Origin of the sequence: Nocardia nova NBRC 15556, assembly GCF_001613005.1 — a bacterium.
In the GTDB taxonomy this organism is placed as follows: domain Bacteria; phylum Actinomycetota; class Actinomycetes; order Mycobacteriales; family Mycobacteriaceae; genus Nocardia; species Nocardia nova.
In genome coordinates, this window is the sequence record NZ_BDBN01000024.1 from 1 (window position 1) to 114534 (window position 114534).

Consider the following 114534-nt stretch of genomic DNA (forward strand, 5'->3'; position numbering starts at 1 on the left):
CTGCGCGGCGGGCAACACCGCCGCCGCGGCCGCGGCCACGCCGAGAGTACCGGCGACGGCCGTACCCAGTGCGCGACGACGGCTCATCGCGGAGATGAGGCGAGCGGCGTTCATGGATTCTCACTTTCCGAATCGGCTCTGATCGGTCGCGGGTCGAGCGCGGGCGACTTCGCGCTCGACGGTTGCGAAAGATCCTGTCCGAGAAGCGTTCCGCGGTGTCCTTCCGAGAAAGGCCGTCAACGCCACCGGCAGGTATTGATCAAATCATCAGATACGATCGGCCGCGCTGTCAAGAGTAAATGATGAGATCATCAGAAATTGCCCACCGACCATGGACGACCCGATGGGCATGAGAATCCGGGCTCGACACTGGGGACGACGGCGCGGGTCCCGCCTCATCCGGCCTTGCGCACGGAGGTCGATTCCGCGTCCACCCGCCCGCTCGTCGTCGGCATCCTCGGCGCACGCATCGTCGCGGGCCTGCCGGCCACCGTCTGGGGCCGGCGCAGCGTGTACGCCGTGACGGCAGTCCTCCTCGTCGCGTCGGCGGGCCTGGTCCTGATGCTTCTGCCGGCCGAGGCCCGCGCGGGCCGCCCCGGCTATCGGCAGGTGCTGCGCGGCTCGCGGTCCCTGTTCGGTGACCGGCTTCTGCTCTCGCGCGGACTGAACGCGTTCTTCCTGTTCGCCTCCTTCGGCACGCTGTGGAGCGGCCTGGCGTTGCCTCTCGCGGCCTCCGTCGGTTCGGCGTTCGGCGCGGCCGCCACGACCGCCGCGTATTCGGCCGCCGGCTGGACCGGGTCCAGCATTGCCGGCGCCGCCTTCGCGGTCGGCGGCTTCGCGGTATGGGCGATCGCGGACGGCCGCCGGCGACCGGCCGACCGGCGTCCGAGGCGCTCGATCACGCCCGCCACGGAGCCGGGACACGATGTGGTGCAGACGCTCCCAGAGTGATCAGGAATCGAGAAGCGCCGGTCGTGCGATCGCCGATAACGTCTTCGACATGAACATCACCACTGCTCAGAGCACCATCGCATCGGTCATCCTGGAGACCCCGGACCCGGCTGCCGCCGCGGCCTTCTACGAGGCCGCGTTCGGACTCGGCGACCGGCTGCGGGTCCGCAAGTCGGACGCGGAGACCACCGGCTTCCGCGGATACATCCTCTCCCTCGTGGTGTCCCAGCCGAGCACCGTCGACAGCCTCATCGGCTCCGCGGTCGCGGCGGGCGCCACGACGGTCAAGCCGGCCAAGAAGAGTTTCTGGGGGTACGGCGGCGTCGTGCAGGCCCCCGACGGCGCGGTCTGGAAGATCGCCACCTCGGCGAAGAAGGACACCGGCCCGGCCACCCGCGAGATCGACGATTTCGTTCTGCTGCTCGGGGTCGAGAGTGTGAAGGCGACCAAACAGTTCTACGTCGAGCGCGGCTTGACCGTGGCCAAGAGCTTCGGCGGTAAGTACGCGGAGTTCGAGTCGCCGGCCGGGTCGGTCAAGCTCGCGCTCTACGGCCGCAAGGCCGCCGCCAAGGACGCGGGTGTCCCGGCGGAGGGCTCCGGGTCGCATCGGATCGCCGTCACCGGCCCCCTCGGTTCCTTCACCGATCCCGACGGATTCGTGTGGGAGGTCGAGGCCTGAGCCGGGTGGCCCGGCCGGAATCAGGCCGCCCGCAACGGAACTCGCAACGATTTGCGCAGCGACGACGGGCCGACCAGGGGAAGCAGCACGGCGAGGAGCTTCCCCTTGAACGCCCGTGGCGTCCGGGTCAGTTCGACGTCGACACGGCTGCCCTCCGGGGCAGGTGTGGCACGGAAGACCCACCCACCACCGGCGCCGAAGAGTTTGGAATCCCGGGTGGTCACGGTCACCGTGTCGCCCGCCGGGTCCCACTCGTAGCGGGCGCGCTCCCAGGCCGCCTCCGTCCCCTCGGTGACCTCGGCCCACCCCTCGCCCTGCTCGTGCACGACGAAGTGCTCGGCATCGATCGTCGGCCACACCTGCGGCCGGGACGGGCCGAAGTCGGTGAGCACACCCACGACCTCGACGGGGCTCAGCGTGGAGATGAGATGAAAACGGACCGTGGTCATGGAAACTCCTCGAAACCGGTAGGGCCGCCGGCCGCGGGTTCGCGGTGCCGGACACTCATCGAGCATCGCCGCTACCGGTGCCGCTACGAATCCGTCGGATGACGCTGCGGTGACGTAATCTCCATGACCTCCATCAGCTGGTTCGCGAACTCTTCGGCCTCGGTGCGCACTCCGTTGTGTGCCCCGGGGAACTCGACCACCTCGAGTCCGAGCCGGGCCGCGATCTCGACCGCGGGCCGATAGGGCAGGCACCCGCGCGTTTCGCGGCCGACCGCGAGCACCAGACGGTCCGACACCGCGGCCAGCGCACTGTAATCCGGTGTGTACGAGGTGAATTCACGCAACTCGTGTTCGATCATGAGCGGGCCGTTGGCGGCGAGGCGGGCCCACATCTGCGCGGCACGCTCCGACAACTGCGCAACCTGCGGCGCCGGTTTCATCGCGGGACCGATGCCCGCGAGGAATCTCGCGCCGGCCGCGGCGACGCCCTCGGTGTGGAGCAGGGCATAGACCTCCTCGACCATCGCGAGGTGCCGGTCGGCGTCCGGCAGGACGGCGAAGCAGGGTGGTTCGTGCGCGACCAGTCGGCGCACCCGGTCGGGATGTCTCGCCAGCACGTCGAGTCCGACGATCGCGCCGTTGCTGGTTCCGCAGACGAACGCCGGCTCATCGGACAGATGTGCGAGCAGCCGGGCCACGTCGTCCGCCTGCACCGCCACCTGCTGATCCTCGGGCCCGTGGGCGAGCACGCTGCGCGAACAGCCGCGTGGATCCAGCGCCACGACGGTGAAACGGCGCCCGAGCACCTCGGCCATCTCGTCGAAGACGCCCGCGTCGCCGCCGCCACCGGGGATCAGCAACAGCAGCGGCCCGTCGCCGCGCAGTTCGTAGTACAGCGTGGCGCCGGGGACGGTCAGTGTGTCGGATCTCATTGCGCTACTTCCTCTTCGGTGCCGGACGGCCACTGCGACAGGGCGCGATGCAGGGCCTCGAGAATGCGGTGCCAGCTGGCGTCGATCGCCCGGGAGTGCGCGAATCCGCCGGCCGCCTCCAGGGTGGCGAAACCGTGAAATGTGCTGCGCAGCAAGCGTCCCGCGTCGGTCGCCCCGGGTTCGCTCAATCCGTATCCGCGCAACAGCGCCGCGGTGAGCTCGATACCGCGCAGCAGGGCCGGCTCTCCGGCGACCTCCTCGGGATCCATACGGATCTGCGTTGCCGCGTACCGGCCCGGATGGTCGAGGGCGTAGGAGCGGTACGCGTCGGCGAACGCGAACAACGCCTCGCGCCCGGAGCGCCCCGCCACCGCCGCGCCGATCCGCTCGTTCATCTCCGCCCCGGCCAGCAATCCCACCTGCACCTGCAGATCCCGCAGGTTCCGGACGTGGGTGTACAGGCTCGGATCCTTCACCCCGAACCTGCGGGCCACCGCGGACAGGGTGACGTGGGCGAATCCGACTTCGTCGGCGAGCTCCGCTGCGGCGCGGGCGATTCGCTGCCTGGACAATCCCGCACGGGGGGACATGTACCACTCCTAACCTAGTCTACTTAGGATGTAACCTAAGCATATTAGGATCGGCGCGGCCACATAATTTTCGCCCCGATGTCGAGGGCGATGGATGTCTAATCAGGAGTCGTCCGCGACGGACGCGGCCGCACCGGCAGGCTGCGTGACCACACCCCGGTTGCTGCCGGTCGTGGGCGCCGAAGCGGCCCACGACCTCGCGGCGATGTTCAAGGCACTCGCCGACTCCGTCCGTTTGCGGGTGTTGTCGGCCATCGCGGCGCGCGCCGGCGGGGAAGCATGTGTCTGCGACGTCTCCGACGGCCTCGACGTCACCCAGCCCACCGTCTCCCATCACCTGAAGGTGCTGCGCGAGGCCGGTCTGGTCACCAGTGAGCGCCGCGCCTCCTGGGCGTACTACCGGGTGATTCCCGAAGCGCTGCAGCGCCTTTCGGATCTGCTCGCCGATCAGGCCGGGCTGGGAGTGCACACGTGACCACGACCGAAGAGACCGCGGTCGTCGCCAAGCTGTCGATTCTCGACCGCTTCCTGCCGGTCTGGATCGGCGTGGCGATGGCCGCGGGGCTGCTGCTCGGGCGCCTCGTTCCCGGACTGGGTGACACCCTGTCGGCGGTGCAGGTCGACGGAATCTCGCTGCCCATCGCGATCGGCCTGCTGATCATGATGTATCCGGTGCTGGCGAAGGGCCGCTACGACCGGCTCGGCACCGTCACCGGCGACCGGCGCATGCTGCTCGCCTCGCTGCTGCTGAACTGGGTGGCCGGGCCCGCGCTGATGTTCACCCTCGCGTGGCTGCTGCTGCCGGATTTGCCCGAGTACCGGACCGGGCTCATCATCGTCGGCCTCGCCCGATGTATCGCGATGGTGATCATCTGGAACGATCTGGCCTGTGGCGACCGCGAAGCGGCCGCCGTGCTGGTGGCGTTGAATTCGATCTTCCAGGTCGTCATGTTCGCCGCCCTCGGCTGGTTCTATCTCTCGATCCTGCCCGGATGGCTGGGGCTCGAGCGAACCACGATCGACACCTCGCCGTGGCAGATCGCGAAATCGGTGCTGATCTTCCTCGGCATCCCGCTCATCGCCGGCTATCTCACGCGGCAGCTGGGCGAGCGGGCGCGCGGCCGGCAGTGGTACGAGGGGCGGCTGCTGCCGCGGATCGGCCCGTGGGCGCTGTACGGATTGCTGTTCACGATCGTGATCCTGTTCGCCCTGCAAGGCAACCACATCACCGCCCGGCCCTGGGACGTCGCGCGGATCGCGGTACCGCTGCTGGCGTACTTCGCGATCATGTGGGGTGGCGGCTACCTCTTCGGGTGGGTGGCCGGCCTCGGTTACGCACGCACCACCATCCTCGCCTTCACCGCGGCGGGCAACAACTTCGAACTCGCCATCGCGGTCGCGATCGCCACCTACGGCGCCGCCTCCGGCCAGGCTCTCGCCGGCGTCGTCGGCCCGCTGATCGAAGTCCCGGTTCTCGTCGGCCTCGTCTATGTCTCCCTCGCCCTGCGTCACCGGTTCCCGGCCTCCTCCGACGCTCCCACACCCGCGAAAGGCCCTGCGCGACAATGAAACCAAGCGTTCTGTTCGTGTGCGTGCACAACGCCGGACGATCCCAGATGGCCCAGGGCTTTCTCACCCACCTCGCCGGTGACCGCATCGACGTCCGCTCCGCCGGCACCGAACCCGCCGACCGCATCAACCCGGTGGCGGCGCAGGCCATGCGCGAAGTCGGCATCGATATCACCGCCGGCACCCCGGCCGTCCTGACGCCCGGCACCGTCCGCCTCAGCGACATCGTCATCACCATGGGCTGCGGCGACACCTGCCCGTACTTCCCCGGTGTCGACTACCGCGACTGGCAACTGGACGACCCGGCCGGGCGAGACATCGCGGCCGTGCGGCGCATACGCGACGAAATCCGTTCTCGCGTGGAACAACTGATCGCCGAACTCGTGCCGACATCGTGAGGCCGCGCGCCCGCGACCGGGGTGCTCACGGTGCCAGCGATTGCGTGCCCAGCACGATCGCCAGGTCGAGACGGGCGGCGTCCTCGGTACCGGGCTCGGCGGTGTAGACGGAAATGCGCAGATCGTCGAGAGTCACGAGCAGGGTGTCGCAGTCGAGGGTGATCAGGCCGACCGCCGGGTGGTCGATCGTCTTCCGCCTCGACGGGTCCGGCGCAGGCGGTGGCGTCTCGGAGTTCCAGAGGTCGGTGAACGTCGAACCCGCCGCGCCGAGGTCGGTGATGAGGCGCCGCAGGGTGCGGTCGGCGGGATAGCGGGAGGCGGTCAGGCGCAGGTCGGCCACGAGCCGGGCTTCGTGCTCCGCCTGCTCCCGCTCGGAGTGCACGACCCGGGTCGGCATGCGAGTGATGTTGCGCCACACCGCATTGCGCTCCACGCCGCGCCACGCGGTGGTGTCGCCCATCAGCGCGTTGTACGGCGCGTTGGCCATCACCAGCGTCCAGCTCGCGTCGTAGACGACGACCGGCGTGTGCGACAACCGGTCGAGCAGTCGTTGCACGCTCGCGGTGATCCGCGAGGGCACGACGTCCGGGCCCGGTGCGGCATGCCCGGCCAACCGGTAGAGCAGGTCACGTTCGGCATCCGTCAGGCGCAGCGCCCGGGCCAGTGCCTCCACCACCTGCGCCGACGGCGCGGTCGCGCGCCCCTGTTCCAGGCGGGTGAGGTAGTCGGCGGAGATGCCGGCGAGCGCGGCCAGTTCCTCCCGGCGCAATCCGGCGGCCCGGCGCCGGGACCCCACCGGCACGCCGACGGCCTCGGGCGCCACCCGGTCGCGCCAGCGGCGCACCGTCCGGCCGAATTCCCACGCTTCCACGTACTCCAGTCTGCGCGAGCGCGCGCCGGCTTGTCCTGGCCCTGGCAGTCCTACGACAACCGGACGACTGCCTACGGCCCGGCCCGGTCGGCACGCTGGGGACATGACCGAAACCGGAACTGTTCTCATCACCGGCCCGACCCGCAACCTGGGCCGCGCCACCACGCTGGCGATGGCCGGCCGCCCGGTCGGACAGCGTCCCGACCTCCTTCTGGTCGGCCGCGCCGGGCCGGATCTGACCGCGATCGCCGACGAGGCCCGTGCGCGCGGCGCCCGGGTCCGCGAAATCGGTTGCGACCTGGCCGATCTCACCGATGTCCGCGCCGCTGCGACGACCGTGCGCGAACTTCTCTCCTCCGGTGCCGTGCGACCACTGCGCGCACTGATCGCCAATGCCGGCATCATGTCCGCCGACACCCGGCAAGCCACGCCCGACGGTTACGAGACGACCTTCGCCGTCAACTACCTCGCCCACGCCCAGCTCATCGGCGATCTGCTCGACGTGTTCACCGTCCCGGCGCGGATCGTTCTGCTCGGTTCGAACACCTATCACGCCAACTTCTGGCGCAGGCTGCTCCATGTCGCCGAGGCCGAATGGGCCGATCCGCTCGATCTCGCTCGCCCGGCCACCGGCGAGCGGGCGCCGGGCATGACCGCATCGGGGGTCGCGTACTCCAACGCCAAGCTGGCGATTCTGTACTACGCCCACGAACTGCAGCGCCACGCCGGCCCCGGGATCAACGTCTCGGTCTTCGAACCGGGCTGGATGCCGGGTACCGCGCTCGGCCGCGGCGCTCCCGCGCCGGTGCAAGCGATCGGCCGCGCTATCGGCCGGCTCCCCGGCGTCTCGACCCCGCAACGCTCGGGACCGCTCCTGGCCTCGATGGCCCTCGACGAGAAGTGGGCACACCTGCGCGACGGCGCCTTCGTGGTGAAGACCGCGCTCACCGAGGTGCAGCCGGTCGCCCACGACCGTGACCGCGAGCGCCGCCTGTGGGAGGCGACCACCGAGCTGCTCGAGCGCGTGCGGGCATAGGCGGCAATCCCCGCTCGATGGCGGGAAACACGTGGTGGCAGGGGTTTCATGGCGGATTCACACGGGCGCGGCGCGGGTACCTGCCGGGCCGCACCCCGGTCGGTAGGTTGGCCGTCATGCGTACCGACGAGGATTCCTGGGATATCAACACCGGTGTCGGATCCACGGCATTGTTCGTCGCGGCCGCTCGCGCCCTGGGCGGCCGCGCGGACGACGCTCCGGCTCGGGACCCGCTCGCCGAGCTGTTCGTCTCGGCCGCGGGCGGCGAGTGGGCGGATCTGATGGCGGGACGACTGCCTGAACATCCCTTGCTGACAACCGATTTCGGCATCCCGTTCCAGCAGCATCAGCTCTTCCGCACCCGCTATTTCGACGACTACCTGGAGGCCGCGGTGTCGTCGGGAATCCGGCAGGTGGCGGTGCTCGCGGCGGGCCTGGACGCACGCGCCTATCGACTGCCGTGGCTGGCGGGCTGCACAGTCTACGAACTGGATCGGCCGCGGGTACTCGAGTACAAGCGCGCGACCCTCGCGCAGGCCGGGCGCGAACCGATCGCGGATCGCCGGGAGGTGGCGGTCGATCTGCGCGGCGATTGGCCGAAAGCCCTGCGCGACAGCGGCTTCGACTCCGACCGGCCGACCGCGTGGTTGATCGAGGGGCTGCTGATCTACCTCACACCCGCCGCCCAGGACCGGCTGTTCGATACGGTTCACTCGCTCAGCGCACCCGGCAGCCGGGCCGCCGTCGAACAGATGGATCCCCTGCCCGCCGAGGCCGCCGAAGCCCTGGCAGCAGACGGAGAATCCGGCTCGGAATGGGTGAAGTTGATCTACAACGAGCCGCGCAGCGAGGCCACCACCTGGTTCACCGACCGCGGATGGAGCGGTGAGCGCGTCTACCTTCCCGACTACATTCGCAGCCTCGGCCACACCCCGGCGGGCCCCGACGGCCGCCAGCAGTCACTGATCAATCTGGCGACCGTCACCCGGCCGTGAGCCGTGTGCGGCAATCGGATTCGCCCACCGAGCCGCTGTCGCACTCCTACCCCCGGTATCCGCTCAGGTTGTACACCGTGACGTTGCCGAGGTGCTGAGCCGGGAAGGTGGCGGTGACCCAGGCGGTGATGTCGGCATGCTGATTGCGGCCGAAACCGCCCGGGCCGCCGCTGTTCTCGGTGGCGTCCGGCTGCGGCTGCCCCGGCGTGCTTCCCGGTGCCGTCTGCTCCCGGCCCCGGCTCGTGGTCGCACCCTCGGCGCGCCCGGTCGTGCCCGGATTCCGGTCGCCGGGCGCGGCCTGCTCCCGCACATCCGCCGGACCTTGGTTGCGACCGTCGGCCTGAACGACGTAGTAGGCGATCTTCCCGTCCTTCACGTCGGCCTGGAACTGCGCCGACGTCGGCACCGGGTCACTGCCGGAGAACCCGCCGATCGCCATCACAGGCCTGCCGCTTTCCAGTTCGAGCGCGGCGGCCGCGGACGAACCGTTGGTCGCCGCCGCCCAGGTCGCGGTCGTCGCCTTCAGCATCGCCGAGAGCTGCGGATCCGGACGCGTCCGACCGAAGTCGCCACGCCCGCCGGCCTGCGCCGGGCCGACGGTCGGTCCGCCGCCGGAGTGCGCGGTGGCGACGGTCGCGAACGAGTAGGCCGCACCGCCCGCCAGAGCACCGATCAGCCCGATCGTCAGGACGACGGCGGCGAGTCGGCGAGACACGTCGTAGGTCCGGGGCAACACCAGTACGACCGCTGCGGCGATCGTCACCACCGCGATCGTCCAGCGCAGCTCCGGATACCAGCCGCTGTTGCGGTGCAGCAGAACGACACTCCACACGCCCGTCACCACCAGCAGTGCGGCCGTGCCGAATCGGCCGAAAGCCGTGTGCCGCCGGTTCCACAGTTCGGCGACGCCGACCGCGAACATTCCGGCGACCGCCGGGGCGATCGAGAGGCAGTAGTACGGATGCACCATGCCGTTCATGTAGCTGAGCACACCGCCGTCGATGACGATCCAGCCGCCGAACACGATGGCCGCCGCACGGATCCGATCGGTGCGCGGTGCGCGGCCGCGCGAGATGAGCACCAGCACCATCGCCAGTAACGCGGCCGGCAGTAACCAGCCGATCTCGAAGCCGAACTCCCCGGTGAACAACCGCTGCACACCGTGCACCTGCCCGCCGAAGCCACCGAATCCGTTGTGCGCGTCCGCGGGCGGGGCCGCGTGGGCGGACGCGGCCGCCTGGGCCGCGGGCGCCGGCGCCGCCCCACCACCGTGATTGCGGCCGAGCACCCGGGCGAAACCGTTGTACCCGAGCACCAGGTTCATGAAGTTGTCGTCGGTCGAGCCGGCCAGGTACGGGCGGCTCGATGCGGGCCACCAGAGCGTGAGCAGCACATACCAGCCGCTGGACACCAGCAGCGCGGCGAGTCCGCCGAGCAGTTGCAGCAGGCGGGTGCGCAGCGACGTCGGAGCGGCCACGAGGTAGGCCACGCCCAGCGCGGGCAGCACCATCAGCCCCTCGAGCATCTTCGCCAGGAACGCGAAGCCCAACGCCGCACCGGCCAGCAGCAGCCACGTCGTGGAGGCGCGGTCGAGTGCCCGCACCGTGGCATAGGCGGCGGCCGTCATGAGCAGCACCATGACCGCGTCCGGATTGTCGAATCGGAACATCAACGCCGCCACCGGTGTCAGCGCCAGCGCCGCGCCCGCGAGCACCGCCGTCCAGTGGTTGTTCGTGATCCGCCGGACCGCGCCGTAGAGCAGGGCGACCGCGGCCACCGCCATCAACGCCTGCGGAACGAGCATGCTCGCGCTGGAGAAGCCGAAGATGCGACCGGACAACCCCATCACCCACTGCGAGACGGGTGGCTTGTCGACGGTGATGAAATTCGCCGGATCCAGGGAGCCGAACAGCATCGCCTCCCAGTTCTTCGATCCGGCCCAGGCGGCGCCGGCGTAGAACTGGTTGCCCATCCCGTTGACGGTGATGTTCCACAGGTACATCACCGCCGTCGCGATCAGGAGCACCGCCAGACCGGCCCGCTCGACGGCTCTGCCGCCGAATCCGGGAGCGGCGCCGGGTTTCGCGGGCTCGGGCGGTACCACCGGCGAATTCTCGAGGAGTGATGTAGTCACGGTGCCTATTCAGCCCGCGCAGCTCCACAGCTACCTGTGAGCGAGCAGTGAGGTTGCGATGAACGCCTAGCGGGCCGGCTTCTGCCCCGCGGCCGCGACCGCCCGGCGCCGGGGACGCTCACCGGGCACGAGCAGCGCGAGGACGGCGACCACCACCGCACCGCCGAACAGGTACAACCCCCACGTGCCGGTGAGCAGATGCTGGTAGTCGTCGCGCAGCTGTCTGTCGAACCGCTGATCCAATCGCCAAGCCGGTACCGCGATCGCCGCGATTCCGGCCAGCACCGCCAGCCATCCCAGGACGCGCGAGCCGAACAGCCCCGCCAACAGCATCACCAGAGCGACGAGCAGCAACACCACCGTGTAGGACGCGCGCAGCTGCGTCGCCTGGGCCTGCACCCCGTCCAGCGGGATTCCGGTCGCGAAGCCGTCGCGGATATCGACGAGCCGGATGTGGCGGGCCTGCACAACTCCGACGAACGGCCCGAACGCTCCGACCGCCATCACGACCCCACAGGCGAACAGCACCAGATGGACGACAGCGCGCATACGTCCACGGTATTCCGGCCGGCCTCGCAATGCACCGACCCCGGCGCGATCGTCGTCGTGTCGCGACCGGACACGCCGACAATTCAGACGCCGGTGGTCGATCCCGGGCGTACGACCATCAGCACCGCGACGATCGCCCACAGCAGGTTGAAGATTCCGTCCGACATGGCCAGGCGCGCGGCCGTCGCATCGACGCGGCCGGCTGCCACGGTCGTGAGCGCGGCGCGTTGGTCGGGCAGGATCATCGTGCCCAGGATCGCGGCGGCGGCAGCGGTGAGGGCGATCGACGTGATCAGCCATCCCGTGCCGAGTACACCCAGGGCGGCGCCGGTGGCCAGCCCGAAGATCGGAACCGCGAGCCCGACGGCCGCGTATACCCGGCAAATGCGGTGCAGCATTCGAAGATTCGCGTTCATGTCGGCCGATCCGGCGGCCCGGCGCAGGGCCGGGGGAAACATACTGGCGGCGACCGCAACCGGGCCGATCGCGATCACCGCGGCCAGAACATGCAGCGACAGCAGCACTTTCGTCACCGGATGTGCTCCACTCCACCGCGGCGCACGCCGGTGACCTTCGACGCGGGCAGGCGTCCCGCCTTGGCGGTGCCGGTGAGCGCGTCGCCCTCGACGGTCACCGCGAAGGCGAGATTCAGACGCATCGGTTTCCTGACGGCCTGATTCCAGGTGAGCCGATCACCGTCGAGCACGATGTCGTGCAGCGAAACCCGTTCGCCCGCACCGCTTGCCGTGCCGGCGAGGGTGCCGTTCTCGCGATGGATATCGAGTTCGACGGCAATCCTGCCGATCGGGGTGGAGATGGACAGATCCCAAATGCCTTCGGCGGACATGACGCAGTTGTTCCTCGGATGTGTCGTGGGTGAGCAGGTCGGATCAGACGGTGACGGGAACGGGGCCCCGGCGACGCCAGACGATGCCGCGGCGTTCGTGCGCGAACAGCCGCTCGACCGCGTGCGCGATGCGCGGCCCGACCTCGCGTTCGAGCAGATGAAGACCGAGGTCGAGCCCGGAGGTGACGCCGGCGCCGGTGACGAGATCGCCGTCGTCGACCACTCGCGCGTCCACGGCCTGCACGCCCGTGGCCTCGAGCAGATCCAGTCCCAGATGATGGGTGGTCGCCGGACGCCCCTCCACCAGCCCGGCCATGGCGAGAATCAACGACCCGCCGCAGACGGCGGCAACTGTGATCCGCGGATTCGCCATCGCCGCGCGGAGCAGCTCGGGCAGTCCGGTGGTCAGCGTGCGGCCGAGCAGAACCGGGATCGATTCGTCGCGACACCACTCGCCGGCGGCCCCGGCATCCTGATCCGGCATCTCCCCCGGCTCGCCGATGCGGCCCGAGGCGCCGGGGACCAGCACCACACCGGGCCGCGCCGGATCGAGCGCCGCGGTAGCGCGCAAGGTCAGGCCGCCGGTGCCGCTCACCACCTCCCGCGGCCCTTCCGCCGAGACCAGTTCGACGCTCACGGCACCGCCGGATGCGGTCCCGCCGGCATAGAGCACCTCGTAGGGGGCGATGACGTCCAGCGGATCGAACCCGTCGAACAGGACGATCTGAGCATGCATGGGAATCCCTTCGAATCCGCCCGGCCGCCCGGGCACGGCCTGACGGTATTCGGGCGGGTACGCGGTTCCCAGTGGCGTTTTCGACAGGTTTCGACGGGAAAACGACATACCTCGAAAAAGTCGCTATCACCTGGGAGACGAGGGCGATGTCCGGAGCATCATGGCGAACATCACAGGTGGCGACGAGGTATGTTCCGGCCATGCACACCGTCGCCGTCCTCGCCCTGGAAGGGGTCGTCTCGTTCGACCTCGCCGCCCCGATCGAGGCCTTCACCCGGACCCGGCTGCCCGACGGCCGCCCCGGCTATCAGGTCCGGGTCTGCGCGGAACAACCCGAGGTCGACGCCGGTGCCTTCAGCTTGCGTGCTCCCTGGGGGCTGGCCGGACTCGAGGACGCCGACACCATCATGGTGCCCGGCACCGCGAACCCGGCCGCACCGATTTCGCCCGCCGTCCGGGACGCGCTGCGTAGCGCGGCCGCGCACGGCACGCGCATCGCCTCGATCTGCTCGGGCACCTTCCCGCTCGCCGCCACCGGACTGCTCGACGGGCTGCGCGCCACCACGCACTGGATCGCCGCCGCCGAGCTGGCGGCCGCGTATCCGGCGATCGAGGTGGACCCGGATGTGCTCTACGTCGACAACGGCCAGATCCTCACCTCGGCCGGCGCCGCCGCGGCCCTGGACCTGTGCCTGCACATGATCCGCCGCGACTACGGTTCGGCGGTGGCCGCGGACACCGCCCGGCTCTCGGTGATGCCGTTGGAACGCGAAGGCGGACAAGCCCAATTCATCGTCCACGGCTTCGCGCCCACGCCGCGCGGCTCCGATCTCGAGCCGCTGCTGAACTGGCTCGAGACCAACCTCGCGGCCGACGTGACCCTCGACGAGATCGCCGCGCGCGCCGGAGTCAGCACCCGCACCCTCCTTCGCCGCTTCCGCGAGCACACCGGCACCACGCCCCTGCAGTGGCTGCATCGCGCCCGCATCCGCCGCGCCCAGCATCTGCTGGAATCCACCACCCATTCGGTCGAACGCATCGGCGCCCAGGTCGGATTCGGTTCGCCCACCGCCTTCCGCGAGCGGTTCAAACGCACCACCGGAGTCAGTCCGCACAGCTATCGCCGCAGCTTCAGCTGATCTTCAGCTCACGGTCGCCGCCCCGGCAACTCATTGCTCACGCACAGCTCACACCCAGCCTCGGTCCGCATGCTGGCCTTTCAGAGAGGGCCGACGCGCGTCGGCACAGCACCGAACGAGCAGGTGACCGATATGGGAACGTCACATCCGAACCGCCGCGTGGGCCGGACAGCGGCCGGGGTACTCCTGGCCGTCGGCGCCGTCGGCACCACGACGGCGGCGGTCGTCGCATACGCCGACAACCAGTCCGCCGCGACCACCAACACCAGCATCACCGACAACACCGGCAGCGCGAGCACCGGCAGCGCGAGCACCGGCAGCGCGAGCACCGATCAGCCCTCCGGCACCGAGGGCACCGTGCCCCAGCTGAGCCCCGGCCAGGGCACCGCGCACGCGCGTTCGAGCGGCTCATGACCTCGACACACGCGGCGGAGACCGCCGCAGCCGAATGGGAGCTGTGGAGCACCACCGCTCGCCTCGTCGTCACCGACCCGGCCGCCCTGGCCGGGGCGCGCCGCCTCGTCGACGCTCACCTGGATCGAGTCGACAACGCCTGCAACCGTTTTCGCGCCGATTCCGAAATCGGCATGCTGACGCCCGGCCGCCCGGTCACCGTCAGCGCGTTGTTCGACGAATATCTCGACGCGGCACTGACCGTCGCTCGCGACACCGACGGCGACGTCGATCCGACGGTCGGCGCCGACCTCGACAACCTCGGCTACGACCGCGATTTCACGCAGATCACCGCCGGGCCGGCGGTCGTCCCGCTGAGCGTCACCCGGCGACCCGACTGGTCGCAGGTGATCCGGTCGCCGCGGTCGGTGACGCTGCCCGCCGGCGTGCGGCTCGACTTCGGCGCGACGGCGAAGGCACTGGCCGCCGACCGGTGTGCGCGCACGGTCGCCGAGGAACTCGACTGCGGCGTACTGGTGAGCCTGGGCGGCGACATCGCCACCGCCGGGCCCGCTCCCGACGGGCACTGGCAGGTGCTCGTCCAGGACGATGCGACCCAGCCCGCCGCCCTCGTCCGACTGCCCGCGGGTGCGGCGATCGCCACCTCGAGTACGGTGCGACGGCGCTGGATTCGCGGGGGACGGCCGCTGCACCACATCCTCGATCCCCGCACCGGGTGTGCCGCGGAGCCGGTCTGGCGCACGGTGTCGGTGGCCGCCGACTCCTGCCTCGCGGCCAATGCGGCCGCCACCGCCGCGGTCGTGCGCGGGCGTGCGGCACTGCCGTGGCTGCGTTCCGCCGGGCTGCCGGCCCGGCTGGTGGACCGGCACGGGCGAGTCCTCACCCTCGGCGGCTGGCCCGACGAGCCGGACGGAATTCGATGAATACCTCTGCGTTCGACCAGGCATTGTGGGCGTTCGGCCGGGCCGGCGGGATCACGGCACTGATTCTGCTGACCGTCGCGGCCGTCGCCGGGATCGCCGCGCGCTCCGGGCGGGCCGTCCTGCTTCCCCGCGCCGGCCTCGCCGAATTCCACCGCGGCGCGGCACTGTCGGCGACGGCATTCGTCGCGCTGCACGTGCTGGCGATGCTCCTCGATCCGTACGCCCAGTTGCGGCTGCTGACCGTGGTGTTGCCGTTCACCGGCGGCTATCGGCCGCTGTGGGTGGGTTTCGGCACCCTGGCCGTCGACCTGCTGGCCGTCGTCGTGATCACCGCGCTGCTGCGACATCGGCTGGGCCCCACCGTCTTCCGCCTGGTGCACTGGTCGGTGTACGCACTGTGGCCGGTGGCCCTGATCCACACGCTCGGATCGGGAAGTGACGTCGACCGGATCTGGATGCTCGCCCTCGTCGGCGCGTGCGTTCTCGCCGTCGCCACCGCCGGCGTCTGGCGGTTCAGCCGCGGTTTCACCGAATTCACCACAGTCCCCGAAAGGAGCCGGCAATGACGGCGACACTGACCGGAAATCCCGCGACTCCACCCGCCCCGGCCGGCACCGACCGATTGCTGGCGGCCGGCGATTCCAGCCTTTCCGCGCATGCGGCCTCCTACGGCCCCGCCCGCGCGGTCGGCAGCGAGTTCATCGACGTGGTGGCTGCTGCCGGTCTCACCGGTCGCGGGGGCGCGGGCTTCCCGGTGGCGCGCAAACTCGCGGCGGTGGCCGACGGCCGGGGCGCCGTCGTGGTCGCCAACGGCGCCGAGGGCGAGCCGGCCAGCGACAAGGACGCGGTATTGCTTTGGCGCGCACCGCATCTGGTGCTCGACGGACTGTCCGTGGCGGCCGCCGCCGTGGGGGCGCGGCGATGCCACCTGTACGCACCGGAGCGGCTGCTCGACCCGATTCGGCACGCCCTCACCGAGCGGCAGTCCACCGGCTACGACACGCGGCGCGTGGATCTCACCCCGGCCGCCGACGGCTTCCTGGCCGGGGAGAAGAGCGCGGTTCTGGAGCGGCTGGCCGGTCGCGCACCGATACCGCGGGACAAGCCGGTCAGCACCTCTCGATCCGGGCTGAACGGCCGCCCGACGCTGGTGCAGAACGTGGAGACGCTCGCGCATCTGGCACTGCTGGCCCGATTCGGCCCGGCCTGGTTCCGTGCTGCCGGAACCCCCGACGAACCCGGCACCATGCTGGTCACCCTGTCCGGCACCACCGCATCCGGCGTCGTGGAGATCCCGATCGGCACCGGCCTGATCGAATTGATCCAGCGGTTCGGGCGCACCGATCCGGCCCAGGTCCAGGCGGTGCTGATCGGCGGATACCACGGCACCTGGCTGCCGGGCAGCGCACTGGCCGGCGCGGCGATGTCCCGAAACGCCCTGCGACACCGGCACGCATCGCCCGGCGCCGGGGTTGTACGCGTACTCCGCCACGACGAATGCGGGCTGCGGGTCACCGCGGACATCATCGCGTACCTCGCCGCCCAGAGCGCCGGACAGTGCGGGCCGTGCCGGAACGGATTACCGCAGCTGGCCCGCACCGTCGGCGATCTGGCGGCCCGCGGCCGCACCCGGCCCCAAGACGTCGCCCGCATCGCCGATCTGGTCGACGGTCGCGGCGCCTGCCACCACCCCGACGGGACCGCACGCCTGGCACGTTCGGCCCTGGCCGTCTTCGCCGAGGAAATCGCCCGCCACCGGCACGGTTCCTGCCGTGCCCGTTCCCGGGGAGCCGCGCTGTGACCGCACCCGATCGCCCCACCTGGCGCCTGCACATCGATTGGACTCGCTGCGACGGCCGCGGCCTGTGCAGCGAACTGCTGCCCCATGCCATCGCCCGCGACGACTGGGGCTTTCCGCTCACCCGCGACCACCGCGATCCGGTCCTCGACAGCGGTGCGGCCGCCGCGGCCCGCGACGCGGTGAGCCTGTGCCCGCGCCTGGCCCTGTCGCTGCGGCGGATCGGGTGAGCTGCGGCGGATCCGATGACCCGGGTTGAAGACGACCATCCCGGGTAAGGGCTCGGTATGGAATTACTGGTGATCGCCGGTTTGGTAGTCCTGGTCGCGGCGGTGGTGCTGTACCGCACGATCCACAATCACCGGTCGGGTCCGACGGAGCCGCCGGACAAAGAGGGCAACCTGCGGTGACGAGGCGCGCGGAACGACAGGAGGCTGGTTCGGTGACATCTCTGTGGCTCGATCGAACGCCCGTCTCGGTCCCGGTGACTCCGGATCCCGGCGGGGAGTACGACGTTGTGGTCGTCGGCGCCGGGCTCACCGGTCTGGTGACCGCGTTGCTCTTCGCGCGCGCCGGGAGCACGGTCGCGGTCCTCGAGGGCCGCACGATCGGCGCGGCCGCGACCGGCAACACCACCGGCAAGCTCAGCTTGCTGCAGGGCACCCACCTCTCGGCGATCACCGCGAAGCATTCGACGGCCACGGTGCGCAAATACGTCGACGCGAATCTGGAGGGCCAGCAATGGCTGCTGCGGTTCTGCGCCGAGAACGACATCGCCACCCAGCGCGCCGACGCGATCACCTACGCCGGTACCGAAGCCGGAACCGACTCGGTGCGCAAGGAATTTCGCGCCTGTGAGCGAGCCGGTCTCGACGTCGCGTGGTCCGACGACACCGCCCTGCCGTTCCCCACCTACGGCGCCGTGCGACTGGCGGACCAGGCGCAGTTCGATCCGATGGACGTCCTCGAGGGACTGACCCTGCAGGCCTGCCGGCACGGTGCGACGATCTTCGAACACACCCGCGTGCACGCCGTCCACGGCGATACGGTGTCGACCGACCGCGGCGATATCCGCGCCGGAACCGTCGTGCTGGCCACGGGCACACCGATTCTCGACCGCGGCGGGTACTTCGCGCGACTGGAGCCGCACCGCTCCTACGCGGCCGCGTTCCGGGTGCCCGGCGTATTCCCGCACGACATGTACCTGTCCGCCGACCAGCCCACGCGGTCGCTGCGGTACGCCCCGCACGACGGGGAGGATCTGCTGCTCGTCGGCGGCAGCGGGCACGTCGTCGGCCGCACCCGCTCGGAGAAGGCGCACGTCGCCGACATGTACACCTGGACGCGCACCCACTTCCCCGACGCCGAGCTGACCCACCGCTGGTCGGCCCAGGACTATTCGGCCATCGACGAACTGCCCTACGCCGGACCGCTGCTGCCGGGCAGCGATCACATCCTCGTCGCCAGCGGCTACGCGAAATGGGGAATGACCAATGCGGTGGCGGCGGGCCTCGCGCTGGCCGGCACCGTGCTCGGCGGCCATCAGCCGTGGGCGCAGGCGTATCGCACCTGGCGCGGCAGCGAAGTGACCGGGCTGGTGAAGGCCGCGTCGATGAATCTCCAAGTCGCACGGCATCTGACGACCGGCTGGCTGAGCGCGGCCTTCGGCGGTGGCGGCACCCCCGCCGAGGGCGAGGGCAGAGTGGAGCGCCGCGGAATCCGGCCCGCCGGAGTCTGCACCGTCGACGGCACCACTTCGGCCGTCTCACCGATCTGCCCACATCTGCACGGCATCCTCAACTGGAACGACGCCGAGCGTTCGTGGGATTGCCCGCTGCACGGCTCGCGATTCACCCACGACGGAAAACTGCTGGAGGGACCGGCAACTCGCGATCTCGATCAGCTGTGACGGTCCGGCTACGCCGGACCCAACGCCGGCCTAGGGCGTCACGATGGCGAAGTCCGGGTCGGGCGCGTCGAGATATCCGACCAGTTCGATCAGCTTCGACACGTCGCCCTCGACGGTGACCGCGCCGTCGGCGATCAGCTGCCGCATATCCTTCGCACCGAGCAGGGCCGCGTGCAGATCGGCGTCGGACAGGGTGAATGTGGCGTCCGGGGTGGGCATATCCGTGCTCGCGTCGAAGTGGACGAGGACGCCGTTGCGCAGCTGGGTGCGGTGCAGGAGATTCCGGTCGGAGACGTTCCAGTCGATGGTGATGGCGGCCGACCAGGCCTTGGGACCGTCGATCCGCAGCGCGATGGCGTCGAAAAGCTGTTTCACCGTGAGCGCGGCCGCGATGTCGGGTGCGTCCGAGGCGGTCGGTGTACCGACCGATCCGTGGCGCAATTCGTAGGCGCCCATCAGGAAGAAGTTGCGCCAGGTACCGTTCTCCGCGCCGTAGCCGAGTTGTTCGAACGTGTCGGCCTGCAGCTCCCGCGCCTCGCGGTTGTCCGGTTCGGCGAAGATCACGTAGTTCAGAACCTGTGCGACCCAACGGAAATCGCCGGCGGCGAACGAGTCGCGCGCCTTGTTCAGCACCTGCTCGGCACCGCCCATGTAGTCGACGTGCCGCTTCGCCGATTCGGTCGGCGGATGCTCCCACAGGGTGGCCGGATTACCTTCGAACCATCCCATGTAGCGCTGGTATATCGCCTTCACGTTGTGGCTGACCGAACCGTAGTATCCGCGCGCATGCCAGGCCGCGGCGACGGCCGGGGGCAATTCGATGGTTTCGGCGATTTCGATACCGACGGCGCCCTTGTTCAATGCGCGCAATGTCTGGTCGTGCAGATATCCGTACAGATCACGTTGCAGCGCAAGGAATTCCGTGAGGTTCTCGGTGCCCCACGTCGGCCAGTGGTGCGAAGCGAACAGCACATCCGCCCGCGCAGCATAGCGATTGATCGACTCCGTCAGATATTTCGACCACACATGCGGATCGCGCACCAGGGCTCCGCGCAACGTCAGCAGATTGTGCAAGGTGTGCGTCGCGTTCTCCGCCATACACAATGCACGCCGGTCGGGAAAATAGAAATTCATCTCCGACGGCGCCTCGGTGCCCGGAGTCATCTGGAATTCGATGCGCACACCGTCGACGACCTCGGTCTGCCCGGTGTGGGTGATGTCGATCGTGGGTGGGATCAGGGTCGGGGTTCCGGTCGAGGTCGTCGGCCCCAAACCGGCGCCGACCGCGCCCTTCGGGCCGCGCGCCAGGGCCGCGCCGTACATATAGGCGGCGCGCCGGCCCATGGCGGTGCCGGCGTAGACGTTCTCCTCGACCGCATGTTCCACGAATCCCGCCGGCGCCAGAATCGGGCAGCGGCCCGCCGCGACATCCTCCGCCGTGGTCACGCCTTTGACGCCGCCGAAGTGATCGATATGCGAATGCGAATAGATCACCCCCGTCACCGGCCGGTCACCGCGATGAGTGCGATAGAGCGCGAGTCCCGCGGCGGCGGTTTCCAGCGAGATCAGCGGATCGATCACGATGACACCGGTATCGCCCTCGACCACGGTCATATTCGACAGATCGAGCCCGCGAATCTGATAGATCCCCTCGGTCACCTCGAACAAACCCTGAATGGCACACAATTTCGACTGCCGCCACAGGCTGGGATGCACGGTGGGCGGGCATTCCGCGTCGAGAAAGGAGTATCCGTCGCTGTCCCACACCACATCGCCCGCCGCATTCTCGACCACTCCGGGTTCCAGCGCCGCGATGAACCCGCGCCGCGCGTCCGTGAAATCCTGCTCGTCCCCGAAGGGCAGCGCCCGGGTCGCCTCCTCGTTCTGTGTCCGCACACTGCCGGAAACGTCGCCCTGGCCGCTCATGGCACGCACCCCAATCCGCACGAAGGCTGTAGTTGTGTCGACTCGCCTGCGACCCTCCCAGCGGGGTCGAGAAATCACCTCACCCGAGACGGGTGAGCATGACCGCCGCGGCCGCATCGCCCGATGCACGCACCGGTCCGAGCGGAGATCACCTCCTACGGGTGAAGCCCGCACGCCTCGCACCCGAGATCATCGGCTCGACGGCATGCGGCGCTGCCGCCTCGGCAATCGTGTCACCGACGAGTACCAGGAGGACGCTATGGATCGGGCCGCGAAACCTTCCCTGCTGTCACGCATTTCGGCGCGGCAGTGGGTGGCGATCGTGCTGGCGGTGCTGACCGTCATCTTCGTCGCGCAGAACCATCATCGCGTCGACATCAACATCCTCACCGTCACCATCCGGTCGCCGATGTGGCTGGTGCTGCTGATCATGTTCCTCGTCGGCTGGGTCGCGGGCCTGCTCACCCGGCGCAGCCGGCGCTGACCGGTCAGAGTCCGCCGATTCCCTTTCCCAGGACGACGGCACCCATCACCAGCAGCACGATCGCCATCACGACGTGGTTGTCGGCCTGCAACCATCGCCGGGCGCTGTCGAGCGGTTCCCGCAGCCGATCGGCGGCCACCAGATATCCGATCACCACCGCCAGCACACTGGCCGCCGCGATCACCGTGAACACCACCACCGCGATCACCTGCCGGCCACCGCCGATCCCACTCGTGCCGATGGCCACCCCGGCCGAGATGCACAACAGCAGGTTCTTCGGATTCACCGCCGAGAGCATCGCGCCCAGACCGACCGCGCCCATCGCGCTCAACGTGTCGATCGCACGCATCCACCCGGGAACCTCGGTTTCCGAGCGAGACCGCCACTGCCTCGCGGCCAGACCCAGCAGCACGATGCCCAGCACGATCTTTATCCACGCGGTCACCGTCGACGGATGCTCGTTTTCCGAATCCGACATCGTTCCCGACAACAACACGAAGATCGTGGTGACGACGACGATCCCGAGGAGCCAGCCGACCGCGAAGCCGGTCCCGGCCCGCGCGGCATTCGCCGAGAGAATGATCAGGATGGCGGCCACGATCGGGATCGGCGAGATCGCGACACCGACCGCCAGGGGCAGCAGATCGCCGATGACAGCGCCCATCTGCGCATCACATCTGCGGACGCCAGGTGGCGACGGCCCAGATGACGACGATGTCGAGGGCGATCACGGTCAGCGACCACCACGGATACCAGGGCAACCACAGGAAATTCGCGATGATCGACAGGGCCGCGATGCCGATCGCCGCACCGCGGCCCCACGCGGTTCCGGTCATCAGGCCCAGCGCACACACCACGAGCACGATCCCGAGTCCGATGTGGACCCAGCCCCACGTGGTGAGGTCGACCTTGTAGACGTAATCGGGCCCGGCCACGAACAGGGTGTCGTCGGCCACGGCCGAAATCCCTTGCAGGATCGACAGAATGCCGACCGTGACGAGCAGGATCGCGGCGCCGATCGAGGTACCGGCGGCGAAGCCCTGCCGCACGGGGTGGCTGTGGGCCGGCGCCCGGTGCTGCGACGAGGTTGTCATCTCCGACTCCTTCCGAGCAGGGTTGCCGATGACTGTCGCGCAGGTGAACCCGGCTCACCTCACCCGAATCGGATGAAGTGCGAGCTACTTCCCGGTGGCGACCGCGCCGCCGTCGTTCTTGTGCCGACCGGCGAGATGGTCGATACCGAGTTTCTCGGCGAACAGATGGCGCTGCACGATCCAGCCCGCCGCCGAGAGCGCGATCCAGGCCAGCGCCGAGAAGATCTGTTCCCAGGTGGAATCCGGCGCCCGCAGGAACGACAGATGATCGTTCGTGCGACCGATCCCGCTCAGCACCATGCTCGCGCCGCCGATCGAGGTCAGCCACAGCAGTGCCCGGGCCCGGAATCGGTCGGCGAGGAAACCGCCGGCCACGCCGACCGCCAGGATCACGATCATGCTCAGCGCCCAGTTCTTGTCTCCCGGTTGCAGCACCGACGCCAGTTTGGCGCCGACCATCGCGCCGGTCAGCCCGCCGATGACATACGACGCGAAACGGAAGACCAGCGAGGTCACCACCCACGAGGAGAGCGCGCCGATCGCTCCGAACAGCAGCAACCACAGGAACGACGGATTGAACAGATCCGCGACCAGCCACCCGATGCCGAATCCGATCGCCAGGATCCCCAGATGCACCGATCTGATGCCGTAGAAGCAGAGCAGAGCCCCGACGAGCGCAACCACGATGCCGTTCATCACGACCCCTTTCGACCGTGAACCGCGTGCGCGACGATGCCGCAGCTTCACAGTAACCGTCCAGTTACCGGCGAGCACGGGGAACGTGCGAGGGAATTCCGGCACCCGCGGGCCCGCTGCCGGGCCTCGTGCCGCTACAGCATGCGCTCCCGGCCGTAGGTCGCGAATTCGGCCTCCCACGCCTGCTTGTCCGCCGGCGTCATGCGGTCGTACGCGGGTTCGCCGCGGCCGATCCAGCGATAGACGGCATCGTCGGTGCGCCACGCCTGCTCCTGCAGTCGGCGCTTGAGAACCTTGTTGGACCCGGTGACCGGCAAATTCGCCGACACCCGAAGCAGTCGCGGGGTACCCTTCGTGCCGAGATCCCTTTGCGCGGTGAGGAATTCGGCGAATTCGCGCATATCGAACGAATCCGGGTCGGCGACCTCCACGGCGGCCATGACCTGGTCACCGGATCGCGGGTCGGGGACGCCGAACACGGCGGCGGCGACGATCGCGGGATGGCGGCGCAGGACCTGTTCGATCATCAGGGCGGAGGTATTTTCACCGTCGACGCGAATCCAATCGCCCTTGCGGCCCGCAAAATACAGGAATCCCTCGGTATCGATGTAGCCGAGATCTCCGGTCCAGTACCAGCCGTTGCGAATGCGTTCGGCATCGGCGGCGTCGTTCTTGTAATAGCCCTCGAAGGCCAATGCGCCGGCTTTGTCGATCATCTCGCCGATCGCCTCGTCGGGATTGCGGACCCGGCCGTATTCGTCGAGTTCCGCACGCACACATTCGCGCAGCGTATCCGGATTCACCACCGCGACACCGGCATGCGCGGGACGGCCGAGGGCGGCGGGCGGGGCATTCGGATCCAGCGCCGCCAACGTCGCGCCCTCACTGGAACCGTAGCCCTCGAACAATTCGGCGCCGAACCGGCGCCGGAATTCGGCCTGATCGGCCACCGACGCCTCGGTACCGAAACCGCGCACCAGACTGTTGTCGCCGTCCTGCGGTGATTCGGGGGTGACGAGCAGATATCCGAGCGCCTTGCCGACGTAGGTGAAGAAGGTCGCGCCGAAATATCGAACATCGGGAAGGAATTGGGAGGCAGAGAATTTCGGTGTGAGACATACCGTCGCGCCGACCGTCAGCGCGGGCGCCCACAACGCCATGATGGCATTGCCGTGGAACAGCGGCATACAGCAGTAGTCGACGTCGTCGCGCACGTGACCGAATTTGTCCCGCGCCGCGTACGCGATCATGGCCAGGCGGCGCTGACTGCATTTCACCGCTTTCGAGGTTCCGGTGGTGCCGGAGGTGAACAGCAACAGCATCAGCGCGTCCGGGCCGCCCGCGGCCACCGGTTCGCCGCGATGGGCGCCGACGAGCGCGGCATAACCGGGGTCGTCGACCTGCAGATACCGGTCGCCGGGAAGGTCGAGATCCAGTTCGCGCAGTCGCGCCATCCCGGCCGCGTCGGTGACGATCAACTGGCAATCGACGTATCGGATATCCGAGGCCAGCTGAGCGTCTCCGCGGGTGGGATTCAGGCCGGCGACCGTGGCGCCCGCCAAGGCCGCCGCACCCAGCCAGAACACGAAGTCGGGAACATTGTCCAGCAGCACCCCGATATGGAAGGGCCCGTCGTGGCGCAGGGAGCGCGCCAGCTCCGCACGGGCGGCCGATTCCCGGACCACCGCGTCCCAGGTCCAATCCCGATCGCGGGTGCGCAGTCCGAGCCGCTCGTCTCCGAGCCGATCGAGCAGCATGGTCGCGATATCCGTCCGGCGCACGTCCGCGGTCGCATGGGAGAGTTCAGTCATTTCCGTATCGCCTTCCATCAGCCGAGTCTGGCTGTTTCACGCCTTCGAGTGCACGAGTTCGATGTATTCGCCCGGCAATTCGTCGAAACTCAGTTTGCGGATCTCGACCGGACCCGAGTGATACGAGTCCTCACCGACCATCCGTCCTTCCGCGTCGACGGGCCACAGCAGTAGCTGCCGGAAGACGACCAGATAGTCGGCCGCGGTGTCGTCGACGGGGATGCCGATCTGCGCGGCGTACGCGCCCGGTGACTGCCATGTCGAAACTCCTTCTGTCGCTGCCGATCATGGCCGAACCGAGTGATCCGGATCACCCGCCGCCCGTCGCCGGATGGGCCGCATTCATCCGACACGCGTCGGATCGGCACGCCCGGCCGCTTCCGGATCCGCGGCGAGTTCGGCCGAGGACAAGGCGATGCGTCGCACCATCAGCGCCAGCGTGGCCATGAAGCGGTCGAGCGCCTCGTCGACATCCCAGCCCATCACCGCCTCGACCTGCGCGATGCGCGCGGCCACGGTGCTGTGATGCAGATGCAGTTCCGCGGCGGTGCGGCGCAGCGATCCGAAGACACAGAACGCCTCGAGCGTGTCGACGGCGAGCGCACCGGCCTCGGTGGCGGCGAACTCGTTGACCCGCAACACATCCGAGATGCCCAGCAGTCGCTGTACCGGAAGCTCACCGAGCAGGACCAGCGACCCGAGCCGTTCGTACGCGACAACTCGGCGCCCGTGCCAGGTCGAGGAGGCGAAACGCAACACCCGCCGCGCCTGCTCCCACGACGTGGCGGCCGCGTAGGCCGGCAACCGCTCCCCCATCCCCACCCACGGCCCACACGCGCCCCGGCGCGACGCCGGAAATTTGTGCACCACAGCCGAATTCAACACATCCGACAGCTCCCGGCAGCCTTCCCGGTCCTGGATCAGCACCGCGGTGGTCGCGCCGATCGGCGCCGAACGCACCAGCCGCACCCGGGCGCCGATGATCCGGACCGCTTCCACCGCACCGGGTCCCGATACCGCGAGCACCCGCATCGGCTGCGCCGGGTCGATGCCGAGCAGGCGCATGGCCCGCACGCGATCCTCGCGCCGCTGCTTCTCCGACAACACCACCTCCAGCAGCGCGGGATCGTCCAGACCCGTCGGCCCCGCCACCGAACCGCGCACCGCCACCACCCGCAGACAGTGCCGCAGCCGATCCACCAGGACCGCGTCGAGGGCGTGCGCGGCGCCGGCCCGCTCCAGCCACACCGCCGGCTCGCCGATCACCTCCGGCGGCGGCATCACCGCCGGCAGCGCACGCCCCGCCGCGTCGTAGCGAATCGTGGTGCCGGACGGCCACCTCGCCCCCGCCGGACATTCGGCCAGTAGCGCCGCGGCGCGGACCACCGCATCCGCGTTGGCGTCGGATTCGTCGAAACCGTCGAAGTATCGGATCAGCCGCAGCACGGCGTCCGGGTCCGCACCGAGTTCGAGCAGTCTCGGCGCCTCGGCACCCGGCTCGTCCATTCGCCCACCTCCACTCCGGCGAGTCCTCCGCTCAGAATGGCAAGAGTGTGGCGGCACGCCGGGTCCTTCCGGCGAATCCTCCCGCTGGGTGGGCCTCAGGCGATGGCGCCGTTGGCGAAGAGGACCTGGCCGTTGATCCAGCGGCCGGGGCCCGCGAGGAAGGCGACCGCTTCGGCGATGTCCTCGGGCGTGCCGAGTCGTTCCAGCGGAGACTGCGCGGCGAGGCGGTCGACGGCCTCCTGATCCTTTCCGTCGAGGAACAGGGGCGTGGCGGTCGGGCCCGGGGCGACCGCGTTCACGGTGATGTCGCGGCCTCGCAGTTCGCGGGCCAGGATCAGGGTCATCGCCTCGACCGCCCCCTTGCTCGCGGCGTAGGCGGCGTACCCGGGAGGTGCCAGGCGGGTCACCGAGGTGGAGAAGGTGATGACGGCGCCACCCGCGCGCACGCGCCGCGCGGCCTGCTGGGCGACCACGAAGGTGCCGCGAATGTTGATGCGGTGCATGCGATCCAGGGCGTCGAGATCGAAGTCTGCGACCGGCCCCAGCGTCATGATCCCGGCCGTGTCGACGACCACATCGATCCCGCCGAAGGCGGCCTCGACGGCGTCGAACGCGGCGGCCATCGCGTGTTCGTCGGCCACGTCGCCGCCCACCGCGAGGGCTCGGCCGCCGCGCCCTTCGAGTTCGGTCACGAGTTCGTCGGCCGCGGCCTTGTTGCCGGCGTAGTGCACGCCGACGGCCATCCCGTCGGCGGCGAGGCGCCGGGCGACGGCGCGACCGATGCCGCCCGAGGCTCCCGTCACCAGTGCGACGCGCGTGTGTTCGGCCATGATGCCTCCTCGAAACTTATGAACTCCGCGTCCATATAAACAGATTGTGGACGCTGCGTCCATATGTCACGCTGAGAACGTTCGGAAAAGGAGGGTGCGGATGCCGGAACAAGACGACGTGGCACGCCCGCGACGAGGCCGTGGCCGCCGTCCGGCCGCCGAAGTGCGCGCCGAGGCGCTCGACGCCGCCGGCGCGCTGCTGCTCGAGTCGGGGATGGGCGCGTTCACCATCGAGGCGGTCGCGGAGAAGGCCGGCGTCAGCAAGACGACGCTGTACAAGTGGTGGCCGTCGAAGGGCGCGCTCGCACTCGACGGATACTTCCACGCCGTCGAATCCGCCCTGACCTTTCCCGACACCGGCGATATCGAGGCCGATCTGACCGCGCAGCTCCGCTCGTTCGTCCACGTCCTCACGCGCACCCGCGCCGGGCGGGTGATCGCCGAACTCATCGGCCAGGCCCAAACCGATCCGGACCTGTCCGCCGCCCTGCTGGAACGCTATTCCGGACCGCGCCGCCGGCTGGCCGTGGAGGCCATGCGCCGCGCACAGGAGCGCGGGCAACTGCGTGCCGATGTCGACCCGGAGATCCTCGTGGACCAGCTGTGGGGCGCCTGCTACCACCGCCTGCTGCTGCCGAACCTGCCTCTCGGCGAGCACTTCGCCACCACCCTGGTCGCCAACGTCCTGCACGGCACGGCTACGTCGGCCGACGACCGAAAACCCGTCCGCGAGGCATGAATACACTCACCACGTCCGCGAGCCGATCGATCGATGGGAGTGCCGTGCCGTTCCCCCCGCCCGAGCCGTACGCGCACGGGACGCCCACAGTCGGCGACGAGCACGACGATCTTCCGCGGACGACGGCCGAACGGCCTTACCCCTCCGCGTTCCGCCTGCGGCATGCGCCGACGACGATCGAGGCCGCGCGGCGGGCGATCGCCGGATCCGGGGTGCGGAGGTCGGGCGCGTGAGGGCGGCGTGGGGGCGGATCGCGCTCGAATCGCTTGCCGCGGTCGCGACCGTGGTGGGCGCCGCCGGTGTGGCTCTGCATTTCAATCGAACCGAGTCCCGGTGGCTGGTTCTGGCGGCGTCGGGCGCGCCGTATCTGATGTGTGCCGCACTGGCCGGAGTGGCGCTGTTCGCTGCCGCGAAGCGGTGGGCCGGGGTCGCGGTCGCCATTGCCGTTGCGGGCGTGGCGATCTGGACGCAAGCTCCGCTGTATGTCGGCCACTCTCCCGGCGATCACGGCACGCCGGTGACGGTGATGCAGGCCAATCTGCTGTTCGACGGCGCCGATCCGCAGGCGCTGATCGAGCAGGTGCGCGAACGCAAGGTCGACATCCTCACCGTCGAGGAACTGACTCCGGCCGCGGTGCGCGCACTCGAGGGTGTGGGCCTGGACCGGTTGCTGCCGCATCGGTATCTGTCACCCGGGCGGACCGCCACCGGTACCGGGATCTGGAGCGCCCATCCCCTCTCGGACACGGTGGAATACGACGGATTCGTCCTGAACCAGCTCTCCGCGACCGCGACCGTCCCGGGAGCCGGACCGGTCACCGTCTATGCCTTCCATCCGGTGCCCCCGATCTCCGGAACACACCTGTGGGCCGACGAATTGTCCCGGCTGCGAACCATTCTCGACCGCTCGCCCGCGGATCGGCCGGTGATCGTCGGCGGCGATTTCAACGCCACCTTCGACCATGCCCAATTCCGCGCGATGCTCTCGGGCCGGTTCCACGACGCGGCCGAACAGGAGGGCGCCGGCCACCTCGTCACGTATCCCACCGACAAGCGCTGGCCACCACTGGTCGGCATCGACCACATCCTGGTCGCCGACGGCCGCGCGGACACCGTCGACGCGTTCCGCCTGCCCGGCGCCGATCACAAGGCGCTCATCGCACAACTGCTCCTCCGCCCGCACTAGCCCCGATCGACTCCGGCCGGTTGTCGGTACCCGCCGCTATCGTCCGCATATGCACCCGGCCACCGCAGTCGTCGCGGACATCGTCGCGGCGATCACGCCGCTGGACCCCGTGGAGCAGGAGCACATCGACCAGACGCTGTCCTGGCTGGACGACACCGACGACATCTTCCGGCGGGAACCTCCCGCCACACCGCCGCAGCACCTCGTTTCGTATGTGGTGGTCGTCGATCCGGATGCCCGCGCGGTACTGCTCGGCGCGCATCGCAAGTCCGGACTGCACCTGCCGATGGGCGGTCACGTGGACCCCGCCGAAAACCCCTTGCACACAGCGCGACGCGAGGCCGCCGAGGAACTCGGAACGCAGGCCGAGTTCACCGTTGTCGGCGAACGCCCCCTGTTTCTGACCATCACCCGGACCGTCGGAGCGCATCCACACCGCGACGTCTCGCTGTGGTACGTCATGCGCGGCGACCGCGAACGCCCCTTCGCACCCGACCCACGAGAATTCGCCGGCGGGCGATGGTGGGACATCGATGACGACGCCATCCCCGAATCCGACCCCCACCTGAGCCGGTTCCTCACCAAACTGCGCACCGCGCTGTCGGCGCGGTAGCAGCCCGGCCGCCCTCGACTACGCACCCGAGTCCGCCGACCGGGAACGTTCAGGGCTTGTGTTCTTCGAGGTGCGTCCAGTAGCCGGGGGCGAAATACGTGTACTTCGCCGCCGTGTAGACCGCCAGCACTCCCCCCTCGAGGAACTTGAAATTGTCCTCCGGGTCGGGGAAAGACTGTTCTCGGTCCGGCCCACTCGCTGTCGTGTATACGCGGAAAGGCATGACAACCACGGTATCCCTCTCGCGGGGACGGCGGACCGACCTGACCGTCTTCTACACCAACGATTTTCCGAGCGCCTGCCGCCGCCGCATATCCTCGAGGTACCCGTCGAACGGGTAGCTGCGCCAGTGTTCGGGCAGGCGCTTCAGCACCGTTCCGATGGTTCGCATCACGATCTCGAAGGCGCGCTGCCGCCGCGGACCCCATCCGAGCCCCAGCGCGTCGCGGAACCGCTGAGGAAGGAAGCCGGTGGTGAAGAAGCGATTGACCCGCGCGAAGGCGATTCGCTCGACACGGCTGTACGGCCCCAGGCCGATGACCTGATCCAGCAGATAGCGGCGAACCTCGTCGTCGAACGAGATCTCGCCCAGCTTGGCGTTCCAGTACTCCTCGAAGGCCGCCCGGTCCGGCGGCCACAGCCGTTCCGGCATCTGCAAGGTGGTGCCGAAGCGTGCGGACTCACGATAGAACTCCTCCGCCAAGTTATCGTCGATTCTTCCGTAGAAGAACCGGGTCGAATCGTCGACGCCACGATAGATGCAGGCGGCCACCCAGAGCTGGAGTTGCGGGTCGAAGGCGTTGTAGCGGACCGGGCTGCCGGGACGCGAACGCACCTGCCGATGCGAGGTGTCCACGGCGGCACGGTAGGCGGCACGGTCGTCTTCGGTCCCGAGCATGGCCACCGCCAGATAGGTCAGCGTGGTGCGCCCGCGTTTGCGCGGATGCCGCGCGTATTGGCCGCTCTCCACGGTACTTTCGACGACTCCGCGGCCGACCGGCGGCAAACCGAGTTGCATCACGACATTCGCCGGGCCGCCCAGCAATGCCGCGGGACCGGCCATGTACTGCCGCCGGCGGGCGAGTCCGGCATCCGGCGTCGGGGCCGCGGCGGCGGTTCGGGCGGCTCGATTCATACGTATCACTCCGAGGATCACTGAGACATCAGACGTCTCATCTTCTCACCATCCGAAGGTCGACGGCAATGCCCCCGAAACCGGGGCAACCCGCAATATGTGAATGTATATTCTTAGTCTATTCGGCGACACGATACAGAAGGGTTCGCCGGCCGAGCTGGGATCGAGGTCTGTGTGGTGCTGTCGAGTTCTGCGAGCGAGCTGGTCCGGTCCGTCGGTGACGCGTTCGCCGCCGCGTCGGTGTTGCGGCGGCGCGGCATGTTCGACCCGTGGCATCCGCTCGATATCGTGCGCACCGCGCGCGACGCCGGAACCTACGGCCCCTTCGTCACCGTGCTCGCCCACGCCGCGCGCCGCGATCCGACGGCGCCGGCATTGGTCGACGAACGGGGCACCCTCACCTTCGACGACCTCGACCGAGAATCCAACGCACTCACCCGCGGGCTCGCCGCGCGCGGTTTCGGGCCGGGATCCGTGCTCGCCGTGCTGTGCCGCGATCACCGCGGCATGGTTCTGAGCCTGCTGGCCGCGGGCAAGCTGGGCGCCCGGGTGGTGCTGCTGAACACCGGGTCCGCGGGCCCGCAACTCGCCGAGGTCGTCGCCCGCGAGAAGATCGAGGCTCTGCTCCTGGACAGCGAATTCGTCGAGCGCGCCCGCGCCGTTCCGGCCGGCATCCCCCGGCTGCTCACCTGGGACGACGACGAGACCTCCGCCCTCACCACCATCTATGCGCAGGCCGGGCCGCATTCCACCGACCCCGTACCGGCGCCACCGCGCCCCGGTGGACTCGTGATTCTCACCAGCGGGACCACCGGAACACCGAAAGGCGCTCCGCGAGACAAGGTTTCCCCGCTGCAGTCGGCCCAATTCCTCGACCGGATACCGCTGCCGCGCGATGCCACGATGGTGATGGCCGCGCCGATCTTTCACGGGACCGGGCTGTCCCAGTGCACACTGGGCTGGGCGCTGGGTAATCGAATCGTCTTCCGACAGCGCAAGTTCGATCCGGTTCGCACGCTCGCCGCGGTGGCCGAATACGGCGCCGCGACCCTCGTGCTGGTGCCGACGATGTTGCAGCGCATCGTCGATCTCGACGAGTCGGTGTTGCGGCAGTACGACACGTCGTCGCTCGAGGTGATCTTCGCCGCCGGTTCGTCCATCTCACCGGATCTGAGCCGCCGCACCGCGGACGTCTTCGGCGACGTGCTCTACAACCTGTACGCCTCCACCGAGGTCGCGGTGGCGGCGGTGGCGACACCGCGGGATATGCGCGAGGCCCCGGGAACGGTCGGCCGGCCCCCGGTCGGATGCCGGGTCGCGATCTACGACTCCGACCGCAATCCGGTGACCACGCCCGGTGTGGTGGGCACGATTTTCGTCTCCAGCGGCCTCAGCTTCTCCGGATATACCGACGGGCAGCACAAGGAGATCGTCGACGGGTTGTTGTGCAGCGGCGACGTCGGGCATTTCGACGCCGACGGCCGGCTGTTCGTCGACGGCCGCGACGACGACATGATCGTCTCCGGTGGTGAGAACGTCTACCCTCTCGAGGTCGAGAACCTGCTGGTGAGCCGGGCCGACGTCGCGGAGGCCGCGGTGGTCGGTGTGGACGACCACGACTTCGGAAAGCGGCTGCGCGCCTTCGTCGTTCGCGCCGGCGGAGCCGACGTGGACGCCGAGCAGATCCGCGACTACGTCAAGGCGAATCTGGCCCGCCACAAGGTTCCGCGCGATGTCGTCTTCGTCGACGAACTGCCGCGCAACGCGACCGGGAAATTATTGCGGCGGCAGCTGGAATCCGAACGCGTCGCACCCGCCGACTAGTTCGCCGCGAAGAACCGATCCGCCATCGGATACCAGCCGGGGACCGCCGACGCGAGTTCCCCGGCGACACCGAGCAATTGCGCGGCCAGCAACTCGAGCCCGGTATCGCGTCGGGCCAGGGTCGTGGCGAGTCCGACCGGTACGGTTGCGCTCAATTCACGCAGCCGGGCGAATCCGCCGGGATCCGGGTTCGCCGCGCAATACAGCAGGGCGCTGCCCCACCGCTGGCAGAATTCGGCACTGTCCCACAGGTTTTCGGCAGAGCCGACGTCGATGACCACCGTGGGCGGCCCGTCGATCACCCAGCCTCTGCGAGTGACCCGGCCGACCACCGCCACCGACTGCTGCCCACAGACGCGATCGATCACACTTCCCAGCGGCCCGTCCGCACCGACGATCGCCACCGCACCACGATCGGCCGTTTCCCGCATACCCACCTCACCTGCCTATCAGATCCACCAGTTGCCGGCGCAGCCAGGACAGCGCAGTCTCACCGTCGGGCCCGACGACGTAGAACGGATAGCTCTGGTGGACACCGGAATTCACGAACTCCGCGATCTGGGCCTTGCGCTCGTCCACGGCGTTCGCGTCGAGCTGGCCGGCCAGCAAGCCGAGACCTCCCGCGGCCAGCGCCGAATCGAGAAGATCCCCCGCATCCCGGGAGTACCGGTCGAACATCGCGGGATCGGGATTCGAGATCTCCACGAAGAATCCGGCGATACGGCCGGCGAAATCGCCGTCGGGCATCGCACAGTACAGATCCCCGGACGCACAGAACGTGTAGGTCCGCGGACCGAGCAGACCGAATCCGCCAGGGCGCGGGCCGCCCGCGCCGGCCCCGACGACTGGCGGACCGATCAGGGTGTCGGTGGGTGCGCGGCGAGGATCGGAGATCAAGCCCACCAATGCGATTCGGTCGGGCGCCACCACACCGTGGCCGGTGCCGATCTCGGTCGCGAGATCACCCGCGGCGTCGGCGCCTTGGCTGTAGCCGACGATCGCGATGCGGGTCGCGGTGCACGACCCTGCCACCGCGGCGACGGCGGCACGGGCTTTGTCGACGGCTTCACGCTTGGAGCGGCCGTAGACCTCACCCTCCCAGGGAAAGGCGGTCGCGGTGTATGCGATATAGCCGACCCCGACGTCGCCCGGCAGCGCATCCACACTCGCCGCGAGCATCCCTTTGCGCGGATCGGCGTCGGAGGTTTCCCACGTGCCGGGCACGGCCAGCACATACAGGCCGGGACAACTCGGCGACGCGTGCGCGGGGGCGCCACCGCCGAAGTGCGCCAGGCCACACGTCGCCGCCACCAGCCCGGCGGCCGCGAGGGACTTCCAGCGCGCAAACGGAGACAAGGTGACACCTCCGAATCACTCGGCAGCTTTGCCGCGACCTCCGCACCCGGGGGCGCGGTGTCGTTATTGAGAGAATGATAGATAACTTATCACTCCCACCGGCCGAGTGTCGCCGGATTCGCGCGAATTCGCCCACGTCGAGATCCGGCGTCCGAAAGTTCAGAAGAGTTCCACGACAGTGACATTGACTGTCGGCCGACGAGTGCGCCACATCGACATCTCACCTTCCGTCATGCACGACGAGAAGGCAATCTCGCGCCCGCGAGCAGCTCCGGTAAGAACGAGTAATAACTTCTGGCCCGTACCTTGCTCGCGGGCGGTTCCGTCTTGTTCCGTCGAGCCCAGTCCGGGGCGTCGGCGCGGGCTCGCGATTCGACAGCCGCCGAACGGGTACGCGCACGGCATGAGTCACCCCGAGAACACCGACGCAGGCGCCGACGCCGAGCAGGACGATCAGGAAACCCAGGGCAAGCGCACAGTCGATACGCCGCCGGAGCACTCCGGCAAACTGGCCGGGCCCGGACCCGCCCGCGACCAGAACGAAGATCCCGACACCTGATTCGGCTCGAGCCCGCGTTCCCGGTCGGATATCACCGAGAACGCGGGCCAACGCCGCTAGTTGTACTCGTAGAACCCGCGACCGGTCTTGCGGCCCAGGCGGCCGGCGTCGACCATGCGGCGCAGCAGCGCCGGCGGTGCGTAGTGCGGCTCGGCGAATTCGCCGTACAGCGATTCGGCGGCCGCGAGCGCGATGTCGAGGCCGACGGTGTCGAGGAGGGTGAGCGGACCCATCGGGTAGCCGCAGCCGCCCTTCATCGCGGCGTCGATGTCCTCGGCGCTGGCGTAGCCCGACTCCAGCATCCGCACCGCCTGGCACAGGTACGGGATCAGCAGCGCGTTGACGATGAATCCGGAGCGGTCACCGGCCTGCACGGTGGTCTTGTGCAGGGTGTTCTTCGCGTAGTCGGTGACAGCGGCGGCCGTCTCCGGCGAGGTGACCAGCGTCGAGATCACCTCCACCAGCGGCATCACCGGCACCGGGTTGAAGAAGTGCAGGCCGACGACCTGCTCGGGACGCTGCGTGGCTCCGGCCACCTTGATCACCGGGATCGAGGAGGTGTTGGTGGCGAGGATGCCGGCGGGCTTCACGATCTTGTCCAGCTTGCCGAAGATCTCGTACTTCAGCGACTCGATCTCCGGAGCGGCCTCGATGACCAGGTCGCGATCGGCGAACTCCTCGATGTCGAGGGTCACCCGCACCCGGGCGAGCACGGCGTCGGCCTCGTCCTGGGTGATCTTGCCCTTCGTCACTCCCCGCGAGATCGACGATTCGATACGCTTGTGCGCCGCCTCGGCGAAGTCCGGAGTCGTCTCCAGGACGAGAACCTCGCTCCCGGCCTTCGCGCATACCTCGGCGATTCCCGCACCCATGGTTCCGCCACCGATCACACCGATCAGCTTCACAGTCGTCTCTCCCACCATCTCGGTTTCGAACACTTTCGCGCTCATTATCGCTGTTCGGGTAGTTGGAACAGGTTGTGGGCAAATTCGGGACCCGGCAACCGCTCCGTCACCCGCCACGCCGCGACGGGCAGCGATGGGCGATATCGCTGCTCGATCGGCTCGCCTCGCGCCGATTCCGTTCCGGCAGGACGACACCCAGCGCGGCAGCGGTGAAGGCGGCACCGCACCACAACGCGGTGGCCGGGCGACCGGTGTGATCGACGGTCGAACCGGCGGCGACCGGCCCGAGGGTGCCCAGATAGGTGAATGCGGCGAAGGTCGCGGCGTTGACCAGGGCTCCGGCGATGACGGCGAGCACAACTGGGCGCTGCGTCAGCACGGACCATTCGCGCCGCATCGGAGGGACGGTCCCGCTCGGCGCACCACCCTCGGCCTGTGTTCGCCGGCCGAGCATCGTCCACACCGGCATGAGCACCGCCGCGCTGAGCACCGCGACGGCCCAGAACGCCGAACGCCAGCTCCAGACCTCACCCAGCATCGTGCCTGCGGGCACACCGGCGATACAGGCCACGGTCACGCCGGAGACCACCACGGAGGCCGGGCGCGCCCGACCATGGCAGGACCGGCCAACCGCGGCAGTGCGGCCGGCACGACCGCGAGGAATCCGGCCTCGGCGACCGCCGCGACACCCCGTGTGACCACCAGCGCCGCGAAACCCGTTGTGGTAGCGCCGATCACGTGAGCGGCGCAGAAGACCCCGAGAAACGCCGTGACCGAATATCGAACCGGCAACCGGCCCGCGGTCATCGCCATCACCGGCGCTCCCATCACCATTCCGGCGGCGAACAGCGAGGTCAGCAAACCGGCGGCGCCGAGCGAGACGCCGACATCGTCGGCGATCCGCCGCAGCAGTCCCGACACCATGAACTCCGATGTGCCCTGCGCGAACACCGCGACAGCCAGCACGAAAACCACAGGGGGCATGAGGAAGTACTCCAGGAGACTGGGCGCACACGTATGCGGGCGCCCGGCGAAAGAATCCGGCATCATCCGGCCCACAGGCCGAGCGGCAACCGTTCGGATGCCTCCGGAGAACTCACCTCGCCACCTTGACAACGCGTATCGACGCGGTGGCGACGCCGCCGGAAATCGAAGGCGCCCGGCGACACTCGACCTAATTCAGGCGGGCGGCACGGTCGCGCAACAACGCCTGTTCGGCGGCGTTGGCGGTGAGTGCGGCGGCGCGCAAATAGGCGGCGCGGGCATCGGCCGGGCGGTCCAGCTGCGAGAGGAAGTGGGCGCGCACGGCGTGAAGCAGATGGTAGGAGTCGAGTGTGCCGGTCGCGGCCACCGCGTCGACGAGGTCGAGACCCGCGGCGGGACCGTGCACCATGGCCACCGCGACGGCGCGGTTCACCTCGACGACAGGCGACGGAAAGCGTTCGGCGAGAACGGCGTACAGGCCGGCGATGCGCCGCCAGTCGGTGTCCTCGGAGGTGGCGGCCATGGCGTGCGCGGCGGCGATGGCGCCCTGCAGGGCGTAGCGGCCGGGCGGAACACCACGACGCACGGCCAGGTTGTGGGCCCGGCCGAGGGCGGCGAAACCGCGGCGGATGGAGAGCTGATCCCAGCGGCTGCGGTCCTGATCGGGCAGCAGCACAAGCTGTTTCGTCGCGTCGCTGCGCGCGCCGGTCCGGGAGGCCTGCAATTCCACGAGTGCGGCGAGGCCGAATGCTTCCGGCTCCCGGGGCATCAGCCCGGTGAGGATGCGCGCCAATCGCAATGCGTCGTCGCACAGTTCGGCGCGCACCCAGTTGTCGCCGGAGGTGGCGGCGTACCCCTCGTTGAAGATCAGATAGATGACCTCGAGCACGGATTCCAGCCGGTCGGCCAGCTGCGGACCCGCCGGAACCTCGTAGGGCAGCTTCTTCTCGGCGATGGTGCGTTTGGCTCGTACGATCCGTTGTGCCACCGTCGTTTCCGGCACGAGATACGCGCGGGCGATCTCCTCGGTGGTCAGGCCGCCGACCATGCGCAGCGTCAATGCCACCCGAGCCGGCTGCGACAACGCGGGATGACATGCGGTGAACACCATGCGCAGCAGGTCGTCATCGATGTCGTTCGGTTGCTCGCCGGTCTGTTCGGTGAGCAGGTCGTGTCCGAGCATCGGCAGTTTGCGGGCGAAGGTGGCGTCACGCCGGATCCGGTCGATGGCGCGGTGTTTCGCGGTGAGCATCAGCCAGCCGCCCGGGTTCGGCGGAACCCCCTCGCGCGGCCACTGTTCCAGGGCCGCCAGATGTGCGTCCTGGGCGAATTCCTCGGCGGTGGCGATATCACCGACCAGCCGGGTGAGTCCGGCCACGAGTTTCGGCCATTCGATGCGCCACGCCGCCTCGACGGCCCGAGCCGCCGGTGAGCGGCCGTCGGCACCATCGTGCGGGCGGCCACTCACCTCGGGTAAGGACATAACGTCAAGCCTGGTCGTCGAGCTGACGGATCTCCAGTTCGATATCCCATTCCGGCCCGTGCAACCGCAGGAAGCGCGAACCCCACTCCACGGCTTCGTCCTGCGAGCGGGTCTGCACGAGGCAGTATCCGCCGATGACCTCCTTGGACTCGCTGAACGGGCCGTCGAGCACGCTCTGCTTGCCACCGGTCTGGCGAACCCGCACGCCCTCCTCGACCGGTCGCAGTCCCGCCGTGTCGAGCAGGACGCCGGCCTTGGTCATCTCCTCGAGCAGTTTGCCCATATTCTCGGCCATCGCGGGATCCGGCCCCTGCGTCGGCGCGGCCGTGGGATCGAGACGGATCAGCATCAGATAGCGCATGTCCGCATCCTTCCTCATCGCACCTGGTAGCGCAGATACACCGCGCCCGAACCGAAAGCCTTCGACTCCAGCAGGTCGAGATCCAGTTTCGCCTTGTCGTGAAACACCGGCGTGCCGGAACCGAGCGTGACCGGATGGACGACGATGCGGAACTCGTCGACCAGACCCATATCGATGAACGAATGCACCAGCTTGGGACTGGCGTAGATCGCGATCACGCCGCCGTCCTCACGCTTCAGCGCCTCGATCTGCGCGGCGAGGTCGCTGCTGATCAGCCGGGTGTTGTTCCATTCGGCCGACTCCAGCGTGGTGGAGCAGACGATCTTGTCCACGGCGTTGACCCATTCGGCGTGCCTGCGTTCGGCCGGCGAACTCTCGGCATTCGGATGCTGCGACCAGTATCCGAACATCCCCAGATAGGTCTCCCGGCCGTAGACCGCGGTGTCGAAGTCGGCCTGAATGTGTTCGGCATACGCCTGCAATTCGTCGTCGTAGGCGCGGAAGGTGAACTCGAATCCCAGGTTCTCGCCGGAGGAGGCGTAACCGTCCAGCGTCATGTGCTCGAAAGCCACCACTGTGCGCATGCTTGTGTCCTTCCAGGGGTGGGCTGCCTCTCAGCCCCTCACCTACCCCTCGAACGGGACACCCCTGGAATCGACATCATCGGAAAAAATCTTTACCGCTTGCGGCCGACCGCGGCATATCCGGCGGCCGGAGGCGCGGTCGCACCGGTGTCGAGCGTGCTCACATCGTCGGGCAGTGCGGGAGCCACCCCGCCGGCGTGCCAGTCGTCGATCGCCACGATGCCGGGCTCGATCACATCCATGTCGCGAAAGAAGCGCGCGACCCCGTCGTAGGACCGAGCTTCCATCTCGATCCCGCTCTGCCGATAGGCCGCGACCGTCCCCTCGACCATGTCCGGGGCGAAATCGGGGCTCAGGTGTGTCATCACCAGAAACGATCCAGGGGCCAGCGGTGCCAGCAGGGTGTCGATGATGTCGTACACCTCGTCTCCCGGCACGAAGTGACACAGCGCTATCAGACTCAGCGCCACCGGCCTCGAAAAGTCGAGTGTCGCTTCCACTTCGGGTGCGGACAGAATCCTTCCCGGATCGTGCACATCCGCCTCGACGTATCGGGTGACCCCCTCCGGAGTCCCGGTCAGCAGTGCCCGCGCGTGGGCCAGCACGATCGGGTCGTTGTCGACGTACACCACGCGCGCATCGGGTGCGGCCTCCTGGGCGACCTGGTGCAGGTTCGGCTCGGTCGGGATTCCGGTGCCGATGTCGAGAAACTGGCGAACGCCGAGGTCGGCACTCAGGTGCCGGACCGCGCGCGCCATGAACGCCCTGTTACCCCGCGCGACCGCCCGCACCGACGGGATGGCCTGCTCGATCGCTGCCGCCGCTACCCGGTCGGCTTCGTAGTTGTCACGTCCGCCGAGGTAGTAGTCGTATATGCGGGCACTGTGCGCCCGATCCTGTCCGAGATCCACCACACCGCCGTCGTCGGCCACGGCCCGCTCCTCTCCACTTGTGTTGTCGCAGAGGAGTTAACCACTGCGGGCCACCGTCACACCACGGCATCGATGACATCAGTGGAGCGGCCCGGATGACTTCCGGAATGGCTACGGCCCCGCGACCGGGCTGAGGCAGCTGGCCGGGGGGTCGACGAAGATGCAGAGGGCCGGGGCTCGGGTGGGGCGGTAGTCGGCGGGGACGCCGCCCGCGGCGACGATCTGCGCGTAGGTGCCGACGGCGTCGGTCGGACGGCGAGTGAGCGACGGATCGGTGCGGACGTCGACGGTGTAGAGGCCGAAACGGGGTGTGTAGCTGCCCCATTCGTAGTTGTCGGTGAGGCTCCAGTAGTTGTAGCCCATCACGTTCATACCGTCGGCCTTGGCGCGCTGCAGCCAGTAGACGGTGTCGCGGAGGTGGTCGCTGCGGGTGTAGCCGTCGCCGCGGGGCACGCCGTTCTCGGTGGGCATGCCGTTCTCGACGATATACAGCGGCTTGCCCGGGAAACGTCGCGAATAGTGTTGCAGCGCATAGTAGATACCCTCGGTGCGCAGCGGCATCTGCCAGATGCGCGGGCCGGGCAGGGGCGGCATCGCGGAACCGGTGGCCCGTCCGATCGCGCTGTACAGCGACTGCGCCGGGTCGAATCCGAAGTAGTAGTCGACGCCCACGTAGTCGAGCCGGGCGCCGATCCGGTCGACCAACTCGCCGTTGACCTGATCCTCCGCACCCGCGACATATCCGACGTTGGCGGTGACCTGAGCTCCGGGCTGCTTCTGATGGATGTAGTCGTAGCTGGCGTTGTGCACGTCGACGACCCCGGTCAGCATCGTGTTGGCATCGGCGCCGCCCTCGCGCACCTCGTTCTGAATGTAGGCGACCGGTTCGTTCACGGTGACCCACAACGGGTTCCGCGAGGAGTAGCGATCGACGACGGCGCGCATGTTGGCCAGCCAGTCCCCCACCATGCCCGGATTGCGCCAGCCGCCCCGGTCCGCCTCCCAGCCCGGATACACCCAGTGGTCGAGGGTGATCATCGGCCGCATCCCGGCGCGCACGATGCTGTCGACGACCGAATCGTAGAAGCGAAACGCGTTGTCGTCCCACTTCCCGGGCGTGGGCTGCAACCGCGCCCATTCGATCCCGACCCGGAACACGCGCATGCCCATATCGGCGGCCAGGCGGATGTCGGAGTCGTAGCGATCGACGAAGTCGACCGAATCCTGCAGTGGTTCGTAGCCGGGATTGCGAGCGATATAGCGAGTCCAGTTGCTGTCCGGCGCATGTCCTTCGGACTGGAAACCGGAACTCGACACGCCCCACAGGAAACCGGGGTCGAGCGACGACAGCGCCGCCGCCCGCATCGGTGGGCCGGCGAGGGCCGGAGTGCCGCTCAGCAACACCGCCGCAACAGCGACGAACACGGCCGAGACATTGCGCAGAAACCGGGATCGCATCAAGCCAGGGTAACGAATACAGTCCGTCCGCGCTGGTGATCGGTCACCACTACGTCACCGTCACAATGGGTTCCGCCGGCGCACCAGCGACCCGCGAGCATCGCGACGGCTCGCGGCCGCACCGCATCGGAGGACGGTCAGCCGCCCAGCTCCGGCCTGGTCAGATCGTTTTCTCCCGCAGTCGGTCCGCGACCCACGTGTCGATCTCCCGGAGCGCGGCGGCGGCCATGCCGGTGGAGCGAGCCCGCGACCACCGTGTCCGGGTGCCGCACCCGTTCCGGCAGACTGGGCGGATGGCACATTCCGCCGCGTACCGCCCCACGCCGGCGGACCTCGCCGCCGCGAAGGACCGGACCATTCCCGATCTGGTGGCACCCGGCCTGCGGGTGCTGTTCTGCGGTATCAATCCGGGACTGTGGTCGGGCGCGACCGGCCACCATTTCGCTCGCCCCGGAAACCGCTTCTGGCCCGCGCTGTTCCGCTCCGGCTTCACACCACGCCTGTTCCGCCCCGACGAGCAGGAAGAACTGCTCGCACTGGGGCTGGGCATCACCAATGTCGCCGCACGAACGACGGCGAAGGCCGACGAACTCACAGCGGAGGAGCTGCGCGAGGGCGGTCGCGCGCTTGCCGAGCGAGTCCGGCACTACCGCCCACGCGTCCTGGCCGTCCTCGGCCTGGGCGCCTACCGCACCGCATTCGGCCGGCCGCGAACCACCGTCGGACGCCAACCCGAAACCCTCGGCACCACCGCGATCTGGGTGCTACCCAACCCGAGCGGCCTCAACGCCCACTACACCCTCGACGCCCTGGCAGCCGAATTCCGCACACTGCGGGAGGCGATGGAAACCGGCTGACGTCGGTATGTCGCTGCCACCGCGGTTGACCACGGCGACACCGGCCGATGCCGCTGTCACCCGATTCGAACGACCCGTGCCCAGTCGGGCGGCCGCGCCGGAACGTAATCCGGATCGGCCTCGTTCCACGACCGCTGTCGTCCCAGCAAGCCCACGACCGTCCGGCACGCGGGCCGGGCCGCGGGCCACGGTGTGTGACCGTCGGTCAGGACAACGATCACGTCCGGACGGACCTGCGCGCGTAGCGCTTCGGCGAAACCCGCGCGCAGATCCGTGCCGCCGCCACCGACCAGCTCGATGCCGTCCGCTCGGCACAGGGGTTGCGCGATCCGAGCCGCGGCGTCGCAGGACAGGACCCGGACGAGATCGCGGCGACCGCCCACGGCACGGAAGATCGCCAGCGTTTCCACCAGGGCGCTACCCAGTTCCGCGTCGCTCACCGACCCCGAGGTGTCGATCACCACGCTGACCCGCGGCGGGGTGTGCCGCAGGCTCGGTAGCACCACGCCGGGCACTGCGGTTGATCGCCGAGCCGGCCGGCCATAGGTGTAGTCGTCGCCGGCACCGGACGCGGAGACCGCGGAGCGGATGGCGCCGCGCAGCAGGTCCCGCCACGGCTGCGGTGGATGCAACGCCTCCTCCGCCCAGCGCCGCCACCCCCGGGGCGCGTTACCCGGATGACCGTCGATGCCCTGGGCCACGCGGAACCGGACCGCCTCGCGTTCCTGATCGCTGAGGCCGTTCGCACCGTCCGGCCCGTACTCCCATGCGCGGTCCAGTCCGTCGGCACCGCTGCCGCAATCCAGCCACGCCATGTCCTGGGTGTGTGGTCCCAAGCGGAATTGACGCAGATAGTCCTCCATGAGTTCACCGCTGCGCAGTCCCAGACTTGCCGGTACGACAGCGCCTTCCGGCTCGATCAACCCGTCACCGAAGGCATCGTCGTTGATCTCGGCGTCCGCTGCGATATTCATTCGCAGCCGTTCCGCCGGACCGGTCAGATTGTGCTCACGAGCGAATCGGTCACTGCGCCCGTGATGGTCGCGCAGCAGATGCGAAACCTCGTGTACCAGAATCGAAGCCAGCTCCTCCACGGCCGTGCGGCCGACGAACACCGGCGATACGTAGCACCGCCAGTACCGGTCCACACCCATCGTCGGCACCGCGGGCGACTCGACGATGTGCAACGCGTACAGGGCGGTGGCCAGATAGGGGCGAGCCCGCGCGGCCAGCAGGCGGGCGGCGCCGAGCTTCTCGAAATCCACCGTCGTGGCCCCCGCGGTCATCGTCTCGCCTGCGCGGCAACGCGTTCCGCGGCGCGGTCCGCCTGTCGGGACACCGACACCGTTCCGGCGAGGTGCTCGATCGATGCCGGGACCTCCCACTGCTCGCGGCGCAGTGTGGCAAGGGTGGTTGCGGGAACGACCACCAGATCCGGCGCTCCGGTCTCGACGGCCTTCGCCAACAGCGCCCAGGCCGCGTCCCAGCGCGACTTCTCCGGCTGCCGGCGGACCGCCGCCACCACGGCGTCGAGCACGGCTTGGCGCAGATCACCGCGTTCCGGCAGGTCAGCGGTGTCCGGACAGGCGAGTAACTGCTCCGGGTCGGGAAGTTCCATCCGGTCGATGCTGGTCAGTAGTTCGAATCCGGGGCCGTCACCGACGGTGCCCCGGACCAGCATGGACACCACATCCCGGCCGACGCCGGCCGCGGTCGCGAAGGCGATCAGTCGCAGGGTCATATCCCAGCTGCGCGGCGACGGCCAGGCGCCGCCCCGTCGTGCTTCACCGCTGGGCATGCGATGCACCAACGCGGGCCGGGCAGCGAGCAGCCCGCACACCGCGCGTCGAGCGAAGGCCACTGCCTCCGGGAACTTTTCGGGGTCCAGCGTGGGCAGATCCGCGCGGGGCCAGACTCCGCCCAAGCCGCGCACCACGACATCGGGGTCGTGAGTCCAGGTGAGGTGGACGAATCGGTTGGCCAGCGGCGGGCTCAATTCCCAGCCGTCCGCGGCCGACGAGCGCGGGTTGGCGGCAGCGACGACGCGGACACCGGCCGGCAGCCGCAACGCACCGATCCGGCGTTCCAGGACGAGCCGCAACAGCGCCGCCTGCACCGCGGGCGGTGCGGTCGACAGTTCGTCCAGGAACAGCAAACCCCGACCGGCGCGCACGAGCCGTACCGCCCAATCCGGCGGAGCCAGCGGCACACCGTGTGCCGCGGGATCCTCTCCGACGACGGGCAGGCCCGAAAAATCGGACGGTTCGTGCACACTCGCGATCACGGTGGTCAGCGGAAGGTCCAAGGTTTCGGAGAGTTGGGTCAGGGCCGCGGTCTTCCCGATTCCGGGTTCGCCCCACAGGAGCACCGGAAGGTCGGCGGCCACGGCCACGGTCAGGGCCTCCAGTTGGATATCGGAGCGCGGCTCGGTGGTCGCCTCGTTGAGCAGAGTCAGCAGTTCTCCGGCGGCGTCGAGCCGGGCGGCGGCGGCTCGTGCCGTGGTCGGAACAGGTGTGGTCATCGTGAATCACCCTCGGTTTCAGAAGAATCGGGCACATGCGCGGTGCGCGGTCAGCGCGACGTCGCATGGCGGGGATGTGTGCGGTGGGAGGGCGTGCGTCGTTTCGCCGGCGGGAAGGCCTCAGAGGAATCGGACAGCCCGGTGCGGAATTGCCGGTACGTGCTTTCCCGCTGTGCGGCCGCCTCCAGTTCGTCTCGCAACGCTCCCGGACGCAACAGCGCCGCGGTTCCGAGCAGGTTTTCGACGACGGCCAACGCTCCGGCGATATCTCCGTGACGCAACCGATCCCGGACACCGGCAAGGCAATCCGGCCGGCGGTGCGCCAGATCGATCGCTTGCAGGCAGGGCAGCGGTGTCCCGGACAGTGCGACGAGCAGTTCTTCGCGGCGGATCTCGGCGGGGCTGTGATCGAGCGCGGTCAGCTCGCCGTCCACCAGTGCGATGCGGTGCTGCTCTCCCCGGCACTGCACCAGATGCGGATGATCGTGCCGTTCTGCCTCGAACGGCGTTGCGGCCGAGCAGAACTCAGGCACGATCGCCGAAGCGACCAGCGGATGCAGGCGATCGGCCGTGATCGCACCGGCGCGCAGCAATGCCAGATCGGGAAGCACCCAGGTCGCCGCGTACGGCAGGATCGGAAGCGTGGGTACCGCGCCCTGCGCGTATCCCGGCGCGACCCGCAGCGCGGGAGGATCCCCTTCGTACTCGAGGATCACCCGATGTCGTGCGCCGAATCGCACCAGCACCGGTCCGCGCCGATATCCGTCGGCGCACAGCAGTAACTCCGCCTCGGCCGCCCACAGGTCGACAGCACTCCCGGGCGGGGCGTGCTTCGCGACCGCACTCTCCGTGCGGCTTACTTCGGCTGTTTCCCCTGCGCCGCACCGTGTTCCGAGTTCGTCGGTGCGGCGCGCGTCCCAGAGGTGACGGTGCAGGTCGAATCGGAAACAGCGGTTGGGTCGGGGATGCGGATGCGAGCCGATCCCGCGGTCCGGACAGGATTCGTCCCACAGCGCCAGGCTCATACGTTGTCCGGAGTCCGCCCAGGCCGGCGGCGTGCGGACGACGAGATGCACGAAACTGGCTCTACGACATCGCTTTCTGCGCTCTCCGGTGTCGTATCGAGCCAGAGTCGTCGTGAGGCCCGGCCGTAACACGCCGTCGGAAGCGACCCTCGGCATATGCCAGCGCAGTAGATCCGGCGCCAGATGCCGCAGATCGCCCAGTACTCGGGCGGCAAGTTCGCTGCCGTGGGTATGTGCCAGTGCGCGCGGATCGACATCGACATCGACCCCCGCCGCGGCACACGCTCCGGCCCAGTCCCCGGCACGGCGCCGGGTGGTCGCGGTCTCGATCATGGAGGGCGGCACGGCGAACTCGCGTATCCGCAGCCACAGGGGAATTCGGGAATCGTTCCCGTTCACGGTCACAGGGTGCATCAGCACTCACCTGGCGCGAACGAGACCCCCAATCCTGTTTCGAAATGAGTCATCATCACGGCCGATGATACCGCCTTTCAGAACACGAAGCCACGCAGTGCCAGGAACCGCATACCGCCGACCGCACCGGTGACGGCGAGGACGGCGCTCGCCTGGGCGAGGTCGGCGAGGCCGGGGGCCCAGAACCGGAGGCCGGCGAGCGCTGCGGTGCTGATAATCACGCCGACGAGCGCGAGGCCGCCGCCTTCCCACTGCGCGGTGAACCAGCCGACGCGTCCGGTCGCCCGGAAGGTGAGCCGGCGGTGCATTTCGTTCGCGATCGCCGTACTGACCAGCGAGCCCGCGATATTCGCGACCAGCGGGCCGACCCCGCTCATGAGCAGGAACAGCACGGCGTAGGCGATATTGGCGGCGCCACCGACCAGGGCGAAGCGGATCAACTGGGCGACGGCGTGATCACCTCGCAGATATCGCCGGCCGCGATCGAGCCACTGCGGAAGTCGGCCACCGAGGGGCCCATCGAAACGCCCGGCGAGGGTCGTGTCCCACACGGCATTCCGCGCTCCGCAGGTGGCAACTGCTCCGCTGTTCATGAGAAGACTGTCTTCCACGCCGCTGTCACCGGACTGACGCCGCGCTGACACGATGCTTACACCGGATTCCACTCGGGTAGCCCGGCGCGGGCTGATTCGCCTGTACCACCGCAAAGCTCTGCGCGAGAACCTATTAGAGTCTCTCCATGGGGCGGCACGCGCGAGTTGCGCGACTCGGCCAGGTAGCCGAACTGGCGGGGCCCGTCGTGCTGACTTCCGCGACGACGCTGGTGCTGGGCGTGACCGATACCGCGCTCCTGGGCCACCATTCGATCGAAGCGCTCGGCGTCGCCACATCGGTGCTGCCGATATGGATCTTCTGCACCGCGGTGGTGGTGCCGTGGGGATCGGCGACGCAGATACTCGTCGCCCGCCGGCACGGCGCCGGTGACTCCGATGCGATCCGGAACGTGACGTCGACCGGCTTGTCCGGCGCAGCCGCGGTCGGCGTGGCGGTCGCGATGGTCGCGGCGGCGTCCGCGCCGGTGATCGTGGCGGTGACCGCGCCGGCGGGCCTGGATCGCCGCGAAGCAACGGTCATGTTGTGGATTCTGTTGTGCGGGTTGCCGTTCACGGCCGTCACCGCACATGTGCGCGGTGTGCTCGCCGGAATCGGTGATACGAGAAGCGGCGCCCAGGTGGCGGTGGCGGTGGCCGTGCTGAATGTGATGGTGTCGGCGATCCTGATCTTCGCCGCGGGGTGGGGACCGACGGGTTCCGCGATCGGTTCCACTCTCGCCGTCGCGGCCGGCACAGTCGCTCTGCTCCCGCGCGTTCGCCGGGCCACCGGGCTCGCGGTCGTCTGGGCCAGGGCAGATCGCACGGTATGGCACGCGGTGACCGCGCTCGCCGTGCCGGATGTCGTACTCGGAGTAGTCGGCTACGGGAGCGATGCAGTCATCGCGGCGGTGGTGGCCGAAGCGGGGACGGTGAGCCTGGCCGCGCACCGGGTGATGAGCCTGGCGATCTCGACGGTGTGGATGCTCGTGTTCGGAATCGGCGTCGCGACAGCGGTTTTGGCGGGACAGTGCCTCGGCGCCGGTGACGATCGGGAGCGCCACGCCGTCGTGCGAGCCGGCGCGGCGCTGATGGTCGGCGCCTCGAGTGCGGTCGCGCTGCTGGTCACCGCGCTGTCGCCCGTGTTGTTCCGGCTCGTCTCAGGCGACGCCGCGGTCAGTGCGACCGCTCGCGGGGTGGTGTGGTCGTTGCCGGTACTGGCGCCGATCATGTCGATCGGCATGGTCTACGCCGCTCAGCTACGCGCGGCCGGGAACACGAAAGCGGTGATGTCCGCGTCCGTGTTCTCGGTCGTCTGCGTCACCCTGCCCGCCGTGTGGATATCGGCCGCCGTGCTGCACTGGGGGCTCACCGGTGTCTACCTCGGGATCGTGGCCGGCTGGATCGCTCGGGGCGCGGCCACACACCGGCGCCGGCGCGCAGGAGCGGGCCCTACCCCAGCTTGAAGACATTCGCCTTTCCGGAGACCACGGTGTCCTGCGGATCCACCAACGCCACCCGGACCTGCACCGTCTGGCCCTGCTGCAATTGCGCGGGCGACCCGTCGGGCCCGGTCAGCACGACGACGGTGCTCTGCGCTTGCCCGTCGCACGTGACCTGCGGTTGCGTACCCATCGCGGACGGTGCGTCGGCGTTGGGATCACCCACCATGACCTTGACGGCGGATGCGCCGGAGTTGGCATCACAGGTGTAGTCGACCCCCACGTTCGCAGGTCCCACACCTTTGATGTCGATCGTATTGGCGGCGAGCGCCGGAGCGGCCGTCGAGACAGCGGCCCACCCCATCGCTGCCAGAGCGCTGACGAAAAGAGCTGAGCTTCGGTAGTTCCGGCCGGTCATCATCGATCTCGTCCTCCTGGCTTGTCGTACGAACGGTGATACCGAATCGTTGGAACGCCGGTTTCGGACCTCTCGCGGGCCGGCGGACGCGATGACAGGCCCGCACGTACCCGCCGACACCAGTATCGAGCCGTGGTGTGGATACCCGGAAGCACAGCTTCAAACTCGCTCCACAGAGTCGTGTCCACCGACGCTCGAGGCGTGGGACCACCTGCGGATGCGAGTCCGCGGTCACGAACGAAGGTGTGCCAGCAGTTCGTCCGCGGCCGGGTACGGGTCCTCATGGGGCAGTAGTCGGGCAGCAGAGTCGAGGTCGCCATCTCTGACCAGCTCGTGAATCTCGTGGGCCAGTGGAGTCATGTCGCTGATGGCGACTGTCCACTCGTCCGCGTAGCGCCGTACGGCTTCACCGCAGAGCCCGAGTTGCAGCGAGCGGTACGGAAGGGGTCGCAGATGCAGATCCCGCTCGGGATCCCACTGGACGCGGGCGGGCGCGCGCTTGAGCCGGCGTTGCCAGGTGCTGCGGTCGGAATGCAGCCCGGGCTTGTAGCTCGACAGGCACGCATGGCGCAGTGCCCATTCGAAACCGCTGCGTGAGATCTCCACGGCAAGGATGGTCTCTTGATCCGGCTTCGTGCCCCATCCGCAGCGGTACATCATCCACAGGAACGACGGCTTGATCCACGTCATCCGGTCCCGGTTCCATGCCGCGGGGAAGGCGCCGTCGCGGATGGCGGGCCTGCCGATGTCCGGGGAGTATGCCTGGTAGACCGTGACGGTGGATGCCGTATGGAGCGCGCGGATCCCGTGTTGTGGTTCTTCCATGTTGTAGAGCGTGACGCCGAACGACTCGGTCGGCGAGCGAATTTCCGACCCCGTCGAATCATTCAGCTAGGCGAACGCGGGTTTCCATCCCAGCTGCGGAGCGATCAACTCCACCGTGTCGTGCAGGATCTGCTCGTAGTCCGCGCGATGGAACTCGTAGGGCAGCTCGAGGCGTAGTTCGCTGGTTTGCGCGAGAACCGGATCGGCATGCAGCTGTTCGAGGATCTGCTCGGCGGTGCCGACGACATCCGGGGCGAACAACACCCGCCGCTCGCCCTGCGGGCCGAGCGTGCGCTGGTGCCGGCTCGCGGCGTAGGCGCGGTACCGCTCCCGGGTCGCGCGGTCGGCGCTGTCGAACGGGACGATCACCCGGCCGATCGCGACGCGCGCAGGTCGCGCCGGATCGATCCGCTCGCGATAATCGCTGATCAGTCCCAGCTGCGCGGTCGTGAAATCGTCACTGCGATCACCGAATACGATATTTCCGCTCAGCAGATTCAGTCCGCTCTCCGCCGCCCAGCGCACCGACCGGGTGCTGCCGCCGCCATACCAGACTCGGTCGGCCAGGCCGGGGCTGTGCGGCTGCAGCCGAGGGCGCTGGGTGTTACCCGGCGAGTGGATGACGGTGTCGGCATCACCGAGATAATGGCCGCGCAGATTCTCGATGAGCCGGGCCACCCGGCCGTAGGACAGGTCGAAGCCGCGCCAGTCACCATCGAAGACCAGATCGCCGATCAGCTCGGCGTGCGGCGGCGTCCCCGCGCTGAACCCCGGCTGCAAGCGGCCCTGGGACAACACATCGGCCAGCGACAGGTCCTCGGCCAGCCGGAACGGGCTCTCGTAACCGATCGGAATCACCGCCGCGCCCAACTCGACCCGATTCGTGCGCTGGGCGGCCGCGGCCAGGAAGACCGCCGCCGAACCGACACCGTGCTCGAGATGCCGCTGCCGGACCCACGCGCCGTCGAACCCGAGCCGCTCGCCGTATTCGAACAGCTGCAGCGTGTCCTCGAGGCCGGTGTACGGATCGTCGTCGAGGTAGTTGCCCGGGGTCAGAAACGCCAGCGAACCGATCCGCGGAGAACTCATCCCTGACGCTCGTAGGGGATCTTCTCCCCCGCCTCGATCGCGATCGGCAGCCGGTTCTCCGCCGGCGGCAGCGGGCAGGTCGCCAGATCGGTGTACGCGCACGGCAGATTCACCGCGCGGTTGAAGTCGAGCACCACCGTTGCGTCGGCATCGGGCGCCGGCACCTGTACCACCCGATTCACCGCGTAGGTGGTCACTCCGGAGGTCGCGTCGGTGAACAGCACCGACAGGTCGCCGGGGTTCTTGCCGGGAAAAGCGGTCAGGCGCAACGGCTTACCGTCGATCTCGAATTCGATCCGTCCCGGCGCGTCGTAGACGTGCTCGAGTCCTTCCACGGCGGCACCGACCGTCGTCGGACGCGGCTCCTGGAAGGCCACATAGCGTCCGCGCACCACCCATTTCGGCTCCGGCGCGAAGGCGGGGGTGCCGCGAAAAGCGGTGCGCAGCGGGTTGTTCGGATGCCGCGGCCGCACGATATCGTGGCCGCCACGTTTGGCGACCTCGATCACCGCGTCACCCCACACCGCGTTCACGCCACCGCGCTCGGGAACGATGCCGAACCCGTAGCGGCCACGCACCGGCGCGTCGTCGACGACCAGCTCTTCCCCCTCGTCGAGCACGACCACCACGCCGTCGGCCCCGGTCGACCAGGCGCCGGGCGCATCGTCGAAGCGCTGCGGCGTCTCGGTGAGCCAGTGCAGGCTCGTGATGGCGAGGAACCCGTGCCGATCGGACAGGTGCGCCTCCTGCCGCCGATGCCATTCCTGCCACTCGGTGGTGAAAGTGTCCGCATCGGCGGGCGAGGGTGCCTGAGTTGCCATGTCTCGATGTAAGCGGATGCCGCAGCCCGGGCACAGACTTACGCTCAGCCCGAACGCAATTCGCGTCTCGGCCGATGGCGAGCAGGGGGATGAAGCACGGCCGGTCACCTAGGCAACCGGCACGACCCTGCCCTCGCGGCGGGCCTCCAGCTGGGCCGGCCGGTGCTTGCCGTCGGAGAACCAGTGATGCGAGCCGGGTTTGCGCGCCTCGGTCGCCAGGTGCTTGATTCCTGCCTCACACGCGAATTCCTTGAGTTTCTTGCCGGCGAATCCGCCGAAGTACAGCCGCATGGCGGTCTCGTTCTTGTGACCGAGCTGGTAGATCCCGGCGTCCCGGCCGAAGCTGAGGCACATCGCGGGGAAGGCGAGGTCGACGGGTGCGGGCTGTTCACCCGCCATGCGGTGCAGCACCGTATCGGCGGCGTGTGCTCCCAGGCAGTACGCCGTGTAGGCGCTCATGCGGAACGGCAGATCCGAGGGTGCCGACGAATCACCCGCCGCGACGATGCGTTCATCGTCGACGCTGGTCAGTGTCTCGTCGGTGAGCAGCCGTCCGGCGGCATCGACGCTCAATCCGCTGCGAGCGGCCAGATCCGGTACGCCGAAGCCGGCAGCCCAGATGGTCACGGCACTGACCAGGGACCGGCCGTCGCCGAGTTTCACCACGTCCCGCCGGATCGCGGTGACGGTCGCATCGGGACCTTCGACGACCTTCACTCCGAGCTTCGCGAGGTACTTGTGGGCGGTGCGCCGCGCCTTCGGGTGCAGATACGGTCCGAGAACGCTGCCGCAGACCAAGGTGACCGTGCGGCCCTGCTCGGCCAGCTCGGCGGCGGTCTCGATCCCGGTCGGCCCGCCCCCGATCACCGTCACCGGGGCCGATGAGGGCGTATCGAACAGCACCGATCGCAGCCGTTGCGCCGCCTCCAGAGTCGCTACGGGATAGGCGAATTCGGCCGCGCCCGGCACCTGCGGCGCGGGGGTTCCACTCCCCACGGCGTAGATCAGATAGTCGTACCGGATGCTGCCGCCCTCGACCGAGTGCACGGTGCGCTCGGTTGGGTCGATCCGCGTCACGCTGTCGACGACCAGCCGCACCTTCTCGGCGAGGACGTCCTGGTAATCGACGACCGCCTCGTGAGTCGCGCCCACCAACTGGTGCAACCGCAGCCTCGGGACGAACACTCGGCGGGGGTTGATCACGGTCACCCGCACGTCGTCTCGCTGCGTCAGACGGTTGGCTGCCATCACGCCGGCGTATCCGCCGCCGATCACCACGACTTCGTTGTTGTTCATCGTCTTTCCTCCGTGTGCTGAGGGGTTCGGGCATAAGACGCCGCATCCCTCACGGCTGTGACAACGAGTGACGTGGATCACAAGCTACGGCCGGATGTCAGCGGTGCCGACGTGGATCGGCTCCACTCGGCTTTCGCCGTACGGGCGCTGCGGAGGGTTTCTCGGCCCGGGGGACGTCGCTGGGCGCACTGTTCGAGGCGCCCTGCGGTGCTGCGCCATCCGCGCGCGGCGCCACTTCGCAGGCGTTCGGCGCCGGGACACCCGACAACCGCTCACCCAGCCACTGCGTCGATCCGAGAAAGCCGTCGAAGTAGCCGAGGATGTGTTCCCCGCCCACGATGCTCTTCGTGGCCGGGACTCCCAGAGCACACTGTTCGGCATAGAACGCCTCGGCCTTCGCGACCGGCATCCAGGGATCGTGCACGCCGTTGTAGACATAGATCGGCATGCCGGCCTTCTTGCCTTTCAGACTCAACCGCCGGAACATCATGTCGGCGAATTCGGTGTGGAGCGGGTCGGCCATATTCGCCACGGCCGCAAAGGGTACGAAGACGCCGATGTCGGCCATGGTCGAACTGCACACGTCCTTGAGCGGGGAAATGGCCGCCCACTGCGCGAGATGATTCATGCGGCTGAGGATTTCGGGATGCTCTCGGGCCAGCGCGAGTGTCACGGTCATCATCAGTCCCGAGGCGTAGGTGCCGTCGAAGGTCTTCGCGAAGGATTCGTAATCGACGGGCAGACCGCCCATCGCGGCACCGGCCAGGTTGGGGGCCAGTTCCGGGGCGTATTCGCGCGAAAGCATCGCGGCGGCGTAGCTGGCGATGGCACCGCCGGAATAGCCGGTCATCGCGAACCGGCTCTCGCCGAACTCGTCCGGCATCAGACGCCGTACCGCACGCACGGTGTCGAGCATGATGTGGCCGGCCACGGTCGGCTCGGCATACGCCATCAACGGTCCCTCGTGATCCGGGATCACCACCGCGTAGTTCCGGCTCGCGGCCCACATCGTCGGTGAGGGGACGAAATCGTTGCCGGTGCCGCCGGTCGTGATGTCGAATCCGTGGGAGAACACGTAGCCGGGAGTGCAGCGCCGGTTGAGCGCGTTGATCGGCGGGGCGTTCAGCAGCACCGGCCGGCTTCCCGGCCCGGTCCACCGGCCGAACGGCAACAGCAGCGTCGCGGTCCCGAAGGACGGCGCGCCCGAGGAGTTCGTGGTCCGGAATTTCAGCTGTATCGCCCGCTGAACCGGCGTGAGCACCGTCAGGAAGACCATCGGCACCCCCGGCCAGCTGACGTCCCGCGATTCGATGACGTCACCCGGTGCGTACTGGGCGAGATTCGCCGGGGCCTGGTCGAAGAACGGATCCCCGGTCGGACTGGATTGAATCGCATTCCACAGCGCCTGCGGGTCCGACGCCCCGCCGGAATCTGAAGCAGCGGACCCGATCCCGGGCAGCACCGACGACGGCGCGGGAATGGTGTCGTCGAGCCATTTCTGGAACGCCGACGGCCCCGGATCCTTATGTGTGACTGCGGGATTCGGCTCCGAGGACGCAGCGTCCGGCTCACCGGCCGCCGGCGCTGGAGAAGTGGAGGCCGGCGGTGCAGCCGGACCCGAGGCTGGCGGCGCAGGCTGGTCGGTGGTCGACGGCGCCGCGGGACCGGACTCCGACGGCGCGACACGATCCGCGGTCGACTCGCCCGGACCGGACGCAGACGGCTCGGCACCGTCGGGCGCCGACGACGCGCCCGGACCGGACTCCGACGGCGCGACACCGTCGGAAGCCGACGGCACATCCGGACCGGACGCCGGAGGAACAGCCTGCTCGGGGTCGGACGACTCTCCGTGGTCGGATGCCGGCGGAGTTGTCGGGACGGCAGTGGTCGGGGCGGGGGTCGGCGACGACGGGTCGGCGGCCGCGGCAGCTTGCCCCAACGTCAGTGCACAACCCATCGCCAGCGTGACCGCAATGCCCCGTAGACATTTCACGACAACACACCCGTCCTGTCGGAGTGGTACTCGAACCGAAGGTCGTGCAGAAGTGGAGCAGTCCCGGCTATCCGGTATGCAAGGGCGCGCGTCGGCGGCGGCCGAGGCCGCACCGACCTTCGAAAGATAACCCCGGACCAGCGAGAATCGGTGGATCTGACGCGAAAATGCCCGGCACGTGTCCCTTCGAGCGCCATTGCACGCAACAACCGGTCGCTCTGCATTGAGGTCGAACGGATCGTGCAAACCTCGACGAAATTGCACGATTTCCGCATAACGCGACGCACTGTGCACGATTTGTTCGCGCTCCCATGACCGGCGAGCGCCGTCGCGGTACTGGCGTCACCCGGACAACGAATGTTCTCTCGGGCGGCGGCGCTCTGTCGCCCATGCGGGCAGTGCCTCGCGCGCCGACAGCCACTGCTCGGGTATCCCGCGTATCGAACCTCGGCAGCCGACTCCCGTGTACGCGGCCACGATCCCGCCGACGATCGCGGCCGTGGTGTCCACGTCCCCACCCGCTTCGACGCAGGCGGTGACCGCAGCCGGGTAGTCGCCGAGGAAGCTTGCGGCCACCCACAGGGTGAACGGGACCGTATCGTGCGCGCTGACCCGGGCGCCGTTGCCGAGTTCGTAGGCCGCTTCGGCCACGGATCTGCCGATCAATGTCCGCGCGCGACGGACACCGGCCGCGGTGCGCCCGTCGACCAGGTACGGCTCCACCGCATCCAGCAATTCGCCGGGCGCACAGTCCTTTCCACGAACCGCTGCGGCGTGGCCGGCCGCGACGGCGACCGCCATCGCGCCGACGATCGCTTCCGGATGACGGTGGGTGATCTCGGCGGAAAACGCTGCCTGCGCCGCCGCCCGCTCCGGATCCCCGGCGAAATAGGCCCCGAGCGGGGCGACCCGCATCGCCGCACCGTTGCCCCACGACCCGTTCCCGCCGAAAACCGCACCTGCCGCGTCGGCCCACGGCATGCCGTCGCGAATCTCGTGCAGCACAACGACTGTGCCCGGCCCGTAACCACGGTAGGGCTCACATCGTTCGGCGAACACGGCCGCGAGCGCGTCGCGGTCGATACGGCCGCGGTCGAGGACCTCCGTGTACACCGAACAGGCCATCTCGGTGTCGTCGGTCCACTGCCACGGAGGCGCCGGCGGTCGCCCGGCGTGAAGATCGGACACGGAGCGCCCGGGAACGAAGAACTGCGCACCCAGCGCATCACCAACGGATAAGCCCACAAGGCTGTCATATGCGGTATCGGAGTTCGGCATGCGCGAACAAGCGTGCCAACAAAAGACAGCTGCCGCAAGACTCGGGAGAGCCCACGTCCGGTGTGCCGCCGGATACCGAATGACAACCTGCACGCACGCCGGGAACCTCAGTTCAGGTGCTGTGCTCGCGGCAGAGCCAACGTCAGCGCTCCCAAACCGAACGACACCACGGCCAAGGCCAGCATCATGGTGATCGCGCCGTCGAGGGTGTGGGAGCGGAAGAACAGGGTGGTCAGCACTGCCAAACCCAGTGCGTTGCCGATCTGTTCGATGGTCGGGACGACTCCCGATGTCTCGGACATGTGGTCGGCGTTGAGGCCGGACAGCATGATCGGCTGGATTTGGACCGCGAAGATCCCTACTCCGAAACCGGCTGCGCACACGGCGGGGGTGGCGATGAGAGGGTTGGCGACGCCACTGGTCAGGTGGAGGTAGATCGCGCCGCCGGCCATGCAGCCTCCGTAGAGGGTGACGCCGCCGGCCAGGATCAGGATTCCCCACTGCCGGACCAGGAACAGAGACGCGATCGCTCCCGCGCCCGCTCCCAGAGCGAACAGCGTCATGACGATCGCCGTGTGCCACGGCGTGTAGCCGAGGACGTCCTGCATGGTGATGGAGGCGGCGAAGACGAAGGCGGTGAACAGGCCGAAGAAGACGCAGATCAGGATCGAGCCGATGCCAAAGCCTCTGTCGGAGAAGAGTTCCAGCCGCATCAACGGGTCGGCTCCACGGGACGAACGCCTGATCTGGTGGGCCACGAACAGGGCGCACACCACGACTCCGGCCAGGGCGAGGGCGATCGGCCGGGATTGCCAGCCGTGCTGTTGGACCAGGGCGAGGGCATAGACGAGCAGCAGAAGTCCGGCGCCCGACAATGCCGCGCCGCCGAGGTCGAGGCGCTCGGGTGACGCCGGCCGGCCGATCCGCAGATAGCGCCAGGCCAGGCCGAACGCGACCATGCCGATGGGAAGGTTGATCAGGAAGACCGTGCGCCAGCCCCAGCCGCCGATGTCGACGGTGAGTAGCGCGCCGCCGAGGATGGGGCCGAGCATGCCGGCGAAACCGGCCACCCCGCCGTACATGGCGAAGACCAGGGAGTGGCGTTCGCGCGGGAAACTGGCGATGAGGATGGCGATGGTCTGCGCCGCCATGCCCGCGCCCGCGGCGCCTTGCACTACGCGGGCTACGACCAATTCGGTGGCGCCGGTGGACAATCCGCACCACACCGAGGCAGCGGTGAAGGCCACCACCGAGGTGAGGAACATCGCGCGGCGGCCGACGACGGCCCCGAGTCGGGCGGCACTGAGCAACGTACAGGCGAAGGCCAGCGAATAGCCCGAGATGACCAGCAATTCCGCCGAGCGGGAAGCCCCCAGATCGGACGTCAACCGAGGCAGGGCGGTGTTCACGATCGTCACGTCGATCATTTGCATGAACACTGCGATCAGACAGCCGGCGAAGGCCAGCCACGCCGCCGATTCGGACGGTGACGAGCCGGGAAGCAGGACAACGCTTTCCGGTTCACCGACGGTGTTGCCCCTCATCCGGCCAGCTCGATCACGCTGCGCGGGGCGGACAACGCCAGTTCGGTCGGAAAACTCAAGCGCACCACACGATGTGGTGGCGCTATCTCGATCTGTGCGACGAACGGTGGCAGGAGCCCGCCGATCATCTTGTCCAGCAACATGTTCACCTGCCCGAAGCTGGGCCGCAGGCGCACCTGGCGGCATTCGATCTCGCCCGTGCCGACCACCGAGTCCGTGCGCTTGTCCACGCGCGCGACCAAAGGCCAGTGCACCGAGAAGGCCAGCCACGTATCGATCGACTGCACCGAGCCCTCGGTGAGGTCGAGCCCGCGCAACAGGGTCAGGCCGCCGACGATCGGCATGATGTCGGCGGGAAACGGCGTGGGTGCGCCGCCTATCGGGAGGTGGACGGTGTCGACGAAATGCGCCTCCTCGCGAGAGACGACCGCGCCACGAGAGCGGGTTTCGGCGCGGTAGTCCTCGGCGCGCAGAAATCCGTCGAGCCGGCCGAAGCGCTGGTCGACGGTCAGTTCCAGCTCGCCGTCGCCGCTCGATGCCTCGAGCAGCGTCCGGTAACCGCCGTTCTCGTGGGTGACGACGCTGGTCAGCTCGAAACCCGCACTGCGCCCGCCGGTTTCGACGGTGTACCGGCATTTCTCGCCGTCGGGTATGCCGGGGTCGCGAAAGAGGGTGGGCACCGTACCTCCTGAAACCACGAAACCTCCTGTAGTTCAGTTCGTTTCCGCGTCGCGGTCGATGATCGACGCGAAAACCGAGCGCATCGCCGCGATATAGCGCTCCACCGAGTCGTGGGCGACCGCGGTGTCGGGATAGATGACGCTCAGCGTGGTCCCGGACGGCAGCCGATTGACCCAGATCAGCGCCTCTTCCGACGCGGCACGGTTGGCGTAGACGCCGGCGGTGACCTCGTCGAAGAATTCGTGGCCCAGGAAGTCGCGGGCGTCGATGAACGAGATCATCGGTGTGACCCAGCCGGGTTCGGCCTTGATCTCCGAGTCGGCGGGCAGCAGTTCGAGCACCCGGTGGAACGAGGTGGGCGCCAGTCGCAGCCCGTTCTCGTAGGCGCGCTGGGCCAATTTCAGCGTGCGGGTGACGCGGGTGCCGGGGCCGACCGAAAAGGCCACCGGCACCAGCGTCACATACCAGCCGACCGAATTGCCCTCCGCCGCCGAGGTTCTCGTGCTCACCGGAGTCATCCCGAAGTAGTAGTCGGAATCGGTAAGATCGCGTTCGGCCAGGGCCGCCGCCGCGAAGACCCCGCCCACGAATTCCGCGTCATTGGCCCGGCAGACCTCCTCGAAGGCCAGCGCCTGCTGTTCGTCCAGCAGGGGCACCGTGCGATGCGCGCTGCGGTTGTAGCCGTCGGAGCGCTTGCCGAGGTCCAGCGGAAAGGACGGTAGCCGATTATCGTTGCCGTGCAACAACTGTAACCACTTCCGCACACCGGGTGAGGACAGCGTCAGGGTCTCGCTGTAGGCCCGCTCGGTGACGCAGTAGTTCAGATAACTCGCCGCCGGGGGCAGCGGCTCCGCCTCGCCGCCGAGTTCGGCCAGATACAGCTGCGCGAAATCGGAGGCGGACAGATACTGGCCGAGACCGTCGGTGTGCAGGTGGTCGACGGCGAGGTAGACCGTGGTCGCGTCGCCGTGTTCGATGGCTCCGAAGGTGAAGCAATCCCATTGGAACGGATCGGGAGTCGTCTTCTCGACGTGCTGACGGATCGCGGCCGGATCGTCGATCCACCCGTAGTCGATCGGAATGAAGTCGACCACGTCCTCGGGCACCAGATGCCGCCGCACGGTGCCGTCGGCGTCGATGTCGAACCAGGTCCGGAAGGTGTCGTGCCGCAACAGGAAGGTGTTGATGATCCGCGTCATCGCCTCCCGGTCCAGGCCACCGGTCGGGATCTGCGCGGTGGCCAGGCACAGTCCGGAGAAGCGGAAGTCGGCGGCGGCGTGCCGATTCGCCTGGCGCAGATACTGTTCCTGTTGCAGCGACGGCGGCGCCGGATGCACCGGGGCGGTCCGGGCCCGCGCCACCGCTTCCGGTGACGCGACCCAGGTGACCATCCGCCCCGGCGGCGGTGACCATTCGTCGATGAGTCCGAAGTCGACCACGACTACCTCATTTCCACCGGTGGGCATCGAAACGGCGGCCCATCAGCCGACTCCCGCCATCTCCGCGACCGCACCGGCCGGCGCGTCGGGGCCGCTCGACTCGGCCGCGGGCTGTGATCCGCCCGGGACGGTCCCGTCCACCGCCGCGGCCAGGGCAGCCGGATCCGGTTGAGCCCCACCGGGTTCGTGCGCCAGGATCAGCTCGGCCACCTTCGGTCCGGCCTGCTCCAGGCTGAACGAGCGGCCCATCTGCAACGACATCAGGTCGATGCCGAGCGTCTTGGTCACGCGTGCGCCGAGTTCGACCGCCATCAGCGAATCCAGACCCAGCTCCGGCACCGGAATCGTCATATCGATGGTGTCGACGTCCACGCCCATGACGACGGCCAGTTCGCCTGCCATCAGCCGGGCGATGTGCGGGCCGCGCTTGGACTCCTCCATCGCGGCCAGCTCCTCACGCAACCGGGCCAGCTCGGAGGTGTCCTTCGCCGAGGCCCGCGCGAGTGCGGCGGTGCGACCGGTGCGAGCCAGTTGCGGGAAGGTACCGGTGAGCTTGGCCCAGTCGGTCGGGATGACGGCCACGCGCGAGGCTCCCAGGCGCAGGCACTGTTCCAGATAGGCGGTGGCGTCGCCCATATCGATGGGGCCGAATCCGACCAGGTCCAGATATTTCTCGGAGGTCTCGTTCGCCGCCATGCCCCCGGCGCCGGACAGGTGGCCCCAGCCGACGCACAACGCCCGCTCCCCCGCCTGCGACCAGCGCAGCGCCAGCGATTCGACCGCGACATTGGCCGCGCAGTAACTGTATTGGCCGTAGATGCCGTACATCGACCCGCCCGACGAGCACAGCACGAACATGTCGAGGTCGATGCCCGCGTCGGCGACCGCCCGGTGCACGATCTGCGCGCCCAGCACCTTCGGCAGATAGACCTGTTCGAGCTGGCCGATTTCCATCTTGGCCAGATTGTTGTCCGCGACCGCACCCGCGGCGTGGAACACCCCGCGTAGCGGATGGCCGGCGCTGTGGATGCGTGCGATCGCGTCGGCCACCGCCTCGGCGTCGGTCACATCGAGCAGCTCCTCGACGATCTCGATCCCGATCGCGCGCCACGCCTCGAGCTGCCGGCGCGCCTCCTCGGTGGTCGCGCCGCGCCGCCCGGCCAGCACCAGCCGCCGCGCACCACGCAAGGTCAGCCAGCGGCCGATCGCCAGACCGAACCCACCGAATCCACCGGTAACCAAATACGTTGCGCTGTCGCTGATCTCGACATCCGGCAGGTACGGGCGCACCGGCGGTTCCGGCGCGTCCATGCGCAGCGCGATCCGGGCCGGCCGCGACGAGCGCAGCGTCTCCTCGAACGCCTTGCTCACCTCGGCGGTGTCGAACAGGTGGTACGGCAGGGGGCGGTAGGTGCCCTCGGTGACCTTCTCGAACACCCGTTGCAGCAGAGCCGCGAGCCGTTGCGGCTTCACCTTGACCAGGCGGTCGAGGTCCATCGAGAAGTACGACAGGTTCTTGTCGAAATTGGCCAGTTCCAGCAGGCCACCGGTGTAGATGTCGGCCTTGCCGACCTCGACGATGCGGCCGAATTCCGCTGCGGCGTTGAAGTTCTGGCGCAGAATCTCACCGGGCGCGCTGCTGACGATCACATCGGCGCCCGCTCCTCCCGTGATCGCGGCGACCTCGTCGACGAAGTTCAGCGACCGCGAATTCACCGCGTAGTCCGCCCCCATCGCGAGCACGTGGGCACGCCGCTCCGGGGTGCTGGCGGTGCCGATGATGGTGGCGCCGCGGGCCTTGGCGACCTGGATCGCGGCGGTGCCGACGCCGCCGGCCGCACCGTGCACCAGCACCGTCTCTCCCGGTTCCAGCCGGGCCAGATCCAGCAGGGCGTATTCGGCCGTGCCGAAGGCGATGATGCTGGTGCAGTGCCCCGGATCGGTGCCCTCGGGCAGGACGACCGCGAGCTGCCGGTCCACGACCGCGAAGCGGCGCATCATGCCCTTGGCGGCCACACCGACCAGATCCCCCTCCTCGACGTCCTCGACGCCGGGCCCGACCCGCACCACGGTGCCGACCCCCTCCATACCGGGCACGGTGCCGAAATACGTTGGAGCCAGCTCACGTTCGCCGAGCAACCCGATGACCTTCAGCGGATCCTTGTAGTTCAATCCGATGACCTGCATCCGGATCTCGATCTCGCCCGGGCCCGGTTCCACGCGCGGGCATTCCCGCCAGGCGAGTGCCGACAGCAGCCGGGTGCGCGGCATGTCGAGTTCGAAGTTGGCCTCCGGATCCGTCAGCGGCGCCGAGGTGTCCAGGACTTCCAGCCGTTCGGGCAGCGGTTTGGTGATCACCGTCGCCCAGCGTTTGCCGTCGCGCAACAGCACCTCGTCGCTGTTGTCGAGGGAGAAGGCGCCGGGCACCGCCAGTTCCGCCACGAGATCGGCGATCGGTGTCGCGGGTTCGGTGTCGACGAGCCGCCAGCGCAGTGCGGTCTGCTCGTTGAGCAGGACGCGCCGCGCGCCGGCCAATGCGGCCTGCCCGGTGTCGGGCACGGCGGAACTGCCGGGCAGGGCGAACGCGGATTCGGTGACCAGGGTGCAGTGCACGAGACCATCGCCGAAAATCGTTTGCGGAGTGCCGTTCTCGCTCGGCGGTTCGACGAATTCGGCGACAGCCACCGCGATGCGCTTGAGCGTCCACAAGTGCGCCACGTCGTCGGCGACCGCACCCGCGACCACGCAGATGTGCAACCGCCGAGTCGGCTCGCCGCGGGCGGCGCGCAGCTGCTCGACGAGCTCGGACTCCAGTTCCGGCCCGGTCGAATCCACCACGTGCAGGCGGGAATCCGGAAGCGCGGCCACCAATCGGTCGGCCCGTGCCGTCTCGCCGAGGCGGACTACCAGGGTAGTCACCGAACCGGCCTCGGCCAGTGCGGACGGGTCGATCGGATCGCGTTCCTCGAAGGTCTCGGTGTAGTAGAAGTCGGCCATCCGGTGCAGTGGATCGTCGCCGGGCCGCAGCGCGCCGATCTGCAGGCCGGACAGCCGGACCACCAATTTGTGGTCGGCGTCGAGCAGATCCACATCGGCACGCAGCCGCGCCTTCGGATCGCGCCGGGCCACCACGGTCACCGTCTCGGGCAACGCCGCCAGCAAGCGCACCGCACCCACGCCGACCGGAACCATCACGCCCTCGTCGATGCGTTCGTCGGCGAACAGCATGGCCGCGCACTGCATGGCGGCGTCCACGACCGCCGGATGCGCCAGATGGCCGGAATCCGCGGCGATCGAGCCGTCGACGGTCGCCACCACCACATCGCGGCCGACCCGCACCGAGGTGACCCGCCGGAACGACGGCCCGTATTGCAGTCCGGCCGCGGCCAGGCCCGTGTAGAACATCGCCGGGTCGACGTCGATGCCGACCTCGATCTCCGGAACATCGACCGTGGTCTGCTCGTGGCTGCCGGTGAGGGTGCGCCCGGAGGCGTGCACGGTCCACGCGGTACCGGTGGCACTGCGCGAGCGGATCAGGAACCGGCCGCTGGCCTCCTCGATACTCAGTGCCACCAGCGGTACGTCCGGGGCACCCATGATCAGCGGTGCGACGAACCGAACTCCCTCCAGCGCAACCTGTTCCGAGCCGATTCGCGACGTGGTGGCGCTCAGTGCCGCGTCCAGATACGCGGCCCCGGGCATGATCTTGATGCCGTTGACCACGTGATCCGACAGCCACGGCAGCAATTCGGTGCCGACCTGCAGCAGCCATTCCGGACGGCCTTCGACATCGGGATCGCCGAGCATCGCGTAGGAGCCGGGGGTGCCGAGGCGGGCCTGTTCGAACAGCGGCAGCGCCGAGTGCAGGCGGGTGCGCTGCCAGGGATAACGAGGCAGCGGCAGATGCGGAGTGGCCGGGCGATCGGGCGGGAACAGCAGATCGCGGTCGAGGACACCGGCGGCGTGCAGGCCGATCAGCGTGCGGCGCAGGCTGTCGGCATCCGCTTGTTCGCGGTCCAGCGTCGGCACCGTGGTCCCCTGCACATCGGCGCCGAGCAGGGCTTCGCGAATATTGCCCGACAGCACCGGATGCGGGCCGACCTCGAGGAAGATCCGATGACCCGCGCCGATCAGGGCGCCGACGGCATCGAAGAACCGGACCGGTTGCCGCACGTTCGACCACCAGTAGGACGCGTCCCAGTCGGCCTCGGCGACCCGCATACCCGTCACCGTCGAATACAGCGGCACGGTCGGCGTCCGGGGCTCCAGATCGGCCAGCACCGACCGCAATTCGGCCTCGATCGGCTCCATCAGGCGGCTGTGATACGGCACCTCCACCCGCAGGCGGCGGGCGAAAACGCCGTCCTCGGTGAGCTTTTCGGCCAGCAGATCCAGCCGGTCGGCGTCGCCGGAGAGGGTGACGGCGCTGGGACTGTTCACCGCCGCGATATCGATGCCCGGATCGTCGCCGATCAGTTCGAGGGCCTTGTCCTTCGGCAATCCCACCGCGAGCATGCCGCCGGTGCCGGCGGTGGTCGCCTGCAGCCGGGCGCGGTGGTAGGCCACCCGCACGGCGTCGCGCAGCGACAGCATGCCGCTCACATACGCCGCCGACACCTCGCCGACGCTGTGTCCCACGATGGCGGCCGGGGTGATGCCGTACTGCTCCAGCTCGCGCACGAGCCCGACCTGGACGAGGAAGTTGGCCGGCTGCGCGACGTCGGTTCGGGTGACGCGGGATTCGTTCTCCGGCTTGCGCAGTTCGTCGATGATCGACCAGCCCGCGAGGGCCCGGAACTCGGCATCGATCTCTGCCGCGGTCTCGGCGAACACACCACCGGCCGCGAGCAGTTCCCGTCCCATCCGCCAGTGCTGCGGGCCCATGCCGGAGAAGACGAAGACCGGTTCGGCCGCGCGCGACACGATGGTGCGGGACGCGTCGCGTCCCTCCCCCGCCGCGTAGCCGCGCAGCTCCCGCACCAGGTCCTCGGTGGAGTCACCGATCAGGACGCCGGTGCGGAACGCGTGGTGCGCCATCCGCGTCCACGCCGCCTCGGCGAGGTGATCGGGGTCGGCTCCCGCGGTGATCAGGTCGGCGAATCGTCCGGCCAGCGCGCGGGCCGCGGCGGTGCTGCGGGCCGAGATGGGCAGAATGCCGAGGTGGCGGTGCGGCACGGCGGGCGCCGGGGTGGTACCGACGTATTCCTGCAGGATCGCATGCGCGTTGGTTCCGCCGTAGCCGAAACCGTTGACCGCCACCGACATCGGGCCGGCGTCGGCGGGCAGCGGCTGCGCTTCGGTCTGCACGTGCAGGCCCAGTTCCTCGAAGGGGATATCCGGGTTCTGCTTGTCCAGCCAGCCCTGCGGGGGCAGCGTGCGATGTGTGATGGCCAGCGCCGCCTTGATCACACTGGCGACTCCGGCGGCGGCCTCGGTGTGACCGATCGTCGCCTTGACCGACCCGACGCCGACCGACTCGGTGCGTCCGGCGGGTGCGCCGAAAACCTTTCCCAGCGCGCGCAATTCGACCGGGTCGCCGACGAGGGTTCCGGTGCCGTGCGCCTCGAGGTAGGTGATCGACTGCGGCGCCAGACCCGAGCGTTCACAGACGGTGCGGGCCAGCGCCTCCTGGGAATCGACATTCGGCACCGTGATGGCGGTCGTGCGCCCGTCCTGATTCGAGCCGGTGGCCTTGACCACGGCGTAGATGCGGTCGCCGTCGCGCACGGCGTCGTCGAGTTTCTTCAGCACCACCACGCCGGCGCCCTCGCCGCGGCCGTATCCGTCGGCGGAGGCGTCGAAGGATTTGCAGCGGCCGTCGGCGGCGAGGAAGCCGCCCTTGCACATCAGCACGAAGGTTTCCGGCTGCAGCATCACGTTCACGCCGCCGGCCAGGGCCACCCGGCAGTCGTCGTTGTCCAGGGCCTGGCAGGCCAGATGAAAGGCCACCAGCGACGACGAACAGGCGGTGTCGACGGTGAGCGCGGGCCCGACCAGATTGAGCGCGTAGGCGATTCGATTCGACAGCATCGTGTAGGACGCGCTTGCCGGAGTGTGCATATCCGTGTGGAACAGGGCCGGCCCGACCACGCCGATCACGGACTGGTCGACCACGAATCCGCCGACGTACACCCCGACCGAGGAACCGGCCGCGCGGCCGGCCATCCCGGCGTCGTCGAGCGCCTCCCAGGTGACCTCGAGCATCAGGCGTTGCTGCGGGTCCAGCACCGTCGCCTCCCGCGGGGAGATCCCGAAGAAGTCGGGGTCGAACTGCCACGGGTCGACGGTCATGAAGGCGCCGCGTTTGGTGTAGCTGCGGCCCGGGGTGCGGGGTTCGGGGTCGTAGTACCTGCGGTAGTCCCATCGATCCGCCGGCATCTCGACCACGCCGTCGCGCTTGTCGACCACGAAGTCCCAGAATGTCTCGGGCGAGTCGATTCCGCCCGCGAATCGACAGCCGATACCCACAATTGCAATATCCGACACGAATATCCTCCGGTCTCGCGTTCAGAGGCCACCGGCTGATCTCGGCGACTCACTCGTCTCTCTGCGGTCCTGGGCATTGACCGATAGCGCCCACGCTATTGACCGCGATCGAGGAAGGAAGAGATTCATTGCAGTTTTGGACCCTCCAACCAACAGCGCGCGGCGAATTTGTGATCCCGCCCAGCGGCTGCACCGAAATGTTCGGCGCCGGCTACCCGGCCACTGAACCCACAGTGCCGCAACAGTATTCGGTACAATCTCCCACGGCCGACCGGCCCTCACGGAGGGCTTTGCTCACCACTCACAAGAGCGACGGGCCGCGATTATGATCCGTCGGTAAATTGCTGTACATCGGCCGAATTCGCGCGTAACCCGTCCTATCTTTCCTCGAACGCTCATTTTCTTCAGGGAGCTGTCGGCCGTCCCCACGGCGATACGGCGGTTAATTTCCGGAAATTCCGCCGAAACTCCAGGTCCGGTCTCTCGGCGAGCGTCGCGAAACGACAGCCGAACCGATCCGCGCAAACAGTTGGGAGCCGGCACTTGTCCGCCGAATCGAATCACTGGGCCGATGTCGTGCTGCGTCGGCGGTTCACGGTGATCGGTGTGCTGGTGACGGGCCTGCTCGCCCTCGGCTGGTACGGGCTCGGCCTCGGCGCGCATCTCAGCTCCAGCGGCTGGGACGATCCGTCCTCGGAATCGGTGCGGGCCGCGCACGTCCACGAGCAGATCTTCGGGCGCGACCACAGCGCCGACGTGGTGCTGCTGTATCACGCGCCGCCCGGCACGACGATCGACGATCCGGCCTTCGCCGCGCCGATCGTGGCGAGCCTGAACAGTCTGCCCGATCGCTACCCGCGGCAGATCGACCGCGTGAACGGCGCGTACTGGCCCACGAGAACGGGTGTGGCGCTCCCGGATGTGTTCGGCTCCGCGGACCGTGAGCACGCCTTCGCCTCGATCGCCATCCACGGCGACAACCCCACCGAGCAGATGCGCAACTTCCGAGCCGTCGCGCACGCCTTCGATGTGCCGGGAGTGAATATGGAGGTCGCCGGCGGGCAAGCGGTCGCCGGCGCACTGAACGACACCATGGCCCACGATCAGCAGCGCATGGAACTGTTCGCGATTCCCGCGGTGGCGGTGCTGCTGTTCTTCCTCTTCGGCGGTGTGGTGGCGGCGGCGCTGCCGTTGATCGTCGGCGGGCTCACCGTGCTCGGCGCCTGGGGGCTCATCCGCTTGCTGACCACCGTCACCGAGGTGAATTCCTTCGTCTCGCCGGTGGTTTCGATGGTCGGGCTGGGCCTGGCCATCGACTACGGACTGTTCGTGCTGAGCCGGTTCCGCGACGAACTCGCCGACGGCCGCGAGGTCGACGACGCGGTGCGGCGTGCCGTGGCGACCGCGGGCCACACCGTGATGTTCTCCGCGACCATCGTGGCCGTGGCCGCCGCCGGAATTCTGGTGTTCCCGCAGGGTTTTCTGCGCTCGTTCGCCTATGGCGCCATCATCACCATCTCGCTGGCCGCGTTCACCTCGGTCACGCTGCTGCCCGCGATGCTGGCGGTGCTCGGCCACCGGGTGGACCGCTTCGGCGTCTCCTGGTTTCGCCGGACCACGCCACCGGGCCGGGTTCCGGACAATCTCTGGGGGCGAATCGCCGACCGTGTGATGAAAAGGCCGCTGCTCGTGACGGTTTCGGTGGTAATCGGATTGCTGGTGCTGATCGCGCCGATCCGGGATCTGGCCTTCGGCGCGATCAACGAACGGTTCCTGCCACCGGACCATCCGACGCGGCTGGCCCAGCAGCACTTCGACGAGATCTTCCCACTGCGCCGCATCAACCCGATCGACCTGGTGCTGATCACCTACGACCCCGCCGCCGCGGACACCGTGCTGGCCGAGGCAGGCCACGCCCCGGGCCTCGCGGCGCCGTTCCCCGCCTGGCTGCAACGGCCCGCGCAGTCCAGCGTTCTCACCACGCAAACGGTGCTCGCGCCCACCGCCGACAAGGACGCGGCGATCGATTACCTGCGTTCGATGCCGCTGCCGAAGGGCGCCACCCTGTTCGTCGGTGGGCAACCCGCCATCGAGAAGGACAGTATCGACGCCCTCGTGCACCGGATACCGCTGGTGGTCGTCCTCGTATTCCTCGCCACCACCGCCCTCATGGCATGGAGTTTCCGGTCGCTGGTGCTGCCGTTGAAGGCCGCCGCGCTGAACCTGCTCGGGCTCGGCGCCACGGTCGGCATCCTCACCTGGATCTTCATCGACGGGCACGGCGCCGGGCCGCTCGGCTTCACCCCGCAACCGATCATGGCGCTGGTCCTGGTGGTGATCGTGTCGGTGATCTACGGGTTGTCCACCGACTACGAGATATTCCTGCTCTCCCGCATGGTCGAGGCGCGAGCCGCGGGCGCGTCCACCCGCGAGGCGATCCGCGCCGGCGTCGCCCACACCGGGCGCATCATCACCGCAGCCGCCCTGATCCTGCTGGTCGTCACCGGCGCCTTCGCGCTGTCGGATCTGGTGATGATGCAGTACATCGCCTTCGGCATGGTGGCCGCGCTGGTCATCGACGCGACGATCCTGCGCGTGCTGCTGGTTCCGGCGACGATGCGCCTGCTAAGCGACGCCTGCTGGTGGGCGCCGCGCTGGTTGCGCCGCGAACCGGGGCGGACGGCCGCGGACCACGAAGCCGACGTCGGGACAGACACTTTCGCGGACACCGACGACGCGCCTTCGCTGCCCGCGCCGGTGGCGAGCAACCGGTGACCGGTTGTGGCCATTTCGTTTCCGGTGCCCTGGTAGTGGCCAGTTGCCGACTCCGGCGAGGATGTCCGCCGCCGCATCGAGGGTCTCCTCGGTACAGTGGCGTCTGGTCTCGAATGGCTCGTCGCGCAGGCTTGTACCGGAAGAAGGAGATGCCGTGCCCGAACCCGCAGCCGTCCTCTTCGACATCGACGGCACGCTCGTCGACTCCAACTATCTGCATGCCGTGACCTGGCATCGAGCCTTCCGCGAGGTCGACGCGGACGTGCCGATCTGGCGGATCCACCGCAGTATCGGCATGGACGGCGACGAACTGCTGCGCACGCTCGCCCCCGACCTCGACAGCGAGACCGCCGATACCGCGAGCGATCTGCACAGCCGCTACTACCTCGACCGCGCCGACGAGTTGACCCTGCTGCCCGGCGCCCGCGAGATCCTGCGGCATCTGCACGACGCGGGTTTGCGGGTCGTCCTCGCCACCTCCGCACCGCCCGACGAATTGGCCCGATTGCGCGACCTGCTCGATGCCGAGTCCTGGTTGTACGCGGTGACCGGCGCCGAAGACGTGGAGACGGCCAAACCCGACCCGACCATCGTCCAGGTGGCGCTGGACCGGGCCGGGGTCACGCCGCAGCGAGCGGTGTTCGTCGGCGATACGGTCTGGGATATGCGCGCCTGCACGAAGCTGGGCGTGGCGGCCATCGGCGTCCTGAGCGGCGGAATATCCCGCGGCGAATTGACGGCCGACGGTGCGGCATACGTCTGCGACGATGTCGACCATCTGCGCCGTGACCTGCGTCGCAGCCCGCTCGCGTCACTTCTCTGATCGTTTCCGGCGCCAATTCGTTACTGCCTCGAGAATCATGTCACCGTCGGGTGACACGACGCGCGCTGCGGCAACACTATGGACAAGTAGGCTTCGAATTCCGCACGGCGCGGCCTGGACCAGGCGACCGTGCCCGGAGCAGTGGCAGTGGCAGTGGCACAGCGGAGGATCACCGATCGATGACAGAAGAGTTCGACAGCGAGAGCTTGGCTGCCACCGAGCAATTTCTGAACCGGAACTACACGACCATGGAGATCGGCAATGCCACGGAGGTCCCGGTTCGCAGCCGGATCGCGCGCGACATGCTGGGCCAGGTGAGTCTCGACCGGCTCGAACTCGGATTCGATATGAGCTACGACGCCGATCCGCTGAACAAGATCTGCCTGATCGGGGTCGAAGCCGGATGGGTCGAGGAAGAATACGTCGACGCGGGCAACGATACGTTCGGGCCCGGCGAGATCGGAATTCTGACCCCGCCGGACCTGCCGTACTCCGGTGTCGTCCACCGGGCCGACTTCACCATCACGATGTTCGATCCGTCCCTGCTCGGCAGAGTCGCCTCGGGGAATCGGCCCGGAACCGCGGAGGTGGCCCTCACGAGCCATCGCACCGTCACTCCGGAGGCCGGCCATCGGCTCACCGCGGTCATCTCGCACATGCAGCAGCTCGCCGCCTCCTACGACGGTGACGTGCCGCCACTGGTGGCGGCCACGGCGTCGCAATATCTGGCGGCGACCGTACTGCACGCGTTTCCGAATACGGCCGGGCTCGAGGCGACCCCGGTCGATCGCCGAGACGCGCATCCGCTCACTGTGCGCCGCGCGATCGCGTACATGGAATCCCACATCCACGAGGACATCGCGGTGACCGACATCGCGGCGGCGGCCTATGTGACCGTGCGGGCGCTGCAGATCGCATTCCGCCGGCACCTGGACACCACGCCGACCGCGTATCTGAAGCGGATGCGGCTGCGCGGCGCCCATGAAGACCTGGTCGCGGGCAGTGCGGACGACGGCGACAGCGTGGCCGGCATCGCCGCCACATGGGGTTTCGGCCACCCCGGTCGTTTCGCCGCGCTCTACCGCCGCCACTACGGCCGCTCACCCGCCGCCACACTCGCCGGCTGAGCGCTGGACCGGGGCATATGCCGGTACAGGGCGTCCTCAGGACGGAAAACGAACGATTCAGTCCACTGTGCGTTCGAACGCGGGCAGCGGGCTCTACGCGTGAACATAATGATGCTTGTGCATAGAACGGACCCCCTTGCCGACCACACGACACCCGTGACCAGCGCGTCCGGCCGGATGCCGCAGGTCGGGTCGTTCCGGTTCTGGTTCGCCACCCGTCGCTGGGAATGGTCGGAGGAGGTGTACCGGATGCACGGGTACACCCCCGGCGGAGTCGTCCCGACCACGGAACTGCTGCTCGCGCACAAACATCCGGACGACCGCGAGGAGGTCGCCAAGACCATCGCCCGCGCGATCGAATTGGGCGAATCGTTCTCCAGCCGGCATCGGTTCGTCGATACCGCGGGCACCGTGCACAACGTAATGGTCGTCGCCGACCGGATCTTCGACGACGCCGGGCAGGTCGCCGCTACCGCCGGTTTCTACATCGACCTCACCGACACCCTCGCCGAGAACGAACGCGAAACCCTGTCCGCGACGCTGCCCGACGTGATCGAGAACCGCGCGGTGATCGAACAGGCCAAGGGCGTGCTGATGCGCATGTACCGCATCAACGCCGAGCAGGCGTTCAAGGTCCTGGCGTGGCGCTCGCAGGAAACCAACACCAAATTGCGTGATCTCGCCGCCCAGATCATCGAGGAACTTCCCCTCGTCGCGCCGCCGGCACCGGAGACCATCACCGCCTTCGACCACCTGCTGCTCACCGTGCACACCCGCATCCCGGGCGCGAAGGTCGGCGGCTAGCGGCGAGTTTGCCGACGCGCCGCCCGGGTATTACGCAGCGACCGCTTCGCACACCCGGAGGTGCTCGATGTCCGAACGATTCGACGACCAGAGCCGGCCCGCGAATCCGGAGCGCGAGGACGTCTCGCTCAGCGACTCGCCCGTGACCAACCGCAAGAGCCCGCTCCTGCTGGTGGTCACCATGATCATCGTGCTGGTCGTCATCGTGGTGCTGTTCGTGGTGCTGGGCTGAACGGTGGGGATGTCGCCGTCACACCCGCAGATCGAGGCCTGACTCAGCCGCAGCGCACGGATGCCGACCCGTCGTAGCCGAGTTCCACATCGTGGGTGATCCGGCCCACTCCAACGGTGACGGTGCTGCTCACCGAGGGATATCCGCGCGCCACCACGGTGTAGTGACCGGCGGGCAGATCCGAGACCACGTAGCGGCCGTTGTGGTCGGTGCGAGCGGTGGAGATCCGATCGCCGCCGGCGTCCAGAACGGTCACCTCGGCGTTGGCGACCGCCTTGCCCTGCGCCTGGACGGCGCCGGCCAGGGTTGCCATCGGTTCCAGGTCGACGTCGTGGTGCAGCAGTCCGCTGTCGGGGATGGTGAGGGTGACCGCGGTGGGGTGCATCCGGTCGGCGACCACGACCAGGGTGTGGGTACCCGACGCGACGCCGCCGCAGCTGTAGCCGCCGTCGCCGCCGGTCACCGCTGCCCCGATCACCTCTCCGAGTGGGTCGGTGAGGGTAACCGTCGCTCCCGCAACGGGTTTCCCGTCACCGGCGCGGCGGACGGTGCCGGTAAGCTCGCCGGAACTCGGCAGCGTCAGATCCACGGTCTGGGCCACGGCGCCGACGACGACGGTGACGGCCACCGGGCGATGCGCGGCGGCGGAGGCGATCAGCACATAGCTGCCGGGCGCCGGGGCGGGGAGGCGGTAGCTGCCGTCGGCTTCGCCCGTGGCGCGCGAAACCTGGTGTCCGCGTTGGTCGATCAGCGTCAGCGCCACATCCGGCACCGGCCGGCCGTTCTCGCGCCGGACGCTGCCACCGATGGCCCGGTCGTCGCCCGCCAGATCCACCGCCTGCGGCGCCGACACACCCGCGATTCCGGCGGCCACCGCACTACCGTGCGGCGCGGCAGCCGGTTCCGGGTCCGACAGCTCCGCCGTCTCCGCGATGCCGTCCGATTCCGCGGCGACGGCCTGCGGCGCATGCGCGCGCACCGACGGAATGATCACCGCCGCCAGTGCGGCGAGCACGGAAACGCCGGCCAGGAACCAGAAGACCCGGGAGTACCCGGCATCCGCCGGCAGCCCGTGCGCGGTGGTGGCACCCGAGGTCAGCAGCACGGCCGACACCGCGCTGCCGATCGCACCGCCGACGGTGCGGACGTTGGCGTTCATTCCGGTGGCCGCGCCCGTCTGGGCGGGCGGCACCGCGGCGACGATGATGGCCGGCATCGACGAGAAGGCCAGCCCGATACCGACACCCAGCAGCGCACCGGCCAGGTAGATCTCCCAGCTCTGGTCATGCCCGACGGCGAGCATCACGAACGCCGGGACGGTGATGACGCTGCCGATCAGCACGATCGCCTTGGGGCCGATGCGCGCCGCCAGCGGCCCGATCGACAGGCCGATCACGAACATCGCGACCGACAGCGGCAGCATGTACAGCCCGGACTGGGTGATGCCGGCGCTCAGGCCGTATCCCGCAATCGCTTTCGGGGTCTGCAGCAGCTGCGGCAGGAAGGTCATCATGGCGTACATTCCGGCGCCGGTCAGCACGGCCACCAGGTTCGTGGTCCACACCGCCGGAATCCGCATGGTGCGCATATCGATCAGCGGGGTGGTCGATTTCAGCTCGACCACGATCCAGGCGGCCGCCGCCACGACGGCCAGCGCGAACAGGCCGAGCGTCAGCGCCGAACCCCAGCCCCAGGACGGCCCCTTGCTCACCGCGAGCAGCAGCGCCACCAGCCAGGCCGACAGGAGAATCGCCGCGCCCCAATTGATATTGCCTGGACTGCGCACCGGTGATTCCGGCACGAACACTATCGCGGCCACCGCGGCGATCGCGGTGATGATCATCGGCACCCAGAACAGCCAGTGGTAGTTCAGATGTTCGACAATCGGGCCCGCCAGCACCAGCCCGAGCCCGGAGCCGACGGCGATGAGCGAGGAGGCGATCCCCACCGCGCCGTGCAGCTTCTTCGCCGGGAACTCGTCGCGAATGATGCCGAATGCCAACGGAATCACGCCACCGCCCAGGCCCTGGATCACCCGCGCCACGATCATCACCCCGACCGATTCGGTCAGCGCCGCGATCAGCGAGCCGACCGTCAGCGCGACCAGGGTGACGACGAGCATGCGTTCCTTGCCGACCTTGTCGCCGATCCGCCCGAGAATCGGCGTCGCCACCGAGGCAGAGAGCAGATATCCGGTCATCAGCCAGGTCGCGGTGCTCTGCGTGGTGTGCAGCGCCGGAATCAGCAAGGCCAGTACCGGAACGACCATCGACTGCAGCAGCGCGTAGGCGGAGATGCCGAGCAGCAGCACCGCGAAGACGACGTTGTAGTGCGGGCGGGATTTGACGCGCGCCACGGGTGGTTTCCTCCCCACGAGACGGAAGTGGAGTGAATCTCCGGTTAGAAACCCTAACAGGGATGTGAGGCAGTCCCCGACCGCGCGAACGTGATCTCGACCTCAGTAATCGGTAACCACGATGTTGCACGAAACCGCGTCGCACGGTCCGCCGATCCCTCACAATGAGGGCAAGGATGAGGGATTCGGCAGGAACTCGGGTATGCGCATGACCGCACAGCTGGCTGGAAACGGAAATCTGTCGGTTCTGCGCGCCGCATGTCTGAGTGCCGGCATGGAAGCGGGCGGCGCACAGGAGGTGCGGTTCGGCGCGGGTACCGGTTACCGGTTGCCCAGCGGGGTCGTGGTGCGCATCAGCCACCCGGATCATCGGCCCGAGGCGCGCCGGGAGATCGAGGTCTCCCGCTGGCTCACCGCCTCCGGCGTCGCCGCGCCGCACACCCTGCCCGACGTGCGTCAGCCGCTCGAAATCCAGGGCCGGACGGTGACCTTCTGGCAGGTTCCGCCGCTGTATCAGCACGGCGCGCTGGACGATATGGCGCAGGCGCTGCTGCGATTACACAGCCTGGCGCCGCCGACGACGTTCGCTCTCGGCCAGCTGCAGCCGTTTCGCGGAATCGCCGAGTTGATCGCCACCGCCGAGCTGTTCACCGCCGACGACCGCCGCTGGCTGCGCGAGCATCTCACCGAATTGCGCGGGCGGTGGGCCGATCTGCCGAGCGGGATGCAGTGGTGTGTCATCCACGGCGAGGCCTGGGGCCGCGAATTCGCCGCCACCGTCGACCACGACGTCCTGATGCTGAACTTGGAGAACATGTCGATCGGCCCGCCGGAATGGGATCTGGTACCGACCGCGATCGCCTACGCCTCGCTGGGCTGGATCACCAGCGCGCAGTACGCCCGGTTCTGCAACGCCTACCACCTCGACGTCCTGCGGTGGCCGGGATTCTTCCTGCTGCGCGACATCGTCGAGTTGCGGATGACGATGGATGCCGTCCGCGCCGCCGTCGCCGACCCGGTTCACCTCCACCAGGCACGCTGGCGGCTGGCCTGTATCCGCGGCGACGAAGGTCCGCGGCAGTGGCCGGGCTGGGCGCCCCTGCACTGAAACCGTCTGGCCCTCACGCGGTTTCCCCCTTGCGCGAGCACGCGACGCCTCTCGCCCACAGATCAGAGCACCCATCTGGATTGGTGTCTGGAATGTGGTCCAGGTCATATGGTACGTTCTGCCGCATGGTTCGGCGGACGGAGGTTCGATGTCGACCACTGATCTGGATGTACACCTCGGGGGACGGGAACCCAGGGCGGCGCAGGTACTGCGCCGGAACTTCTCCGACACGGTGCTGTCGAGTCTCGCCACACTCGGCCGGGCGCTGCAGATGGGTTCCCATGCGATCCGGGTAGGCCTCGGCGATGCGGTGCGGATGCGGTTTCGGACGCGCGAAACCCTCACGCAGGCATGGTTTCTGATCAAGGTCACCGCGATACCGAGCGTGCTGATGGCGATTCCGTTCGGCGTCATCGTCTCCACCCAGGTCGGCAATATCGTCTCGCAACTCGGCGCGGATTCGATGATCGGCGCGGCCGGCGGGCTGGGGGTGATCAAACAGGGCGCGCCGATGGCCGCCGCGATGATGCTCGGCGGGGCCGGCTCGGCGGCCATCGCCTCCGATCTCGGCGCGCGAACCGTGCGGGAAGAGGTCGACGCCATGCGGGTCATGGGGATCGATCCGGTGCAGCGTCTCGTCGTTCCGCGCATCGCGGCGATGATGCTGGTCGCTCCGCTGCTCAACATCCTGATCATCGCTGTCGGCATCGCCTCCGGCTTCGCCGTCGCGGTCGCCGCGCTCGGGGTGACGCCGGGCAGTTACTGGCAGTCGTTCGGCGCCTTCACCACCACCCTCGATATCTGGGTGTCGCTGATCAAGGCGCTGATCTTCGGCTTCCTGGTGGTGATCATCGCCTGCCAGCGCGGGCTCGAAGCCGGGGGCGGCCCGCGCGGCGTGGCCGACGGCGTGAACGCGGCCGTGGTCATGTCGATCGCCGCGGTCACCGTGCTCAATACCGCGATCACGCAGGTAGTCACCATGTTCTTCCCGGTGAGGATGGCCTGATGACCGCGACCCCGTATGCGCCCGCGGGCCTGCGGTGGGTGCATCGCCTGGGGCGTCGCGCCCATCCGCTGCGGCCGTTCGAATCGATCGGCTTCGTCCTCGGATTCGGGTGGCAGGTGGTGTCGTCGCTGCCGTACACGCTGATGCACTACCGCCGCGAGACGGTCGTGGTGATCACCGACATGACGTGGGGCCGCGGTTCGGTGATCATCGGCGGCGGCGTGGTCCCGCTGATGTTGCTGCTCGGGGCGGCGATGGGCGCCTCCATCGGCATCGAGGCGTTCAGTGCGCTCAACCTGCTGTCGCTGGGTCAGCTCAGCGGCCTGATCTCCGCGTTCGGGGTGACCCGGGAGCTGGCGCCGATCGCGGCGGGGGTCGGCTTCGCGGCGCAGGCCGGCTGCCGGATGACCGCGGAGATCGGGTCGATGCGCATCTCCGAGGAGATCGACGCGCTGGAATCGCTCGGCGTGCGGTCGGTGCCGTTCGTGGTGACCACCCGCGTCATCGCCGGAATCATCGCCGTCGCACCGGCTTTCGTGGTGGCACTGAGTCTCGGCTATCTGTCGTGCGCGCTGATCGTCACCACCATCCACGGCACGCCGGCCGGCACCTACAACCACTATTTCGATCAGTTCGTGCTGGGCTGGGACGTCATCGCCGCGACGATCAAGGTGATGGTCTTCGCGGTCGCCGTCGTCCTGATCCATTGTTACCAAGGCTTTTTCGCGACCGGCGGGCCGGAGGGCGTCGGCATCGGCTCGGGGCGCGCGATCCGGGCCAGCCTCGTCTCGATCATCGCGCTCGACATGCTCACCACCATCGTCCTCTGGGGATTCCGGTCCCCCATCACGTTCACCGGATGACCCCATGCCTCCTTATGCCCTGCCCGGCACCGAGGTCGGGCCCCGCCGCGCGCGGATCCTCGGCATCGGTGCGGTCGCGCTCGCCGCGGTGCTCGTCGTCGGCTGGCGGCTGCTGCCCGACAGCCGACCGGCCGACGAGATGCGCGTCGATCTGGTCACCGCGCAGGTCGGCGAGGGAGTCGGCGCCGGAACCGATGTCCGGCTCGACGGTGTCCGGGTCGGCTCGGTCGCCTCGGTCGCCATGGCCGGAACCGGCCGGCAGCGCATCGGATTGACGCTGCGCCGATCCCAGCTGTTCGGCCTCACCGACGCGCTGACCGTCGACTACGCGCCCGGGAATCTCTTCGGAATCACTGCGCTGCAACTGAATCCGAACAGCGGCGGCACTCGGCTGCGGGACGGCTCGACCGTGGATCTGAGCGATCGCGACGCCGACCGGGTGCGCGATGCCACCCTCGCCGCGCTGCTGGAATCCACGGGCCGGCTCACCGACGACGTGCTGACCGCGAAACTCACCGAGGTGCTGCGCACCACCTCGCACGACATCAGCGCCTTCACCCCGCTGCTGCAGGCGATCGGCACGACCGCGCGCTCGTTCACCGAAACCCAGCAACTCCCACCGTCGATGGTGTTGGGCCAATTCGGCTCGGCGCTGCACGGTGTGCCGGCACTGCTCGCCGGCGCGGCCGAACTGTTGCACGCGGATCTGACGAATCAGCAGCTCGCGACGAAGGAGAACGTCGATCGCTTCTCGGAGATGTTCAATCGGGTCCAGAACGAGATGCTGCCGGTGGCGACGGAAACCCTGTACACGGCGCAGCGAAATTTCGGCGGGCTGCTGCCGATCGCCGTCACGATGCTCGACCAGGTCGCCGGTTCGGTCTCCGACCCGCGGCGTTCGGAGAGCGAATTGCGTGAACTGCTCGACCGTCTCGGCGCCGGCTTCCACGACTCGCCCTCGGGCCCGGTGCTGAACGCCCGCGTGGATCTGACCACCGTCCCCGGCTTGGCGACGCCGCTGGCAGCCCTGCTCGCCCACCAGACCGGTACGGGAGGTCGCTGAATGTCGACCCGCGCGTTGTGGATTCGAGTGGCCGTGTCCGTGCTGGCCATGGCCGTCGTCCTCGTCGGGGTGTTCCGGTTGATCGAGCGTCCGGTCAGCGGTGACACCGACACCTACACCGCGATTTTCACCGATGCGAACGGCTTGCGGCTCGGCGACGACGTCCGGCTCTACGGGGTGCAGGTCGGGAAGGTGCGCGGCGTCGACTTGGACGGAGCGCTGGCCCGCGTGCGCTTCACCGTCACGCAGGGCCATCCGCTCTACACCGAGACCAAGGTGGCGGTGCGATATCAGAACCTCACCGGTTTCCGGTATCTCGAGATCCAGCAGCCGGATCAGCCGGGTCCCCGCCGCCCGGCGGCAGCGGCCTTCGACACCGCGCACACGGTTCCGGCCTTCGACATCACCACCCTGTTCAACGGTTTGCAGCCGGTGCTGGCGCAGCTGTCACCCGACGATCTGAATCGGTTCGCGAGCAGTATGCTCGCCGTCGTCCAGGGCGACGGCAACGGCATCGGGCCGGCGCTCGACGCCATCGATATGCTGAGCCGGTACGCGTCCGACCGCGCACAGGTGCTGTCGGTCCTGGTGAACAATTTCGCCCAGGTTTCCGCGCATATGGCCGGGAAATCCGGCAACGCCATGCAATTGATGACGAATCTGACGGAACTGTTCGTCACCATCACCGACAAATTGCCCGGCCTCGTGCAATTCGGAATGGAAATTCCGCCGATGTTGCGCCCGCTGCTGGACCTGCTGGATGTCCTGGGCGTCACCGGTGAGAAGAACCGAGACCTGGACGCGCTTCTGCATCGTGTCCTTCCGAACCCGCGTCAGGCCGCCGATGTGCTGGGACGGCTGCCCGGATTGATCCAGACCATGACGACGACCATTCCCCAGACCGGGCCCGACGCGGCGATGACCTGCTCGCACGGGATCGCACCGGCGCCCGGACCGCTGGCCGTCCTGATCGCCGGACAGAGGATCACGCTATGCCATCGGTAGTCACCCCCGCGTCGGTCAGCGCCGCCCTGCGCACGCTCCGGCGCCGGATGTTCACCAGCCGCGACGAGCGCGGCGCCCAATTGCGCTGGGGCATCAGCGGAATAGTCGCGGTTCTCGTTCTGGTGGCGGCGATCGGCGTGATCGATGTCGTCGGAACCACGCCCGAGCGAACATATTCCGCCGATATCGCCGAGGCCGGTTCGATCCGCACGGGTGACGATGTCCGGATAGCGGGAATTCCGGTCGGCAAGGTGAAATCCCTGCGATTGCTTCCCGATCGGGTGCGGATGACGTTCACGGTGAAGGACGGGGTCGCCATCGGCGATCAGACCACCCTCGCGGTGCGAATGCTGACCCTCGTCGGCGGCTACTACCTGGCCGTACAACCAGCGGGATCGAACCCGTTGGGCAACACCGTCATTCCCGTCCCGCGCGTAATTCTGCCGTACAACCTCACCCAGGCTTTCCAGGACGCCGTCGAGCCCGTGCGGCGGACCGACGGTGACGCCATCCGCCGGGATCTCGCCGCACTGGCCGGTTCGATCGACAAGAGCCCGGACGCGCTCCGGCACGCCGGCCGGGCGGTCTCCGACATCGTCGCCATCATGGACCGGCAGAACGCGGACGTATCCCGGACGCTGGCGCTGACCGACGAATATCTGACGGCGCTGAACAAGAATTCCGACACCCTCGTCACCCTGATGCGGACCTTCGGCACACTCGAGAACGTCGTCGCGGACAATCGGGAACAGCTCAGCTGGGCGCTGCACGGCCTGGCCCAGCTGGTGCAGAAGCTGGTCCCGCTCGGACGGATCTGGGACGACTCGCTACGCGAACAGGCGCAGCCGCTCGTCGACGCGATCCCGAAGCTGCGGGAACTCGGCGACCGCATGGGCGCCCTGCTCGATTCACTGCACACCTTCGAGCAGCGCCTGACACCGCTGGTCCAGCCGGGCGGCGGAGTGAGCGTCGACCAGTCCGCCGCCACCGTCACCGGCATCTGTGTTCCGGTGCCCGGAGGGGGATGCTGATGCTGAGCAGGATTCTCGGATCGCGCGGCCTGATGTCGGCGGCGGTGGTGCTGGTGCTCGTACTGGCCGCGGGATTCGCCGTGACGATGAGCAGATCCGAACCGGCGACGCGCAGTTACTGCGCGCGGATGCCCGACAGCATCGGCCTCTACACCGACAGCGCCGTCACCGTCATGGGCGTTCAGGTCGGCAAGGTCACCGCCGTCGAGCCCGACAACGGCGCTGCCACAGTGCGTTTCACCGTACGCGCCGACCGCAAACTCCCGGCGGACGTCGGCGCGGTGACGGTCAGCCACACCATCCTGGCCGATCGCACTCTGGCGCTCATCGGCGCCGAACCCGCCGGAGCCGGTTGGGATCCGAGCCGATGCATCACCAAAACCCTGACGCCCAAGAGCATGTCGGAGACCTTCGACGCACTGGCGAAACTCTCGGATCAGCTCGACGCGTCCGGTGATCCCGCCCAGCGCACCGCCGTCGGTGACGGTCTCGACGCACTCGACCGGGCGACATCCGGCACCGGCGAGCAGCTCAACGCGCTCATCGGGCAACTCAGCCGGGCGCTCGCCTCCCCCGACGCGGCGATCGGACATCTCGGTCAGCTCATGGACGATCTCGCCGCACTGGCCCGTCGCGCCCGCAACGGATGGCCGGACCTGGAGAACATCGTGCCTCGGCTGACCCAGACCTTCTCCGATATCAACACCCTCGCGTTCCCGCCCGTGGCCGATCTCGTGACGGCGCTGGCCGGGCTGCTTCCGGAACTCAACGAGGTGATCATGAAGCTCGGCTCCCCCGCGCTGCGCGCGGTGAACGACATCCCCGGCCTGTCGAAGCTCATCGCGTCGGGAGTCGGCTCACTCGCCGAGATCATCCGCATGACCCCGGCCCTCGCCACCGGGTTCTCCGACGCGGTCGATCCGGTCAGCGGCGACTTCACCATCGGGTACGCGCCACCGAAACTGGCTCTGCCGCAGGCACAAACCGACCAGATCTGCGCGGCGCTGCGGGCGGTCGCGGGGCAACAGTGCGGGACCCCCAGCAATGGTGTGGTGACGGTGCCTGCGCTTCCGGTTCTCCTGTCGGCGGTGAGCGCGAAGTGACACGACCCTCTGCGAAACTCCGCCGGATCTGCGCCCGCACGCTGGTCGCCGCCACCCTCGCGGCATCGGCCGGGGCCTGCGGTTTCCAGCCGGCCGACGTCCCGGTGCCGGGCACCGGTGTCGGCGGACCGACCTACCATCTGCGCATCGAATTCGCCGATGTTCTCAATCTGCCGCAGGGCGCCAAGGTCATCGCGGACGGCGTGCGGATCGGGCAGCTCACCCACATCACCGTCGTCGACCCGGCGCCCGCCACCGGCACGGCTCCGGCGCGCACCGGCTATGTGATCGCCGATGTCGCGATCCGCACCTCGGTCCGGCTTCCGGTCGGCACCACCGCCCAACTGCGGCAGGCGACTCCGCTCGGCGACGTCCACATCGCACTCACCGAACCGGCCCACCCAACGGCCGGCGAGATCCGCCCGGATGCGACGATCCCGATCTCCGACACCCGCCCGCAACTTCCCATCGAGGACATCCTCGCGCAGCTGGCCACCTTCGTCGGCAGCGGCGCGGTGCACGACATCCAGAACATCGTGCAGAACGTGAACGGGATCATGCCCCCGAATCCGGCGGTGACCGCGCGGATATCGGAGGTCCTCGGTTCGGATCTCGGTGACCTTGCCGCACATACCGATTCGATTCACCAGTTGGTCAGCGGTATTCAGGCCACGGTCGACGAGGGCCTGCTGAATCACACGTCGACGTGGGATCCGCTGCTCACCCCGGACGGTGTGCAGCACACCACCGATGTGATTCGCGCCGAGATCGGTGTCGTCTTCGTCCTCACTGCCCTCGGCCCGTTCGCGCCGTCGACGAAATGGCTGGGGCCGGTGCTGGATTCGACCACGGCCGCCGCGCGCGCGGTGGTGCCGATGTTGTTCGGCAGCGCACCGCTCGACACCGGCTCCCCGTCGAATATGGCGACACTGACGAATCTGCTGCAATCGCAGATCATTCCGTTCGCCGAGCGCGGACCGAAGATCAACCTGGTCGGCGTCGCGATGCCGCCGTCCGCGGCCGTCGGCACGACACCCGAGCAACAGACCTCCCGCATCATCGACACGCTGCGGATGATCGGAGCGGTCCGATGAGAATTCGATCGATCGTCTCGCTCACGGCGATCGCCGCCGTGCTCGTCTTCGGCATCGTCTACATGACGGTGGGCGTCCTGCACCTCGATCCGCGCAAGTCTTTCTTCACCGCCGATCTCCGGCTCGCCGAATCCGGTGGGCTGGGCCCGAATTCGCCGGTGCTGTTCGACGGGGTCGCGGTCGGCAAGGCGGAGACGGTACGCAAACAGGCCTCCGGCGTGCTCGTCCGGCTGAAGATCGACGACAAGTATCACATCCCGGCTACGAGCGAGATCCATATCGAACAGCTGTCGGCACTCGGCGAGCCGTACATCGAATTCGCCTCGACGAGCCCGGCTGGGCCGTATCTGCGTGACGGACAGACGATGTCGACCGAGCGGGTGCACCTGCCGATGAGCATCACGGCGCTGTCGACGCGGGCGGTCCAGCTGCTCGAGCAGATCCACCCGGAGGCGGTGGCGCGGCTGGTCGACACCTTCGACACCGCGCTGAAGGGTACCGATCAGGCAATGCGCACGCTGCAGCACTCGTCCGACCTGCTGGCGGCCACACTGCTGAGCCGTACCGGCGCCATGCGGCAACTGTTCGCCGACATGCAGGCCCTCGGCGGGAACATGGACTGGCTGGGGCCCTCGCTGGAAAGCGCCGGACCGCAACTCGGGCTGTTCGGCACCATGTTGATCAAGATCGTCGAGGGCGGGTCCGTGCTGTCGAACAAACAACCCGTGGACAACTACTACACCGGCGACGGCCTCGTTCCGTTCCTCGGGCAACTGACCGAGCTGCTGAACAAGTTCGGGCCGGGGGTGGCGCCATTGGGCCCGGCCCTGCAGCCGGTCCTCACCGAGGCCGTGCACAGCTCGCCCCATATCGACGTCAGCGCGCTGATCAGCCAGGCGCTGCAGGGCGTCGATCCCGACGGGACGCTGCATTTCCGGATCGCCGTCAAATAGCCGAGTACCAGCCAGCCCGACCGGCAGGAGGAACGAACCGATGAGCACAGCAGTAGACGACAAGGACATCCGGGCGGCGGAGGCGGACAAGGACGAAAAATCCGGTGCCGCACAGCCTTCCGCGCCCGACACCGAGCGGCGGGCGCCGCTGACGATCGCCGTCCGGCTCTCCACCGCAGTGACCACCGCGGTGATCGTCGCCTTGCTGGCGGTCGGCATCGTGTTCGGGTGCCTGTACTTCTCGGCGCGTTCCACCCTGTCCGATCGTGACGCCGCGGCCGCCGGCGACAAACACGCCGAGGACATCGCGTCGAAGTACGCCGTCGGCGCGTCGACCATCGACTATCACGATGTGAAGAGCTGGATCGAGCGGTTGAAGGCCGGCACCACCACGCAGCTGGCGGCAAAATTCGACGCGACCGCACCGCAACTCGAGCAGATCCTGCTCCCGCTGCAGTGGACATCCAAGGCGACGCCGCTGTCGGCCGCGGTGACCTCCGAATCGGACGGCATCTACAAGGTCAACGCCTACCTGGACGTGACATCGACCAGCGCGCAGACTCCCGACGGCGGTCGCACCACCGTGACCTACTCGCTCACCATCGACCGCAACGCGGACTGGAAGATCACCGACGTCGGCGGGTTGCAGAACGCCCTGCCCACCAAGTGAGTCGGGCGAAGGCCGCCGGCGGCGATAGGACACTATGAGCTGATGACCGATATGCCTGCCATGTTCACCGTCGACGACGCCGGTCGGTACCTGCCCCGGAAGTGGGCGTACGGCCGCTGGGGCGCGGACATGCTCAGCGGCCCCGCCGTCTGCGCGGCCGCCGCGCGCACCCTCGAACGGGAACACGGGCTGGCCGGTTTCGTGCCGGCTCGATTCACCATCGACCTGTTCAAGGCGGCGAAGGGACAGCCCCTCGAGGTGCACACCGAAGTGATCCGCGCCGGGCGGCGGATCCACATCGCCTCGGCCACGGTGCGCCAGGGTGAGGTCGAGGTCGCGGAAGCGCGCCTGGTTCAGCTGCGCGCCACCGAGACCCCTCCGGGCGAGGAGTGGCATTCCGAGCATCCGTTCGACCCACCCGCCGACGCCGGGGTGGATTGGTGGTACCGCAGCGACAACGACTGGTCGACGTCGATGGGCGACCACCAGAACTCCGGCCGCAAAAGCCTGTGGGCGGTGCCGCTGGGAGCGGTCGAGGGTGAGGAGCGCAGCGCGTTCGTGGAGGCCGTGGTCGCCGCCGAGTCCACCAGCCTGGTGACCAACTGGGGGTCGCAGGGCATCGGATACATCAACGCCGACCTCACCGTGGCACTCGACCGCCTGCCCGTCGGCGACCGGATCGGGCTGCGGGCCGAGACCCACCTCACCGCCAACGGTGTATCCGTCGGCACCGCAACGCTTTTCGATTCCCGCGGGCCGATCGGCACCGGCATGGTGACCGCCGTCGGCAACGCGGCCGCCCAGATCGACTTCTCCGCGAACGGGATCGACTTCTCCGAAGACTGAGGCGCCGGGCGATATTTCCGGCCCGATATCGGACCGCGCCGCGCGTGTCGGGTTGACCACGCGACGGCCAATTCCGACGATCGTCGGGGTGAGCCCGATCCGAAGGACGCCCGCTGCGCGGCGTCGGCGCTTGTGGCCGGTAGTGATCGTCGTCCTCGGTGTGGTGGCCGCACCGCCACCGGTGGCCACCGCGATCCCGGCGGACGAGCTGTGGTCCTCGACAGCGGAATCGTTCGCACCCGGCGATTTCCACGCCGCGCCGTATCTGGGCAACGGCCGGATCGGGACGGTACTGCCGCCCAGCGGCGGCGGCTACCACGACTACGGCGACGCGGCGCGGACCTCCTTCCCGCTGCAGCAATCCCGTTATACCGGAACGTATTTGGCGGGCTTCTACGCGCAGGCCGCACTGTCACCGGAATACCTCCGGTCGCCGCAGTACACCCAGGTGATCGCGGCGTTGCCCGCGTGGACGGATCTGGCCGTCGAAGTCGACGGTCACCGCTACGACGCGGACGTGGACCCGGCCACCGTGCACGACTACCGGCAGACGCTGGACTACCGCACCGCGACGGTGACCACCCGGGCCGACTGGACACCGGATCCCGAGCATCGGCTGCGGCTTCGCTACGACACCTTCGTCTCTCGCGACCGGCCGGATCTCGCGGTGCAGAGACTGACCGTCACACCCGAGCGCCCGGGCGAGCTCGCGGTCGTCGACCGGATCGACGGCGCGGCAGCGCGGCGGGTGGTCCCGGTGACGACGACGGCCGATCCGAGCAGCGGACGCACGGTGTCGGGAGTCCGCGCCGAGAGAACCTCCGATACGGCATTCGTGGTGTCGTCCGTCGATTCGCCGCCGCAGGCCGCGGGCACCGCGCTGCCCGGCGCCGACGGGATCCGCTATCTGCTGCCCGTCACCGGGAACGACAGCTACACCTTCACCGCCTACACCGGCATCTCCTCCACCGACTACGGATCCGATCCCCTGGCCGCCGCCACCGCCGCGGCCGAATCGGGCCGCGCCCAGGGGTTCGACGCCACACATTCCGCCCACGCCGCGCAGTGGGATCGGTTGTGGCAGCCCGCCATCGAGACTCCGGGGCGCACCGACTACACCCGATGGATCCGCGCCGCGCTGTATTCCGTTCTGGCCAGCGTGCGCGCGGGCGAGCGCTGGTCGGTGCAACCGGCCGGACTGTCGTCCGACGACTACGGGGGCATGACGTTCTGGGATGCCGAGACCTGGATCTTCCCGACGCTGCTGGCGCTGTATCCGGACCTGGCTCGCACCGTGGTCGAATTCCGCGCCGCCGCACTGCCTGCCGCCCGGGCCAACGCCCGCGGCTACGGACTGCCCGGTGCGCTGTATCCCTGGGACGACGGGCCCGCGCAGCGCTGCGCCTCCCCGATCGGCTGCGGCCTGACCGAGGAACATCTGCACAACGAGATCGCCCTTGCCCAATGGCAGTACTACCTGGCCACCGGCGACAGCGAATGGCTGCGCACCCATGGCGCGCCGGTGATCACCGCGATCGCCGACTACCTGACCGCGCGGATCGGGCCGAAACTGCCCGACGGCGCCTACCATTTCGCCCCGGCCGCCGGATCCGACGAGTACGTCGCCTTCTCGGTCGACAACGCGCTCACCAACGGCGGCGTGCGCAACACGATGGACATCGCCGCCCGGGCCGCCGCACTCTCCGGTCTTCCCGTCGACCCGCGCTGGGCCGATATCGCAGCGCATATGGCGATGCCGCCCGATATCGCGCCCGGGGTGCCCGCCGAATATCTCGGCTACACCGGCGCCCCGATCAAACAGGCCGACACGGTGTTGCTCAGCTACCCGTTCACCTACGCGGCGCCCGGCTATTCGCCGGCCGCGACCACGCGGTACTACTTCGACCGCACCGATCCGGACGGCCCGAATATGAGCAACAGCGTCGGCGCGATCCTCAGTGCCCGTTACGACCCCTGTCGCACCCAGTACTACCTGGACCGATCCGTGCAGCCGTATGCCCGCGAGCCGTACGGATTCCAGGCCGAGGCGCGCGGGGACCGGTCGGGTGCCAACGCGCAGGGGCAGTCGGCGTGGATCTTCGTCACCGGTGCCGCGGGATTCCTGCAAGGACTGCTCTACGCACCGCTCGGATTGCGCTGGACCGAGGGCGGCCCGTCCATCGATCCGATGCTGCCAGGCGGCTTCCCCGACGGCCTGACCATTCGCGGCCTGGCGATCGGCGCCGCCCGGACGACCGTTCATATCACGCCCGCGAACACCACGCTGACCCTCACCTCGGGCGACCCGATCACCCTGCAGACGCCGGGTGGCTCCGTCGAACTGGTTCCCGGACAACCCCTTTCGATCCCCACCCGCGCCGCGTGCTGAGACGTACAGCGGATGTGCGACGGGGCCACCGGCGGGCCCCTCGCGACGGAGCGGCCCAGGTGAGCGGTGCGCGGTTGCGCGATGCGGCAACCGCAACCACCATCGCCGGTGTGCAGAACCACTTCGACCTCGGCGACCCGCAGCAATGGGTCACCACACTGCGCCGCAACGCGGCACCCGACACCGCAGTCGTCCCGCGCTCGCCGAGCGCGCGGACGCGGGAGCACACCGCCGCCGGCCGGTCGCGGCCGGCCGGTGAACGGCACGAGCGCGGGAGGATCGCCGCATGAGCGCCATCGAGCAGGTCGCCGATTCGGTGTACGTGGTGGCCGGAACCAACGTCAACTGGTCGCTGATCACCGGCGATTCCGGCGTGGTCCTCGTCGACGCCGGCTATCCGCGCGATACCGGCGCGGTACTCGATTCGCTTCGCCGGATCGGCCACGAACCGGCCGATCTGGTGGCGATTCTGCTGACCCACGCCCACCTCGACCACATCGGTGCCATCCCCACCCTGGTCGAACGCACGGGTGTGCCGGTCTACACGGGCGCGGACGAGGCCGCGCACGCGCGTCGCGAATATCTGCAGCAGATCACCCCCGTGGACATGGCCCGCCAGCTCGGCACTCCCGGTGGACCGCGGTGGGTGTTCCAGACACTGCGCGCGCTGGGCGGCCACGTCCGCATGAGCGTCCCTACCGCCACCAGCTACGACGAGAACACCCTGCGGCAGTTGCCCGGCGGTATCGTGGCCGTCCCGACGCCGGGGCACACCACCGGCCACACCGCCTACCTCATGCCCGACGAGGGCATCCTCTTCAGCGGCGACGCCCTGGTCACCGGCCATCCGCTACTTCCCGACACCGGACTCCAAGCACTACCCGAGGTCTTCAACCACGACGAGACACAGACCCACACCACCGCGGAATCCCTGATCGCCCACCGGCCGCGGCTGCTGATACCGGGCCACGGAAAACCCATGGCCCGCTGATCTCACCGGCCCAGCCGATTTCACCGGCCCGGCTACACCCGCGCCGGATCCCGGGTCTGCGCCTTCGCCGCTTCCCGGGCCAGGATGCGCGCCCGCTGCTCCTCGAAGCGCACGACGTCGCGGCCGAGCTTGTCGAGATAGTCGGCGAGCTCCTGGCGGGCGCGCTCGCCCCGCTCGGTGAAATCGGTGCGGCCGAAGACATTCCAGTGCCGCAGTACCGGATTGAGCACCTCGTCGAGATGCTGGCGCAGATCGTAGATGCCGTGCTTGACCATCAGCACACCGTTGCGCCGCCAGTTCGGCATTCCGGTGCCGGGCATGGCGAAATTCTTCGCGATCTCGGTGACCGATTCCATCGCCTGATCCGGCGCCAGATCGAACGCCGCCGCCGCGATCGACCGGTAGAAGATCATGTGCAGATTCTCGTCGGCCGCGATCCGCGCGAGCATGTGGTCGGCGATCGGATCGCCGCACACCCGGCCGGTGGAGCGGTGGCTGATGCGAGTGGCCAGCTCCTGGAACGTCACGTAGACGACCTGGTCGAGCATGCCGTGGAAGTACTCGGGCGCGTGCACGCCGCGCGTCATGTGCACCATCCGGTCCTGCTCCAGCGCCACCGGATCGACCCCGCGGGTGACCACCAGATAATCGCGCATGGCGATGGCGTGGCGGTTCTCCTCGGCGGTCCAGCGCCCGACCCAGGTGCCCCAGGCGCCGTCGCGGGAGAAATGCTCGCTGATGGTCCGGTGATAGGAGGGCAGATTGTCCTCGGTGAGCAAATTGGTGATCATGGCGACCTTCGCCACCTCCGACAGACGAGACTGTTCGGGATCCCAATCGACACCGCCGAGTGCGGCGAAATTGCGGCCTTCGTCCCACGGCACATAATCGTGCGGATGCCATTCCTTGGCGGTGGCCAGATGCCGGTCCAATTGGTCCGCGACGACCGGCTCCAGTTCGGTGAGCAACTGCAACTGCGTTAAATCCTTTGGCATGCAATTCCTTTCGAGAAGGTAACCATCGGGTTTACGACACACAAGGGCGATCCGAGAGCAGTGTTGCGCGGCGATACGCTACCCGTCGACCTATGGTTGCCGGAAGTTTCCGCCGCTGTGTCCCCGGTTCGAGAGCGTCGATCACGTCGCACACCGATTACGTGCCCGCCGAATCAAACCTAAAGTCCGGACAATTCGGACGTGACATACTCCTCTTCAATTAGTTAGCCATCGCAACTATATTATTTGGAGACCCATTCCGTTTTCCTGTCGATGAGGGAGAGAACTTGGCTTCCGCCCAACCTGCCGAGGACCTGGATGCCTCCGACATCCAGACCGTCGGCCGCCGGCTCCGGGTAGATCACGACCACCCGCACTACAAGTGGGTGGCACTGTCGAATACGACCCTCGGCATGTTGATGGTCACGATCAACTCGTCGATCGTGATCATCTCCCTGCCGGCGATCTTCCGCGGGATCCACCTCGATCCGCTCGAACCCGCCAACGTCAGCTACCTGCTGTGGATGCTGATGGGCTTCATGCTCACCTCCGCGGTGCTCGTGGTGATGTTCGGCCGCCTCGGCGACATGTTCGGCCGAGTGCGCATCTACAACCTCGGCTTCGTCATATTCACCGTCTGCGCGATAGCGCTGTCGTTCGATCCGTTCGATCTCGGCGGCGGTGCGATATGGCTGATCGCCTGGCGTGTGGCGCAGGGTGTCGGCGGCGCGATGCTGATGGCCAATTCGACGGCCATCCTCACCGACGCCTTCCCGGCCAGGCAGCGCGGCATGGCTCTGGGCATCAACCAGGTCGCGGCGGTGGCCGGTTCGTTCCTGGGTCTGCTGATCGGTGGTCTGCTGGCCGAATGGGATTGGAAGGCCATCTTCTGGGTCAGCGTGCCGTTCGGCATCCTCGGCACCATCTGGTCCTACAAGTCGCTGCACGACAACGGCGCACGCACACCCGGGTCGCTCGACATCCCGGGTACCGTCACCTTCGCCCTCGGCCTGACGGCGCTGCTGGCCGGTATCACCTACGGCATCCAGCCCTACGGCGACTCCAAGACCGGCTGGGGCAACCCGTGGGTGCTGACCGGAGTCATCGGCGGCATCGTGCTGCTCGTGCTGTTCTGCGTCATCGAGGCGAAGTCGCGCCAGCCCATGTTCCACCTGAGCCTGTTCCGCAACCGGACCTTCGCGCTGGGCAGTTTCGCGAGCCTGATGGCCTCGATCAGCCGCGGCGGCCTGCAGTTCATGCTCATCATCTGGCTGCAGGGCATCTGGCTGCCGCTGCACGGCTTCGACTTCGAGTCGACGCCGCTGTGGGCCGGTATCTACATGCTGCCGCTGACCATCGGCTTCCTGGTCTCGGGACCGCTGTCCGGCTATCTGAGCGACCGTTTCGGCGGGCGGTTGTTCGCCACCGGCGGCCTGTTGCTCGCCGCGATCACCTTCGTCCTGCTGATCGTGATCCCGGTGAACTTCAACTACTGGCTGTTCGCGCTGATCATCCTGCTCAACGGCCTCGGCATGGGCATTTTCACCTCACCGAACACCGCCGAGGTCATGTCCGCGGTCCCGGCCTCGCAGCGCGGCGTCGCCTCCGGTATGCGCGCGACGCTGATGAACGGCGGTATGGCGCTGTCGATCGGCATCTTCTTCTCGCTGATGATCGTCGGCCTGTCCGGCACCCTGCCCGGCGCGATGAATTCCGGGCTGAAGGATCAGGGCGTCCCCGCCGACGTCGCGGGACATATCGCGGATATGCCGCCGGTCGGCAGCCTGTTCGCCACCTTCCTCGGCTACAACCCGTTCAAGGAATTGCTCGGCCCGAGCGGCACATTGGACAAGCCGGGGGTGCACGCCGATGTGCTGACCGGCCAGGAGTTCTTCCCGCACCTGATCTCCGACCCGTTCCACTCGGGCTTGGTGGTGGTGTTCCTCGCCGCCGCGGTGATGATGCTGCTCGGTTCGATCGCGTCCTGGTTCGCCCGCGGCGACTACGTCGAACACGAGGCGCAGGAACTTGCCGAAGCGGCCGGCGCCGGTCTGATCACCGATGCGGACGCCGAGGCCGAAACCGGCCGGCCGGCCACCAACGGACATGCCGTACCCGCCGGTCGCCACGCGCTCGCGGCCACCGCGGTGATGCCCGCGGCGGCTCCGCCCGCCCGGTCGCAGCGTTCGATCACCGGACGCGTGCTGCGCACCGACGGTCATCCGCTCGACGGTGTGGCGCTGACGCTCATCGATCAGCAGGGACATCAGGTCTCGCGGGCCACCGGTGATCCGCAGGGCGGGTACGTGATCGATCCGCCGGCCCCCGGCAGCTACGTGCTGATCGTGTCGGCCCGCGGACAGCAGCCGACCGCGGTCACCGTCTCGGTCGACGGCCGGCCGCAGCGCCTCGACGTCACACTGCACGGTTCGGGTGAGTTGTCCGGCTTCGTCCGCGCGGCGGGCCGGGCGGTTCCCGACGCGACCGTCACTCTCACCGATCTGCGTGGCCAGGTCGTCGGCGCGGCGGTCACCGATGCCGACGGCGGATACCTGTGCTCGGGTGTCGTGGGCGGCACCTACACACTCGTCGCGGTGGCCGCGCATCTGCGCCCGGCCGCCATGACGCTGACCGTGCCCGACAGCGGCGTCCTGCACCACGATGTGGAACTGACCCCGCTGGCCGTGCTCACCGGCGCGGTCCGGGCCGGCGACCGGGCGGTGCCCGACGCCCTGGTCACGGTGCTCGACGAGACCGGCGCGGTACTCGGCACCGCCCGCACCGACGGCGACGGCCGCTACACCGTGACCGACCTGACCGAAGGCACCCACACCGTGGTGGTTCGCGGCTACCCGCCGCGCGAGGGCCGGGTCGAGGTCGCCGGCGGCGCGGTCGAACACGATGTGCGACTCGGCTACGACCTGCCCTCCGGCAGCGACGCCACCGAACCGGACCCCTCGGAACCGGCATACGACCGGGACTGACCGAGATCGGCCGAGATCGTCGGCCTCCGCGTGGCTCCAGCACAGTGCGGTGCTGGGGCCACGCGTGTTTCGGCGCGAGGAGACGACACGGCAGGGATGCCGATCGCCCTCTCGCTCCGAAATGTATTGCGTAGCAACCTGATTAGCCGAACATTTTCGGGCAGGACGCGACATCGGCGCGGCACTGCGGATTTCTGGGTCGACGGGCGCCTCGGATCGACATTCCCCATCCAGGCCACCTGCGGAGCAGAGGGCATGCGGCGGCGATGAAAGTGCCCTGAACGCCTGTCCCCGTTGATCTTCGGCACACTCCGCGGGGCGCCGAAAAATGGCCGCTACCTGCGCGGAACGATTTCCGCCTCAGCAAACTCGACCGGACACCCGGCCGCCGGTGGCGCAGCCGCTGCTTGTCACGGCACGAAAAACGCCGTTAAGCTCGAGTTTGCCAGAAAGATGCTGAGACTGAAGCTCCCTGGCCACCGAGTTCGCCCGCGTGTAGTCGACTCGAGGATGGACCGACATGACCTTCCTTGCCCTCGGATATCTGCGCAGAGATGTCTCGCGACGGCACCAGCATTGGGACGAGTCCCAAATCCGATGGCTGGCAGGGCGTCTGGGCTACAACCTGTGCAAGACCGTGGCACTGAGCAACCGCACCATCGATCCGATCCAGCAGTTGATCGACGCGGTGGTGCGCCTCGATGCCGAGGCCGTGGTCGTTCCGAGCCTCGACCACTTCGCCGACCGGGTGATCCCCGCCGATCTCCTCGCGATCACCGACGTCATCACGGTGACCCCCGAACACACCTATGCGCGCTGGGCCGGCGGCGAACTACCCGAATTGCACGGCATCTGATCGGCCCGGAAAAACCCTGGTGCGCAATCCGTCCGGCTTCCGTCCATCGGAGTGCGGGCGAATTGCGCCACCGGGGTTCGCCGGCGGAATCAGCTGCCGGTGATCTGCTCGTAGTAGAAGAAGTGGTGGCCCTTCGCATCACAGGAGAAGCTGCCGTGGAACCCGACCGCACAGGTCGACCCGGCGTGCGAGACCGCGGGTCCGGCCGTCGGCCCGGACCCGGCGCTCTGGCCGTAGGTCGAGATGTCCGGATTGCCGCCGGGCAGGGTATGCGGAGTCCCGGCATCGAACCCCGGATGCGCGGGCGCCCACGGCACGTCGATGACGACCTCGCGGACCGGGAAGGGCACCGGCACCGACACATTGCCGCCGAGCTGGATGGACATCCACGTCGGATCGGCGAGGTCGCATCCCACGCTGCCGTCGTCGGCGATCGAGCAGTTCAACCTCCCCGCGGCGAAGTACACGGGCCCGGGAGTGTCGGCGCCGGCCACGCCGCCGAACGCCAGCGGCGCCGCCGCACCGGCCATCGCCAACGTACGCACGATCCATCGTTTCACGCTGCCTCCTTGGGTGTGATCATGTTCCTGACGTACCCATCGCCCCACCGCCACAACCCATTACGGCGCGCCGCGCCTGTCCGGACCGGCTACCGGACCCGATCCATCTGCGTCAGGTACTCGTCGAGGCGAGCCGCGCCGGTCACGAGATGTCGGCTGCGGGTGATCAAGCGGTCCTGCCACGCATCGAGAAAGGTACTCAGCGCCTGCGCGCCGCCCGCCGCGCGCAACGACTCCAGGAACTGCGCGACCTGCGGGAGCAGATAGCCGCCGCGACGCAGTTGCCTGGCGATTTCGGCGTCGCGCACGCAGTCCGGGCCGTACCGGCGATAGCCCGTCACGCGGTCGCGTTCGGGGCGCAGGATGTCGTGAGTTTCCCAGGTACGCAAGGTAGCCGGGTGTACCCCGAGCCGGCGCGCGAGCTCGCCGACGGTCAGAGGCGGGCCGGGAACCGGTGTGGGCGCGGCGGACAGGCCGCTCAAGGCCGCGGCGACTTCGGTGCGAGTGCCGCGTTCGGTCAGCAGCGCGACATGTGCGGCGTCGATGAGCCGGTAGGCCGATTCGAGGTCGCCGCGATGGATCGAGCGCATGATCTCCGCGGCCTGCCGATGTCCGTGCCCGGCGCGAAGGGCGAGGAATGCGCGCAGCGCCACCGCGTGCAGCACGGTGTAGCGGCGATACCCGGCGTCTGTGCGCTCGGCCGGCGGCAGGATGCCCGCCTCGTCGTAATTGCGGATCGCCTGAGCGGACAATCCGTGTTCGCGGGCGAGATCGACGGGTCGCAGGACGTACCTCCGTTTGAGACTTCTACGGGTGTTTTTGCAGCTCGCTTCGGCAGAAGTTTCACCCGAACCTTCAACGATAGTGTCGAAGCTATTCGCTGCCGGAAAGGGGTATCCATGTCCACTGCCACCACACTGCGTGCCATCGGCCGCCCACTCGACGACCCGGTGAACCTGGGCCGCACCCTCGACGAACTGCTCGCCGCGCGCCCTGAGGCCCCGGCCCTGCTCGGCCTCGGCGAGCCGACACACGGCATCGCGGCATTTCCGTTGCTGCGCAACGATATTCTGGCCCACCTCGTGCAGCGGGGATTCCGGTCGATCGCGCTCGAGGTCGACTTCTTCGCCGCCACCCGCGTCGACGACTACGTCCGCGGCGCCACCGCGGATATCGACGAGGTCCTCGCCACCGGGTTCAGCCACGGCTTCGGCGCGATACCGGGCAATCGCGAACTCGTGGAATGGCTGCGCGCCTACAACACCGGCCGGTCGCCGGGGGATCGCGTGCACTGCTACGGATTCGACGCGCCGGTGGAGATCTCCGCGGCACCGAGTCCGCGACATGCGCTGGCCGCGGTCGCCGACTCTCTGCCCGCGGCGCTGCGACCGGCGTCGGCAGCCGACCTCGACGCCCTGGCCGGTGCGGACGCCGACTGGACGAACGAGGCGGCCATGTTCGACCCGGCCGCCTCCATCGGCAATTCCGACCGGGCCCGTGCCCTGCGCATCGTCGCCGACGACCTCGCCAGTGCCCTGCGCCGCGCGGGTCCAGGGCTGCGGCCGGCCGATCCGTCCGGCTACGACCGGGCGGCCGACCATGCCCGCACCGCACAGGGTCTGCTGCGTTATCACGCGGCCATGGCGACCCCATCCACCGATCGCCTCGGCGACCTGCTGAGCCTGCGCGCCGAGATGATGGCCGCGAATCTGCTGACGATCGTCGAGCGGGAGCGGCATCGCGGGCCGAGTCTCGTCTTCGCGCACAATGCCCACCTCCAGCGCGCGCACTCCCCCGGTGAGGAGGCGCCCGGCTGGGGCGGAGCCGGAGCCCTCGTCGCCCTCACCCTGGGAGCCCGCTACACGGTCGTGACGACCGACGGCGCCCCCGCCGCCGATCCGGCCACCCTCCAGGGCGTGCTGGCACGGGCGACGACGCGCCGAACCCTTTTTCCCACAAGCGAATTGCGCGAGTACCTGCCCTCCGCGATCGCCACGGGCGAACCGATCGTCCTCGGCCACATCCCGCTGCGCCGGGCGGATCTCGACACCGCCGACGCCACCGTCTTCATCACCGACACCGACGGGAAGCAGGTCCGCTACTGGTAGCGGAACCTTCGGGTTCGAATCCGAACCGCAGGCCACCCCGGCCCGGGACCGATACCTTCGAGCGAATGTTGTCGCCGTAATCGTCGCGCGGGACGGAGGGGCCTGCCATGACATCGCCACCGGGACCGGGAATCGATGAGCTGCACCGCAGCGTCGTGGCGATGGTGGACGGGTTCTACGCAGTGGTGCCGCCGTATCCGCGGCTGCCGGAATCGTTGGTGGCCGCGGATTTCGCGCACGGGGTGAAACTCAACGTCGACCTGTTCTTCCGCTATCTGCGCACCGGGATCGAACCCGGCGAGGACGACACCGCCGATATGGTGCGGCTCGCGGTCGAACGGGTCCGCGACGGTGCGGGGGTCACCGATGTCCTGGACCGCTACCGGCTCGGGGCGGCGTTCGTCTGGGATCGCCTGCTCGACTCGGCGACGGCGAGCGACCGCGAACTGCTGCTCGGGGCGGCCGCGCCGCTGATGCGCTATCTCGGCCTGCTCACCCAGCGCATCGTGGCGGCCGCGGCCGACCGCGCGCACGATCCCCACTATGAGCTCATGGAACACCGGCGCGCGGTGACCGACGCCCTGCTCACCGGGCGTGATCCGCGGCAATGGCCCGGGCGGACCACCGTCCTCCCGCAGATCGCCCCCTTCATGCTGAACCTGTTCGGCAAACCCGTCGGTCGGTAAGGGAATAGCAGGATCACACCACGGGGACCGCCGGAGCGCTCAGGACAGGATCGAGTGGACGTGGCGGTCCTGGAGGGCGTCGTGGGTGTGGGCGGCGAGCCAGGCGGCGAAATCCGTGTGGGCCGAGGATGTTTGGTCGAAGAAGCCGGCGCTGACGAGGGTGTCGTCGCGCTCGATGACGACGTCGATCGTTTCCCCGCGCTGGGTGACCGCGAAGGCCGCCGCGGGGGTACGGAGGAGGTGATGACGGCGTCCCGCGTCCGAGGGGCGGATATCGCTGAGCGTCGCCGCGACGATGTCGACGACGTTGTCGTGCCGGCGGCGCAGGCGGCGCGGCACATCGGTGACGACCGTGTGCACGGCGAGAATCAGCTCGGCGAGATCGTCGAAATCCACCGTGACCGTGGGTACATGGCGCGGTTCTGCCGTCACGACCACCACGCCTCCTTCCTCGAACCTGGGGCGCTGCCATCCCATACCGCTCAGTCTGCCCCGCCGCGGCGAGTGCGTCAGTCGGCATTTCGCACGACAACTGGTCAATTGTCCGTGAACGTCCGAGCGGCCGGACGTAATGAATTACCCCGGCGGAGTGAATAACAATCATCATTCGTCGGCGGATTCGCGCGCCGAGACCGGCACAGCCGGGCGCGGGTCGGCAACAGGAGGGGGCATGATGCGGGAGAATGTCGCGGCCGGGGACCCCTATCGCATCGGTGTCGTCGAGGACCACCAGGTCACCATCGCCGGTCTGCGCCAGATACTCGCCGGTGAGCCCACGGTCACCATCGCGGCCACGGGCGCGTCGGTAGCGGAATTGCTCTCCGTCACAACGGATCTGGCGCTCGTCGTCCTCGATCTGCGACTACCCGACGGTTCCTCCCCCGCCACCAATATCGAGCAACTGCGGGCCGCCGGCATCGAAACCCTCGTATTCACCTCCGGCGACGAACCGTTCCTGGTACGCGCCGCCGCCCGGGCCGGTGTTCTCGGAGTCGTGCGGAAATCCGAACGCGACGAGGTGGTCGCCGCCGCGGTGCGCGACGCCGCGGCCGGGCGCCAGGTGCCGACGACGGAGTGGGCGGTCGCCATCGACTCCGACGAGAACTTCACCACGGTCACCCTCAGCCCTCGCCAGCGCGACGTGCTCGCCCTGTACGCCTCGGGCGAATCGGCGGCCCGCGTCGCGCGGCTCACCAGCCTCACCGAAGACACCGTCAATGCCTATCTGGCCCGGATCCGGCAGAAGTACGCCGAGGCGGGGCGGCCGTCGCGCACCAAAACCGAACTGTTCAAACGTGCTCTGGAGGACGGGTGGCTGCCGATACCACGTCGACGCCGGTAGCTCCGCACGCCGGTCACCCGCGGACGACGGTAGGCCCGGCCGAGGACCGCATCACCCGGTTGTTCGCCCGCTTCCTCTCCTCCGGTTATGTGGCCTATCTGTTCCTGATGGCCGCGACCATCTCCAGCCAAGCCGGCGATCTGGCCCTCTGGTGGACCGTGCTCGCGGTGGGCATCGTCTACGGCCCGGCGATCGTGATGGGCCTGTTCTCGTTTCATTCCGACCTCCGGTGGGTCCGCGCGACCGCCGCCGTCACCGCGCTCGGTTTCGTGGTCGCGGCAGTTCTGTGGCCCGTGGCGTGGAACGGCGAACTGCTGCAGGCCGATGCGTGGATCTCCACCATTCCCGGCCTGGCCGGACTGTCCGCGGCGCTGGTCTGGCCGGCGGGCCGGACGGTGGCCGTCCTGCTCGCGGCGGTGGTTCCGGTCCAGATCATCAACCATGTCTGCCGGGCGCCCGGCCACAACGGCCGCTTCGTCCCGGACCTGATGTTCGCGATCAGCTTCTGCCTGCTCTTCGTCGCCGCCGGGCTGATGGCGATGCGCACCGGACGGATTCTGGACGCGACCAGGACCGAAGCCCACGAGGCCGCGGCCGCCGCCGCGGCAGCCACCGCGCGCACCGTGCAACGCGCCCGCTTCAACGCCCTGCTGCACGATTGGGTGATGTCGACATTGCTGGCGGCCGCGCGGGGAACGCGGCGGTCGGAGGTGCGCCACCAGGCCGAAATGGCGCTGGCCAAGCTCGGCGACGTGGGTTCCGAAGGCGCGCAGGGCTTTACGGCGGCGACGGCCGCCGCGCACATTCGCACCGCGGTCGCCGATGTCGACGACCGACTGCCGGTCACGGTGAGCGAGGACGCGGCCACCGGCGACCGCTACTTCCCCGCCGAACCGATACAAATCCTCGGTGCCGCCGTCGCGGAAGCGGTGCGCAACAGCGTCATTCACGCCGGAGCACACGCCGCCCGCACGGTGAGCCTGGGATTCGCCGACGGCCGGATCGAGGTCACCGCGGCCGACGACGGCCGCGGATTCGATCCGGCGAAGGTTCCGGCCCACCGCCTCGGGCTGGCCGTCAGCATCGTGGAGCGGGTGCGCCGCCTGCCCGGTGGCGACGTCGAGGTGCGGAGCCGTCCGGGCGCGGGCACCCGGATTCACCTGTCCTGGCAGGCGGACGAGCGATGAGCGCCGCCACCGGCCCGGTGCGCGATGCTCGCACCCTGCTCGGCATGGACACCCGGCCGGCCTGGCTGATCGCGGCCTTCTACCTGATGTCGGAAGCGGCACTGAGCCTTTCGTCCGCACAACAGACCCGCCACCTGTGGCCGGTACCGACCGGATTGGCCATCACCGCCGCGGCGACCGCGGCACTGTTGCGCATCCGCCCCGATCCGCTGCCCCTGCCCGCCACCGCCGCGCTGGCCGCCTCGATTCCGGCGACAGCCGCTCTGACCCTGTTCAACCTGCCGATCCCCCCGACCTCGGTCGCGCAACTGTGGTCGTTCGGGGCCGGCACCGTGACCGCGACCTTCATGTGCGTGCGCGGACGCACGGGAGCCGCGTGGGCCGGTCTGCTGTCACTGATCGCCACCTCCGCCGTGTGGTCGTGGCAGAGCGGACAGGGATTGGGTCACGGCGTGGCGATTTCGGTTATCAACCTGGGCCCGCTTATGATGGCGACCTTCTTCGCCTACACCCTGCGCCCGGCGGCCCGGGCCATCTTCCGGTTGCGGGAGGAGTCGACGCGGCAGGTGGGCTCCGAAGCCGCCGCGGCCGCCGCACTCGACGAACGACGAGCCCAGATCCAGCGCCTGGACGATATGGTCCGCCCCATCCTCGAACGAATCGCGAGCCCCCAGCCCCTCGACGAGCGCACCCGCGAGGACTGCCGGCTGATCGAGGCACATCTGCGCGATACGCTGCGAGCCCCCGCACTCGCCACCGAACCGGTCACGACAGCAGCGCGCCACGCGCGGTTGCGCGGCGTCGACGTCATCCTGATCGACGACCACGGCCTCGACGACCTTCCCGCCGCCACCCGCCGACGGGTACTCGGTACCGTCGCCGCGGAGCTGGCCACCGCGTCCGCCGGGACGGCTCACGTTCGAATCCTGCCGCCGCACAGAGCGATTCTGGCCACCATCGTCGTCAACGATCCCCGCTCCGGCATCCGCCGGATCGAGATCGATACCCCGGCATGCCCGGCGCTGCGGCCCGATCCGTAACCGCGACCTCAGATGTCGTCGAGGTTCAGATACCCGTCCTGCAGCGCGCGTGCCAGCAGCGCGGCCTTCGTCGGCGCCGGCCGACCGGCGGCGCGGTACTTCTCCCGGATCCGGGCGAGGTGCGTGTTGACCGTTCCGGGCGCGATGAACAGTATGCGGCAGACCTCGCCTTTGGTCTCCCCGAGGATCCACGCGAGCAGTACTTCCACTTCTCTGGCACTGAGCTGCGGCCGTGGTTCCGGGGCAGCGGCGGGCGCTGTGCGATCGGCGATCGCGTGGGCGAGACAGGCCGGAACCGGCGACAATTCGGACACGATGTCTTCCTGTTCTGCAGAAGCCGACGGCATCGCCGTCCCCGGCGACGTGTGTGTGGACACGCTACGCAGTTGCCGGGCCGCCCGGCAGGTTCCAGTTGCTTGACCCGAGAACTGGGGTCACCGTTCGCTCGGAAAACGAAGGGACTCACCGCGTCGATCCGCCACACTCGACAGATGACCGTCCCCGCGCAACGCTCCGCCACCTCTCGCCTCCCGCGCCGGCAACTCCAGCGGGCCTGTATGCCGGTAATTGTCTGCGTGGCTCTCGCCTTATCGACGGGATGTGGCAATGGGCCCGAAAACGCCTCCGCCACTGCGAGTTCCGCTACCTCGGCGGCAGTGTCGCCGACGCGGGTGGCGCCCACCACGCAGGGAACCGTTTCCCCCGTCACGACGTCCGGTTCGGCGGACTGCGCGACCGACCTCTCGGCGCCGGAGATTCGCCGGGCCGTCGCCACCGTGCCGCCCTACGACGCCGGTGGCGGTGACACCTGGGCATGGAACGACAACCCGCCCGCACTGCGCGGCACCTACAACCGGTGTTCGACACTGTCGGTCGTGGTGGTCACGATTCAGCGCGCCACCGCGAGCTCACCGGAGCACGCGCTGCTGTTCCACAAGGGCGACTACGTCGGCACCGCCACGCCGAAAGCCCAGGCGTTCACCACGATCGACACCGGAGCCGGTACCGACGACACCGTCGTATTGACCTACAAGACGCCCGGTAGCTGCAACGCCTGCCCCGACGGGACCTCGACGACGGTGTCGTTCCACTGGAACGGCTCGGGCGTGGACGTGCAGGGGCGACCGCCGATCAACTGATCACCGGATTCCGGAACGGCCACCGGGGGCTCAGACGGACGAAACCTGTTCCGCCAGATCGAATTTCATGAAAACGTCGGCACGATCGTAGGGAATGGGCCGCAGCTGCTCCGGCGGCACATGGACGAATCCCACCGATTCGTACAGGTGCACGGCGTCGGCCAGGCGCCCGTTGCTCGCCAGGAACAGCGAGGTCGCGCCGCATGCGCGAGCGTGGTCGATGGCGGCGTTCAGCAGCAGACGGCCGATGCCCCGGCCCCGCACCCGCGGCGCGACCGCCATCTTCGAGATTTCGAAGACGCCCGGATCCTCCGCGACCAGCGCGACGCACCCGACGCGGTCGTCACCGTCGCGCGCGATCAGCACCTGCCCGCCGTCGGTCACGATCCGCTGCGGATTGCCGAGGGTGGCGAGGTCGGCCGGTTCGACGCCGAACAGAGCGGTGATCCATTCCAGATTGAGTTCTTCGAAGGCGGCGGCGTCGGCCGGCCCGGACATCGGTTCGACGAGAATCACGTCACCAGGATGCGCGCCGGAACCCATAGCGTCCAATATTCGATAGCTCCGATTGATATCGTGAACTTATGGATGGCGGCCGGTGGACGGGGTAGAGCTGCGGCACCTTCGCTACTTCCTGGCGGTCGCGGAGGAATTGCATTTCGGCCGTGCCGCGGCCCGGCTGCACATCGCCCAGCCCGCCCTGACCCAGCAGATCCGGCGGCTCGAGACGCTGCTCGGCGCCCGGCTGTTCGATCGCACCTCGCGCACGGTGGCCCTGACTCCCGCCGGCTCCGTCCTGCGTGATCGCGCCGAGGCCCTGCTCGGGCACGCACAACGCGATCTGGCCGAGGTCGCGCGGATCGGGCAGGGCGGGCAGGGGACGCTCTACTTGGGCTTCGTGCCGTCGGTACTGCCGCTCGAACCCCTGCGCGGGGTGCGCGCGTTTCGCGACCGCTATCCGCTCGTCGAGGTCGACCTGGTCGAGGGGTTCACCAGCCATCTGATGGAGCGGCTCGCCAACGGCGCCTTGGACCTCGCGATCGTGCGCGATCCCGATCCGCGGCCGGGCACCACCATCACACCGCTCATGACCGAGCCGTTCGTCGCGGTGGTGCCCGACGACCATCCGCTGGCCGGACGCGATTCCGTCACCGGGGCCGAACTGGTCGATCACCCGGTGGTCTTCTTCCCGCGCGCCGCAGGCTCCCTGGCCCACGACCGGAACCTGGCTCCCCTGCTGCGATCGGGCCGCCGCCCGCGCATCGTGCAGGAGGCCACCAACTGGACCATCAGTCTCTATCTGGTGGCCGCGGGCCTCGGCATCACGGTCGCGCCGCGCAGCGCCACCTTCACGGCGCCGGCTTCGGCGCGGATCATCCCGCTGACCGAAACCGACGCGGACACAACCATTTACACCGCGCACCGCACCGGCGACGAGCGAGCGCTGGTCCACAATCTGCTCGCCCTGTTGCCCGGCCCGGCCGCGGCGTGAGCGCGACCGTCAGGACAGCAGTTTGCGCAGGATCTTGTTGCCGAACCCGTAGCGGATGAGACCGTCGAGGTTGCGAATGGTCTTCTCCGAGTAGGGGTACCAGATGCTTTCCTGCTTGGACTGCCAGCGGTCGATCAGGACCGGCTGGGCATGGGTGAAGCTGCGCAGTGCGCCCGGGCCGTTGACCTGGCCGACGCCGCTGTCCTTGCGCCCGCCGAAGGGCGCCTCGGGCACACCGTAGATGACGGCCGCGTCGTTGTGCACGACCGAACCCGTGGTGAGCTGGGCCGCGATGCGCCGGGCCTTGGCGGCGTCCTTGGTGAACACCGAGCCGCTGAGCCCGTATTTGCAGTCGTTGGCCAGCCGGATGGCCTCGTCCTCGTCACGGACCCGCATGATGGTGGTGATCGGACCGAACGTCTCCTCGGTCATCAAGTCCATGTCGTGGTGCGCGCCGACGACGACGGTGGGCTGGAAGTACAGGCCCTCGCCGGTGTCGGCCGCGCCGCCCACCACGATGTCGGCGCCCTTGGCCTTCGCGTCGTCGATGTGCCGGATCACGATGTCGCGCTGGCGATCCCAGAACAGCGGGCCCATATCGGTGTCGCCGGGACCGTAGGTGACCCCCGCCGCCTTCTCGGTGACCAGCCGGATGAACTCGTCCGCGACGCTGTCGACCACGTAGATGCGTTCCACGCTCATGCAGACCTGGCCGGTGTTGAACATCGACAGATACACCGCGCCGGCAGCAGCGCGCTCGAGATCGGCGTCCGCGCAGACGATCATGGCGTCCTTGCCGCCCAACTCCAGGGTGCACGGCAGCAAGCGGGTCGCGCAGGCAGCCGCGATCTTGCGGCCGGTGCCGACGCTGCCGGTGAAGCACACCTTGTCGATATCCGAATCGACCAGTGCCGCACCGGTTTCGCCGTCGCCGTGCAGCACCTGCACGACATCCTCCGGCACCCCCGCCTCGTGCAGCACCCGCGCCACCCATTCCCCCGAACGCGGCGTCACCTCGGACGGTTTGAACACCACGGTGTTGCCGGCGACCAGCGCCTGCACCACCGGATTGAGCGACAGCACGAACGGCGCGTTCCACGGCGTCACGACGCCGATCACGCCGAGCGGCTGATACTGCATGTACAGCTTCTTCATCGGTTTCAGATAACCGTGCAGCCGCTGCCGGTGCGAGCGCAGATCACGCCGGGCGCGCGCGGTCCAGTAGTTGAGGAAGTCGCAGGCGGGCACGATCTCGACGCCGAGCGCCTCGGCCTCCGGCTTACCGGTCTCGGTGCGAATGGTCTCGGCGATCTCCGCGCGCCGGGCGACGATCACACCGATGGCGGCGCGCACGATCTCGGCGCGCTCGGTGATGCTGCGGGCGGCCCAGGCGGGCTGGGCGGCGCGGGCGCGCGCGACCGCGCTCTGCACCTCGGCGGTGGTGTCCACCTCGAGTTCGCCGATGCGCCGGCGATCCACCGGACTGTCCAGCGCCAGCGTGCGCCGGTCACCCTCGGTCGTCGGCAGTGGGTGGACGATGGCCATGGTCTTCCCCTCGGTCGGAGCTGGCGTTCCAGTGCGATTTCGGTTGTGACACAAGGTTTGTCGCAACCGAATCGACGGCACGGCGAAACCCTCGTGAACTAGTAGACAACTTACCAAAACTGTCTACCCATTGCGAGAACTTGTTCTAGATTTCCATCGGACAGACATCCGCGGACCGCTCCCGCTCGCTACCGATAGCCTCGCTTCAGCAGGTATTTCGCGCCCGCGTCGAAACCGTCCGGACCCAGGACGTCGAATCCGAAGGCGTCCGCGAGCCGGTTGGTCGTGTTGAAGGCAGCGCAGACGGCCAAGGCGTCCTCGACCTGTTGTGGCGACACTCCGGCGGACAGGACCTTTCGGACGTCGTCGGCATCGACCTCCCCGTCGCGGGTCAGCTTGCCCAGGAGCAGCAGCGTCGCGCGCAGGCCCGCGTCGATCGACGCGGAGTCCGGTTCGTCGAGCACCGCACGAACTTTCGCCTCGTCGGCATACGCGCGCCTCGCGGTCGCGCTGTGGGCACCGATGCAGAACGCGGAGTCGTTGACCTTCGACACGTACGCGGCCATCAGCTCCCGGTCGGCGACCGACCATTCGGAGGGTCCGCGCATCGCCGCGTGGGTGAACGCCTTCGCTCGCGTGCCGTAGAAATCCGGACGATAGAACACCAGCTTCGCGGCATCGGGCAGCGGCTGACCGGAGAACACTCGGATCGCCTTGAACAGGAGTTTGGTTCCGGGGCGATAGCCGTGGTTCAGGATGTCCGGCCGCATCAGCCACGCTCCCCGGCCGCTTCGGCCAGCGCCGCGAGCCCGGCGTCGTACTGCCGTGCGGACTGCCCGACGGCGGCGGCGATGACCAGTTCGACGAGTTCGTCATCGCCGAATCCCGATGCCCGCGCCGCCGCGAAGTCGGCATCGGTCACCTCGGTCGGGCGGGTCGCGACCTTGTCGACGAGTTCACGCAGCGGTGGCGGTCCGGCGTTTCCGAAGGCTTGCGCCCGCTGCTCCCGTGGGGTGCTGCCGTCGCCATCGCGAATCCGCTCCACCAGAGCCCGGAACACCTCGCGCTTGTCCTGCGCCATCTCGCCTCCTCACAGCCGGTTCCGTGTCATGGACGCGAGCCGTGACGGGCAGGCGCCACGGACACGAATGTACGCCCAGGGAGCCGGTTCGCCGGCTAGACCGGCAGAACGGCTCGCGAATTCCCCACCAAACTAGTTGGACGTCCTATAATCTCCGGCCTATGAGTCTCGATCCCCGCACGCACACCATCGACGGCGTGCTGCACCGTTCGGCGGCGAAGGTCCCGGGCCGCACCGCGCTGACATTCGAAGGCCGGGCCTACACCTACCGGGAACTCGACGCCGCGGTCACCCGGGCGGCGGCCCATCTGCTCGGCCTCGGCCTGGCCGCGGGCGATCGGGTCGCCGCCTACGGCACCAATTCCGACGCGTACGTGATCGGCTTCCTGGCCTGCGCGCGGGCAGGCCTGGTGCACGTACCGGTGAACTACGCCCTGAAGGGCGGGGAGCTGAGCTACCTGGTCTCCCAGTCGGGCGCGCGGGCCGTCCTGGCCGATCCCGCGCTGATCGGCACGCTCGATCAGGTGCGGGGCGAACTCACCGCGGTCGACTACGTGGTACCCCTGCGCGATGCCGACGGATCGCTGCGGGAGGTCGCCGACGCCGCGGACGAGGTCTCGGACTTCTCGTCCCGGGCGTCCGCCACCGATCTGGCCCAACTGCTCTACACCTCGGGCACGACGTCGAAACCCAAGGGCGCCATGATGACTCATGAGGCGCTCGTCTTCGAGTACGTCTCGTCGGTGATCGCGCTGGACCTGCGTGCGAACGACAATCCGCTCGTCGCCATGCCGCTGTACCACTCGGCGGGCATGCACGTGTTCATGCTGCCCTACCTGGCGGTCGGCGCGACCGCGCACCTCATGGCCACCCCGGATATCCCGGAGATTCTGCGCCGGGTCGAGCAGGACCGGATCGGTTCGCTGTTCCTCGCCCCGACCGTCTGGGTGCCGCTGTCCAACCACCCCGACCTCGACCGCCGCGACCTGTCGTCGCTGCGCAAGGCCCAGTACGGCGCCTCGATCATGCCGGTGACCGTGCTGAACAGGCTGCGGGAACGCTATCCCGACCTCGGCTTCTACAACTGCTTCGGACAGTCGGAGATCGGGCCGCTGGCCACGGTGCTGCGCCCGGAGGAACATGCCGAGCGGCCGTCGTCGTGCGGGCGGGCGGTGTTCTTCGTGGAAACCCGTGTGGTCGACGCCGACGGCAACGATGTCGGCCCCGGCGAGCCGGGTGAGGTCCTCTATCGCTCGCCACAGCTGTGCCGGGGGTACTGGGACAATCCCGAGGCGACCGCGGAGGCCTTCCGCGACGGGTGGTTCCACTCCGGCGACCTGGTGACGCGGGATGCCGACGGGTACATCACCGTCGTCGACCGGATCAGGGACGTCATCAACACCGGCGGTATCCTCGTCGCCTCCCGCGAGGTCGAAGACGCCCTCTACACCCATCCCGCCGTCGCCGAGGTCGCGGTCATCGGCACCCCGGACGAGAAGTGGATCGAGGCCGTCACCGCTGTCGTGGTGCTGCACGAGGGCCGCGAGACGACGGCCGAGGCGCTGATCGCGCACGTCAAGGAGCTGATCGCCCCCTTCAAGGTGCCCAAGAACATTCGCTTCGCCGAGTCGCTGCCCCGCAACCAGAGCGGGAAACTACTCAAACGCGAACTGCGCGAACCACTTACGGCGGCGGATTGACCGGACCGGCGGTCATTACGGGGCTCGTCACCACGGGCCGATGACGTGCTCGAGCAGGGCGAGCGCGAACGCGCCCAGCACCGCCAGCCCGAATCCCGCCGCGAAGGTGAGCGCCAGCGAACGCCCGAGCCGCCGGCCGTGCGCGCGCACGATCATCAACCCCGCCACACCACCGAGCACGGCCAGCAACATGCCGCCGCCCATCACGAGATAGAACACCGCGGCCAGCGCGGCGTTCACCGCCTCGTGAAGTCCTTCGGCGTACTCACCGAACGGAATCGGGAACCGATACACGCTCGCCACCACCGCCGCGGCAAGCGGTGCGGTGAGCACGGCCACCAGCGCACCCCACAGCACACCGACCCACAGGGCCACTCCGGTCACGCCGCGCGGCTCCCCCGCCGGACCGCCGTCCCCGAACCCCATAACCTGACCTCGCGTTCCACCTGTCGCCGGGCACTCACGCACGCGCCGGGCGCGAATGCCCGGCTCTGCCAGAGCAAACCAGACGAACGCGCCGCACCGCCAGGTGGGCAGGTCACCGATGTCCTAGGGTTGTTCGCGGCGGCCCGCCTGCCCCACCCGTGCCCGACCCGTGGCCGCGCCCCGCACCGGACGATCAGAAACGGGAGACTCATGGACGGCAGCCGCAACGCACTGCTCCACGGTCCCCTGTTCTCCCGGCGCACTCCGCTGGACCGCAGCAATGCCGCCAGCCGGATCAGCGCCTACGTCTACGGCAACATCCTCATCCTCGCCGCGCTGATCCCGGTGACCACCACCGAGGAGCACGTCGGAATCCTCGTGGTCGTCGGCACCGCGCTGTCCACCTTCGTCGCGCACGCCTTCGCCGAGGGCGTCGGCCAGGCCGTGCGGGAGAACCGCGCGCTCACGCCGCGGCAGCGGTGGGAGGAACTGCGCGATTCGGTGCCGATTCTCAGCTCCGCGGTGCTGCCGTCGATCATCCTGGCGGCCGCCGCTGTCGACTGGCTCGAACCCCGCACCGCACAGATCGTCGCCGAGGTGGCGATGCTCGTCCGCATCGGCGGCATCGTCTTCGTCATCGAACGGCTCAAAGGCGCCAGACCCGGCCGCTCGACCATTTTCACGGCACTCCTGCTGACCGCCGTCGCGACGACGGTGGTCGTCGTCAAGGTCGTCCTCACCCACTGACCGGGCGCGGCTACCCCGCCTCGACCGCGGCGAGCGCGCGCACATCGGCGGCATCCTGCGACCGATCCGCGAACCGCGGATAGGTCGGGTACTCGATACCCGAGATGTACTGCACCGTCCGGACCACCTGGGACGAATAACCGAATTCGTTGTCGTACCAGCAGTACAGGATCGCGGTGTCGCCCTCGACGATGGTGGCGTTGGCGTCGATGATCGAGGCCGCGCGCGAGCCGATGAAATCGCTGGACACCACGTCGGACGCGGCGATGTAGTCGAGATTGCGGCTCAGCGGGCCGGCGAGCGACACCTGCCGCAGGTACTCGAGCACCTCGGACTTCGTCGTCTCCCGTTCGAGTTGCAGGTTCAGGATGGCGACGGACACATCCGGGGTGGGGACGCGAATCGAGTTACCGGTGATCTTGGCCTTGAAGTCCGGCATCGCCTTGGCGACGGCGGAGGCGGCGCCGGTTTCGGTCAGAACCAGGTTGAACGGCGCGGAGCGGCCGCGGCGGTCCGCCTTGTGGTAGTTGTCCAGCAGATTCTGATCGTTGGTGAACGAGTGCACGGTTTCCACGTGGCCGCGGGTGATGCCGAATTCGTCGTCCATGGCCTTGAGCGGCGGCACGATCGCGTTGGTGGTGCAGGAGGCGCACGAGAAGATCCGCTGCGTCAGATCGAGGTCGCGGTGGTTGACGCCGTGCACGATATTCGGGACGTCGCCCTTACCGGGTGCGGTGAGGACCACCTTCGCGATGCCGGGGCGCAGATGCTGCGACAGCCCGTCGCGATCGCGCCACTTGCCGGTGTTGTCGATCAGGATCGCGTCGTCGATTCCGTATTCGGTGTAGTCGATGGTGGTCGGATCGTCGCTGTAGATGAACTTGATGACGTTGCCGTTGGCGATGATCGTGTCGTTGTCGGCGTCGACCTTGATGGTGCCGTTGAAGTGCCCGTGCACCGAATCGCGGCGCAGCAGCGACGCGCGCTTGGCCAGGTCACCGTCGCCGCCGCGGCGAACCACCACCGCGCGCAGGTTCAGCCCGTTGCCGGAGCCGACCTTCTCGATGAGCAGGCGGGTGACCAGCCGGCCGATCCGGCCGAAGCCGTACAGCACGACATCGCGCGGACCCGGCGACTGCGCCTTGTTGCCGCCGATCACCTCGGCCAGAACCACCTCGGTGAACTCCCGAACCGAGAGCCCGCGGTCGTCGGCGCGATAGGCCACGACCAGCTGGCCGAGATCGATCTTGCACGGGCCGAGATCCAGTTCGTCGAGGACGCGCAGGAACGGCAGCGTCTCGTCCACCGACAGCTCTTCGCCCTCGATCTGGCGGGCGAACCGGTGTGTCCGCAGAATGCTGATCACCGACCGGTTCACCAGCGACCGGCTGTGCAGCAGGACCGTCACACCCTTCGCCCGATACAACGTGCCGATGATGGGGATCATCGCCTCCGCGGCAGCTTCCTGGGCGTTCCAGCGGTCAAGTTGTTCGGTAGTCAACGCAGGTCCTCGGTTTCCTCGACGGGTACGCCACGTCGATGCTAATGAGGGCCCGGATATCACCGACGGCGGATCCCCGGCGGTGAGCTTTCGAGTGGCGGCGACCACACCGCCGCCGCGGCGGTGTACCGCCGTCAGTCCCGCCGCAGCCGCGGTGGATTGCGCCGGCGGATCTGCAACAGGTCGGTGGCACAACGGCACACCGGATGCAGTGCGTCGGCGAGTTCTTCGCTCAGCCCATTCGCGGCCGGGGTGTAGATGCTCAGGACCCCGACCACCGAACCGTCGTCGTCGGACAGCGGCTGGCACTGCACCGCCTGCACTCCCCACAACCGCAGTTCCGCGCCGCACCCCGGCCAGCGCGAACTGCCCGCGAGATCGGTGATCACGATCGGCACGCCGGTCGCCGCCACCTCGCGAGCGGGGCTGTCGGGGTGGAGCAACTGAGCCTCCTCGACCATTCGCGCGCGATGCGTCGTCGCCGCCACGATCTCGAGCACCGTTCCGCCGTGCGCGGTCACCCCGGCCATCGGTGAGCCGGGCAGGGCACGCAGCAGTGCGGCGACCCCGGCCGCCGAAACAGGCGACGCACCGGTGCGACCGGGTGGGTCACTGTGCATAACGGACCTCGATCCGACGCGATGAGTCAACAACACCGGCGGCATACCGGCCCGGCAAAGCGGGGCCGAGGTATGACGACCAGTCTTCGAGTGCCCCGCTGCCCGCCGCGGCAAACCTCGTCCCGGCGAGCCCGCCGACGCGGAGGACGAATGTTCGTCCGGTACAAGCCGTTTGCCTTATTGCGCCTCGTACGGGGAGCGCCGTTTTCACGGCACGTCGCCGGGGTACCCATCGACAATCCGCACCGGAACGAACCTCGTCACCGTCGAGGCCCATCACCACAGGAGGTGTGCTGTATGGACGATCTCCAGCGCAGAGTGTTGACCGCGTTGACATCTGCGCGGCGCGGGCTGAAGACCGCGGACGCACGCCTGCTGGAACGTCGAATCGTGGGACTGCGGGCAGAAGTCGACGCCGCCGGCTATCCCCGCCCCCAGCATCTACGCCTGAAGGCGTCGTGTGCGGAGGCACTGGCCGCGGCCAGGTGGACGTTGGGCCGACCGAGCCCCCAGGCCTTCCGGCCGGCGATGCAGGCGGCCTCGTAGCCGACCGGCGACACGCGGAACACGCCTCCGATTCGGTTGCGGCACTGCGACGTCGAGCCGGACGTCCGTTCAGTCCCTCCTTTCGACCGAGGCGAGATAGATGGCCGCGATCTCCTCCAGGCCCCGCTGATCGACCGGACCGAATCGGTCGAGTTCGGGACTGTCCAGATCGAAGACGCCGAGCAGCGCGCCCTCCGACACCAGCGGCACCACCAGTTCGGATCTGCTCAGCGGATCACAGGCGATATGGTCGGGCACCGCGTGCACGTCGGCGACGCGTTGAGTCCGGCGGGTCCGCGCCGCCGCACCGCACACACCGCGATCCAGCCCGATCCGCACACACGCCGGGCGGCCCTGGAAGGGGCCGACCACCAGCTCCCTCCCGTCGTAGAAATAGAATCCCACCCAGTTCAGACCGGGAAGACCGTGATAGACGAGCGCCGACAGATTGGCGGCGTTGGCGATCCGGTCGTGTTCCCCCGCCAGCAGGGATCGGGCCGACGCCGCGAGCTCCCGATAGCGTTCGTCGTCCGTGTGGTCGTCGGTGGCGCTCATACCGCACCCGCGCCCATGCGATGGTTCATGCGTATCCCTTTCCTGGTGGCGGCTTCGGATGTCCCGCCGGCGGCTCACCGACCGTCCCGGCAGGCGGGATCGGCCCGCGGCACCGCGCCGGATCCGTGTTTTCGTTGTCCCATGGCTTCAGCGGAACGGATTCGAGCAGCGGTGCACCGGTATCTCGAGGCGGTGGGCTCGGGGTCGGCCGCCGATGTGGCGGCATGTTACAGCGAGGACGCCACCGTGGAGGATCCGTTCGGTTCACCACCGCACATCGGCCGGGCCGCGATCGAAAAGTTCTACGGCGCATTGGATTCCGCGCATATGCGCACCGAACTGCTCGACCTGCGGATCGCGGGCGGCGCAGCGGCGTTCCGGTTCCGGGTGGTCACCGAAACCGGTTCCCGCACAACGACGATCGAACCGATCGATGTGATGACCTTCGACGAGGACGCGCGGATCACCGGTATGCGAGCGTTCTGGTCACCGGAGGACGTGCGCATCGACTGAGGGCGGCGGTTCATCGCAGCGCGGGAATCACCGCACGCTCGAACAACTCCACCCCGGAGAGGTCGTATGCCGATTCGGGGAAGTTGTGGATCGCGTACGACAAGCCCAGATCGCGGACCCGGCACAGGTTCTCGACGATCTGTTCCGGTGTGCCGACCGCGAGGGAATCGGCGGAGAGGTTGGCGACCCAGTTCCGCGCCGCCTCGGCCCCGAGCACAGGAGCGAGCCGCGAGGCGAGTGCGTCCAGCCGTTCGCGCACCTCTGCCTCGGTGGCGCCGACCACGGTGTTGAAGTTGGCACTGCGGGTGATCGCGTCGAAATCGGTTCCGACGGAGACGCAATGCTCGCGCAGCAGCTCGGATTTGCGGGTGAAGGTCGCGGGATCGCCCGCGAAGTTGGTGTACTGCGCGTATTTCGCGGCGATGCGCAGCGTGACCTTCTCGCCGCCACCCGCGATCCAGATCGGAATACCGCCGTGCTGGAGCGGCAACGGATACACCCGGGCGCCGTCGACCCGGTAGTACTTGCCGTCGAGGGTGGCGGTGCCGGTGGTCCACGCCTGACGGAAGATCTGCACACCCTCGTCCAGCCGGCCCAAACGCTCACCCGCGGAAGGGAATCCGTAGCCGTAGGCGCGCCACTCGTGCTCGTACCAGCCGGCGCCGATACCCATCTCGACCCGTCCGCCCGAGACGAGATCCACGGTCGCGGCCACCTTGGCGAGGTAGGCCGGGTTCCGATAGCTGATCGCCGTGCACATCTGGCCCAGCCGGATGCGCGTCGTGGTGGCGGCGAACGCCGACATGAGCGTCCACGCCTCGTGTGTCGCTTCCTCGGTGGGAACCGGCACGGTGTGGAAGTGGTCGTAGACCCACAGCGATTCCCAGACGTCCGCGGCGTCGGCTCGCTGCGCCAGGCCCCGCATCACACCCCACTGCGCCCCCGGTTCGATGCCGACCAGATCCAGTCGCCAGCCCTGCGGAATGAAGATGCCGAAACGCACGCCGCGCCTCCTCGTCGAGAGAACAGATCCGGCGGCCACTCTTCCCATCGATGCGCTCGCGGGCAAGAGTTCGGCGCTCGGCGCGCCGAACTGCCCGCGGAGACCCGGCGAAGCCGGAATCGGTTCACCGGGTCTGCGAAGCCTCGATCAGAGCAAAGCGCCGATCAGGCCGGTGAGGATCGATCCGAGACCCGAGGCCAAAGCTCCGACAACCGCAATGATTCCGCTTATCACAGCGTTCCTTTCTCCGAGCGTTCCGTTGGCAAACCACGATGTATTCGATGTCGAGGTGTATGTCGGATTGGTCCCGCCTCCGCCGACACCGGCCGGGTGAACGTCACGGTCGATCGCCGGCGCGCGCCACGCGCGTGAGCCATTCGGCCAGCAGGGCGCGCAGCAGTTCCGGCTGTTCGTGCGGAAGGGCATGTCCGGCCTCGTCGACGACGGCGAGCGTCGCGTGCGGACTGCGCGCGAACAGGTCGGTCGCCGCCGCACAACCGACCGTCGAATCCAGCCGTCCGGCCACGATCGTGGTCGGCCCCGGATAGGGCGGTGCGCCGTCCGGGCTCAGCTGCCACCGCTCACCGATGCGCCGGGCCGCGGCCGGATCGGCCGGTGCGGCCGCCGGGGCGACGAAACGCTCGTAGCGGTCGAGCATTTCGGGTGTTCGGACGACGAAGTAGCCGCGGAAATCGTCGTCGCCGAGATCGCCCTGCCCGGCCACGATGCGGTGTGCGGGAATGTCCCGCAATCCGGGCAACAGCGGGCAGACCAGCGCCAGGCCCGCCACCCGATCGGCACGTCGCGCGGCCATCGCCTGCGCGTAGTACCCGCCGGCCGAGTGGCCGATCAGCAGGAAACCACCGCCGGTCACCTCGTCCGCGAAACCCAGCAGCGCGTCGAGGGCATCGTCGGCGCTGCGCAGCGTGTCGGGTGCCGTGGTGGATCCCGTTCCGGGCAGGTCGGGGTAGATGCGCCGCAATCCGGCGGTGTCCCCGAGTATCGGGTCGAAGCACGCCTCGGCCTCGCGATGATCGACGCCGGCGCCGTGCAGCACCAGCACCGGCCGGCCCGTGCCGTGCTCCACGTAGTGAAAATCGACCCCGCCCGCGCGTAGCTTCATGACCGGCAAGCTACCCGGCCGGTCCCGCTGTCGCCGGCCGGACGCGAGTGCGAGCATGGGACGGTGAGTGTATCCGCGAGTGAACCGCTGTCGGAGTCCGATGCACTCGAGGCGCTGCGGATTCCGCTGACCGGCTACTGCTACCGTCTGCTCGGTTCGTCGGCCGATGCCGACGACGCGGTGCAGGAGACGATGATTCGCGCCTACACCCGATTCGACAGCTTCGATCCCGGGCGCGGCCGGCTGTCGACCTGGGTCCACGCCATCGCCACCAACATCTGCCTGGACATGCTGCGCTCGGCGCGGCGCCGGATGCTGGTGTGGGAGGGCCCGGTCTCGACCGGATTCGATCCGGATGCGGTGGTGCCCGCCGACCGATGGCTCGATCCGGTCCCCGACGCGCGGGTGCTCGACCCGGCCGACCGCGTGATTCGCCGCGAGT

At 68.6% G+C, this 114534-nt stretch carries 113 protein-coding genes and 2 pseudogenes (1 of these 115 only partly in view); 56 read left to right on the top strand and 59 right to left on the bottom strand.

Annotated features, from left to right (window positions below; all coding sequences use genetic code 11):
* The first annotated feature begins 405 nt into the window (after window positions 1-405).
* A complete protein-coding gene (locus tag NN2_RS10720; RefSeq protein WP_063012711.1) occupies window positions 406-951 on the top strand; it encodes an MFS transporter in 546 nt (181 codons plus the stop codon).
* 49 nt (window positions 952-1000) lie between these two features.
* Complete coding sequence (locus NN2_RS10725; RefSeq protein ID WP_030513796.1) at window positions 1001-1630, top strand: VOC family protein; 630 nt, start codon at window positions 1001-1003, stop codon at window positions 1628-1630.
* A 20-nt stretch (window positions 1631-1650) separates the two neighbouring features.
* Here NN2_RS10725 and NN2_RS10730 read toward each other — a convergent pair whose 3' ends face one another.
* From NN2_RS10730 to NN2_RS10740, 3 genes are all read right to left on the bottom strand, one after another.
* Window positions 1651-2079, bottom strand: coding sequence for a hypothetical protein (locus tag NN2_RS10730; RefSeq protein ID WP_063012713.1), 429 nt, complete (start codon window positions 2077-2079; stop codon window positions 1651-1653).
* 83 nt (window positions 2080-2162) lie between these two features.
* Window positions 2163-3011 (bottom strand): alpha/beta hydrolase, encoded by an 849-nt coding sequence (locus tag NN2_RS10735; protein ID WP_063012715.1) that lies wholly within the window; start codon window positions 3009-3011, stop codon window positions 2163-2165.
* Window positions 3008-3601, bottom strand: a complete 594-nt coding sequence (locus NN2_RS10740; RefSeq protein ID WP_063012717.1) for a TetR/AcrR family transcriptional regulator — start codon at window positions 3599-3601, stop codon at window positions 3008-3010. The genes NN2_RS10735 and NN2_RS10740 overlap by 4 nt, the downstream gene beginning before the upstream one ends.
* 94 nt (window positions 3602-3695) lie before the next feature.
* On the opposite strand from NN2_RS10740, the gene NN2_RS10745 reads away from it, so the two are divergent.
* Together NN2_RS10745 and arsB are read left to right on the top strand one after the other, a co-directional pair.
* The gene (locus NN2_RS10745; protein WP_082856893.1) at window positions 3696-4076 is read left to right on the top strand and encodes an ArsR/SmtB family transcription factor; all 381 of its coding nucleotides are present in this window, start codon (window positions 3696-3698) and stop codon (window positions 4074-4076) included.
* Window positions 4073-5568: pseudogene (gene arsB / locus NN2_RS10750) on the top strand (ACR3 family arsenite efflux transporter). Before NN2_RS10745 ends, arsB begins: the two are co-directional and overlap by 4 nt.
* A gap of 25 nt (window positions 5569-5593) precedes the next feature.
* On the opposite strand, the gene NN2_RS10760 reads toward arsB, so the two are convergent.
* Window positions 5594-6439, bottom strand: a complete 846-nt coding sequence (locus NN2_RS10760; protein ID WP_063012728.1) for a helix-turn-helix transcriptional regulator — start codon at window positions 6437-6439, stop codon at window positions 5594-5596.
* Between the two features lie 103 nt (window positions 6440-6542).
* On the opposite strand from NN2_RS10760, the gene NN2_RS10765 reads away from it, so the two are divergent.
* Window positions 6543-7475, top strand: a complete 933-nt coding sequence (locus NN2_RS10765) for an SDR family NAD(P)-dependent oxidoreductase (protein WP_063012730.1) — start codon at window positions 6543-6545, stop codon at window positions 7473-7475.
* A gap of 116 nt (window positions 7476-7591) precedes the next feature.
* Window positions 7592-8470: an SAM-dependent methyltransferase gene (locus tag NN2_RS10770; protein ID WP_063012732.1), complete on the top strand. Its 879-nt coding sequence runs from the start codon at window positions 7592-7594 to the stop codon at window positions 8468-8470.
* A 46-nt stretch (window positions 8471-8516) separates the two neighbouring features.
* On the opposite strand, the gene NN2_RS10775 is transcribed toward NN2_RS10770, so the two are convergent.
* The 5 genes from NN2_RS10775 to NN2_RS10795 form a co-directional block, all read right to left on the bottom strand.
* Window positions 8517-10604 carry a glycosyltransferase family 39 protein gene (locus tag NN2_RS10775; RefSeq protein WP_439955849.1) on the bottom strand — a complete coding sequence of 696 codons (2088 nt, stop codon included), beginning with the start codon at window positions 10602-10604 and terminating at the stop codon, window positions 8517-8519.
* Between the two features lie 66 nt (window positions 10605-10670).
* Entirely contained in the window at window positions 10671-11153 is a 483-nt protein-coding gene (locus NN2_RS10780; protein WP_030513786.1) for a hypothetical protein, read from the bottom strand.
* An 83-nt stretch (window positions 11154-11236) separates the two neighbouring features.
* On the bottom strand, window positions 11237-11686 hold the full coding sequence (locus NN2_RS10785) for a hypothetical protein (RefSeq protein ID WP_063012736.1): 450 nt from the start codon (window positions 11684-11686) through the stop codon (window positions 11237-11239).
* The gene (locus tag NN2_RS10790; RefSeq protein WP_063012738.1) at window positions 11683-12000 is read right to left on the bottom strand and encodes a hypothetical protein; all 318 of its coding nucleotides are present in this window, start codon (window positions 11998-12000) and stop codon (window positions 11683-11685) included. The genes NN2_RS10785 and NN2_RS10790 overlap by 4 nt, the downstream gene beginning before the upstream one ends.
* Before the next feature lie 43 nt (window positions 12001-12043).
* A complete protein-coding gene (locus NN2_RS10795; RefSeq protein WP_063012740.1) occupies window positions 12044-12736 on the bottom strand; it encodes a DJ-1/PfpI family protein in 693 nt (230 codons plus the stop codon).
* 200 nt (window positions 12737-12936) lie between these two features.
* Between NN2_RS10795 and NN2_RS10800 the strand changes: the two genes are divergently transcribed.
* The 8 genes from NN2_RS10800 (at window position 12937) to NN2_RS10830 (ending at window position 18919) form a co-directional block, all read left to right on the top strand.
* Entirely contained in the window at window positions 12937-13875 is a 939-nt protein-coding gene (locus tag NN2_RS10800) for a GlxA family transcriptional regulator (protein ID WP_063012742.1), read from the top strand.
* 132 nt (window positions 13876-14007) lie between these two features.
* Window positions 14008-14289, top strand: coding sequence for a hypothetical protein (locus NN2_RS10805; RefSeq protein ID WP_156511301.1), 282 nt, complete (start codon window positions 14008-14010; stop codon window positions 14287-14289).
* On the top strand, window positions 14286-15212 hold the full coding sequence (locus NN2_RS10810) for an FAD:protein FMN transferase (RefSeq protein WP_063012746.1): 927 nt from the start codon (window positions 14286-14288) through the stop codon (window positions 15210-15212). The genes NN2_RS10805 and NN2_RS10810 overlap by 4 nt, the downstream gene beginning before the upstream one ends.
* Window positions 15209-15778, top strand: a complete 570-nt coding sequence (locus tag NN2_RS10815) for a ferric reductase-like transmembrane domain-containing protein (protein ID WP_063012748.1) — start codon at window positions 15209-15211, stop codon at window positions 15776-15778. The genes NN2_RS10810 and NN2_RS10815 overlap by 4 nt, the downstream gene beginning before the upstream one ends.
* Complete coding sequence (locus NN2_RS10820) at window positions 15775-17013, top strand: NADH-ubiquinone oxidoreductase-F iron-sulfur binding region domain-containing protein (RefSeq protein WP_063012750.1); 1239 nt, start codon at window positions 15775-15777, stop codon at window positions 17011-17013. The genes NN2_RS10815 and NN2_RS10820 overlap by 4 nt, the downstream gene beginning before the upstream one ends.
* Window positions 17010-17240 carry a ferredoxin gene (locus NN2_RS10825; protein ID WP_063012752.1) on the top strand — a complete coding sequence of 77 codons (231 nt, stop codon included), beginning with the start codon at window positions 17010-17012 and terminating at the stop codon, window positions 17238-17240. The genes NN2_RS10820 and NN2_RS10825 overlap by 4 nt, the downstream gene beginning before the upstream one ends.
* A 57-nt stretch (window positions 17241-17297) precedes the next feature.
* Window positions 17298-17420, top strand: a complete 123-nt coding sequence (locus tag NN2_RS38925; RefSeq protein ID WP_255359447.1) for a hypothetical protein — start codon at window positions 17298-17300, stop codon at window positions 17418-17420.
* A 32-nt stretch (window positions 17421-17452) separates the two neighbouring features.
* The gene (locus NN2_RS10830; protein WP_063012890.1) at window positions 17453-18919 is read left to right on the top strand and encodes an FAD-dependent oxidoreductase; all 1467 of its coding nucleotides are present in this window, start codon (window positions 17453-17455) and stop codon (window positions 18917-18919) included.
* A gap of 30 nt (window positions 18920-18949) precedes the next feature.
* Here the strand turns inward: NN2_RS10830 and NN2_RS10835 are convergent, their stop codons facing one another.
* Window positions 18950-20845, bottom strand: coding sequence for an alkyl/aryl-sulfatase (locus tag NN2_RS10835; protein WP_082856894.1), 1896 nt, complete (start codon window positions 20843-20845; stop codon window positions 18950-18952).
* Between the two features lie 259 nt (window positions 20846-21104).
* On the opposite strand from NN2_RS10835, the gene NN2_RS10840 reads away from it, so the two are divergent.
* Complete coding sequence (locus tag NN2_RS10840; RefSeq protein ID WP_030513774.1) at window positions 21105-21329, top strand: LapA family protein; 225 nt, start codon at window positions 21105-21107, stop codon at window positions 21327-21329.
* Between the two features lie 4 nt (window positions 21330-21333).
* Here NN2_RS10840 and NN2_RS10845 read toward each other — a convergent pair whose 3' ends face one another.
* From NN2_RS10845 to NN2_RS10875, 6 genes are all read right to left on the bottom strand, one after another.
* Window positions 21334-21993: a GAP family protein gene (locus tag NN2_RS10845; protein ID WP_063012754.1), complete on the bottom strand. Its 660-nt coding sequence runs from the start codon at window positions 21991-21993 to the stop codon at window positions 21334-21336.
* 7 nt (window positions 21994-22000) lie between these two features.
* Window positions 22001-22423, bottom strand: coding sequence for a DUF7144 family membrane protein (locus NN2_RS10850; protein ID WP_030513772.1), 423 nt, complete (start codon window positions 22421-22423; stop codon window positions 22001-22003).
* Window positions 22424-22507: 84 nt separating this feature from the next.
* Complete coding sequence (locus NN2_RS10855) at window positions 22508-23119, bottom strand: hypothetical protein (RefSeq protein ID WP_063012756.1); 612 nt, start codon at window positions 23117-23119, stop codon at window positions 22508-22510.
* Between the two features lie 134 nt (window positions 23120-23253).
* On the bottom strand, window positions 23254-24930 hold the full coding sequence (gene casI, locus NN2_RS10860) for a steroid-22-oyl-CoA synthetase (protein ID WP_063012894.1): 1677 nt from the start codon (window positions 24928-24930) through the stop codon (window positions 23254-23256).
* A 342-nt stretch (window positions 24931-25272) separates the two neighbouring features.
* Window positions 25273-26436, bottom strand: coding sequence for a PucR family transcriptional regulator (locus tag NN2_RS10870; protein WP_063012758.1), 1164 nt, complete (start codon window positions 26434-26436; stop codon window positions 25273-25275).
* A gap of 95 nt (window positions 26437-26531) precedes the next feature.
* The gene (locus tag NN2_RS10875) at window positions 26532-27266 is read right to left on the bottom strand and encodes an SDR family oxidoreductase (RefSeq protein WP_063012760.1); all 735 of its coding nucleotides are present in this window, start codon (window positions 27264-27266) and stop codon (window positions 26532-26534) included.
* 163 nt (window positions 27267-27429) lie between these two features.
* Between NN2_RS10875 and NN2_RS10880 the strand changes: the two genes are divergently transcribed.
* The 3 genes from NN2_RS10880 to NN2_RS10895 all read left to right on the top strand — a co-directional run bounded on the left by NN2_RS10880 (window position 27430) and on the right by NN2_RS10895 (window position 29804).
* Window positions 27430-28005 (top strand): TetR/AcrR family transcriptional regulator, encoded by a 576-nt coding sequence (locus tag NN2_RS10880; RefSeq protein WP_245658658.1) that lies wholly within the window; start codon window positions 27430-27432, stop codon window positions 28003-28005.
* 229 nt (window positions 28006-28234) lie between these two features.
* Window positions 28235-29191, top strand: a complete 957-nt coding sequence (locus NN2_RS10890) for an endonuclease/exonuclease/phosphatase family protein (RefSeq protein ID WP_063910728.1) — start codon at window positions 28235-28237, stop codon at window positions 29189-29191.
* Window positions 29192-29240: 49 nt separating this feature from the next.
* Complete coding sequence (locus tag NN2_RS10895) at window positions 29241-29804, top strand: NUDIX hydrolase (RefSeq protein WP_063012766.1); 564 nt, start codon at window positions 29241-29243, stop codon at window positions 29802-29804.
* Window positions 29805-29853: 49 nt separating this feature from the next.
* On the opposite strand, the gene NN2_RS10900 is transcribed toward NN2_RS10895, so the two are convergent.
* Together NN2_RS10900 and NN2_RS10905 are read right to left on the bottom strand one after the other, a co-directional pair.
* Window positions 29854-30027, bottom strand: coding sequence for a hypothetical protein (locus tag NN2_RS10900; protein WP_156055502.1), 174 nt, complete (start codon window positions 30025-30027; stop codon window positions 29854-29856).
* 51 nt (window positions 30028-30078) lie between these two features.
* Complete coding sequence (locus tag NN2_RS10905; protein WP_082856907.1) at window positions 30079-30939, bottom strand: oxygenase MpaB family protein; 861 nt, start codon at window positions 30937-30939, stop codon at window positions 30079-30081.
* A 174-nt stretch (window positions 30940-31113) separates the two neighbouring features.
* Here NN2_RS10905 and NN2_RS10910 point away from each other — a divergent pair, with 174 nt between their 5' ends.
* Window positions 31114-32763 carry an acyl-CoA synthetase gene (locus NN2_RS10910; protein WP_439955850.1) on the top strand — a complete coding sequence of 550 codons (1650 nt, stop codon included), beginning with the start codon at window positions 31114-31116 and terminating at the stop codon, window positions 32761-32763.
* Here the strand turns inward: NN2_RS10910 and NN2_RS10915 are convergent.
* Both NN2_RS10915 and NN2_RS10920 read right to left on the bottom strand, forming a co-directional pair.
* Complete coding sequence (locus NN2_RS10915) at window positions 32760-33194, bottom strand: hypothetical protein (RefSeq protein ID WP_156511302.1); 435 nt, start codon at window positions 33192-33194, stop codon at window positions 32760-32762. The two genes, NN2_RS10910 and NN2_RS10915, sit on opposite strands and share 4 nt — an antisense overlap.
* Before the next feature lie 7 nt (window positions 33195-33201).
* Window positions 33202-34119, bottom strand: a complete 918-nt coding sequence (locus tag NN2_RS10920) for a cutinase family protein (protein WP_063012772.1) — start codon at window positions 34117-34119, stop codon at window positions 33202-33204.
* A gap of 403 nt (window positions 34120-34522) precedes the next feature.
* Here NN2_RS10920 and NN2_RS37080 point away from each other — a divergent pair, with 403 nt between their 5' ends.
* Window positions 34523-34678, top strand: coding sequence for a hypothetical protein (locus tag NN2_RS37080; RefSeq protein ID WP_156511303.1), 156 nt, complete (start codon window positions 34523-34525; stop codon window positions 34676-34678).
* A 56-nt stretch (window positions 34679-34734) separates the two neighbouring features.
* Here the strand turns inward: NN2_RS37080 and NN2_RS10925 are convergent, their stop codons facing one another.
* From NN2_RS10925 to NN2_RS10960, 8 genes are all read right to left on the bottom strand, one after another.
* Window positions 34735-35583 (bottom strand): 3-hydroxybutyryl-CoA dehydrogenase, encoded by an 849-nt coding sequence (locus NN2_RS10925; protein ID WP_030513758.1) that lies wholly within the window; start codon window positions 35581-35583, stop codon window positions 34735-34737.
* 106 nt (window positions 35584-35689) lie between these two features.
* Window positions 35690-36160: an MFS transporter gene (locus NN2_RS37705; protein WP_169812395.1), complete on the bottom strand. Its 471-nt coding sequence runs from the start codon at window positions 36158-36160 to the stop codon at window positions 35690-35692.
* The gene (locus NN2_RS37710) at window positions 36157-36567 is read right to left on the bottom strand and encodes an MFS transporter (protein ID WP_169812396.1); all 411 of its coding nucleotides are present in this window, start codon (window positions 36565-36567) and stop codon (window positions 36157-36159) included. Before NN2_RS37710 ends, NN2_RS37705 begins: the two co-directional genes overlap by 4 nt.
* A 190-nt stretch (window positions 36568-36757) precedes the next feature.
* Entirely contained in the window at window positions 36758-38050 is a 1293-nt protein-coding gene (locus tag NN2_RS10940; RefSeq protein ID WP_063012779.1) for an RNA polymerase sigma factor, read from the bottom strand.
* A gap of 4 nt (window positions 38051-38054) precedes the next feature.
* Entirely contained in the window at window positions 38055-38411 is a 357-nt protein-coding gene (locus tag NN2_RS10945; protein ID WP_063012902.1) for a YciI family protein, read from the bottom strand.
* Window positions 38412-38425: 14 nt separating this feature from the next.
* The gene (locus NN2_RS10950; RefSeq protein ID WP_063012781.1) at window positions 38426-38995 is read right to left on the bottom strand and encodes a dihydrofolate reductase family protein; all 570 of its coding nucleotides are present in this window, start codon (window positions 38993-38995) and stop codon (window positions 38426-38428) included.
* Between the two features lie 92 nt (window positions 38996-39087).
* Entirely contained in the window at window positions 39088-39927 is an 840-nt protein-coding gene (locus tag NN2_RS10955; RefSeq protein ID WP_063012783.1) for an SAM-dependent methyltransferase, read from the bottom strand.
* Window positions 39928-40038: 111 nt separating this feature from the next.
* Window positions 40039-41385, bottom strand: a complete 1347-nt coding sequence (locus NN2_RS10960; RefSeq protein WP_063012785.1) for a family 1 glycosylhydrolase — start codon at window positions 41383-41385, stop codon at window positions 40039-40041.
* A gap of 293 nt (window positions 41386-41678) precedes the next feature.
* On the opposite strand from NN2_RS10960, the gene mug reads away from it, so the two are divergent.
* Complete coding sequence (gene mug / locus NN2_RS10965) at window positions 41679-42242, top strand: G/U mismatch-specific DNA glycosylase (protein ID WP_063012904.1); 564 nt, start codon at window positions 41679-41681, stop codon at window positions 42240-42242.
* Window positions 42243-42298: 56 nt separating this feature from the next.
* Here the strand turns inward: mug and NN2_RS10970 are convergent, their stop codons facing one another.
* From NN2_RS10970 to NN2_RS10985, 4 genes are all read right to left on the bottom strand, one after another.
* The gene (locus NN2_RS10970; RefSeq protein WP_063012787.1) at window positions 42299-43528 is read right to left on the bottom strand and encodes a vWA domain-containing protein; all 1230 of its coding nucleotides are present in this window, start codon (window positions 43526-43528) and stop codon (window positions 42299-42301) included.
* Complete coding sequence (locus tag NN2_RS10975; RefSeq protein WP_063012789.1) at window positions 43525-44763, bottom strand: AAA family ATPase; 1239 nt, start codon at window positions 44761-44763, stop codon at window positions 43525-43527. Before NN2_RS10975 ends, NN2_RS10970 begins: the two co-directional genes overlap by 4 nt.
* A 50-nt stretch (window positions 44764-44813) precedes the next feature.
* Window positions 44814-46187, bottom strand: a complete 1374-nt coding sequence (locus NN2_RS10980) for a hypothetical protein (RefSeq protein ID WP_342751558.1) — start codon at window positions 46185-46187, stop codon at window positions 44814-44816.
* A gap of 92 nt (window positions 46188-46279) precedes the next feature.
* Window positions 46280-46795 (bottom strand): GtrA family protein, encoded by a 516-nt coding sequence (locus NN2_RS10985; RefSeq protein ID WP_063012790.1) that lies wholly within the window; start codon window positions 46793-46795, stop codon window positions 46280-46282.
* A gap of 146 nt (window positions 46796-46941) precedes the next feature.
* Between NN2_RS10985 and NN2_RS10990 the strand changes: the two genes are divergently transcribed.
* Window positions 46942-48258: an MATE family efflux transporter gene (locus NN2_RS10990; protein WP_082856896.1), complete on the top strand. Its 1317-nt coding sequence runs from the start codon at window positions 46942-46944 to the stop codon at window positions 48256-48258.
* On the opposite strand, the gene NN2_RS10995 is transcribed toward NN2_RS10990, so the two are convergent.
* The 11 genes from NN2_RS10995 to NN2_RS11045 all read right to left on the bottom strand — a co-directional run bounded on the left by NN2_RS10995 (window position 48245) and on the right by NN2_RS11045 (window position 66104).
* Window positions 48245-48598, bottom strand: a complete 354-nt coding sequence (locus tag NN2_RS10995; protein WP_063012794.1) for a hypothetical protein — start codon at window positions 48596-48598, stop codon at window positions 48245-48247. The genes NN2_RS10990 and NN2_RS10995 overlap by 14 nt on opposite strands.
* A gap of 285 nt (window positions 48599-48883) precedes the next feature.
* Window positions 48884-49477, bottom strand: a complete 594-nt coding sequence (locus NN2_RS11000; protein WP_063012796.1) for a DUF4291 domain-containing protein — start codon at window positions 49475-49477, stop codon at window positions 48884-48886.
* Between the two features lie 66 nt (window positions 49478-49543).
* The gene (locus NN2_RS11005) at window positions 49544-50566 is read right to left on the bottom strand and encodes an LLM class flavin-dependent oxidoreductase (RefSeq protein ID WP_063012798.1); all 1023 of its coding nucleotides are present in this window, start codon (window positions 50564-50566) and stop codon (window positions 49544-49546) included.
* Window positions 50563-51387, bottom strand: coding sequence for a DUF1684 domain-containing protein (locus NN2_RS11010; RefSeq protein WP_063012799.1), 825 nt, complete (start codon window positions 51385-51387; stop codon window positions 50563-50565). Before NN2_RS11010 ends, NN2_RS11005 begins: the two co-directional genes overlap by 4 nt.
* 108 nt (window positions 51388-51495) lie before the next feature.
* A complete protein-coding gene (locus NN2_RS11015; protein WP_063012801.1) occupies window positions 51496-52683 on the bottom strand; it encodes an NAD(P)/FAD-dependent oxidoreductase in 1188 nt (395 codons plus the stop codon).
* A 97-nt stretch (window positions 52684-52780) separates the two neighbouring features.
* Window positions 52781-54481, bottom strand: coding sequence for a lipase family protein (locus NN2_RS11020; RefSeq protein WP_063012803.1), 1701 nt, complete (start codon window positions 54479-54481; stop codon window positions 52781-52783).
* A gap of 537 nt (window positions 54482-55018) precedes the next feature.
* The gene (locus NN2_RS11025; RefSeq protein WP_063012805.1) at window positions 55019-55954 is read right to left on the bottom strand and encodes an ADP-ribosylglycohydrolase family protein; all 936 of its coding nucleotides are present in this window, start codon (window positions 55952-55954) and stop codon (window positions 55019-55021) included.
* Between the two features lie 107 nt (window positions 55955-56061).
* Window positions 56062-57498, bottom strand: coding sequence for an MFS transporter (locus tag NN2_RS11030; RefSeq protein ID WP_082856899.1), 1437 nt, complete (start codon window positions 57496-57498; stop codon window positions 56062-56064).
* Window positions 57495-58178, bottom strand: coding sequence for a hypothetical protein (locus NN2_RS11035; protein WP_063012807.1), 684 nt, complete (start codon window positions 58176-58178; stop codon window positions 57495-57497). Before NN2_RS11035 ends, NN2_RS11030 begins: the two co-directional genes overlap by 4 nt.
* 33 nt (window positions 58179-58211) lie before the next feature.
* The gene (locus NN2_RS11040; RefSeq protein ID WP_063012809.1) at window positions 58212-59618 is read right to left on the bottom strand and encodes a condensation domain-containing protein; all 1407 of its coding nucleotides are present in this window, start codon (window positions 59616-59618) and stop codon (window positions 58212-58214) included.
* Window positions 59619-59660: 42 nt separating this feature from the next.
* Complete coding sequence (locus NN2_RS11045; RefSeq protein WP_082856900.1) at window positions 59661-66104, bottom strand: type I polyketide synthase; 6444 nt, start codon at window positions 66102-66104, stop codon at window positions 59661-59663.
* A 543-nt stretch (window positions 66105-66647) separates the two neighbouring features.
* Here NN2_RS11045 and NN2_RS11050 point away from each other — a divergent pair.
* The 5 genes from NN2_RS11050 (at window position 66648) to NN2_RS37090 (ending at window position 71865) form a co-directional block, all read left to right on the top strand.
* Window positions 66648-68879: an MMPL family transporter gene (locus tag NN2_RS11050; RefSeq protein ID WP_063012811.1), complete on the top strand. Its 2232-nt coding sequence runs from the start codon at window positions 66648-66650 to the stop codon at window positions 68877-68879.
* Window positions 68880-69033: 154 nt separating this feature from the next.
* Window positions 69034-69702, top strand: a complete 669-nt coding sequence (locus tag NN2_RS11055; RefSeq protein WP_063012813.1) for an HAD family hydrolase — start codon at window positions 69034-69036, stop codon at window positions 69700-69702.
* 179 nt (window positions 69703-69881) lie between these two features.
* Window positions 69882-70829, top strand: a complete 948-nt coding sequence (locus NN2_RS11060; protein WP_063012815.1) for a helix-turn-helix transcriptional regulator — start codon at window positions 69882-69884, stop codon at window positions 70827-70829.
* A gap of 177 nt (window positions 70830-71006) precedes the next feature.
* The gene (locus tag NN2_RS11065) at window positions 71007-71633 is read left to right on the top strand and encodes a PAS and ANTAR domain-containing protein (RefSeq protein WP_227462964.1); all 627 of its coding nucleotides are present in this window, start codon (window positions 71007-71009) and stop codon (window positions 71631-71633) included.
* Window positions 71634-71700: 67 nt separating this feature from the next.
* Window positions 71701-71865 carry a hypothetical protein gene (locus NN2_RS37090; RefSeq protein WP_156511305.1) on the top strand — a complete coding sequence of 55 codons (165 nt, stop codon included), beginning with the start codon at window positions 71701-71703 and terminating at the stop codon, window positions 71863-71865.
* A 43-nt stretch (window positions 71866-71908) separates the two neighbouring features.
* On the opposite strand, the gene NN2_RS35740 is transcribed toward NN2_RS37090, so the two are convergent.
* Window positions 71909-74221: an MFS transporter gene (locus tag NN2_RS35740; protein WP_063910729.1), complete on the bottom strand. Its 2313-nt coding sequence runs from the start codon at window positions 74219-74221 to the stop codon at window positions 71909-71911.
* Window positions 74222-74429: 208 nt separating this feature from the next.
* Between NN2_RS35740 and NN2_RS11075 the strand changes: the two genes are divergently transcribed.
* The 14 genes from NN2_RS11075 to NN2_RS11140 all read left to right on the top strand — a co-directional run bounded on the left by NN2_RS11075 (window position 74430) and on the right by NN2_RS11140 (window position 88343).
* A complete protein-coding gene (locus NN2_RS11075) occupies window positions 74430-75329 on the top strand; it encodes a phosphotransferase family protein (RefSeq protein ID WP_063012908.1) in 900 nt (299 codons plus the stop codon).
* 148 nt (window positions 75330-75477) lie between these two features.
* Complete coding sequence (locus NN2_RS11080) at window positions 75478-76335, top strand: MlaE family ABC transporter permease (protein WP_063012819.1); 858 nt, start codon at window positions 75478-75480, stop codon at window positions 76333-76335.
* Complete coding sequence (locus NN2_RS11085) at window positions 76335-77198, top strand: ABC transporter permease (protein WP_063012821.1); 864 nt, start codon at window positions 76335-76337, stop codon at window positions 77196-77198. Before NN2_RS11080 ends, NN2_RS11085 begins: the two co-directional genes overlap by 1 nt.
* 4 nt (window positions 77199-77202) lie before the next feature.
* The gene (locus tag NN2_RS11090) at window positions 77203-78261 is read left to right on the top strand and encodes an MlaD family protein (RefSeq protein WP_063012823.1); all 1059 of its coding nucleotides are present in this window, start codon (window positions 77203-77205) and stop codon (window positions 78259-78261) included.
* Window positions 78262-79266 (top strand): MlaD family protein, encoded by a 1005-nt coding sequence (locus NN2_RS11095; RefSeq protein WP_063012825.1) that lies wholly within the window; start codon window positions 78262-78264, stop codon window positions 79264-79266. It abuts the gene before it with no gap.
* The gene (locus NN2_RS11100) at window positions 79254-80297 is read left to right on the top strand and encodes an MlaD family protein (protein WP_227462957.1); all 1044 of its coding nucleotides are present in this window, start codon (window positions 79254-79256) and stop codon (window positions 80295-80297) included. Before NN2_RS11095 ends, NN2_RS11100 begins: the two co-directional genes overlap by 13 nt.
* Complete coding sequence (locus NN2_RS11105) at window positions 80297-81400, top strand: MlaD family protein (protein ID WP_245658649.1); 1104 nt, start codon at window positions 80297-80299, stop codon at window positions 81398-81400. The genes NN2_RS11100 and NN2_RS11105 overlap by 1 nt, the downstream gene beginning before the upstream one ends.
* Window positions 81397-82494 (top strand): MlaD family protein, encoded by a 1098-nt coding sequence (locus NN2_RS11110; RefSeq protein WP_245658651.1) that lies wholly within the window; start codon window positions 81397-81399, stop codon window positions 82492-82494. The genes NN2_RS11105 and NN2_RS11110 overlap by 4 nt, the downstream gene beginning before the upstream one ends.
* Entirely contained in the window at window positions 82491-83447 is a 957-nt protein-coding gene (locus NN2_RS11115) for an MlaD family protein (RefSeq protein WP_063012829.1), read from the top strand. The genes NN2_RS11110 and NN2_RS11115 overlap by 4 nt, the downstream gene beginning before the upstream one ends.
* A gap of 40 nt (window positions 83448-83487) precedes the next feature.
* Window positions 83488-84117 carry a hypothetical protein gene (locus NN2_RS11120; protein WP_063012831.1) on the top strand — a complete coding sequence of 210 codons (630 nt, stop codon included), beginning with the start codon at window positions 83488-83490 and terminating at the stop codon, window positions 84115-84117.
* Between the two features lie 42 nt (window positions 84118-84159).
* Window positions 84160-84963 (top strand): acyl-CoA thioesterase domain-containing protein, encoded by an 804-nt coding sequence (locus tag NN2_RS11125; RefSeq protein WP_063012833.1) that lies wholly within the window; start codon window positions 84160-84162, stop codon window positions 84961-84963.
* 130 nt (window positions 84964-85093) lie between these two features.
* Window positions 85094-87352 carry a glycosyl hydrolase family 65 domain-containing protein gene (locus NN2_RS11130; protein WP_156511306.1) on the top strand — a complete coding sequence of 753 codons (2259 nt, stop codon included), beginning with the start codon at window positions 85094-85096 and terminating at the stop codon, window positions 87350-87352.
* A gap of 59 nt (window positions 87353-87411) precedes the next feature.
* The gene (locus tag NN2_RS11135; protein ID WP_063012837.1) at window positions 87412-87642 is read left to right on the top strand and encodes a hypothetical protein; all 231 of its coding nucleotides are present in this window, start codon (window positions 87412-87414) and stop codon (window positions 87640-87642) included.
* Window positions 87639-88343, top strand: coding sequence for an MBL fold metallo-hydrolase (locus NN2_RS11140; RefSeq protein ID WP_063012839.1), 705 nt, complete (start codon window positions 87639-87641; stop codon window positions 88341-88343). Before NN2_RS11135 ends, NN2_RS11140 begins: the two co-directional genes overlap by 4 nt.
* A 32-nt stretch (window positions 88344-88375) precedes the next feature.
* Here NN2_RS11140 and NN2_RS11145 read toward each other — a convergent pair whose 3' ends face one another.
* Window positions 88376-89338 (bottom strand): acyl-ACP desaturase, encoded by a 963-nt coding sequence (locus tag NN2_RS11145; protein ID WP_063012841.1) that lies wholly within the window; start codon window positions 89336-89338, stop codon window positions 88376-88378.
* Window positions 89339-89625: 287 nt separating this feature from the next.
* Here NN2_RS11145 and NN2_RS38520 point away from each other — a divergent pair.
* The 3 genes and pseudogenes from NN2_RS38520 to NN2_RS11155 form a co-directional block, all read left to right on the top strand.
* A pseudogene (locus NN2_RS38520) lies at window positions 89626-91344 on the top strand (MFS transporter); the annotation flags it as partial.
* Between the two features lie 144 nt (window positions 91345-91488).
* Window positions 91489-92322: an MSCRAMM family protein gene (locus NN2_RS38525; protein WP_227462965.1), complete on the top strand. Its 834-nt coding sequence runs from the start codon at window positions 91489-91491 to the stop codon at window positions 92320-92322.
* A 520-nt stretch (window positions 92323-92842) separates the two neighbouring features.
* Window positions 92843-93178 (top strand): hypothetical protein, encoded by a 336-nt coding sequence (locus NN2_RS11155; RefSeq protein WP_063012843.1) that lies wholly within the window; start codon window positions 92843-92845, stop codon window positions 93176-93178.
* An 89-nt stretch (window positions 93179-93267) separates the two neighbouring features.
* Here the strand turns inward: NN2_RS11155 and NN2_RS11160 are convergent, their stop codons facing one another.
* The gene (locus NN2_RS11160; protein WP_245658653.1) at window positions 93268-93738 is read right to left on the bottom strand and encodes a hypothetical protein; all 471 of its coding nucleotides are present in this window, start codon (window positions 93736-93738) and stop codon (window positions 93268-93270) included.
* Window positions 93739-93827: 89 nt separating this feature from the next.
* Window positions 93828-94523 (bottom strand): MerR family transcriptional regulator, encoded by a 696-nt coding sequence (locus NN2_RS11165; RefSeq protein ID WP_063012911.1) that lies wholly within the window; start codon window positions 94521-94523, stop codon window positions 93828-93830.
* Window positions 94524-94637: 114 nt separating this feature from the next.
* Here NN2_RS11165 and NN2_RS11170 point away from each other — a divergent pair, with 114 nt between their 5' ends.
* Window positions 94638-95846 carry an erythromycin esterase family protein gene (locus NN2_RS11170; RefSeq protein ID WP_063012912.1) on the top strand — a complete coding sequence of 403 codons (1209 nt, stop codon included), beginning with the start codon at window positions 94638-94640 and terminating at the stop codon, window positions 95844-95846.
* Window positions 95847-95953: 107 nt separating this feature from the next.
* Window positions 95954-96532 (top strand): RsbRD N-terminal domain-containing protein, encoded by a 579-nt coding sequence (locus tag NN2_RS11175; protein ID WP_063012847.1) that lies wholly within the window; start codon window positions 95954-95956, stop codon window positions 96530-96532.
* A 39-nt stretch (window positions 96533-96571) separates the two neighbouring features.
* Here NN2_RS11175 and NN2_RS11180 read toward each other — a convergent pair whose 3' ends face one another.
* Window positions 96572-96964, bottom strand: a complete 393-nt coding sequence (locus NN2_RS11180) for a hypothetical protein (protein ID WP_146098734.1) — start codon at window positions 96962-96964, stop codon at window positions 96572-96574.
* Window positions 96965-97202: 238 nt separating this feature from the next.
* Here NN2_RS11180 and NN2_RS11185 point away from each other — a divergent pair, with 238 nt between their 5' ends.
* The 3 genes from NN2_RS11185 to NN2_RS11195 are packed head-to-tail and all read left to right on the top strand — an operon-like array spanning window position 97203 to window position 100101.
* Complete coding sequence (locus tag NN2_RS11185; protein ID WP_227462960.1) at window positions 97203-97874, top strand: response regulator transcription factor; 672 nt, start codon at window positions 97203-97205, stop codon at window positions 97872-97874.
* A complete protein-coding gene (locus NN2_RS11190; protein ID WP_082856904.1) occupies window positions 97844-99061 on the top strand; it encodes a sensor histidine kinase in 1218 nt (405 codons plus the stop codon). Before NN2_RS11185 ends, NN2_RS11190 begins: the two co-directional genes overlap by 31 nt.
* Window positions 99058-100101 (top strand): DUF8320 family protein, encoded by a 1044-nt coding sequence (locus NN2_RS11195; RefSeq protein ID WP_063012851.1) that lies wholly within the window; start codon window positions 99058-99060, stop codon window positions 100099-100101. Before NN2_RS11190 ends, NN2_RS11195 begins: the two co-directional genes overlap by 4 nt.
* Before the next feature lie 8 nt (window positions 100102-100109).
* Here the strand turns inward: NN2_RS11195 and NN2_RS11200 are convergent, their stop codons facing one another.
* Window positions 100110-100415 carry a response regulator transcription factor gene (locus tag NN2_RS11200; RefSeq protein ID WP_245658654.1) on the bottom strand — a complete coding sequence of 102 codons (306 nt, stop codon included), beginning with the start codon at window positions 100413-100415 and terminating at the stop codon, window positions 100110-100112.
* Between the two features lie 342 nt (window positions 100416-100757).
* Between NN2_RS11200 and NN2_RS11205 the strand changes: the two genes are divergently transcribed.
* Entirely contained in the window at window positions 100758-101240 is a 483-nt protein-coding gene (locus NN2_RS11205) for an LppP/LprE family lipoprotein (RefSeq protein ID WP_063012853.1), read from the top strand.
* 30 nt (window positions 101241-101270) lie between these two features.
* Here NN2_RS11205 and NN2_RS11210 read toward each other — a convergent pair whose 3' ends face one another.
* Window positions 101271-101756: a GNAT family N-acetyltransferase gene (locus NN2_RS11210; protein ID WP_227462961.1), complete on the bottom strand. Its 486-nt coding sequence runs from the start codon at window positions 101754-101756 to the stop codon at window positions 101271-101273.
* A gap of 82 nt (window positions 101757-101838) precedes the next feature.
* Between NN2_RS11210 and NN2_RS11215 the strand changes: the two genes are divergently transcribed.
* Complete coding sequence (locus tag NN2_RS11215) at window positions 101839-102732, top strand: LysR family transcriptional regulator (RefSeq protein ID WP_063012855.1); 894 nt, start codon at window positions 101839-101841, stop codon at window positions 102730-102732.
* A 9-nt stretch (window positions 102733-102741) separates the two neighbouring features.
* Here NN2_RS11215 and NN2_RS11220 read toward each other — a convergent pair whose 3' ends face one another.
* The 3 genes from NN2_RS11220 to NN2_RS11230 form a co-directional block, all read right to left on the bottom strand.
* Complete coding sequence (locus NN2_RS11220) at window positions 102742-104277, bottom strand: aldehyde dehydrogenase family protein (protein WP_063012857.1); 1536 nt, start codon at window positions 104275-104277, stop codon at window positions 102742-102744.
* A gap of 188 nt (window positions 104278-104465) precedes the next feature.
* A complete protein-coding gene (locus tag NN2_RS11225) occupies window positions 104466-105047 on the bottom strand; it encodes a carboxymuconolactone decarboxylase family protein (protein WP_063012859.1) in 582 nt (193 codons plus the stop codon).
* Entirely contained in the window at window positions 105047-105358 is a 312-nt protein-coding gene (locus NN2_RS11230; protein ID WP_063012861.1) for a carboxymuconolactone decarboxylase family protein, read from the bottom strand. Before NN2_RS11230 ends, NN2_RS11225 begins: the two co-directional genes overlap by 1 nt.
* 161 nt (window positions 105359-105519) lie before the next feature.
* Between NN2_RS11230 and NN2_RS11235 the strand changes: the two genes are divergently transcribed.
* Complete coding sequence (locus NN2_RS11235) at window positions 105520-107058, top strand: acyl-CoA synthetase (RefSeq protein ID WP_063012863.1); 1539 nt, start codon at window positions 105520-105522, stop codon at window positions 107056-107058.
* 27 nt (window positions 107059-107085) lie between these two features.
* On the opposite strand, the gene NN2_RS11240 is transcribed toward NN2_RS11235, so the two are convergent.
* Window positions 107086-107484 carry a hypothetical protein gene (locus NN2_RS11240; RefSeq protein WP_063012865.1) on the bottom strand — a complete coding sequence of 133 codons (399 nt, stop codon included), beginning with the start codon at window positions 107482-107484 and terminating at the stop codon, window positions 107086-107088.
* A gap of 210 nt (window positions 107485-107694) precedes the next feature.
* Here NN2_RS11240 and NN2_RS11245 point away from each other — a divergent pair, with 210 nt between their 5' ends.
* Window positions 107695-108231 (top strand): hypothetical protein, encoded by a 537-nt coding sequence (locus NN2_RS11245; protein ID WP_063012867.1) that lies wholly within the window; start codon window positions 107695-107697, stop codon window positions 108229-108231.
* Between the two features lie 10 nt (window positions 108232-108241).
* Here NN2_RS11245 and NN2_RS11250 read toward each other — a convergent pair whose 3' ends face one another.
* Both NN2_RS11250 and NN2_RS11255 read right to left on the bottom strand, forming a co-directional pair.
* Window positions 108242-109678: a glyceraldehyde-3-phosphate dehydrogenase gene (locus tag NN2_RS11250; RefSeq protein ID WP_245925620.1), complete on the bottom strand. Its 1437-nt coding sequence runs from the start codon at window positions 109676-109678 to the stop codon at window positions 108242-108244.
* 188 nt (window positions 109679-109866) lie between these two features.
* On the bottom strand, window positions 109867-110352 hold the full coding sequence (locus tag NN2_RS11255; protein ID WP_063012871.1) for a GAF domain-containing protein: 486 nt from the start codon (window positions 110350-110352) through the stop codon (window positions 109867-109869).
* A gap of 297 nt (window positions 110353-110649) precedes the next feature.
* Here NN2_RS11255 and NN2_RS11260 point away from each other — a divergent pair, with 297 nt between their 5' ends.
* Window positions 110650-110898 carry a hypothetical protein gene (locus NN2_RS11260; protein ID WP_030513689.1) on the top strand — a complete coding sequence of 83 codons (249 nt, stop codon included), beginning with the start codon at window positions 110650-110652 and terminating at the stop codon, window positions 110896-110898.
* A gap of 69 nt (window positions 110899-110967) precedes the next feature.
* Here the strand turns inward: NN2_RS11260 and msrC are convergent, their stop codons facing one another.
* Window positions 110968-111453 carry a free L-methionine (R)-S-oxide reductase MsrC gene (gene msrC / locus NN2_RS11265; protein WP_063012873.1) on the bottom strand — a complete coding sequence of 162 codons (486 nt, stop codon included), beginning with the start codon at window positions 111451-111453 and terminating at the stop codon, window positions 110968-110970.
* A gap of 141 nt (window positions 111454-111594) precedes the next feature.
* Here msrC and NN2_RS11270 point away from each other — a divergent pair, with 141 nt between their 5' ends.
* Entirely contained in the window at window positions 111595-111966 is a 372-nt protein-coding gene (locus NN2_RS11270; protein ID WP_063012874.1) for a nuclear transport factor 2 family protein, read from the top strand.
* A gap of 10 nt (window positions 111967-111976) precedes the next feature.
* Here NN2_RS11270 and NN2_RS11275 read toward each other — a convergent pair whose 3' ends face one another.
* Together NN2_RS11275 and NN2_RS11285 are read right to left on the bottom strand one after the other, a co-directional pair.
* Window positions 111977-112969, bottom strand: coding sequence for an LLM class F420-dependent oxidoreductase (locus tag NN2_RS11275; protein ID WP_063012876.1), 993 nt, complete (start codon window positions 112967-112969; stop codon window positions 111977-111979).
* A gap of 337 nt (window positions 112970-113306) precedes the next feature.
* Complete coding sequence (locus NN2_RS11285; protein WP_063012917.1) at window positions 113307-114092, bottom strand: alpha/beta fold hydrolase; 786 nt, start codon at window positions 114090-114092, stop codon at window positions 113307-113309.
* Between the two features lie 63 nt (window positions 114093-114155).
* Here NN2_RS11285 and NN2_RS11290 point away from each other — a divergent pair, with 63 nt between their 5' ends.
* Window positions 114156-114534, top strand: the start of a protein-coding gene (locus tag NN2_RS11290) for an RNA polymerase subunit sigma-70 (protein ID WP_063012880.1). 614 nt of this gene lie beyond the right edge of the window; the window shows 379 of its 993 coding nt (coding positions 1-379); it begins with the start codon at window positions 114156-114158; the stop codon falls past the right edge of the window.

Bases quoted from the DNA above. Each gene is read 5' to 3' on its own strand.
- NN2_RS11255 (WP_063012871.1), bottom strand. From the start codon at position 110,352: ATGCACAGTGACCCACCCGGTCGCACCGGTGCGTCGCCTGTTTCGGCG.
- NN2_RS11005 (WP_063012798.1), bottom strand. From the start codon at position 50,566: ATGAGTTCTCCGCGGATCGGTTCGCTGGCGTTTCTGACCCCGGGCAAC.
- NN2_RS10845 (WP_063012754.1), bottom strand. From the start codon at position 21,993: ATGGGCGCTGTCATCGGCGATCTGCTGCCCCTGGCGGTCGGTGTCGCG.
- mug (WP_063012904.1), top strand. From the start codon at position 41,679: ATGGCACATTCCGCCGCGTACCGCCCCACGCCGGCGGACCTCGCCGCC.
- NN2_RS10875 (WP_063012760.1), bottom strand. From the start codon at position 27,266: ATGGCCGAACACACGCGCGTCGCACTGGTGACGGGAGCCTCGGGCGGC.
- NN2_RS11145 (WP_063012841.1), bottom strand. From the start codon at position 89,338: ATGCCAAAGGATTTAACGCAGTTGCAGTTGCTCACCGAACTGGAGCCG.
- NN2_RS10870 (WP_063012758.1), bottom strand. From the start codon at position 26,436: ATGGACGAGCCGGGTGCCGAGGCGCCGAGACTGCTCGAACTCGGTGCG.
- NN2_RS10895 (WP_063012766.1), top strand. From the start codon at position 29,241: ATGCACCCGGCCACCGCAGTCGTCGCGGACATCGTCGCGGCGATCACG.
- NN2_RS37090 (WP_156511305.1), top strand. From the start codon at position 71,701: ATGTCCGAACGATTCGACGACCAGAGCCGGCCCGCGAATCCGGAGCGC.
- NN2_RS10835 (WP_082856894.1), bottom strand. From the start codon at position 20,845: ATGAGCGGCCAGGGCGACGTTTCCGGCAGTGTGCGGACACAGAACGAG.
- NN2_RS10740 (WP_063012717.1), bottom strand. From the start codon at position 3,601: ATGTCCCCCCGTGCGGGATTGTCCAGGCAGCGAATCGCCCGCGCCGCA.
- NN2_RS10745 (WP_082856893.1), top strand. From the start codon at position 3,696: ATGTCTAATCAGGAGTCGTCCGCGACGGACGCGGCCGCACCGGCAGGC.
- NN2_RS11220 (WP_063012857.1), bottom strand. From the start codon at position 104,277: ATGGCCATCGTCCACCCACTGCCGACGACCGAGGGTGACCGGCGCACG.
- NN2_RS11175 (WP_063012847.1), top strand. From the start codon at position 95,954: ATGACATCGCCACCGGGACCGGGAATCGATGAGCTGCACCGCAGCGTC.
- NN2_RS11235 (WP_063012863.1), top strand. From the start codon at position 105,520: ATGAGTCTCGATCCCCGCACGCACACCATCGACGGCGTGCTGCACCGT.
- NN2_RS11080 (WP_063012819.1), top strand. From the start codon at position 75,478: ATGTCGACCACTGATCTGGATGTACACCTCGGGGGACGGGAACCCAGG.
- NN2_RS10780 (WP_030513786.1), bottom strand. From the start codon at position 11,153: ATGCGCGCTGTCGTCCATCTGGTGCTGTTCGCCTGTGGGGTCGTGATG.
- NN2_RS10995 (WP_063012794.1), bottom strand. From the start codon at position 48,598: ATGGGGTGGGCCGCTGTCTCGACGGCCGCTCCGGCGCTCGCCGCCAAT.
- NN2_RS11115 (WP_063012829.1), top strand. From the start codon at position 82,491: ATGAGAATTCGATCGATCGTCTCGCTCACGGCGATCGCCGCCGTGCTC.
- NN2_RS11125 (WP_063012833.1), top strand. From the start codon at position 84,160: ATGACCGATATGCCTGCCATGTTCACCGTCGACGACGCCGGTCGGTAC.
- NN2_RS10840 (WP_030513774.1), top strand. From the start codon at position 21,105: ATGGATCGGGCCGCGAAACCTTCCCTGCTGTCACGCATTTCGGCGCGG.
- NN2_RS10850 (WP_030513772.1), bottom strand. From the start codon at position 22,423: ATGACAACCTCGTCGCAGCACCGGGCGCCGGCCCACAGCCACCCCGTG.
- NN2_RS11030 (WP_082856899.1), bottom strand. From the start codon at position 57,498: ATGAGGGGCAACACCGTCGGTGAACCGGAAAGCGTTGTCCTGCTTCCC.
- NN2_RS10805 (WP_156511301.1), top strand. From the start codon at position 14,008: ATGGGAACGTCACATCCGAACCGCCGCGTGGGCCGGACAGCGGCCGGG.
- NN2_RS10900 (WP_156055502.1), bottom strand. From the start codon at position 30,027: ATGCCTTTCCGCGTATACACGACAGCGAGTGGGCCGGACCGAGAACAG.
- NN2_RS10985 (WP_063012790.1), bottom strand. From the start codon at position 46,795: ATGAACAGCGGAGCAGTTGCCACCTGCGGAGCGCGGAATGCCGTGTGG.
- NN2_RS11025 (WP_063012805.1), bottom strand. From the start codon at position 55,954: ATGCCGAACTCCGATACCGCATATGACAGCCTTGTGGGCTTATCCGTT.
- NN2_RS11185 (WP_227462960.1), top strand. From the start codon at position 97,203: ATGATGCGGGAGAATGTCGCGGCCGGGGACCCCTATCGCATCGGTGTC.
- NN2_RS10810 (WP_063012746.1), top strand. From the start codon at position 14,286: ATGACCTCGACACACGCGGCGGAGACCGCCGCAGCCGAATGGGAGCTG.
- NN2_RS11260 (WP_030513689.1), top strand. From the start codon at position 110,650: ATGGACGATCTCCAGCGCAGAGTGTTGACCGCGTTGACATCTGCGCGG.
- NN2_RS10790 (WP_063012738.1), bottom strand. From the start codon at position 12,000: ATGTCCGCCGAAGGCATTTGGGATCTGTCCATCTCCACCCCGATCGGC.
- NN2_RS11240 (WP_063012865.1), bottom strand. From the start codon at position 107,484: ATGGGGTTCGGGGACGGCGGTCCGGCGGGGGAGCCGCGCGGCGTGACC.
- NN2_RS10990 (WP_082856896.1), top strand. From the start codon at position 46,942: ATGGGGCGGCACGCGCGAGTTGCGCGACTCGGCCAGGTAGCCGAACTG.
- msrC (WP_063012873.1), bottom strand. From the start codon at position 111,453: ATGAGCGCCACCGACGACCACACGGACGACGAACGCTATCGGGAGCTC.
- NN2_RS10725 (WP_030513796.1), top strand. From the start codon at position 1,001: ATGAACATCACCACTGCTCAGAGCACCATCGCATCGGTCATCCTGGAG.
- NN2_RS11105 (WP_245658649.1), top strand. From the start codon at position 80,297: ATGCTGAGCAGGATTCTCGGATCGCGCGGCCTGATGTCGGCGGCGGTG.
- NN2_RS11060 (WP_063012815.1), top strand. From the start codon at position 69,882: ATGACAGAAGAGTTCGACAGCGAGAGCTTGGCTGCCACCGAGCAATTT.
- NN2_RS11015 (WP_063012801.1), bottom strand. From the start codon at position 52,683: ATGAACAACAACGAAGTCGTGGTGATCGGCGGCGGATACGCCGGCGTG.
- casI (WP_063012894.1), bottom strand. From the start codon at position 24,930: ATGACTGAACTCTCCCATGCGACCGCGGACGTGCGCCGGACGGATATC.
- NN2_RS11075 (WP_063012908.1), top strand. From the start codon at position 74,430: ATGACCGCACAGCTGGCTGGAAACGGAAATCTGTCGGTTCTGCGCGCC.
- NN2_RS10735 (WP_063012715.1), bottom strand. From the start codon at position 3,011: ATGAGATCCGACACACTGACCGTCCCCGGCGCCACGCTGTACTACGAA.
- NN2_RS37710 (WP_169812396.1), bottom strand. From the start codon at position 36,567: ATGCCCCCTGTGGTTTTCGTGCTGGCTGTCGCGGTGTTCGCGCAGGGC.
- NN2_RS10960 (WP_063012785.1), bottom strand. From the start codon at position 41,385: ATGCGATCCCGGTTTCTGCGCAATGTCTCGGCCGTGTTCGTCGCTGTT.
- NN2_RS11120 (WP_063012831.1), top strand. From the start codon at position 83,488: ATGAGCACAGCAGTAGACGACAAGGACATCCGGGCGGCGGAGGCGGAC.
- NN2_RS11225 (WP_063012859.1), bottom strand. From the start codon at position 105,047: ATGCGGCCGGACATCCTGAACCACGGCTATCGCCCCGGAACCAAACTC.
- NN2_RS11285 (WP_063012917.1), bottom strand. From the start codon at position 114,092: ATGAAGCTACGCGCGGGCGGGGTCGATTTTCACTACGTGGAGCACGGC.
- NN2_RS10975 (WP_063012789.1), bottom strand. From the start codon at position 44,763: ATGACCACACCTGTTCCGACCACGGCACGAGCCGCCGCCGCCCGGCTC.
- NN2_RS11140 (WP_063012839.1), top strand. From the start codon at position 87,639: ATGAGCGCCATCGAGCAGGTCGCCGATTCGGTGTACGTGGTGGCCGGA.
- NN2_RS10820 (WP_063012750.1), top strand. From the start codon at position 15,775: ATGACGGCGACACTGACCGGAAATCCCGCGACTCCACCCGCCCCGGCC.
- NN2_RS11095 (WP_063012825.1), top strand. From the start codon at position 78,262: ATGTCGACCCGCGCGTTGTGGATTCGAGTGGCCGTGTCCGTGCTGGCC.
- NN2_RS11090 (WP_063012823.1), top strand. From the start codon at position 77,203: ATGCCTCCTTATGCCCTGCCCGGCACCGAGGTCGGGCCCCGCCGCGCG.
- NN2_RS11155 (WP_063012843.1), top strand. From the start codon at position 92,843: ATGACCTTCCTTGCCCTCGGATATCTGCGCAGAGATGTCTCGCGACGG.
- NN2_RS38925 (WP_255359447.1), top strand. From the start codon at position 17,298: ATGGAATTACTGGTGATCGCCGGTTTGGTAGTCCTGGTCGCGGCGGTG.
- NN2_RS11245 (WP_063012867.1), top strand. From the start codon at position 107,695: ATGGACGGCAGCCGCAACGCACTGCTCCACGGTCCCCTGTTCTCCCGG.
- NN2_RS11010 (WP_063012799.1), bottom strand. From the start codon at position 51,387: ATGGCAACTCAGGCACCCTCGCCCGCCGATGCGGACACTTTCACCACC.
- NN2_RS10815 (WP_063012748.1), top strand. From the start codon at position 15,209: ATGAATACCTCTGCGTTCGACCAGGCATTGTGGGCGTTCGGCCGGGCC.
- NN2_RS10730 (WP_063012713.1), bottom strand. From the start codon at position 2,079: ATGACCACGGTCCGTTTTCATCTCATCTCCACGCTGAGCCCCGTCGAG.
- NN2_RS10915 (WP_156511302.1), bottom strand. From the start codon at position 33,194: ATGCGGGAAACGGCCGATCGTGGTGCGGTGGCGATCGTCGGTGCGGAC.
- NN2_RS38525 (WP_227462965.1), top strand. From the start codon at position 91,489: ATGCCCGCGGCGGCTCCGCCCGCCCGGTCGCAGCGTTCGATCACCGGA.
- NN2_RS11250 (WP_245925620.1), bottom strand. From the start codon at position 109,678: ATGATCCCCATCATCGGCACGTTGTATCGGGCGAAGGGTGTGACGGTC.
- NN2_RS10770 (WP_063012732.1), top strand. From the start codon at position 7,592: ATGCGTACCGACGAGGATTCCTGGGATATCAACACCGGTGTCGGATCC.
- NN2_RS10855 (WP_063012756.1), bottom strand. From the start codon at position 23,119: ATGAACGGCATCGTGGTTGCGCTCGTCGGGGCTCTGCTCTGCTTCTAC.
- NN2_RS11000 (WP_063012796.1), bottom strand. From the start codon at position 49,477: ATGGAAGAACCACAACACGGGATCCGCGCGCTCCATACGGCATCCACC.
- NN2_RS11100 (WP_227462957.1), top strand. From the start codon at position 79,254: ATGCCATCGGTAGTCACCCCCGCGTCGGTCAGCGCCGCCCTGCGCACG.
- NN2_RS11230 (WP_063012861.1), bottom strand. From the start codon at position 105,358: ATGGCGCAGGACAAGCGCGAGGTGTTCCGGGCTCTGGTGGAGCGGATT.
- NN2_RS11065 (WP_227462964.1), top strand. From the start codon at position 71,007: ATGCCGCAGGTCGGGTCGTTCCGGTTCTGGTTCGCCACCCGTCGCTGG.
- NN2_RS10765 (WP_063012730.1), top strand. From the start codon at position 6,543: ATGACCGAAACCGGAACTGTTCTCATCACCGGCCCGACCCGCAACCTG.
- NN2_RS11270 (WP_063012874.1), top strand. From the start codon at position 111,595: ATGGCTTCAGCGGAACGGATTCGAGCAGCGGTGCACCGGTATCTCGAG.
- NN2_RS11085 (WP_063012821.1), top strand. From the start codon at position 76,335: ATGACCGCGACCCCGTATGCGCCCGCGGGCCTGCGGTGGGTGCATCGC.
- NN2_RS10800 (WP_063012742.1), top strand. From the start codon at position 12,937: ATGCACACCGTCGCCGTCCTCGCCCTGGAAGGGGTCGTCTCGTTCGAC.
- NN2_RS10905 (WP_082856907.1), bottom strand. From the start codon at position 30,939: ATGAATCGAGCCGCCCGAACCGCCGCCGCGGCCCCGACGCCGGATGCC.
- NN2_RS10940 (WP_063012779.1), bottom strand. From the start codon at position 38,050: ATGTCCTTACCCGAGGTGAGTGGCCGCCCGCACGATGGTGCCGACGGC.
- NN2_RS37080 (WP_156511303.1), top strand. From the start codon at position 34,523: ATGAGTCACCCCGAGAACACCGACGCAGGCGCCGACGCCGAGCAGGAC.
- NN2_RS10970 (WP_063012787.1), bottom strand. From the start codon at position 43,528: ATGACCGCGGGGGCCACGACGGTGGATTTCGAGAAGCTCGGCGCCGCC.
- NN2_RS10795 (WP_063012740.1), bottom strand. From the start codon at position 12,736: ATGCATGCTCAGATCGTCCTGTTCGACGGGTTCGATCCGCTGGACGTC.
- NN2_RS11195 (WP_063012851.1), top strand. From the start codon at position 99,058: ATGAGCGCCGCCACCGGCCCGGTGCGCGATGCTCGCACCCTGCTCGGC.
- NN2_RS11170 (WP_063012912.1), top strand. From the start codon at position 94,638: ATGTCCACTGCCACCACACTGCGTGCCATCGGCCGCCCACTCGACGAC.
- NN2_RS10945 (WP_063012902.1), bottom strand. From the start codon at position 38,411: ATGCGCTATCTGATGCTGATCCGTCTCGATCCCACGGCCGCGCCGACG.
- NN2_RS10950 (WP_063012781.1), bottom strand. From the start codon at position 38,995: ATGCGCACAGTGGTGGCTTTCGAGCACATGACGCTGGACGGTTACGCC.